The 111478-nt window shown below is 72.5% G+C and carries 104 protein-coding genes, 1 pseudogene and 1 CRISPR repeat array (2 of these 106 only partly in view); of the genes and pseudogenes, 36 read left to right on the forward strand and 69 right to left on the reverse strand.

Annotation, left to right across the window (positions count from 1 at the left end; all coding sequences use genetic code 11):
* Positions 1 to 784, reverse strand: the 5' portion of a protein-coding gene (locus tag AC0VX6_RS25125) for an MFS transporter (RefSeq protein ID WP_274974956.1). It extends 809 nt beyond the left edge of the window; 784 of the gene's 1593 nt are visible here — the first part of the coding sequence; its start codon is at positions 782 to 784; the stop codon falls past the left edge of the window.
* Positions 785 to 949: 165 nt separating this feature from the next.
* Between AC0VX6_RS25125 and AC0VX6_RS25130 the strand changes: the two genes are divergently transcribed.
* Positions 950 to 1597 carry a TetR/AcrR family transcriptional regulator gene (locus AC0VX6_RS25130; RefSeq protein ID WP_274974957.1) on the forward strand — a complete coding sequence of 216 codons (648 nt, stop codon included), beginning with the start codon at positions 950 to 952 and terminating at the stop codon, positions 1595 to 1597.
* 49 nt (positions 1598 to 1646) lie between these two features.
* Here AC0VX6_RS25130 and AC0VX6_RS25135 read toward each other — a convergent pair whose 3' ends face one another.
* Together AC0VX6_RS25135 and AC0VX6_RS25140 are read right to left on the reverse strand one after the other, a co-directional pair.
* On the reverse strand, positions 1647 to 1814 hold the full coding sequence (locus tag AC0VX6_RS25135; RefSeq protein WP_475466326.1) for a hypothetical protein: 168 nt from the start codon (positions 1812 to 1814) through the stop codon (positions 1647 to 1649).
* 535 nt (positions 1815 to 2349) lie between these two features.
* On the reverse strand, positions 2350 to 2787 hold the full coding sequence (locus AC0VX6_RS25140) for an ATP-binding protein (RefSeq protein WP_475466327.1): 438 nt from the start codon (positions 2785 to 2787) through the stop codon (positions 2350 to 2352).
* 349 nt (positions 2788 to 3136) lie between these two features.
* On the opposite strand from AC0VX6_RS25140, the gene AC0VX6_RS25145 reads away from it, so the two are divergent.
* From AC0VX6_RS25145 to AC0VX6_RS25160, 4 genes are all read left to right on the forward strand, one after another.
* Positions 3137 to 3955, forward strand: a complete 819-nt coding sequence (locus tag AC0VX6_RS25145; protein ID WP_475466329.1) for a helix-turn-helix domain-containing protein — start codon at positions 3137 to 3139, stop codon at positions 3953 to 3955.
* Between the two features lie 29 nt (positions 3956 to 3984).
* The gene (locus AC0VX6_RS25150) at positions 3985 to 4173 is read left to right on the forward strand and encodes a DUF397 domain-containing protein (RefSeq protein WP_475466331.1); all 189 of its coding nucleotides are present in this window, start codon (positions 3985 to 3987) and stop codon (positions 4171 to 4173) included.
* Positions 4174 to 4230: 57 nt separating this feature from the next.
* Entirely contained in the window at positions 4231 to 4521 is a 291-nt protein-coding gene (locus tag AC0VX6_RS25155) for a DUF397 domain-containing protein (protein ID WP_475466333.1), read from the forward strand.
* Between the two features lie 115 nt (positions 4522 to 4636).
* Positions 4637 to 5197 (forward strand): GNAT family N-acetyltransferase, encoded by a 561-nt coding sequence (locus tag AC0VX6_RS25160; RefSeq protein WP_475466335.1) that lies wholly within the window; start codon positions 4637 to 4639, stop codon positions 5195 to 5197.
* Between the two features lie 98 nt (positions 5198 to 5295).
* On the opposite strand, the gene AC0VX6_RS25165 is transcribed toward AC0VX6_RS25160, so the two are convergent.
* From AC0VX6_RS25165 to AC0VX6_RS25185, 5 genes are all read right to left on the reverse strand, one after another.
* Positions 5296 to 6045 carry an ABC transporter permease gene (locus tag AC0VX6_RS25165; protein ID WP_475466337.1) on the reverse strand — a complete coding sequence of 250 codons (750 nt, stop codon included), beginning with the start codon at positions 6043 to 6045 and terminating at the stop codon, positions 5296 to 5298.
* A gap of 3 nt (positions 6046 to 6048) precedes the next feature.
* The gene (locus AC0VX6_RS25170) at positions 6049 to 6810 is read right to left on the reverse strand and encodes an ABC transporter permease (protein WP_475466338.1); all 762 of its coding nucleotides are present in this window, start codon (positions 6808 to 6810) and stop codon (positions 6049 to 6051) included.
* Positions 6807 to 7709, reverse strand: coding sequence for an ABC transporter ATP-binding protein (locus tag AC0VX6_RS25175; RefSeq protein ID WP_475466340.1), 903 nt, complete (start codon positions 7707 to 7709; stop codon positions 6807 to 6809). Before AC0VX6_RS25175 ends, AC0VX6_RS25170 begins: the two co-directional genes overlap by 4 nt.
* A gap of 204 nt (positions 7710 to 7913) precedes the next feature.
* Positions 7914 to 8528, reverse strand: a complete 615-nt coding sequence (locus tag AC0VX6_RS25180; protein ID WP_475469440.1) for a response regulator — start codon at positions 8526 to 8528, stop codon at positions 7914 to 7916.
* A gap of 151 nt (positions 8529 to 8679) precedes the next feature.
* Positions 8680 to 9870: a sensor histidine kinase gene (locus AC0VX6_RS25185; protein ID WP_475466342.1), complete on the reverse strand. Its 1191-nt coding sequence runs from the start codon at positions 9868 to 9870 to the stop codon at positions 8680 to 8682.
* Positions 9871 to 10025: 155 nt separating this feature from the next.
* Between AC0VX6_RS25185 and AC0VX6_RS25190 the strand changes: the two genes are divergently transcribed.
* Both AC0VX6_RS25190 and AC0VX6_RS25195 read left to right on the forward strand, forming a co-directional pair.
* Positions 10026 to 10331: an EF-hand domain-containing protein gene (locus AC0VX6_RS25190; protein WP_475466343.1), complete on the forward strand. Its 306-nt coding sequence runs from the start codon at positions 10026 to 10028 to the stop codon at positions 10329 to 10331.
* A 252-nt stretch (positions 10332 to 10583) separates the two neighbouring features.
* Complete coding sequence (locus AC0VX6_RS25195; RefSeq protein ID WP_475466345.1) at positions 10584 to 12044, forward strand: alpha/beta fold hydrolase; 1461 nt, start codon at positions 10584 to 10586, stop codon at positions 12042 to 12044.
* Between the two features lie 81 nt (positions 12045 to 12125).
* On the opposite strand, the gene ptsP is transcribed toward AC0VX6_RS25195, so the two are convergent.
* The 6 genes from ptsP to AC0VX6_RS25225 all read right to left on the reverse strand — a co-directional run bounded on the left by ptsP (position 12126) and on the right by AC0VX6_RS25225 (position 18087).
* Positions 12126 to 13829, reverse strand: a complete 1704-nt coding sequence (ptsP, locus tag AC0VX6_RS25200) for a phosphoenolpyruvate--protein phosphotransferase (RefSeq protein WP_475466347.1) — start codon at positions 13827 to 13829, stop codon at positions 12126 to 12128.
* Between the two features lie 390 nt (positions 13830 to 14219).
* Positions 14220 to 15260 carry a zinc-dependent dehydrogenase gene (locus AC0VX6_RS25205; RefSeq protein ID WP_274974967.1) on the reverse strand — a complete coding sequence of 347 codons (1041 nt, stop codon included), beginning with the start codon at positions 15258 to 15260 and terminating at the stop codon, positions 14220 to 14222.
* A 65-nt stretch (positions 15261 to 15325) separates the two neighbouring features.
* Positions 15326 to 15769 (reverse strand): PTS mannitol transporter subunit IIA, encoded by a 444-nt coding sequence (locus AC0VX6_RS25210; protein WP_274974968.1) that lies wholly within the window; start codon positions 15767 to 15769, stop codon positions 15326 to 15328.
* Entirely contained in the window at positions 15759 to 16067 is a 309-nt protein-coding gene (locus AC0VX6_RS25215; protein ID WP_013155222.1) for a PTS sugar transporter subunit IIBC family protein, read from the reverse strand. The genes AC0VX6_RS25210 and AC0VX6_RS25215 overlap by 11 nt, the downstream gene beginning before the upstream one ends.
* The gene (locus AC0VX6_RS25220; protein ID WP_274974969.1) at positions 16067 to 17173 is read right to left on the reverse strand and encodes a PTS mannitol transporter subunit IICB; all 1107 of its coding nucleotides are present in this window, start codon (positions 17171 to 17173) and stop codon (positions 16067 to 16069) included. Before AC0VX6_RS25220 ends, AC0VX6_RS25215 begins: the two co-directional genes overlap by 1 nt.
* 152 nt (positions 17174 to 17325) lie before the next feature.
* Positions 17326 to 18087, reverse strand: coding sequence for a DeoR/GlpR family DNA-binding transcription regulator (locus AC0VX6_RS25225; RefSeq protein WP_475466349.1), 762 nt, complete (start codon positions 18085 to 18087; stop codon positions 17326 to 17328).
* 330 nt (positions 18088 to 18417) lie between these two features.
* Between AC0VX6_RS25225 and pfkB the strand changes: the two genes are divergently transcribed.
* The 3 genes from pfkB (at position 18418) to AC0VX6_RS25240 (ending at position 20082) form a co-directional block, all read left to right on the forward strand.
* On the forward strand, positions 18418 to 19359 hold the full coding sequence (pfkB, locus tag AC0VX6_RS25230; protein WP_475466351.1) for a 1-phosphofructokinase: 942 nt from the start codon (positions 18418 to 18420) through the stop codon (positions 19357 to 19359).
* A gap of 54 nt (positions 19360 to 19413) precedes the next feature.
* Positions 19414 to 19683 carry an HPr family phosphocarrier protein gene (locus AC0VX6_RS25235; RefSeq protein WP_013155226.1) on the forward strand — a complete coding sequence of 90 codons (270 nt, stop codon included), beginning with the start codon at positions 19414 to 19416 and terminating at the stop codon, positions 19681 to 19683.
* 219 nt (positions 19684 to 19902) lie between these two features.
* Entirely contained in the window at positions 19903 to 20082 is a 180-nt protein-coding gene (locus AC0VX6_RS25240) for a hypothetical protein (RefSeq protein ID WP_444961423.1), read from the forward strand.
* Between the two features lie 87 nt (positions 20083 to 20169).
* Here the strand turns inward: AC0VX6_RS25240 and AC0VX6_RS25245 are convergent, their stop codons facing one another.
* A complete protein-coding gene (locus AC0VX6_RS25245) occupies positions 20170 to 20934 on the reverse strand; it encodes an SDR family NAD(P)-dependent oxidoreductase (protein WP_475466353.1) in 765 nt (254 codons plus the stop codon).
* 455 nt (positions 20935 to 21389) lie between these two features.
* On the opposite strand from AC0VX6_RS25245, the gene AC0VX6_RS25250 reads away from it, so the two are divergent.
* Entirely contained in the window at positions 21390 to 22277 is an 888-nt protein-coding gene (locus AC0VX6_RS25250; RefSeq protein ID WP_475466354.1) for a LysR family transcriptional regulator, read from the forward strand.
* 63 nt (positions 22278 to 22340) lie between these two features.
* Here AC0VX6_RS25250 and AC0VX6_RS25255 read toward each other — a convergent pair whose 3' ends face one another.
* The 4 genes from AC0VX6_RS25255 to AC0VX6_RS25270 form a co-directional block, all read right to left on the reverse strand.
* Positions 22341 to 23333, reverse strand: coding sequence for a YihY/virulence factor BrkB family protein (locus AC0VX6_RS25255; protein ID WP_274974974.1), 993 nt, complete (start codon positions 23331 to 23333; stop codon positions 22341 to 22343).
* A gap of 169 nt (positions 23334 to 23502) precedes the next feature.
* Complete coding sequence (locus tag AC0VX6_RS25260) at positions 23503 to 24075, reverse strand: DUF3618 domain-containing protein (RefSeq protein WP_274974975.1); 573 nt, start codon at positions 24073 to 24075, stop codon at positions 23503 to 23505.
* Positions 24051 to 24467, reverse strand: coding sequence for a phage holin family protein (locus tag AC0VX6_RS25265; protein ID WP_274974976.1), 417 nt, complete (start codon positions 24465 to 24467; stop codon positions 24051 to 24053). The genes AC0VX6_RS25260 and AC0VX6_RS25265 overlap by 25 nt, the downstream gene beginning before the upstream one ends.
* Before the next feature lie 10 nt (positions 24468 to 24477).
* On the reverse strand, positions 24478 to 25137 hold the full coding sequence (locus AC0VX6_RS25270; RefSeq protein ID WP_274974977.1) for a hypothetical protein: 660 nt from the start codon (positions 25135 to 25137) through the stop codon (positions 24478 to 24480).
* A 451-nt stretch (positions 25138 to 25588) separates the two neighbouring features.
* On the opposite strand from AC0VX6_RS25270, the gene AC0VX6_RS25275 reads away from it, so the two are divergent.
* Positions 25589 to 26848 carry an MFS transporter gene (locus tag AC0VX6_RS25275; RefSeq protein WP_274974978.1) on the forward strand — a complete coding sequence of 420 codons (1260 nt, stop codon included), beginning with the start codon at positions 25589 to 25591 and terminating at the stop codon, positions 26846 to 26848.
* A 371-nt stretch (positions 26849 to 27219) separates the two neighbouring features.
* Positions 27220 to 28254, forward strand: a complete 1035-nt coding sequence (locus AC0VX6_RS25280; RefSeq protein ID WP_475466357.1) for a nitronate monooxygenase — start codon at positions 27220 to 27222, stop codon at positions 28252 to 28254.
* 108 nt (positions 28255 to 28362) lie between these two features.
* Here AC0VX6_RS25280 and AC0VX6_RS25285 read toward each other — a convergent pair whose 3' ends face one another.
* Positions 28363 to 28641 (reverse strand): DUF1540 domain-containing protein, encoded by a 279-nt coding sequence (locus AC0VX6_RS25285; protein ID WP_475483703.1) that lies wholly within the window; start codon positions 28639 to 28641, stop codon positions 28363 to 28365.
* 249 nt (positions 28642 to 28890) lie between these two features.
* Here AC0VX6_RS25285 and AC0VX6_RS25290 point away from each other — a divergent pair, with 249 nt between their 5' ends.
* The 3 genes from AC0VX6_RS25290 (at position 28891) to AC0VX6_RS25300 (ending at position 33355) form a co-directional block, all read left to right on the forward strand.
* The gene (locus tag AC0VX6_RS25290; RefSeq protein WP_475466361.1) at positions 28891 to 29346 is read left to right on the forward strand and encodes a hypothetical protein; all 456 of its coding nucleotides are present in this window, start codon (positions 28891 to 28893) and stop codon (positions 29344 to 29346) included.
* Positions 29347 to 29496: 150 nt separating this feature from the next.
* Positions 29497 to 30492 (forward strand): SRA domain-containing endonuclease, encoded by a 996-nt coding sequence (locus AC0VX6_RS25295; RefSeq protein ID WP_475483704.1) that lies wholly within the window; start codon positions 29497 to 29499, stop codon positions 30490 to 30492.
* A 310-nt stretch (positions 30493 to 30802) separates the two neighbouring features.
* On the forward strand, positions 30803 to 33355 hold the full coding sequence (locus tag AC0VX6_RS25300; RefSeq protein ID WP_475466364.1) for a penicillin acylase family protein: 2553 nt from the start codon (positions 30803 to 30805) through the stop codon (positions 33353 to 33355).
* Positions 33356 to 33772: 417 nt separating this feature from the next.
* Here AC0VX6_RS25300 and AC0VX6_RS25305 read toward each other — a convergent pair whose 3' ends face one another.
* A complete protein-coding gene (locus tag AC0VX6_RS25305; protein ID WP_475466366.1) occupies positions 33773 to 34666 on the reverse strand; it encodes an oxidoreductase in 894 nt (297 codons plus the stop codon).
* A 255-nt stretch (positions 34667 to 34921) separates the two neighbouring features.
* Here AC0VX6_RS25305 and AC0VX6_RS25310 point away from each other — a divergent pair, with 255 nt between their 5' ends.
* Positions 34922 to 35515: a TetR/AcrR family transcriptional regulator gene (locus AC0VX6_RS25310; RefSeq protein ID WP_212642583.1), complete on the forward strand. Its 594-nt coding sequence runs from the start codon at positions 34922 to 34924 to the stop codon at positions 35513 to 35515.
* 256 nt (positions 35516 to 35771) lie between these two features.
* Here AC0VX6_RS25310 and AC0VX6_RS25315 read toward each other — a convergent pair whose 3' ends face one another.
* The 5 genes from AC0VX6_RS25315 to AC0VX6_RS25335 all read right to left on the reverse strand — a co-directional run bounded on the left by AC0VX6_RS25315 (position 35772) and on the right by AC0VX6_RS25335 (position 48948).
* Positions 35772 to 36560: an ABC transporter permease gene (locus AC0VX6_RS25315; RefSeq protein ID WP_212642582.1), complete on the reverse strand. Its 789-nt coding sequence runs from the start codon at positions 36558 to 36560 to the stop codon at positions 35772 to 35774.
* The gene (locus tag AC0VX6_RS25320; protein WP_475466368.1) at positions 36557 to 37588 is read right to left on the reverse strand and encodes an ATP-binding cassette domain-containing protein; all 1032 of its coding nucleotides are present in this window, start codon (positions 37586 to 37588) and stop codon (positions 36557 to 36559) included. Before AC0VX6_RS25320 ends, AC0VX6_RS25315 begins: the two co-directional genes overlap by 4 nt.
* A gap of 65 nt (positions 37589 to 37653) precedes the next feature.
* Positions 37654 to 37863, reverse strand: a complete 210-nt coding sequence (locus AC0VX6_RS25325) for an MbtH family protein (RefSeq protein ID WP_017563644.1) — start codon at positions 37861 to 37863, stop codon at positions 37654 to 37656.
* A gap of 11 nt (positions 37864 to 37874) precedes the next feature.
* Positions 37875 to 48173, reverse strand: coding sequence for an amino acid adenylation domain-containing protein (locus AC0VX6_RS25330; RefSeq protein WP_475466371.1), 10299 nt, complete (start codon positions 48171 to 48173; stop codon positions 37875 to 37877).
* A 592-nt stretch (positions 48174 to 48765) separates the two neighbouring features.
* Positions 48766 to 48948, reverse strand: coding sequence for a hypothetical protein (locus AC0VX6_RS25335; RefSeq protein WP_212642580.1), 183 nt, complete (start codon positions 48946 to 48948; stop codon positions 48766 to 48768).
* A gap of 259 nt (positions 48949 to 49207) precedes the next feature.
* Between AC0VX6_RS25335 and AC0VX6_RS25340 the strand changes: the two genes are divergently transcribed.
* The 4 genes from AC0VX6_RS25340 to AC0VX6_RS25355 all read left to right on the forward strand — a co-directional run bounded on the left by AC0VX6_RS25340 (position 49208) and on the right by AC0VX6_RS25355 (position 55064).
* Positions 49208 to 50821 (forward strand): nucleotidyl transferase AbiEii/AbiGii toxin family protein, encoded by a 1614-nt coding sequence (locus AC0VX6_RS25340; RefSeq protein WP_475466373.1) that lies wholly within the window; start codon positions 49208 to 49210, stop codon positions 50819 to 50821.
* A 108-nt stretch (positions 50822 to 50929) separates the two neighbouring features.
* Positions 50930 to 52621, forward strand: a complete 1692-nt coding sequence (locus AC0VX6_RS25345; RefSeq protein ID WP_475466375.1) for a sensor histidine kinase — start codon at positions 50930 to 50932, stop codon at positions 52619 to 52621.
* A 73-nt stretch (positions 52622 to 52694) separates the two neighbouring features.
* Positions 52695 to 53372, forward strand: a complete 678-nt coding sequence (locus tag AC0VX6_RS25350) for a response regulator (RefSeq protein WP_475466377.1) — start codon at positions 52695 to 52697, stop codon at positions 53370 to 53372.
* Between the two features lie 360 nt (positions 53373 to 53732).
* Positions 53733 to 55064, forward strand: a complete 1332-nt coding sequence (locus tag AC0VX6_RS25355) for an alpha/beta hydrolase family protein (protein ID WP_475466378.1) — start codon at positions 53733 to 53735, stop codon at positions 55062 to 55064.
* A gap of 127 nt (positions 55065 to 55191) precedes the next feature.
* Here AC0VX6_RS25355 and AC0VX6_RS25360 read toward each other — a convergent pair whose 3' ends face one another.
* On the reverse strand, positions 55192 to 56139 hold the full coding sequence (locus AC0VX6_RS25360) for an ABC transporter permease (protein ID WP_475466380.1): 948 nt from the start codon (positions 56137 to 56139) through the stop codon (positions 55192 to 55194).
* A 74-nt stretch (positions 56140 to 56213) separates the two neighbouring features.
* The gene (locus AC0VX6_RS25365; protein WP_475466382.1) at positions 56214 to 57485 is read right to left on the reverse strand and encodes an ATP-binding cassette domain-containing protein; all 1272 of its coding nucleotides are present in this window, start codon (positions 57483 to 57485) and stop codon (positions 56214 to 56216) included.
* Positions 57486 to 57675: 190 nt separating this feature from the next.
* On the opposite strand from AC0VX6_RS25365, the gene AC0VX6_RS25370 reads away from it, so the two are divergent.
* Entirely contained in the window at positions 57676 to 57870 is a 195-nt protein-coding gene (locus AC0VX6_RS25370; protein WP_013155254.1) for a DUF1918 domain-containing protein, read from the forward strand.
* Between the two features lie 304 nt (positions 57871 to 58174).
* Here the strand turns inward: AC0VX6_RS25370 and AC0VX6_RS25375 are convergent, their stop codons facing one another.
* The 4 genes from AC0VX6_RS25375 to AC0VX6_RS25390 form a co-directional block, all read right to left on the reverse strand.
* A complete protein-coding gene (locus AC0VX6_RS25375) occupies positions 58175 to 58666 on the reverse strand; it encodes an FBP domain-containing protein (protein WP_274974994.1) in 492 nt (163 codons plus the stop codon).
* Between the two features lie 203 nt (positions 58667 to 58869).
* Positions 58870 to 59442 carry a GNAT family N-acetyltransferase gene (locus AC0VX6_RS25380; protein ID WP_475466384.1) on the reverse strand — a complete coding sequence of 191 codons (573 nt, stop codon included), beginning with the start codon at positions 59440 to 59442 and terminating at the stop codon, positions 58870 to 58872.
* Positions 59439 to 59621, reverse strand: coding sequence for a hypothetical protein (locus tag AC0VX6_RS25385; protein ID WP_274974996.1), 183 nt, complete (start codon positions 59619 to 59621; stop codon positions 59439 to 59441). The genes AC0VX6_RS25380 and AC0VX6_RS25385 overlap by 4 nt, the downstream gene beginning before the upstream one ends.
* Positions 59622 to 59736: 115 nt before the next feature.
* A complete protein-coding gene (locus tag AC0VX6_RS25390) occupies positions 59737 to 59940 on the reverse strand; it encodes a hypothetical protein (RefSeq protein ID WP_248772258.1) in 204 nt (67 codons plus the stop codon).
* Positions 59941 to 60257: 317 nt separating this feature from the next.
* Between AC0VX6_RS25390 and AC0VX6_RS25395 the strand changes: the two genes are divergently transcribed.
* Complete coding sequence (locus tag AC0VX6_RS25395) at positions 60258 to 61124, forward strand: LLM class F420-dependent oxidoreductase (protein ID WP_475466387.1); 867 nt, start codon at positions 60258 to 60260, stop codon at positions 61122 to 61124.
* 130 nt (positions 61125 to 61254) lie between these two features.
* On the opposite strand, the gene AC0VX6_RS25400 is transcribed toward AC0VX6_RS25395, so the two are convergent.
* The 8 genes from AC0VX6_RS25400 to AC0VX6_RS25435 form a co-directional block, all read right to left on the reverse strand.
* Positions 61255 to 61659 carry a four-helix bundle copper-binding protein gene (locus tag AC0VX6_RS25400; protein ID WP_274974999.1) on the reverse strand — a complete coding sequence of 135 codons (405 nt, stop codon included), beginning with the start codon at positions 61657 to 61659 and terminating at the stop codon, positions 61255 to 61257.
* A gap of 150 nt (positions 61660 to 61809) precedes the next feature.
* Positions 61810 to 62478, reverse strand: a complete 669-nt coding sequence (locus AC0VX6_RS25405) for a DUF305 domain-containing protein (RefSeq protein WP_274975000.1) — start codon at positions 62476 to 62478, stop codon at positions 61810 to 61812.
* A gap of 117 nt (positions 62479 to 62595) precedes the next feature.
* Entirely contained in the window at positions 62596 to 63195 is a 600-nt protein-coding gene (locus AC0VX6_RS25410; RefSeq protein ID WP_475466389.1) for a DUF6153 family protein, read from the reverse strand.
* A 220-nt stretch (positions 63196 to 63415) separates the two neighbouring features.
* A complete protein-coding gene (locus AC0VX6_RS25415; RefSeq protein WP_274975002.1) occupies positions 63416 to 63889 on the reverse strand; it encodes an SRPBCC family protein in 474 nt (157 codons plus the stop codon).
* Between the two features lie 4 nt (positions 63890 to 63893).
* On the reverse strand, positions 63894 to 64154 hold the full coding sequence (locus AC0VX6_RS25420) for an acyl carrier protein (RefSeq protein ID WP_274975003.1): 261 nt from the start codon (positions 64152 to 64154) through the stop codon (positions 63894 to 63896).
* A 136-nt stretch (positions 64155 to 64290) separates the two neighbouring features.
* Complete coding sequence (locus AC0VX6_RS25425; RefSeq protein ID WP_274975004.1) at positions 64291 to 65502, reverse strand: beta-ketoacyl synthase N-terminal-like domain-containing protein; 1212 nt, start codon at positions 65500 to 65502, stop codon at positions 64291 to 64293.
* Positions 65499 to 66767, reverse strand: a complete 1269-nt coding sequence (locus AC0VX6_RS25430; RefSeq protein ID WP_475466392.1) for a beta-ketoacyl-[acyl-carrier-protein] synthase family protein — start codon at positions 66765 to 66767, stop codon at positions 65499 to 65501. Before AC0VX6_RS25430 ends, AC0VX6_RS25425 begins: the two co-directional genes overlap by 4 nt.
* Positions 66768 to 67124: 357 nt before the next feature.
* Entirely contained in the window at positions 67125 to 67784 is a 660-nt protein-coding gene (locus AC0VX6_RS25435; protein WP_274975006.1) for an HNH endonuclease family protein, read from the reverse strand.
* 538 nt (positions 67785 to 68322) lie between these two features.
* Between AC0VX6_RS25435 and AC0VX6_RS25440 the strand changes: the two genes are divergently transcribed.
* From AC0VX6_RS25440 to AC0VX6_RS25450, 3 genes are read left to right on the forward strand one after another with little or no spacing between them, the layout of a single operon-like run.
* On the forward strand, positions 68323 to 69483 hold the full coding sequence (locus tag AC0VX6_RS25440; protein ID WP_475466395.1) for a FecCD family ABC transporter permease: 1161 nt from the start codon (positions 68323 to 68325) through the stop codon (positions 69481 to 69483).
* Positions 69483 to 70271: an ABC transporter ATP-binding protein gene (locus AC0VX6_RS25445; RefSeq protein WP_475466396.1), complete on the forward strand. Its 789-nt coding sequence runs from the start codon at positions 69483 to 69485 to the stop codon at positions 70269 to 70271. The genes AC0VX6_RS25440 and AC0VX6_RS25445 overlap by 1 nt, the downstream gene beginning before the upstream one ends.
* Positions 70268 to 71287, forward strand: a complete 1020-nt coding sequence (locus AC0VX6_RS25450; protein WP_475466398.1) for an ABC transporter substrate-binding protein — start codon at positions 70268 to 70270, stop codon at positions 71285 to 71287. Before AC0VX6_RS25445 ends, AC0VX6_RS25450 begins: the two co-directional genes overlap by 4 nt.
* A gap of 181 nt (positions 71288 to 71468) precedes the next feature.
* On the opposite strand, the gene AC0VX6_RS25455 is transcribed toward AC0VX6_RS25450, so the two are convergent.
* Together AC0VX6_RS25455 and betT are read right to left on the reverse strand one after the other, a co-directional pair.
* Positions 71469 to 73679: a discoidin domain-containing protein gene (locus AC0VX6_RS25455; protein WP_475466400.1), complete on the reverse strand. Its 2211-nt coding sequence runs from the start codon at positions 73677 to 73679 to the stop codon at positions 71469 to 71471.
* Positions 73680 to 74006: 327 nt separating this feature from the next.
* Positions 74007 to 76187, reverse strand: a complete 2181-nt coding sequence (gene betT / locus AC0VX6_RS25460; protein WP_475466402.1) for a choline BCCT transporter BetT — start codon at positions 76185 to 76187, stop codon at positions 74007 to 74009.
* A 769-nt stretch (positions 76188 to 76956) separates the two neighbouring features.
* On the opposite strand from betT, the gene AC0VX6_RS25465 reads away from it, so the two are divergent.
* Positions 76957 to 77508, forward strand: coding sequence for a lytic polysaccharide monooxygenase auxiliary activity family 9 protein (locus AC0VX6_RS25465; RefSeq protein WP_274975011.1), 552 nt, complete (start codon positions 76957 to 76959; stop codon positions 77506 to 77508).
* Positions 77509 to 77688: 180 nt separating this feature from the next.
* Here AC0VX6_RS25465 and AC0VX6_RS25470 read toward each other — a convergent pair whose 3' ends face one another.
* Both AC0VX6_RS25470 and AC0VX6_RS25475 read right to left on the reverse strand, forming a co-directional pair.
* Entirely contained in the window at positions 77689 to 78603 is a 915-nt protein-coding gene (locus AC0VX6_RS25470; protein WP_475469442.1) for a MerR family transcriptional regulator, read from the reverse strand.
* Positions 78604 to 78773: 170 nt separating this feature from the next.
* A complete protein-coding gene (locus AC0VX6_RS25475; RefSeq protein ID WP_475466405.1) occupies positions 78774 to 79457 on the reverse strand; it encodes a TetR/AcrR family transcriptional regulator C-terminal domain-containing protein in 684 nt (227 codons plus the stop codon).
* A 39-nt stretch (positions 79458 to 79496) separates the two neighbouring features.
* Here AC0VX6_RS25475 and AC0VX6_RS25480 point away from each other — a divergent pair, with 39 nt between their 5' ends.
* Entirely contained in the window at positions 79497 to 80390 is an 894-nt protein-coding gene (locus AC0VX6_RS25480; protein ID WP_475466406.1) for a CPBP family intramembrane glutamic endopeptidase, read from the forward strand.
* 131 nt (positions 80391 to 80521) lie between these two features.
* Here AC0VX6_RS25480 and AC0VX6_RS25485 read toward each other — a convergent pair whose 3' ends face one another.
* Positions 80522 to 81154, reverse strand: coding sequence for an FMN-dependent NADH-azoreductase (locus AC0VX6_RS25485; protein WP_475466408.1), 633 nt, complete (start codon positions 81152 to 81154; stop codon positions 80522 to 80524).
* A gap of 141 nt (positions 81155 to 81295) precedes the next feature.
* On the opposite strand from AC0VX6_RS25485, the gene AC0VX6_RS25490 reads away from it, so the two are divergent.
* Positions 81296 to 81910 (forward strand): TetR/AcrR family transcriptional regulator, encoded by a 615-nt coding sequence (locus AC0VX6_RS25490; RefSeq protein WP_274975015.1) that lies wholly within the window; start codon positions 81296 to 81298, stop codon positions 81908 to 81910.
* 107 nt (positions 81911 to 82017) lie between these two features.
* Complete coding sequence (locus AC0VX6_RS25495; RefSeq protein WP_475466410.1) at positions 82018 to 82272, forward strand: hypothetical protein; 255 nt, start codon at positions 82018 to 82020, stop codon at positions 82270 to 82272.
* Between the two features lie 63 nt (positions 82273 to 82335).
* Here the strand turns inward: AC0VX6_RS25495 and AC0VX6_RS25500 are convergent, their stop codons facing one another.
* The 3 genes from AC0VX6_RS25500 to AC0VX6_RS25510 all read right to left on the reverse strand — a co-directional run bounded on the left by AC0VX6_RS25500 (position 82336) and on the right by AC0VX6_RS25510 (position 85581).
* The gene (locus AC0VX6_RS25500; RefSeq protein WP_475466411.1) at positions 82336 to 82560 is read right to left on the reverse strand and encodes a hypothetical protein; all 225 of its coding nucleotides are present in this window, start codon (positions 82558 to 82560) and stop codon (positions 82336 to 82338) included.
* A gap of 108 nt (positions 82561 to 82668) precedes the next feature.
* On the reverse strand, positions 82669 to 84522 hold the full coding sequence (locus AC0VX6_RS25505) for a hypothetical protein (protein WP_475466413.1): 1854 nt from the start codon (positions 84520 to 84522) through the stop codon (positions 82669 to 82671).
* Between the two features lie 171 nt (positions 84523 to 84693).
* The gene (locus AC0VX6_RS25510; protein ID WP_475466415.1) at positions 84694 to 85581 is read right to left on the reverse strand and encodes a LysR family transcriptional regulator; all 888 of its coding nucleotides are present in this window, start codon (positions 85579 to 85581) and stop codon (positions 84694 to 84696) included.
* Between the two features lie 99 nt (positions 85582 to 85680).
* On the opposite strand from AC0VX6_RS25510, the gene AC0VX6_RS25515 reads away from it, so the two are divergent.
* Positions 85681 to 86145, forward strand: coding sequence for a PACE efflux transporter (locus tag AC0VX6_RS25515; RefSeq protein ID WP_475483705.1), 465 nt, complete (start codon positions 85681 to 85683; stop codon positions 86143 to 86145).
* A 217-nt stretch (positions 86146 to 86362) separates the two neighbouring features.
* Here AC0VX6_RS25515 and AC0VX6_RS25520 read toward each other — a convergent pair whose 3' ends face one another.
* Complete coding sequence (locus AC0VX6_RS25520; protein ID WP_475466420.1) at positions 86363 to 86971, reverse strand: TetR/AcrR family transcriptional regulator; 609 nt, start codon at positions 86969 to 86971, stop codon at positions 86363 to 86365.
* Between the two features lie 245 nt (positions 86972 to 87216).
* Here AC0VX6_RS25520 and AC0VX6_RS25525 point away from each other — a divergent pair, with 245 nt between their 5' ends.
* Positions 87217 to 87801, forward strand: a complete 585-nt coding sequence (locus AC0VX6_RS25525; protein ID WP_475466422.1) for a hypothetical protein — start codon at positions 87217 to 87219, stop codon at positions 87799 to 87801.
* 93 nt (positions 87802 to 87894) lie between these two features.
* Here AC0VX6_RS25525 and AC0VX6_RS25530 read toward each other — a convergent pair whose 3' ends face one another.
* Positions 87895 to 89067 carry a DUF418 domain-containing protein gene (locus AC0VX6_RS25530; RefSeq protein WP_475466424.1) on the reverse strand — a complete coding sequence of 391 codons (1173 nt, stop codon included), beginning with the start codon at positions 89065 to 89067 and terminating at the stop codon, positions 87895 to 87897.
* Between the two features lie 288 nt (positions 89068 to 89355).
* Between AC0VX6_RS25530 and AC0VX6_RS25535 the strand changes: the two genes are divergently transcribed.
* Positions 89356 to 90384 (forward strand): GntR family transcriptional regulator, encoded by a 1029-nt coding sequence (locus AC0VX6_RS25535; protein WP_475466426.1) that lies wholly within the window; start codon positions 89356 to 89358, stop codon positions 90382 to 90384.
* 329 nt (positions 90385 to 90713) lie between these two features.
* On the forward strand, positions 90714 to 91418 hold the full coding sequence (locus AC0VX6_RS25540; protein ID WP_475466428.1) for an AAA family ATPase: 705 nt from the start codon (positions 90714 to 90716) through the stop codon (positions 91416 to 91418).
* 105 nt (positions 91419 to 91523) lie between these two features.
* Here the strand turns inward: AC0VX6_RS25540 and AC0VX6_RS25545 are convergent, their stop codons facing one another.
* Positions 91524 to 93806 carry a S9 family peptidase gene (locus AC0VX6_RS25545; RefSeq protein ID WP_475466430.1) on the reverse strand — a complete coding sequence of 761 codons (2283 nt, stop codon included), beginning with the start codon at positions 93804 to 93806 and terminating at the stop codon, positions 91524 to 91526.
* A gap of 521 nt (positions 93807 to 94327) precedes the next feature.
* Here AC0VX6_RS25545 and AC0VX6_RS25550 point away from each other — a divergent pair.
* Complete coding sequence (locus tag AC0VX6_RS25550) at positions 94328 to 95137, forward strand: VanZ family protein (RefSeq protein WP_475466432.1); 810 nt, start codon at positions 94328 to 94330, stop codon at positions 95135 to 95137.
* A 27-nt stretch (positions 95138 to 95164) separates the two neighbouring features.
* Here AC0VX6_RS25550 and AC0VX6_RS25555 read toward each other — a convergent pair whose 3' ends face one another.
* The 8 genes and pseudogenes from AC0VX6_RS25555 to AC0VX6_RS25590 all read right to left on the reverse strand — a co-directional run bounded on the left by AC0VX6_RS25555 (position 95165) and on the right by AC0VX6_RS25590 (position 100994).
* On the reverse strand, positions 95165 to 95587 hold the full coding sequence (locus AC0VX6_RS25555; protein WP_475466434.1) for a VOC family protein: 423 nt from the start codon (positions 95585 to 95587) through the stop codon (positions 95165 to 95167).
* A 57-nt stretch (positions 95588 to 95644) separates the two neighbouring features.
* Positions 95645 to 96335 (reverse strand): annotated as a pseudogene (locus AC0VX6_RS25560) (IS5 family transposase).
* A gap of 313 nt (positions 96336 to 96648) precedes the next feature.
* Positions 96649 to 97209 (reverse strand): hypothetical protein, encoded by a 561-nt coding sequence (locus tag AC0VX6_RS25565; protein WP_475466436.1) that lies wholly within the window; start codon positions 97207 to 97209, stop codon positions 96649 to 96651.
* Between the two features lie 557 nt (positions 97210 to 97766).
* Positions 97767 to 98411, reverse strand: coding sequence for an SRPBCC domain-containing protein (locus AC0VX6_RS25570; RefSeq protein ID WP_475466438.1), 645 nt, complete (start codon positions 98409 to 98411; stop codon positions 97767 to 97769).
* A gap of 1 nt (position 98412) precedes the next feature.
* Positions 98413 to 98820 (reverse strand): ArsR/SmtB family transcription factor, encoded by a 408-nt coding sequence (locus tag AC0VX6_RS25575; protein WP_475466440.1) that lies wholly within the window; start codon positions 98818 to 98820, stop codon positions 98413 to 98415.
* A gap of 806 nt (positions 98821 to 99626) precedes the next feature.
* Entirely contained in the window at positions 99627 to 99884 is a 258-nt protein-coding gene (locus AC0VX6_RS25580; protein WP_475466442.1) for a hypothetical protein, read from the reverse strand.
* Positions 99881 to 100258, reverse strand: a complete 378-nt coding sequence (locus tag AC0VX6_RS25585; protein ID WP_475466444.1) for a zeta toxin family protein — start codon at positions 100256 to 100258, stop codon at positions 99881 to 99883. Before AC0VX6_RS25585 ends, AC0VX6_RS25580 begins: the two co-directional genes overlap by 4 nt.
* Before the next feature lies 1 nt (position 100259).
* The gene (locus AC0VX6_RS25590; protein ID WP_475466446.1) at positions 100260 to 100994 is read right to left on the reverse strand and encodes a hypothetical protein; all 735 of its coding nucleotides are present in this window, start codon (positions 100992 to 100994) and stop codon (positions 100260 to 100262) included.
* 684 nt (positions 100995 to 101678) lie between these two features.
* On the opposite strand from AC0VX6_RS25590, the gene AC0VX6_RS25595 reads away from it, so the two are divergent.
* Positions 101679 to 101993: a hypothetical protein gene (locus AC0VX6_RS25595; RefSeq protein WP_475466448.1), complete on the forward strand. Its 315-nt coding sequence runs from the start codon at positions 101679 to 101681 to the stop codon at positions 101991 to 101993.
* A gap of 162 nt (positions 101994 to 102155) precedes the next feature.
* Positions 102156 to 103099: a CRISPR direct-repeat array (repeat unit 29 nt; unit sequence CGGTCCATCCCCGCGTGCGCGGGGCTCAC).
* Positions 103100 to 103167: 68 nt separating this feature from the next.
* Here the strand turns inward: AC0VX6_RS25595 and AC0VX6_RS25600 are convergent.
* The 10 genes from AC0VX6_RS25600 to AC0VX6_RS25645 all read right to left on the reverse strand — a co-directional run.
* Complete coding sequence (locus AC0VX6_RS25600) at positions 103168 to 104196, reverse strand: IS3 family transposase (RefSeq protein ID WP_475469444.1); 1029 nt, start codon at positions 104194 to 104196, stop codon at positions 103168 to 103170.
* Positions 104193 to 104570, reverse strand: coding sequence for a hypothetical protein (locus tag AC0VX6_RS25605; protein WP_274973830.1), 378 nt, complete (start codon positions 104568 to 104570; stop codon positions 104193 to 104195). The genes AC0VX6_RS25600 and AC0VX6_RS25605 overlap by 4 nt, the downstream gene beginning before the upstream one ends.
* 402 nt (positions 104571 to 104972) lie before the next feature.
* Entirely contained in the window at positions 104973 to 107537 is a 2565-nt protein-coding gene (locus AC0VX6_RS25610; RefSeq protein WP_475466450.1) for an OmpA family protein, read from the reverse strand.
* Positions 107538 to 107571: 34 nt separating this feature from the next.
* Positions 107572 to 107997 (reverse strand): pilus assembly protein TadG-related protein, encoded by a 426-nt coding sequence (locus tag AC0VX6_RS25615; RefSeq protein WP_475466452.1) that lies wholly within the window; start codon positions 107995 to 107997, stop codon positions 107572 to 107574.
* Positions 107997 to 108557, reverse strand: coding sequence for a TadE/TadG family type IV pilus assembly protein (locus AC0VX6_RS25620; protein ID WP_475466454.1), 561 nt, complete (start codon positions 108555 to 108557; stop codon positions 107997 to 107999). Before AC0VX6_RS25620 ends, AC0VX6_RS25615 begins: the two co-directional genes overlap by 1 nt.
* Positions 108554 to 108895, reverse strand: a complete 342-nt coding sequence (locus AC0VX6_RS25625) for a TadE family protein (RefSeq protein WP_475469446.1) — start codon at positions 108893 to 108895, stop codon at positions 108554 to 108556. Before AC0VX6_RS25625 ends, AC0VX6_RS25620 begins: the two co-directional genes overlap by 4 nt.
* A gap of 149 nt (positions 108896 to 109044) precedes the next feature.
* Positions 109045 to 109248, reverse strand: coding sequence for a hypothetical protein (locus AC0VX6_RS25630; RefSeq protein WP_174546856.1), 204 nt, complete (start codon positions 109246 to 109248; stop codon positions 109045 to 109047).
* 184 nt (positions 109249 to 109432) lie between these two features.
* Positions 109433 to 110374 (reverse strand): type II secretion system F family protein, encoded by a 942-nt coding sequence (locus AC0VX6_RS25635; protein ID WP_475466456.1) that lies wholly within the window; start codon positions 110372 to 110374, stop codon positions 109433 to 109435.
* The gene (locus AC0VX6_RS25640; RefSeq protein ID WP_475466458.1) at positions 110371 to 111216 is read right to left on the reverse strand and encodes a type II secretion system F family protein; all 846 of its coding nucleotides are present in this window, start codon (positions 111214 to 111216) and stop codon (positions 110371 to 110373) included. Before AC0VX6_RS25640 ends, AC0VX6_RS25635 begins: the two co-directional genes overlap by 4 nt.
* Positions 111213 to 111478 carry the end of a CpaF family protein gene (locus tag AC0VX6_RS25645; protein WP_475466460.1) on the reverse strand. Its footprint extends 1060 nt past the window's final position, so the window shows 266 of its 1326 coding nt (coding positions 1061-1326); its start codon lies beyond the right edge, outside the window; the stop codon is at positions 111213 to 111215. Before AC0VX6_RS25645 ends, AC0VX6_RS25640 begins: the two co-directional genes overlap by 4 nt.

Here is a 111478-nt window from a genome sequence, read left to right on the forward strand (position 1 = left end):
GGAAGGCCGCGGTGAAGACCGCCGTGACGGCGAGCGAGCCCAGGGTGACGGGGTGGCCCCAGCCCACACTGGGCGCCTCCACCAGCGCCCACACCAGGGCGAAGATAGCGATGCTCAGCAACACGATGCCGGGCACGTCCATCCGGCTTCCGGCGTCGGTCGGCTTGTTGGCGGCCAGCAGCCACAGGCCGAGTCCGAGGGCGACCGCGCCCACCGGGACGTTGATGTAGAAGACGGCCTCCCAGCCGAGGGAGCCGACCAGGACGCCGCCCAGGATGGGACCGCCCGCCGTGGCGGCGCCGATGAGGCTGCCGAAGACGCCGAAGGCCCGGCCGAGCTTGCTGGGCGGGAAGCTGGCGCGCAGCAGGCCCATCGCCGAGGGCAGGAGCAGCGCCCCGAAAATCCCTTGCAGCACCCGGAAGGCGACGAGCATGATGACACCGGCCGACAGCGCGATCGCCACCGAGCTGAGCACGAAGCCGACCGCGCCCACGAGGTAGGTGTTGCGGTAGCCGAAGCGGTCGCCGATCTTGCCCGCCGTGATCAGGAAGACCGCCAGGCCGAGCAGATAGCCGTGGGTCACCCACTGGAGTTCGGCCAGCGAGGCGCCCAGGCTCGTGCCGATCGCGGGGTTGGCGACGGCCACGATGGTGCCGTCCAGCGCCACCATCATCACGCCGAAGGCGATGGCGACCAGGGTCGCCCAGGGGCTCTGCGTCCAGCGCGGCTTGCGCTCCGTCTGCTCCGTCTCCGGAGCGGCCTTCGGGACGGTCTGTGCGGTCATGGTTCCCCCTGCGTGCCGGTGCCGTCGTCCGCACGATTATGTCTGTCGCTGACTCTTTGCAGCAAGTGTGTTTTGTCAGTCGCTGACGTAATCTGTTTCACACGGTATCCTCGGTCGACAGAGCCGGAATCAGCGGCCAGAGCCGACACGCGGGAGGGCACGTCCATGAGCACGACGAGCGCCGAACCGGGAGAGCAGCTCGGGCTGCGCGAGCGCAAGAAGGCCCGGATGCGCGAGTCCCTCATGGAGTCGGCGCTGCGCCTGTTCCACGAGAACGGTTACCAGGGGACGACGACAGAGGAGATCGCCTCCTGTGTCGGGGTCTCCCAGCGCACGTTCTTCCGCTACTTCGGCTCCAAGGAGGACGTGGTCCTGGAGGCGGTCGAGGACCTCGACGAGCAGCTGTTCGCCGCCCTGCTGGCCCGTCCCGCCGAGGAGTCGCCGTTCGCCGCGCTGCGCAACGCGATGCTCGACCACTGGGCCTACCTCGAACGCGAGATGCTCCACCTCCGGGGCAGCGCCATGGGACTGGTGTCCGAGAGCCCCGAGCTGATCGAGGTCAACATGCGCTACTGCCACCGCAGGCAGGAGCGGTTGGCCCGGGCGCTGGGCGAGCGCACCGGCGTCGATCCGGTCACCGACCCGCGCCCGGGGGTTCTGGCCTCGGTTTTCCTGTCCGTGCTCAACAGCGGCCACCAGGCGTGGTGCGTGTCCGGCTCCAGCGATGTGGAGGAGTTGGTCCAGGCGTTCCTCGACCGGTTCGACCTGGTGCCCGAGGTGGTCGGCGGCCATTGGGAGAGCCCCCGGGGCTGAGCGGATACGCAGCCTCGCGGGCTCTCCCCCTCGGTTCACCTGAGGAACCTCAGTCGGACAGGGCGCACCAGACGCGCACCAGGTCCCGGAGTTCGTCGAACTCACCCGGAGGGGAACTGGCCGTGCGGCAGGCCGCTGCCGTGGCGGGAGCTGTGGGCGTGACGGAAGACGGTGCGGCCAGCAGGTCACCGACCGGAACCCGTGGCAGCGGAGGCATGTAGGGACGGACCAGTGAGCCCGCCGTGCGGTCGGAGTTCAGGGTGGGGCGCCGCTTTTCGGGTGCGGGCCGCGACTCGGGAACAGGTCGCTGGCGTGGTGCGAACGCGGTCCTCGGTGCGGAAGCAGGTCGCGGCACGGACGCGGACCTCGGCGCGAAGGCAGGCCGCGATGAGGATGTGGGCCGCGATTCAGGGGCGGGTCGCTGGCGTGGCGCGAGGGCGGGCGGAAGCTCGGGGCGCGGCGGTGCGCTCTCGATGGCCCCGGCCGGACGTCGCGTGCCGAGCAGGTGTCCCAGCGTCCACGCGAGCGCGGCGGCGCACAGCGTCCACATCTGTTCGGCCCATGAACGGTGATGCCTGCGGTGCCTGCCGATAGGGTCTTTCACGGTCTCCTCCTGGTGATGACAGGTGGTGATCACGCCCCGGCCCGGTGCTCGTAACACCGGTTCGGGGCACCTTGTTTTCTGCTGCGTTCGCGCGGGTGTCATCGGCCCCGGCAGGGGCTGCGCTTCCCGCTCCGGCGGCAGTGTTCTCTCAGGCCGCGACGGCGTCGTCGGGTTCTGGGACGGGTGCGTAGGGGTCGACGTGCGCCCACACCGTCAGGGGCATGCCGGGCTCTCCGCTCCAGCCCCACTCCACGGACAGGCGGTCCACGAGGTGCAGGCCGCGTCCGCCGACGCGAAGGTCGTCGCTGCGCGGTGACAGACAGGGAAGGCACGCGGGCTGGCCCGGGCGCGGCCCGTCGTCGGTGACCGCCAGGTGGATGACGTGCTTCGGCAGGTGCCGCATCTGGATCTTCACCCGCCCGCCGGGGGCACCGGAGGAGGTGTGCATCCAGGCGTTGGTAACCAGTTCGCTGACCACGAGAACCAGGGAGAAGGTCCGGTGGACCTGAACCCGCGCGCCCCGCTGGCACCAGCTACGGATCTGCGCCGCCTGGTTCACCTCCGACCCGAAGAACGCCGTGCGCACCCCGGTACCGCCCCTCCCCCGACGCGGCAGCCCGCTCCTGCCGCCCTCTGCTGCCCGCCTCGGTCGCGGTACACCAAAGCTGTTCATCCTGCTCCTCCAAGCGCCAGAAGTGAACCGAGTTACGCGCAGGCGGCTTCGACACGCGCCAGCTCAGCACCGAAGCCGCGACCTGATCGGCTGAACCTTCACCAGGATGGACCGCTAAAACTAAAACTGCAATAGTTCAGAAAGAAGTAGTCCAGTATGCAGAAAATGATCAATGAATCATGCAATGTGTTACGGTTCACGTAGAACCAGGAGGTGCAGCATGGCCGCACGCCCGAGCCCCACAGCGCGTCATCGACGCCTGATGGCGGAGCTGTCTCGGCTCAGGAACGACTCGGGACTCTCCCGCGCTGAGGTTGCCGACCGCGTAGGCATCACCGACAGCACCTTGTGGAGATACGAGACAGGCATGACCAGGCCAAAGCCTGGAGACGTGGCCATTCTGCTCGATGTGTACGGCGTGCATGGGGCAGAACGCGAAGAACTCATCGAGATGGCCAAGCACGCCCGTAAGCGCGGCTGGTGGCATCGCCATCGGCAGGCTCTCAAGCCAGGCTTCGACAGCTACATCGGGCTGGAAGCTGCGGCCTCCGTGGTCCGCACGTTCCAGACCATCGTGGTGCCGGGCATCCTCCAGACCGAGGCCTATGCCCGCGCGGTGACCGAGCAGACCGCCATCACATCGGCCCCTGACCTGGCTGACGAGAAAGTCCTGGTGCGCATGTCCCGTCAGGAGCTGATCATCCGCACGGACGACCCTCTGCATGTGGTCGCTGTGCTGGACGAAGCTGTGCTAAGGCGCCAGGTCGGAGGCCCCACAACCATGCAGGGGCAACTCCAGCACCTTGTGGAGCTTTCCGAGCGACCGAATGTGACCATCCGGGTCGTCCCGTTCTCGCACGGAGCCCATGCTGGGATGGATGGCCAATTCAACCTCCTGGAGTTCCCCGAGCAGGCAGATCCGGACGTGGTCTACCTGGAGCAGGCCGGTAGCGGGCTGGTTCCTGAGGACCCCGAAGAAGTCCGCCGGTATACCCTGATGTTCGGGAGCCTGCTGGGCAAGGCACTCAAACCCGATGAGTCGATCCTCTTCATACGTGGGCTCCTGAACGACGGACAGTAGGCCCACCTCGGAGAAGAGGAGGCACGGGAATGACCGCGCCGCACCACCACCCCTGGCACAAGAGCAGCTACAGCACCAACGGCGGCGACTGTGTAGAGGTCGCGGAAGGGCAGAGCGTGCTGGTCCGCGACACCCAGAACCGCGAACACGGCCACCTCGCCTTCACCACCCCCGAATGGGCAAGCCTCCTCAACACCCTCAAGACGCTTCGGCCGTAGCCGCCCCGGGTACCTCGAAACTGCCGGGGTACCCGGGACAACGCGAAGGGGCAGCGCATGAGGTGGCGTAAATCCAGTTACTCCGGTGGCAGCGGCGGCAACTGTGTGGAGATCTCCAACTGGCGCAAGTCCAGCTACTCCGGTGGGGGTGGTGGCGAGTGCGTCGAGGTCTCTGACTGGCACAAGAGCAGTCACAGCAGCGGAGTGAACAACGACTGCGTGGAAATAGCCGAAAGCTCGACCGAGACCCGGGTCCGCGACACCCAGAACCGCGAACTCGGCCACCTCACCTTCACCACCCCCGAGTGGACCAGCCTCCTCAACACCCTCAAAGCCCCCAACCGGTAAGCGCCCAAGCCCAGTCCAGTCCAACCCCACGACCGCGACCCGCGGCGGAGTCCGAAGACACCGCCATGGGATGATCCCGTCCACCATGCGCACGGATCAGTCACGGAGGTTGGCGATGTTCGAGTTACCCCTGGACGTGGACGGCGCGGAACTGCGCCCGCTCGAACCACGGCACGCCGAGGAGTTCCTGGCCAACATCGACCGGGGGCGCGAGTTCATCGGACGCTACATCGCGCTCCCGGACGTCATCGTGGACCTGGAGTCGAGTCGGACCTACCTGCGCTCTTACGCGGAGAAGGCCGCCACCGACACCGGAGGCATCTACGGCATCTGGTCGGGTGATCAACTGCTCGGCGGGGTCCTCTTCCGCACGATGGACCTCAAGCACGGCACCGCCGAGGCGGGCTGCTGGCTGGAACCGTCGGCCGCCGGACGCGGGCTGGTGACCAGGGCCGCCCAACAGATCATCGACTGGGCCGTCGAGAAGCGGGGCGTCCACCGCGTGGAGTGGCACGCCTCCTCCGCGAACGAGGCCAGCATCGCCGTGGCCCGGCGGCTCGGCATGACGCGGGACGGCGTACTGCGGGAGAGCTACGTCTACCGGGGCGAGCGCCACGACATGGAGGTCTGGTCGGTGCTCGCCCCGGAGTGGCGCGCACGGCGCCAGACCTCCTGACGCCCGCGCCCCGGACGGCTCCGCCTCGGCACGTCATCCGCCCGCTACTGGCGCGCGGAGCAGCAAGGCGCGGGAGCCGGGTTCACGGACGCGCGCCGTCAGCGGATATCGCGACGGTCCAGAACGGTGGCGGCCCCGACGATCAGCACCGCCGTGAGACCGAGCGCGACCGCCACGACGACGGACACGAGGCCGGTGGTGACGTTCCCGGTGTCCGCGAACATCCCGGTGCCCAGTTGGGTCGCCCGGCTGAGCAGCCCGTACGGGAGCGTCACCGCCACGGGTTCGAGCCGGGTCACCAGCAGCAGCACCCCCGATGTCGCCCCCAGCAGCGCCACGGCCACGGGAGCGGCGAAGGACCTCATGAGCATCGACAACCCGGACTGGAGCGCCGCCACGGGCACACACGCCAGCACGATGACGGCGCTGACCAGGAGGTACCGGGACGGCAGCGTTCCGGGCAGCGCGAACGCCAGCTTGCCGACGACGATGACACCCGCCACCAGCACCGCCTGCATCACCGCCGCGAGCACGGCGAGCACGGCCGTCTTGCCGAGGACCACGTGGAGGCTGGACACCTTCCGGCCCATCAGTGCGTTCCAGTTGCCGCCCTGGTGCTCGACCCGCCACACCAGCGAGGCCAGCACGGCCACGCCGACGGCCAGGGGGAACAGGCCGTAGAAGACCACCACCCGCAACCACAGGGTGTGCCAGTCCTCTTCGACCGGCTGACCGGAGACGACCGTGTTGACCGCCCCGGTGAGCACGGCCAGCAGCGGCAGGAGCACCACCACGACCCAGCTCAGGGAACGCTTCAGCTTGAGGAACTCGGCTCGGACCGAACCCATGGCTCAGGCCTCCTGACGGTCGAACAGGCGGGTGACGAGCAGGAACAGGACGCCGCCCGCGACCCCGAGGGCGACCACGCTCAGGTGCGAGGGGTCCAGCGAGACCATGCCGGACCCGCGGGCGTCGACGGGCGTGACCAGCGCGTAGTACCCCCACGGAGGGAGGAGGTGAGTCAGCCACGCGGGCGTCCCCGTGCTGGTCAGGGCCACGAACACGCCCAGGACCCCGACGCCCATGCCCACGAGCTGGTTGCCCACGCGCGCCGACAGCAGGAGGTGGAACGCGAGGAGCACCAGGTTCAGGACCACGGCCGCCGCGGTGTAGCCGAGCCACTGCCCGGCCGGGAAGGCCACCGTGATGCCCAGCGCCAGGCCGACCGCCGCCACCAGGCCGCTCTGGGCCAGGGTGGCCGCCACCACGACCGCGCCGGTGGCCGCGAACTTGGCCCGGCACAGGTGTCCGGGGGTCAGTCCCGAGGTCTGGGAGAGCAGCCAGCCGTTCCCCTGGTGTTCGATGTCCACCTGTCGGCTGGCCAGCACCGCCAGCAGGATGGGCGAGGTCAGCGGCACGGCCAGCGCCATGCCCGCGAGCAGCAACCGCCAGGGGTGCTCGGAGGGGTCGTCCACCGACTCCAGGAACCCCGGGTCGCCCAACGCGGCGAAGCAGGACAGCGCGACCACTCCGACCACCATGGCACCCGCGACGGGCGCCACACGCAGGCGGCGCATCTTGGCGAACTCGTTGGCCACGGCGAGAGCGATCACAGGCCCTGCCCCCCGGTGAGGTCCATGAACACGTCCTCCAGGGACTGGGCGTCGCGGCGCACGCCGTGGACGGGCACGTGTTCGCCGACGAGGTGGGCCACCACGCGGGCCGTGGCCTCCTGGTCGAGTCCGGGCAGGCGCACGGCGCCGCCGTCGCGGACCGCGCCCCACCGGGCGGTGAGGGTGCTCGTTCGTTCGGGTTCGGTCGTCTCGATGAGCACGTCGGGGGTGGAGCGCGCGAGCAGCTGGTCCCGGGTGCCCTGGAAGAGCATGCGGCCGTTGCTGAGGATGCCGAGCACGGAGGCGGTCCGGTCGATCTCGCCCAGCAGGTGGCTGGAGACCATCACGGTGGTTCCCTGTTCGGCCAGCCGGGTGAGCAGGCGTCGGATCTCGTCGATACCGGCGGGGTCGAGGCCGTTGGTGGGCTCGTCGAGGATCAGCAGCCGGGGTTCGCGGGCCAGCGCCATCGCGATGCCCAGCCGCTGCTTCATGCCCAGCGAGTAGTCGCGGACGAGCTTGTCGAGGTGGTCCTGGAGGCGTACGGTGCGCACCGCCCGGGCCACCTGGCCCTTGTCCAGGTCCAGCAGCCGCCGGACCAGGCGCATGTTCTCCCCGCCGGTGAGGTGCGCGTACGCGGGCGGGGACTCGATGAGGGAACCGATGCCGCCCAGGAGTTCTCGGCGGGTGGAACGCCGCATGGGGCGGCCCATGACGTGGATCTCGCCGCTGGTGGGGCGTACCAGCGACAGGAGCATCTTCATCGTGGTCGACTTCCCTGAGCCGTTGGGGCCGAGGAAGCCGTACACGCACCCTTCCGGTACGTGCAGGTCCAGGTCCTCGACGACCGCGCGGTCGCCGTACTTCTTGCTCAGGCCGTGGGTGGTGATCATTGGAGGCACGGATCCATCGTGTCCGCCGGGGCGCCGCGGGTCGTCTGGCCGGAGGATGACCTTGCGCGTCCCCCTGCGGGATGACCCGGGCACCGGTGTGCGACCCATGGGGTAGGCGCGGCCCGCCGAACGGCGGTGCGGTCGGCCCCGCGTCCCGGTCTCCCGCCGGGTTCGCGGTCAGCGGTTCCCGGTCGCGCGAGGACCCGGAGCGTCTCAGGACCCGCGGACGCCGACCAGGCCGGTCTCGTAGGCGAGCACCACCGCCTGTACCCGGTCGCGCAGGTCGAGCTTGGTCAGTATCCGCCCCACGTGGGTCTTGACCGTGGCCTCGGACACGTGCAGCAGCTCGGCGATCTCGGTGTTGGACATCCCGCGGGCCACCACCGCGAGCACCTCGCGCTCGCGCGGGGTCAGCACGTCGAGGGACTCGGGGGCGGGCGGGGCCTCGTCGGCGGCGCGCAGGTGGCCGACGAAGCGGTCGAGCAGCCGCCGCGTCGTGCTGGGAGCAACCACGGCCTCGCCGGAGTGGACGGAGCGGATCGCCGACAGCAGTTCCGGGGGCCGGGCGTCCTTGAGCAGGAAGCCGCTCGCCCCGGCCTTCAACGCCGCGTAGGCGTACTCGTCGAGGTCGAAGGTGGTCAGGATCAGCACCCGCGGGCCGCTGTCCACGGCGCAGAGGCGGCGCGTCGCCTCCACGCCGTCCATGCGCGGCATCCGGACGTCCATGAGGACGACGTCGGCGGCCAGGGTCCGCAGCAGTTCCAGCGCGGTGTCGCCGTCACCAGCCTCGCCCACCACCTCGATGTCGGGCTGCGCGTCGAGGACCATGCGAAAGCCCGTGCGGACCAGTTCCTGGTCGTCGACGAGCACGACGCGTACGGCGTCCGTCCTCCCGACGCCTCCCGTGCCGGTTCCCGTGTCGATGCCCGTCCCACCGGTGTCCGGTGTGCCCACAGGTGCGTTCCCTCTCTCGAATCGCTCACGTGGTGGCCGGCCGCAACGGCAGCGACGCCACCACCTCGTAGCCTCCGCCGGAGCACGGTCCCGCCCGTACGGAGCCGCCGTACACCGCCACCCTCTCGCGCATGCCGATCAGGCCGTGCCCCTGCCCGGGGCGCGCGTCCTCCGGCGCGGACGCGCCGCGCCCGTCGTCGAGGACCCGCACCTCCAGGGTGTCGTCCCCGTAGCGCAGCCGCACCCGGACGCGGCTGGCCGCGGGCCCGGCGTGCTTGAGCGTGTTGGTCAGCGCCTCCTGCACCACCCGGTAGACGGCGAGGTCCACCCCCGTCGTCAGTGGGCGTATCGGGCCCTCCACGGTGCACTCCACCGGCAGTCCGGCGCCGCGCACCCGCGCGAACAGCTGTTCCAGCCGCTCGACGCCGGGCCGCGGCGCGTACTCCTCTTCGGTCTCGTCCTCGCGGAGCACCCCGAGCATGCCGCGCATCTCGGTCAGGGCCGTCCGGCCGGTCTCCGAGATGGTCTCCAGCGCACCCTTGGCCCGCGCCGGGTCGGAGTCGATGGCGAACGCGGCGCCGTCGGCCTGCACCACCATCACACTCACGTTGTGGGCCACCACGTCGTGCAGTTCGCGGGCGATGCGCGCCCGCTCCTCGGCGATCGCGGCCCGGGCGCGGGCGTCGCGCTCGCGTTCGAGCCACTCGGCGCGCTCCTCCAAACCGACGAGGTAGCCGCGGCGGACGCTCGTGTAGAGGCCGCTGACCCACAGGAGCATGATGAGGAACGTGTAGACGACGAACACGTTCCAGTCGCCCCAGTCGGCGTGGGGCAGGCTCGCGAGCATCAGCACCAGGCCGACCTCGGCGGCGGCCAGCGCGGCCAGCGCCCACCCGAACCGGCAGTGCGCGGCCACGGTGTACATGGCGACGAGGACGGCGAAGTCGGCCAGGATCAGACCGAAGCCGAGGGCCAGTTGCAGGAGCCCCACCAGGGCGAGGAGCGCGAACACGGCCAGCGGGTACCCGCGACGCAGCGCCAGCGGCAGTACGAGCGCGAGCGTGACGGCGAGGTAGGGCAGGGGGACGCCGCCGTAGGAGTCCGGGTCGGCGTGGTTGAGGCTCGCCATGAGGCACAGCAGCAGGAGCGGGGCCGCCTGGATCGCGTCGACGAGGGTCTCGTGCCGCCGCGTCCAACGCCGGACTCTGCCGAACATGTGCTTGAGTCTACGTTCCCGCCTCCCGGCCGCCGCTGGCCCGGAGCGCGTTCTCCGGTCCGGCTGTCCGCTCCTGCACGGGGACGCCGCAGCCGCGCCACCGCGGAGACCGCACCCGAGGACTCCGGCGGCGCAGCGGCCCTTCCGGTGGGACGATGGGCACACGTACCGCCGACGGTTCCGCCTCGGCCGACCCCGCGAACGAGGAAGAGCGCACCACCATGCCCGAGAAGTTTCTGCCCAGCGCCACGACCGAGCAGGAAGCACGCGACCTGTTCACCCGGCTCGACACGGACAAGGACGGCTCCATCAACATCCACGAGTGGCTGGCCTACGCCGAGCGGGATCTGGGACTCGACCGCATGAGCGCGCTGCACGCCTTCGCCCTCGACGTCGACACCGACCACGACCTGCTCATCAGCCAGGACGAGTTCGTCCGGATCGGCACGCAGGGGGCCTGAGGGCCCCGAGGTCCCTCGCCGTCCCCGCGTACCGGGTGCGCATCGGTACCGGACCGGGCGGCCTCCGACGAAGGCCGGTGCGTGGGGCAGGCAGAACCTGTCGGACCCGATCCGCTCCCACTTTGGCAGGCCCGGCGGGTCGTCCTTTCGGGGGAGGCGCGCGCGGAGCGGTCGTCAGTAGCGTGCGGAGGGCTTCCACCGTCCGACCACGGACGGTGGACCCGTACAGAGCCTTCCGATGGGAGAATCCCCGTGCCCCTCGCCCGAAGCGCCGCGCTGGCCGCGGCCTCCGGACTGCTGCTGACCGCCGCGGCCGCCCCCGCATCGGCCGCCCCGGGCCCGGAACCGGAGTGGCGACCGTGCTCCGACCTCGCCCGGGGGTGGGACGAGAGCGACGACCGCACCCTGTGCGCCACCGTTCCGGTGCCCCTGGACTACGAGGACCCCGACGGGCGCACGATCGACATAGCGGTGACCCGTGTGCCCGCCACCGGGGAGAACACCTATCCCATCCTGTTCAACCCCGGCGGCCCGGGCCATCCGGGCGTGACCACGCCCGGGAGCATCCTCGACAGCGAGGCCGCGGACCTGGGACTGAACCACGACCTCGTGGGCTTCGATCCGCGCGGGGTGGGCTACAGCGACGCCGTGGAGTGCGGTCTGGAGGGGACCGCCCCCGACCCCGGCCTGAGCGACGAGGAGAGCGCACGGCACGTCGCCGAGGAGCAGAGCCGGATCAACCGCGAATGCCACGCCCGGGACCCCGAGTTCGTGGACTCGCTGACCGCGGAGAACGTGGCCCGCGACATGGATCTGATCCGCGAGGCGCTGGGAGCGGACACGATCGGCTTCTACGGGGTGTCCTGGGGGACCCTGCTCGGCGCCGCCTACAGGTCCATGTACGACGACCGGGTCGAGGCGATGCTCCTGGACTCGGTGATGTCGCCCGAGGCCAGTGTCACCGTGTTGGACGAGGGGCAGGCCATGGGCGCCCAGGCCGCGTTCCACCGCTTCGCCGACTGGATGGCCGGGCACGACGACCACTACGGGCTCGGCACGGACGCCGACCGCATCCGGGAGGAGGTGTACGGGCTGCGGGAGGAGCTGGCCGAGGAGCCCCGCACCGGCCCCGACGGGACGGTCGTCGACGGCGACGCCGTAACCGCGCTGCTGGCCACCCCCGAACGCGAATGGCCCGCCAACGCCCGCTCCCTCGTCACGCTCCTCGACGGAGGAGTGCCTGGGGCGGAGGTCGCCCGCGGACCCGTCTCCGGCGCCGGTTGGGACTCCGAACCCGTCTTCGACTCCTTCGCGCAGGTGTCGCTGCTCTGCAACGACTCCGACAGCCCGCGCGACTTCGACCAGGTGTGGCAGAACCGGTTGGAGCGGGCCGAACGGTACCCCGTCATGGGCACCCTGGGCTTCTACGAGCACTCCTGTGTCGGGTGGCCCGAGGGGGGTGCGGCTCCCGACCTGAAGCGAGGGGACAGCCCCCTGCAACTGGTGGGCCACGTCAACGAGATGATCACCCCGCACGACTGGGCGCTGGACATGAGGCGAGTCGTCGGCGGAGAGGTCATGAGTGTGGAGGACGACGGGCACGGAACCCTCTCCGGCCTGGACTGCGCCGCGGCGGCCGTCGACTTCTTCGACACCGGGCGGACCACCACGCGGACGTGTCCGGGACCGCCCGCGCCGACTCCCGAGGGCTGAGGACGGGTTCGCCTCCGGCGGTGCGCCCTCCCCTGTCCCGGATGCGGGGAGGGGAGGGCGCACGTCCTGCCCGGATGGGCGTCAGCGGTCGGCGGCCTCCGGGTGGGCGGCGGCCCTGACCGCCTCGCGCGCCTGTTCGGCGCTGGAGGCGGCGACCGCGAGGTCGGCCAGTCTGCGGCAGTCGCTGTGGGTGTGCAGGGCCAGCGCGTGGCGCACGGCGGGCAGCGCGGGCGCGGACATCGACAGGCTGGTCGCGCCCAGTCCCACCAGCACCAGGGCCAGCAGCGGGTCGGCGGCGGCCTCGCCGCACACGCCCACCGGGCGTCCCGAGCGCTCCCCCGCGCCGCCGACGGTGCCCACCAGCTGGAGCAGCGCGGGCTGCCAGGGGTCGAGCAGGTCGGGCAGCGCGCCGAGGGTGCGGTCGGTGGCCATGGTGTACTGCGCCAGGTCGTTGGTGCCGATCGAGACGAAGTCCACGCGGGACAGCAGCCGGTCGGCGAGCAGCGCCGCGCCGGGCACCTCGATCATCACGCCGACCTGGTCGAGCCCGGCCTCGCGGGCGAGGGAGACGAACTCCTCCGCCTCGTCGGGCGTGGACACCATCGGCGCCATGACCCGGACCTTCGCGGAGGTCTCCCGGGTGGCGGCGGCGATGGCCGTGAGCTGGTCGGTGATCAGGTGGGGGTGCACCCGCGAGGTGCGGAAACCCCGTACGCCCAGCGCGGGGTTGTCCTCGTGGCCGGTGGACGCGAAGGCCAGGGGCTTGTCCGACCCGGCGTCCAGGGTCCGCACCGTGACCGTGCGCCCGGCGAACGCCTCGAACAGGGCCGTGTAGGAGGCGGTCTGCTCCTCGACGGTGGGCGGGTCGGAGCGCTCCAGGAAGAGGAACTCGGTGCGCAGCAGTCCCACGCCCTCGCTGTCGTGGGCACCGGCCTTCTGCGGGTCGCCCTCCCCGACGTTGAGCAGCAGCGAGACCGGGACGTCGTCGGCGGTCCGGCCCGGACCGGTGGCCCGGGCCAGCAGCGCGCGCCGCCGCTCGGTGCGCTCGCGCATCCGCTCGGCGAGCTCCTCGTCGGGCTCGACCTCGACCGTTCCGGCGTCGCCGTCCACCGCCACCGGCGTCGCGTCGCGCAGTTCGGCGGCCCCCACGCAGCCGACCACGGCCGGGATGCCGAGCGACCGGGCCAGGATGACCGTGTGGCTGGTGGGTCCGCCGTAACGCGTGACGATGGCGAGCACGCGCTCGACGTCGAGCTGGACGGTGTCGGCGGGCGCGAGGTCGTCGGCGACCAGCACGTGCGGAACGCCGGGGTCGGGCAGCCCGGGCATCGGCAGCCCCAGCAGCACGGCGGTGGCGCGGTCCCGGATATCGGCGAGGTCGGCGGCGCGTTCGGCGAGGTAGCCGCCCGCCGCCAGGAGCAGCTCCTGGTAGGCGCCGCAGGCAGCGTGGACGGCCCAGGCCGCGGGGTCACCGGCCTCGGTGCGCTCGGCGGCGCGGCGCGCGAGCTCGGGGTCGCGGGCCATGAGCGCCTGGGCGCTCAGCACGGCCGCCGCGTCGCCCTGGAGGTCGGCGGCCCGGCCTTCGAGCAGGACGGCCACCTGTTCCAGGGCCTGACGCGCCCGTGCGGCCTCCTCCCCCGCGTCCACGACGGTGGGCCGCTGGTCGGGCAGGGAAGGCGGTGGGGCCATCCGCGCCACCGGGCCGACTGCGGCCCCCGGGCTGGCGGGGATACCCGTCAGCCGGGTGTCACCGGCTGCGGCGGGGAGGGGTTCGGTCTTCGCCATGGTCGCTCCGTACGTCGGGAAGGGCCGGGGGTGGTGTGGACGGCGCCCGTCAGGGTCGGCGCCCCGCCGGAGCGCCCCGGTCCCCGGGCGCGGGGAGCGCGGGCGCCGCCGTGCCGACGGTGCGCGGGCCGCGGGTCGCGGGTCGCGGCGGGATGTCGGCTGTGCGGGGCGGTGGAGGTGACGGGCGGTTCGCGTGTCCGGCAGAAGTCTTGTGTGTCCAGGAAACCGTAGGGGGGCGGGCGGCGGTAGCCCCTGTGGACAACCCGGGAGGACGGGGGCGCGTCCGCGCCCGCACGTCGCGGGAAGCCGCCGGCCCCGGGCGGGCGGGTACCGCCGCCGCACCGGGGCGGCGACGGTACCGCCTTCGCGCACGTGCGCTACGGCCGGGCGCTACGGCTGGATGGTCACCTTGATCGCGGTGCCCGAGGCCACCGTCTCGATGGCCTTGTGCACGTCGGACAGGGACATCCGCTCGGTGATCAGGTCGGCCACCGGCACGGCGCCGGAGGAGATCAGCTCCAGGGCGCGGCGGTTGTGCTCGGGGCTGGAGCCGTTGGCGCCGAAGATCGAGATCTCCCGGTAGTGCACGGCGTTGGAGTCCAGCTGGATGATCGGCGCGTCCTTGGGCAGGCCGCCGAAGAAGCTGACCCGGCCGCTGCGCGAGACCATGCGCAGCGCGTCCTCCTGGGCGCGTCCGGAGGCGGCGGCGGTGATGACGACGTCGGCGCCCCGGCCGTCGGTCAGGCGGAGCACCTCCTCCACGGCGTCGGTCTCGGCGCCGCAGACCGAGGCGTCGGGCTGGACGATGTCGGCGGACATGTCCAGGCGACCCCGGTTGATGTCCACCAGGTAGACCTTCGCGGCGCCGCGCGCGCGGGCCAGCCGGACGTGCAGGCAGCCGATCGGGCCGGCGCCCATGACCACGACCGTGTCGCCCTCGCCGACCCCGGCGATCTCCTGGCCGTTGAGCACGCACGCCAGCGGCTCGGCGACGGAGGCCTCGGCCAGGTCGATGTTGTCGGGGACGCGGTTGACCCCGTCCACGGCCAGGACGGACTCGGGGATGATCATGTACTCGGCGAAGCCGCCGTCGTAGTGGTAACCCATGGACTCCTGGCGCGAGCACACGGTGAACCGGCCGTCGGAGCACTCCACGCAGGTGCCGCAGGGGATGGCGGCGATGACCTGGACGCGGTCGCCCTCGGCCCAGCCGGTGACGCCCTCGCCCACCTCGACGATCCGCCCGGCGATCTCGTGGCCGATCACGCGGGGCGGACGGATGTGGTGGTGGCCGTGCCGGGAGATCTTCACGTCCGTGCCGCACGTGGAGCAGTTGACGACGGCGATCTTGAGCTGTCCGGGTCCGGCGGTCGGCTCGGGAGCCTGCTCCAGTCGGATGTCACCGGGGGCGTAGAAGCGGGCGACGAGCATGTTCGGGCCTTTCTGCTGGGCCCGCCGGCCCTGGGTCAGGGGACCGGCGGGTGGTTCGGTTGGGCTCAGCCGTCCTGTAGGGGGCCGAGCAGTTCGAGGACGTCGGACGTGGTGTCGGCGGAGCGCAGGCGCGCCGCCTTCTCCGGGTCGGTGAGGATCCCCGCCAGCGAGGACAGCACGCCCAGGTGCTCGTCCCCGGAGGCGGCGATGCCGATGGCCACGTGGACGGTGGGACCGCCCCAGTCGACCCCGCCGGGGAACTGGACCACGGCCAGCGCGGTGCGCTTGACCAGGGCCCGAGAGGCGTCCGTGCCGTGCGGGATGGCCACGCCCTCGCCGACGAAGGTGGGGATGGAGGCCTCCCGCTCGTGCATGGCGGGCACGTAGCCGGGTTCGACGGCGCCCAGTTCGACGAGCAGAGCGCCGCACTGGTCGATGGCGTCGGCCCGGTCGGCGGCCTCGCGGCCCAGCCGGACGGCGTCCTCGGTCAGCGCCAGATCACTCGGCAAGGGTGCTCCCGTTCTTCACAGCCTGCTCCAGGCGGGTGAACGCCGGGTCTCCCAGGAACATCTGGAAGCTGATCACGACGGTGCCGGGCACCCGGGTCCGGGCGCGGTCGACGAGCCCGGTGTGGCACAGGACCACGTCGGCGCCCTCGGGGATCCGGTCCACCGGGGAGTGCTCCACGGACACGCCGTACGGGGACAGGGTCTTGCTCAGCTGCGAGGTGAGCAGGACGCTGCTGCCCATGCCCGCGTCGCAGGCGACGACGACCTTCTTGATGTCGGAGCCCTCGATAGTGCTCATCAGCTGTTCTCCTGGTTCTGAGCGGCTTCCTGCTGGGCCTTCTCCTCGCGCTCGGCCTTGCGCTCGGACCGGCCGAAGCCGAGCAGGAGCGAGGCGATGACGAAGGAGACGATGGTGGCGGCGACGACCCCGGCGAGGACCGGCAGGTGGCCTCCCTGCGGGGTGACCGCCATGATCGCGATGATGCTGCCGGGGGAGGCGGCGGAGACGAGGCCGGCGTCCATGATCATGAAGGTCGCGACACCGGACATGCCGCCGCCGATCGCGGCGAGGATCAGCTTCGGCTGGGCGAGGATGTACGGGAAGTAGATCTCGTGGATCCCGCCGAAGAAGTGGATGACGGCCGCGCCGGGCGCGGTGGCGCGGCTGACCTTGGAGCCGAAGAACATCAGGGCGAGCAGGATGCCCAGGCCCGGTCCGGGGTTCGACTCGATGAGGAACTCGATGGCCTTGCCGTCGGCGACCGCGCGGGCCGTGCCCAGCGGGGTGAAGACGCCGTGGTTGATGGCGTTGTTGAGGAACAGCACCTTGGCGGGCTCGACGATGACCGAGACCAGCGGCAGCAGGCTCAGGTCGATGAGGAACTGCACGCCCTTGCCGAGGCCGGTGGCGATGCCCTCGACGACCGGGCCGACCGCGTAGACGCCCACGGCCGCCAGGATCGCGGCGAGGATGCCGGCGCTGAAGTTGTTGACCAGCATCTCGAAGCCGGCCTTGATGCGCGGCTGGACGACCCGGTCGAACTGCTTCATGAGGTAGGCCGCGAACGGACCCATGAACATGGCGCCCAGGAACATCGGGATGTCCGCGGAGACGATCACGCCCATGGTCGCGGCCGCGCCGACGACGCCGCCTCGCCTGTCGTGCACCAGCGCGCCGCCGGTGTAGGCGATCAGCAGCGGCAGCAGGTACTTGATCATCGGGTCGACGAGCCCGGCCATCTGCTCGTTGGGCCACCACCCGTCGGGAATGAACAGGGCGGTGACCAGGCCCCAGGCGATGAACGCGCCGATGTTGGGCATCACCATGCTCGACAGGAACCCTCCGAAGCGCTGTACTCCGGAGCGCACCGCGGTGAGTCTGTCCGTGCTCTGCTGTGTGGTCATGGGGGACCTCCTGGGAGGTTCGACGGGCGGGGAGCCCGCCGATGAGGTGGGGAGGGAAAGTGGGTGTCGGTGTCGGTGTGGGTGGGCGCGGGGCGATCCGGGGCGGGGCGGTTCCGGACGGTGGAACCGCCCCGCTCGGTGTCCCGCCGTGGTCAGACCACCTGGACTCGGGGTCCGGCGGCCTCCAGTTCGTCGGCGAGACCGCTGGCGAGACCGGTGTCGGTGATGACCAGGTCGAGGTCCTCGACCGCGGCGAAGCGGGCGAAGTGGTCGTTGCCGACCTTGGTGTGGTCGGCGAGCAGGACGCAGCGGCGGGCCGAGGCGATCATGGTCCGCTTGACCTCGGCCTCCGCGGGATCGGGTGTGGTGAGCCCGCGTTCGGTGGAGATCCCGTTCGCCGCCACGAAGGCGACGTCGACGTAGGACTCGGCGAGGGAGCGCAGCGCCCAGGCGTCGACGGTGGCCTGGGTGCGGGTGCGCAGGCGCCCGCCGAGCAGCATGAGGTTGATGTGTGTACGCGGGGCGAGCGTGAGGGCGATGGACAGGGAGTTGGTGACGACGGTGAGTTCGCGGTCGGCGGGCAGCTGCTCGGCTAGGCGTCCGGTGGTGGACCCGGCGTCGAGCAGGATCGCGCCCTCCTCGGGGAGCTCGGCGAGAGCCGCCTTGGCGATGCGCTCCTTCTCCTGTGTCATGACGGAGTCGCGCACGTTGAGGGCGGGTTCGAAGCCCAGCCGCTCGACGGGGATCGCGCCACCGTGGACCCTGCGCAGGACCCCGTGGCGTTCGAGTGCCGTGAGGTCGCGTCGGATGGTCTCGTACGTGACGTCGAACTCCGCGGCGAGCCCTGTCACGTCGACCCGGCCGTCCCGCCGGGCGCGTTCGAGGATCGCCTTCTGGCGCTCTTCCGCGTACATGTTGGATCACCTGTGTTTCGGTGTGGTTTTCTGTGAGTTTAATGGTGTTGCCTGGGACACACAAGAGGTACCTTGAACCAATATCCCAGCAACACCGCTCGTCGCGAAGCCCCTACGATCCGCCGAAGTCACCAGGAGCGTTTCGCCTCCACCCGACTGCGCCCGCACACCGGGACACCGGTGACGCGACCCCCACGGCCCCGTGACCGACAGTGGCCAAAACCGGAAACCAGGGCACAACAGCATTGACACACACAGGCAAACACACATAATCAAAGGTAGTCCCACATCCGGACCGGGCCGGGCGCAGCCACCTCGAAAAGAGCACCCATGATCCTGACCCTCACCCCCAACCCGAGCGTGGACCACACCCTGGAGGTCAGTCACCTGACCCGCGGTGAGGTCCTGCGCGTGGGCTCCACCCGCGCGCAGGCGGGCGGCAAGGGCGTCAACGTCTCCCGCGCGCTGCGCCGTGCGGGCGTGCCCACACGGGCGGTACTGCCCGTGGGCGGCGGCGGAGGCGCCGAACTGACCGCCCTGCTCGGGGACCTGCCCTGCGTCGCCGTCCCCATCGAGGGCGAGACGCGGGGCAACATCGCCGTCACCGAGGACGACGGCACCACCACCAAGCTCAACGCACCCGGGCCCGTGCTCTCCCCCGAGGAGACCGACGCCCTGCTGGCCGCCCTGGAGGCCGAGCTGGACCGGGGCCCCGCGTGGGTGGTGGCCAGCGGCAGCCTCCCCTCCGGCTCCCCCGACGACCTGTACGTGCGCGTCGCCGAACTGGCCGCCTCCTACGGGGTCCCGCTGGCCCTGGACACCTCCGGCAAGCCCCTGGAGGCCGCGGCCCGCGCGGGGTCGGTGTCCCTGCTCAAGCCCAACCACGAGGAACTGGCCGAGCTGATCGGCCGGGAGCTTCCCACCGTGGGCGCGGTCACCGAGGCCGCCCGCGAGGTCCTGGGGTGGGGCAACGGCTCCGCCCTGGTGACACTGGGGGGCCACGGTGCGATACTCGTGGATCCCGAGCACACCTGGTGGGCGCACGGGCCCGCGGTCCGCGCGCGCAGCACGGTGGGCGCGGGCGACTGCGCCCTGGCCGGGTTCCTGGGCGCGGACGGCTCCCCCGAGGACCGGCTGCGGCACGCCGTGGCGTGGGGGACGGCCGCGGTCTCCCTGCCCGGAACCACCGTCCCCTCCCCCGACGACGTGGCCACCGACGCGATCACCGCGGTGGCCGACCCCGACCCGCAGTGGCCGGTCGACACGCTCTGACCCGGGCCTCCCCGCCCACCCGACGATCTCCCGACGACTTCTCCGAGGACTTCCATGCCCCAGCGCACCGTGGCCATCGCCTCCCAGCTCGGCCTGCACGCCCGCCCCGCCAGCCTGTTCGTCCAGGCCGTCAACGGCACCGGCCTGCCCGTCAAGATCGCCCGCGAGGGCCAGGACCCCGTGGACGCCCGCAGCGTGCTCGCCGTGATGGCGCTGGGCGTCAAGCACGGCGAGACGGTCACCCTGTCCTGCGAGGAGCAGGAGAACGCGGACAAGGTCCTGGACGAGCTGGTCGAGATGCTGTCCCGGGAACTGGACGCCTGACCGACGCCTGACCCGCGGGTTCCGCGCGGCCCCGCCCGGACACGGGCCGTCCCCCTCGGGGGCGGCCCCTCCGGGGCGCGGGGCCGCCCGGCCCCGGTCCTCCAGGTCAGTCCGGGCACGGCACGGGACCATCCGGCCCCGGCCCTCAGTGTCGGCCCGGACACGGCACGGGACCACCCGCCCCCGGTCCTCGGGGTCGGCCGGGGCTACCTTGCTGCCATGGACACCTCACGTGACGACACCGTCATCGGCCCCTCGGGGATCTGCAGGCGGGGGCAGCACGACTGGAAGCACGATCCCCCCGGGGCGAAGCGGCAGGTCTGCACCCGGTGCCGCTCCATGTCCACGACGAACTACTGCGACTGCGCCGAGTGCGCGCCCGGCGGCGCGCAGGTCTGAGCGCCGCGGAACCGGGCGGCGCCCGGTCCCCGCCGGGACAGGGCCCGGACCCCTCGTGTCACACCGGCGACGGTTCCGGTCGGCCCGTCAGGACTCCCCCCGCTGGACACGGTGGACCTTGTGCTGGGCGGCCTGCGCGCGCGGGCGCACCACCAGCAGGTCGATGTTCACGTGCGGGGGCCGCGTGACCGCCCACACGATGGTGTCGGCGACGTCCTCGGCGCTCAGCGGGTCGGGCACACCGGCGTAGACGGCGTCGGCGGCCCCGGAGTCCCCGCGCATGCGGTTGAGGGCGAACTCCTCGGTCCTGACCATGCCCGGCGCGATCTCCAGCACGCGCACAGGTTCGCCGCACAGCTCCAGGCGCAGCGTGGCGGCCAGGCTGTGCGCTCCGTGCTTGGCGGCCACGTACCCGCCGCCGCCTTCGTAGGCGGTGTGGCCCGCCGTGGAGGAGACGACCAGCACGGTGCCGTCCCCGCTGGCGATCAGCTTGGGCAGCAGGGCCTGGGTCATGTTGAGCACGCCGATGACGTTGACCTCGTACATGGCGCGCCAGTCGGCGGGGTCGCCCTCGGCCACGGTCTCGGTGCCGATCGCGCCGCCCGCGTTGTTGACCAGGACCTCGCACGAGGTCAGGGAGTCGGCGAAGGCGTCGACGGCGGCCCTGTCGGTGACGTCGAGGACGTGGGCGCGGGCGCTGCGGCCCTCCCCGGCCAGTTCCTTCGCCAGCGCCTCGATCCGATCGGCGCGGCGGGCGACCAGGACCACGTCGTAGCCCTGCTCGGCGAGGCCGCGCGCGGTGGCGGCCCCGATCCCGCTGCTGGCCCCGGTGACGACGGCGGTCGCTGACATGGTGGTTCCCTAAGGTTGTGGCTGTTCAGGATGATTCGTTCTGGATGCCCAGGACGGTGGGGTGTGGCTGATGGTGTGTCTGCCCTTAGCGGCTCGGGAGGAGTGGCCGCCCCGTTGTCCGGAACTCCCCGGCCTCTGATTGAGATCTGCGAAGAAGTCGCTGTCACGCCGAGCGTAGCCGGTGGCCGTGCCCGGCCCGTCGGGAGGAGGCGGCGGTCCGGCCGCCCTGGTCCGGGCGTCGGTCGCCGAGCCCCGCCCCGAGGGGTGTCGCCGTCCGCGCGGGGACCCGCGCGGAGCGGACCCGGCGGGGCCGACCCTTCGCCGCGTCTTCGGCCGCGCCGGAGCCGGTCGACCGGGCGTTACGCGTTCCGTGCTTCCATGAGGGGTGCTCGCCGACCCGACGCGTGTCGTGGGCGGCACGCGCCATGCGGGCGAGGACGAGGGGGACGGACCGGTTGCGGGGTATCGATATCCGGGAGCTGGAGTGCTTCCTCGTCCTTGCCGAGGAACCGCACCCCGGGCACGCCGCGGTGCGGCTGGGCGTCCCCGTGGAGACCGTGGACCGGCTGCTGCGCGCCCTGGAGGAGCGGATCGGCGCCCCTCTCCTGGACCGCGCGGGCCCGCGCCCGTGCCTCACCCCGTTCGGCGAGGAGTTCCTCCACGCCCTGCGGCCCGCCTACCAGAACCTGGCTGCGGTGGTGGACGGCGCGCGCGACCGCGCCCACGGCGGTCCGTCCACGGTCCGCCTCGGGTTCCGGGGCAAGGTGCACGGCCCGGTGGCCGAGGCGGTGCGCGCCTTCGAGGAGCGCGAGCCCGGCACGCGGGTGCGGATCGTGGAGACGGCGCACTCGGACCCGTTCGGTCCGCTGCGCGAGGGCGAGGTGGACGCCGCCGTCGTCCTGCTGCCGGTGCGCGAACTCGACCTGGTCGTGGGCGCGGTCTTCTCCCGGCAGCCGCAGCGGCTCGCGCTGCCCGCCGACCACCCCCTCGCCGCGCGTGCGGGCGTCGGGATCGAGGACATGGCCCGGGTCTCGCTCATCCCGGTCAGGCGGACCCCCGACCACTGGCTGCGCGTCCACGCACCCACCGTCACACCCCTGGGCAGGACCATCCGCCACGAGACCGGTGTGGACACCCTGCGGGAGGGGTTCTCGCAGGTCGCGGCCGGGAGGGGGGCCATGCTGCTGAGCGGGGACGTCGCCGACCACGCCGACCGGGACGGGCTCGTCCTCGTCCCGGTCAACGGCCTGCCGGAGTCGTCCCTCGGCCTGGTGTGGCCGCGCGGGGACCGGCATCCGAGCGTGCCGGTCCTGGCCGCAGCCCTCGCCGACGCCCTGGGCTGAGGAGCGGGCCGCATTCGTCGCGGGTGCGACCGCACGGGGCGCCCGTGGTCGCGGCCCTGCCCCTCACTCCTGCTGGTGGTGGGCGCGGTGCTTCTTCTTGGGCACGTCGCGCATGTCCACGTAGGGCTCCTCGTCCACCGGCCGGCCGCCGGAGACGGCGCGTCCGCGTTCGATCTCGGCGTTGAACTCCTCGCCGAGCAGGATCGCGATGTTGGTGATCCACAGCCACACCAGGAAGACGACCACCGTCGCCATGGTCCCGTAGGTCCTGCCGTAGGACGCGAAGTTGGCCACGTAGAAGGCGAAGGCGGCCGAGGCGAGCAGCCAGATCACGACCGCCAGCACGCTGCCCGGGCTGACCCAGCGGAACCCGCGCCTGGCGTTGGGCGAGGCCCAGTACAGGAGCGCGATCATGAACACCACGATGAGCAGCAGCACCGGCCACTTCGCGATGTTCCACACCGTCACCACGGTCGAGCCCAGGCCCAACAGCTGCCCGACCCAGGACGCGGCGCTGCCGGTGAGGGCGACGCCGACCACCGTCAGGGACAGCAGGACGACCATGAGCAGGGTGACGCCGACGCGGATCGGCAGCGTCTTCCAGATGGGGCGCCCCTCGGGCACGTCGTAGACGACGTTGGAGGCGCGCATGAAGGCCGCGATGTAGCCGGAGGCCGACCACAGGGCGATCGCGAGGCTGACCAGGCCGAACACGCCCGCGGCCGTCTGGTTGCCCTGGAGGTTCTCGATGGCCGTCGTCACCAGCCGCGCGGCGTCGGCGGGCAGGGTGGCGGAGATGTTGTCGGTCAGGGTCTGCGTCGCGGACGGCCCGGCGAGGCCGAGCAGCGACACCAGCACGAGCAGCGCCGGGAAGAGCGACAGGATCGCGTAGTAGGTGAGCCCGGCGGCGAGGTCGGCCAGCGCGTCCTCCTTGAACTCGCCGACGGTCCGGCGCAGCGACGCCCACCACGACGACGCCGACATGTCGGTCGGTTTCTCGGCCTCCTCCGGGGAGGAACGTCCGTCGTAGGCGTCCGAGGAGTTGCGTCCCACCATCTTCCCGCTCCTTCCCTCACCGGTCCCGGGCCGGGGCCCGGACGAGGCGGGGCGAAGGGCCTCTTCGGACCCTCGCCCGACGCGCATCGGCGCCTTTCCGGTCGCCCGCCCACGGGTGCCCGCCCACGGGTGCCCGGCCCGGAGGCGTTCCCCCGGGCCGGGGCGGGACTCAGGAACCGCGCATCTCGTCCCTGGCGGCCTTCGCCTCGTCGCGGGCGTGCTCGCCGGTGGTCTGCGCGGCCTCCGAGGCGCTGCCCTTGAGGTGCTCCCCCGCGGTCCGCGCGGACTCCACCGCCTGCTCCTTCACGTGGGCGGCCGACTCCGCGACCGCCTGGCGCGCCGGTTCGACCGCGTCGGCGTGCTCGCCCACCCGCCGGGCCGCACGCTGCTCCGCACGGCTCTCGGAGAGGACGGACGCGGCCAGGAGGCCGGCCCCGAAGGCGATCAGCCCCGCGGCGATGGGGTTGCCCCGGGTCTGGTGCACGGCCCGCTCCGGCAGCGACCTGGCCATGCCGACCGCCTGGTCGGTGGTGTGCCGGATCCCCTCGGCCGCCTCACCGGTCGAAGGGGTCGAACCCATGATCCGGTCCTTCAGGTCCCGCGTCCCGTGCCGGACCCTGCGGGTGCGCCGGTGCACGACGTTGCGCGGGTTGGCGTGGTCCACCAGCCGGTCGGTGTCGTGGGTCAGCTCGGAGCGGGTCCGCTCGATGTCCTGTCTTATCTGGTCGGGTGTTTCGCCCATTGCGCGTCCTCCTTGAGGGTCTCGATGGTGCGTTCCGGTTTCGGAGAGACCTCGCGCATGCGGTTGCGGCCCACGACGGCCAGGACGCCGCCGACGACCGCCCACACCACCGCGACGACCAGCGCGGCCCAGCCCAGGCCGATGAGCTCCGCCAGTCCGAACATGACCGCGAGGCTGAGCAGCAGCAGGGCCAGGTACCCGGCCACCGCGGCGCCGCTCAGCAGGCCCGCGGCCTTGCCGGTCTTGACCGCCTCCTCGCGCATCTCGGCCTTGGCCAGCGCGAGTTCCTGACGGAACAGCTTCTGCAGGTCGCCGGTCACCGCGCCGAGGAGTTCGGAGAAGGACTGCTCCTCCTCGCCCGTCTCCCGCCGCGCTCCGGGAATGGTCGCCATGTCAGCCCCCTCAGAACGTGCTTCCCCGCGACCCCGGATCCGGCGGCGGAGTGATGTCCTCCGGCCGGGGGGTGACGGGCGGGCGGGAGGACGCGGTCCCCCCGTCGTGGTCGGTCTCGCTCAGACGCGGTGCGGGCGGACGGACCCGCTCACCGGCGGGGAGCGCCTCGGGACGGCTGTCAGCGGCCCCTTCCCTGCCCGCGGAGATATCGGACGAGGCCTTGAGGACGCGTCCGAGCGCGAACCCGGCGATGGCGGCGCCGGCCAGGAAGGCGACGGGCCTGCGCCGCGCGAAGCTCCTGGCCTCCTCCACCAGGCCCTCCATGCCGCGTTCGTCCAGGAAGTCGGCGGCTCCGCGGCCGCTGTGGGCGATCTGGCGCACGGCGCCGCTCACCGGGGAGCCCTGCTCCCCGCTGTCGGCCATGGACGACAGTTCGTCGGACCACTGGCGCAGGTTCTGCGACGTGCGCCGGGTCTGCTCCTGGGCTTCCTCGCGCAGGCGGTTCTGGACGTCGTCGGCGACGTGCCGGGCCTCGGTACGGGCCTCACCGGCCAGGGAGCGCGCCTGGTCCCCCGCGGTGGAGGCGACCTCTCCCGCCGCCCCTCGGGCGGTGTCGGTCAGGCGGCCACCCGTGCCCCCGGGCCCGTCTCTTCCCTCGTGTGAGTGCATCGCCAAGCCTCCTCGGAGTCGGCCTGTTGCTCGTTTGGCACCGCGACTACCCCGCCTCCACCCCGTCATGCACACCGGAACGCCGCAGTTCAGACGGGCTTTCGCCCCCGGTCCCGGAGGGTGCGGACGGTCTTCGCGGAAGGCTCGGCGCCTCGCATGGAGGACCGGTCGCCGCGCCCGTCGCCGGGCTCGGGGGGGGCGGGTGGTCGCCGCTTTATCGCGGGGCTCAGGGGGCCGGTCGGCCGCGTCTCCGTCACGTCGTCGCCCGGTGAGCGCCGTCGCGGGATACGGGTGAACCGCGCGGCGACCGCGCCGCGCAGGGTCCGGGAAAAGCCGTGGCCGCTCCGGAAGGCGCGTGCTAGCTTGGGCGGAATTTCCCTCCGGAACCGCGAATGCCACCGTCATCACGGGGCTCACGGAGCCGCGACCTTCCCCGATCAGGAAAACGCCCATGCCCGTGGAGAGAACCGCCGAATCGTCATTGTTCCTGCGCTACGCCTCGTTCGCACTCCTCGGCTCTTCGGCCGATTTCCTTTTCGGCGCGGTTTTCGTCACGATCCTTCTGGGGCGCGGGGCGGACCCGTGGCTGCTGGGGCTGATGCTCGGTTCCACGAACCTGGTGGCCCTGCTGGTGGAGGCACCCAGCGGCGCGCTCGGCGACCGCTACGGCCACCGCAGGCTGCTGGCGGTGGGGCTCGCCGTGTGGGGCGCGGGTTTCGTGCTGATGGGGTACGCGGACGGGCTCGCGCTGACGCTCGCGTCCATGTACCTGTGGGCGGTCGGCTTCCACCTCCAGTCGGGGACGCTGGTCGCGCTGGTGGTGAACCGGATCGGCGACCGCGACCGCCCCGCCCGGATCGCGCGGACGGTGCGCTTCGTCCAAGTGGCGGGCAACAGCGGCGCGGTGCTGGGCGCGGCCTCGGTGATGGTGGCGGGGACCTGGCTGCCCGCGGACTCCCTGGTGCTGGTGAGTGGCGCGGTGCTGGTGTCACTGGCGTTGCTGGCCCCTGTGTGCTTCCCCCGTTCCCCCGGCCAGTCGGGGCGCTCGCTCACCGCGATCGTCCGGGAGTCGGCCGTACTGGTGGCGAGCAGGCGTTTCGTTCCGTTGGTGGCCCTGACGGCGGCGTCGGTGTCGGGACTGGCCGCCCTCGTGCTCGCCTGGCAGCCGATGCTCGCGGCCGAGCACGGCGCGGACGTGCGGCTCAACGGCCTGGTGCTGCTGCTGATGATGGCGGCCATGGCGGCGGGGTCGGCGTGTTCGCGGTTCGTGGGGCGCGACCGGCCCCACGTGTGGGGACCCGTCTTCGCGGCTTCCGCCGGCCTGCCCCTGGTGCTGGCGGTACACGGGGTCGTGCCGCTGGTGGCGGGGCTGATGGCGGCGGAGTTCCTGTTGGGGCTGGCCGTGGTGCTGTCGCACGTGTGGCAGCAGACGATGTTCTCCGACGCCAACCGCAACACCATGGCCGCGATGTTGGGGATGGTGGGCAACGCGGTGAGGATGCTGACCGTGCTGGCGTTCGGGTGGCTGTGGGAGCTGTTCGGGCTGGAGTGGACGGTGACGGCGGTGGTCGGGTTCGGGGTGGCCGCGGCTCTGGCGACCGTTCTGCTGTCGCAGAGGTTCCCGGAGTCGACGCGGTCCGTCGGGGGCGCGGACGAGGGTGAGGGCGAGGGCTCCCCGGACGCACCGGAACTGGACGGGACGGGCGGATAGCGGCCTGGAGGGACGGGCCGCGGGCGGAAAGCACGGATATCGGAGGCACCGTTCGCGGGCCTTTTCCGGCGGAACGGAAACGGGAGGACCCAACCCCCATTTCCCCCGCCCCGGATAACCATCGTGTCCCATGTCACATAAAACTCCGGGCGAACCGCCATATCGCGTTTCGGGGCGGGTGCGGTCGAACTCCGGAAAACGCGCGACGGTAGCATTTCCCGGACACGGGAGGCGCGGCCCGGGCAGCGGTGCGCTCGCGGGTGCCGCGGGGTGTCCGGACCCCGCCCGGAGCCGCCGGGGCCGGGGACGCCACCGGGGCCGGGGACGCCGCCGCGCCTTCGCCGGACCGGCCGAGGACGAGGAGAGGGACCATGAGCCTGGCAGAGCTTCTGCGGGAGCGCCCGATCGTACAGGCGCCCATGGCGGGCGGGGCCGCCACGCCCGCGCTGGTGGCGGCCGTGGCGGGAGCGGGCGGAACGGGTTTCCTCGCCGCCGGGTACCTGGCCCCCGAGGTCCTCGCCGACCAGCTCGGGGCGGTGCGCGACGCCGGGGTCGGCGCGTTCGGGGTGAACGTGTTCGTGCCGGGCCCGCCCTCCGACCCGGACGTGGCGGCGTCCTACCGGTCGGACCTGGAGTCCGAGGCCGAGCGGTACGGGACGCCGGTCGGCGCCCCGGTGCACGACGACGACGCGTGGGCGGCCAAGATCGACCTGCTGGCGGAGGCGGCCGTGCCGGTGGTGAGCTTCACCTTCGGCTGCCCGGAGGCCGCCGTGCTGGAGCGGCTGCGCGCGGCGGGCAGTGCCACCGTGGTCACCGTGACCACGGCCGGGGAGGCGCGCGAGGCCGTGGCGCGCGGGGCCGACGGGGTGTGCGCGCAGGGCACGGAGGCCGGGGGCCACCGCGGCTCGTTCGTCCCGGACGGGGACGGCGGCCTGCCGCTGCGGGAGCTGCTGGCGGACGTGGTCGGCGCGGTGGAGGTGCCGGTTATCGCCGCCGGGGGGATCATGACCGGGGCCGACGTGGCCGGGGCCCTGGACGCGGGTGCCGCGGGCGTGCAGCTGGGCACGGCGTTCCTGCGCTGTCCCGAGAGCGGCGCCAACCCGGTCCACAAGGCCGCGCTGGCCGATCCCGCGTACACCGGGACGGCCGTGACGTGGGCCTTCACCGGGCGTCCGGCGCGGGGCCTGGCCAACAGGTTCATCGCCGAGCACCCGCGGCAGCCCTCCGCCTACCCCGAGATCCACCACATGACGAAACCGCTGCGCGCGGCCGCCGCCCGGGCCGGGGACCCCGGCGGGATGGCGCTGTGGGCGGGTGAGGGGTTCCGGGCGGCCAGCGACGATCCGGCGGCGCTGGTCGTGGAGCGGCTGCGCCGCGAGGCCGCGGAGGCGGGCCGGCAGGTCTGAGGGCCGCGGGGACGGTCCCGAGCGGTAGGCCCGAATGATGGGCCCGAACGCGGAAGAGCCCCGGGCGTGGTGCCCGGGGCCGCGGAGTGAGCCGGTGCGCGGCGCCGCTCAGGCGGGCGCGTAGGTGAGGCAGTCGGCCTGCTGGTGCACGTACCCGACGGAGATGGCCGGGGCCTGGCACTCCAGCTGGACGTTGTGTTCGCAGTTCGACATCTTGCAGGCGCCGACCTGGCCCGTGGCGACGGGGTCGCCGCCCCGGTCATTGGCCCCGAAGAAGGTGTCGCACTGGGCGTGGGAGGAGTTCCCCACGGTGATGGCCAGTGCGTGGCAGGAGTGGTCGGTGTTGTAGGCGCAGGCGTCCACCTGGCACGAGTTCACCACGGGCATGTCCATCGCGTTTCCCCCCAGAGCATCGACGGCGCGTTCGAGGCTGCCAGACGGGGCGCCCGGCTTCCAGGACACCGCCTCGTGTCACCGCGAGCAGGACGGAGTGTTGACGAAGGCTTGGCGCGGAGGCGACCGGGAGTGCAGTTCCGCCGTACCGGACCGACTTCCTCCGGCCCCACCGCGTTGAGCCCGCTGACCAACAACGACGGTTCCTTCGCCCAGTAGGCCGACGTCGCCGACGAGCGCGGCGTGCAGCCGCTGGCCGATTCGGAGGTGGACACCGAGGAGGTCGCCTCTGGGCGGCTGTCGGCCGAGCACGACGTGGTGATCCTGACCAGGACGCCCAACGGGTTCAACGTATTCACCGAGGAGTCCGCCCAGGGAAGGCTGGCCACCGACCTGGGCCTGACCCTGCACGAGCTTCCCGACGACCTGGCCGCCCCCTCGGCCCAGGGCGGCAGCGGGCGCGGCGACATCGTGCAGGTGGCCACCGAGCGGGCATCGGACTTCGGCGACAGCACGCTGCTGTTCGTCAACACCCAGGGCCAGGAGCCCGAGGACCACCTGGAAACGGCCCCGATCCTGGAGAACCTTCCGGCGTGGGAGGACGGCCGCGTGCTCACGCTGGGCGCGACCTCGTTCCGGATGGACTACTACAGCGTGCCGCTCGCGGCCGAGCGCCTGGCCGAGGTCCTGGGTTCCTGAACGCGCGGGGGCGGACGCCGCCGCCCGCCCCCACATGCCCACTGAACTGCGCTAATAACGCTGGCGCCTCCACAGAATCGCCAGACTCAGGTTCCCCTTTGTCTCGCCCAGGGGCAGAGCTCAAACATGCCAAAGCTGTACATTAAGCCCATGGCTGGCAAAGACATCAAACCTGGCGAACTGACCACACGAGCGGAGATGAAGGCAGCCTTTGGTGGCGGACAAGGGCAGGGAATCCACCCCTGCAAAGACACGCCAAACGTGCTGATTTACACTGATCCGTCATCAGGGGAGGAGTTCGGTTACTACGACGGCTGGACTTCCACCGAAGACGAGACCGGCCCCCTCTTCGAATACACAGGCGACGGGAAAAATGACCAGGTGTTCAAAGGCTCCTACGGCTGGCGAAACCGCGCCATTTTGCTACACATAGACGAGGGACGAGAACTGCGCGTCTTCAAAGCCGACGGAAACACCCCTGGAAAGAAAGAGAAAATTCAACGATATATTGGAAAGTTCGAACTAGACAAAGAACTCCCCTACGTCTTCCGTGAAGCGCCCAACGATCAGGGAATTTTCCGGCGAGTCATCGTCTTCCGCTTGCGCCCGGCTGAGGCCATATCGGCACGCCCCGAAGACATCATCCCGCCCCTGAAAAGCACCGTGACCCGGCAAGTAGCTGCTGATATATCTACCACCACTACGAGCATCATAGTGGAGCCAGAGAGACATAACGGCAAACTTATCTCCAGGTCAGCCATCCCCCAGACCAAAGTCGACCGCAAAGAGGCCGAGCTATGTGAATCCTTCAAGACCATGCTCGAAGAGCACAAGCACGAGGTCAAAAGATACCAAATCAGAGTCTCAGGACTCTCGTCCAGCCTTCTCACTGACCTCTATGACAACAGTTCCAATGTCCTATATGAGGCTAAAGGAACTAGCTCACGCGAAGCTGTGCGCATGGCCATCGGGCAACTCATGGACTACCAGAGGCACATCACACCAACCCCCACGCTCGCCATCTTGCTACCCGACAAACCCCACTTGGACCTGCAAAAACTTCTTGCCTCAGTGAATATCCACCTTGTCTACCGGGACAAGGACGCTTTTTCTGGATGGCCGGTCGGATCTGTTTCTTCAACATGAACCCATTGCAGGCATAGCCTTCTCGGTCAGCATGAGTGCTTTTAATCATCTGAGTCACCCAACACAGAGGGCCGGCACGCCTTGAGAGTGCTGAGGTGGCAAGCTACTCGGAGTGACGCAGGCATGGCAGACCCGGCCGGTTGCGGACAGCACGGATCCAACCGGGTGGCTGTCCGCTTCTGACCAGGCGCTTCGCGCCAGCCGCCGTTCGACTCCCCGACACCTACCAGTTGGTAACAATTGGGTCCGCGTGTCCCTCCGGCTCTGGAGACTGTGACCACGGGCACCCTAGGGTTCCGCCATGGGTGTAATGCGTAAGCGTGTCCTTGTTCGCGTACTTCTGGGCTTCCTCGCCGCGGTCGTGGTGCTGGCCCTGGTCGGCGCGCTCCTGGGGATATGGACTGTCCGGAGGTCGTTCCCGGAAACCTCCGGAGAGCTCCCGCTCCCGGGGCTGGAGTCCTCCGTCACCGTGCTGCGCGACGAGCACGGCGTCCCCCACGTCTACGCGGACAACACCCACGACCTGTTCATGGCGCAGGGCTTCACGCACGCCCAGGACCGCTTCTGGGAGATGGACTTCCGCCGCCACGTCACGGCCGGGCGCACCGCAGAGCTGTTCGGCCCCGAACAGGTGGACACCGACGTCTACCTGCGCACCATGGGCTGGCGGCACGTGGCCGAGCAGGAGTACGAGCTGCTCGCCCCGGAGACGCGGGCCCACCTCGACTCCTACGCGGCCGGGGTCAACGCCTGGCTGGCCGGGAACGACGGCACCGGGGCCAGCCTTGAGTACGGGCTGCTCTCCGTGCTCAACGGCGGCCACGAGATCGAGGAGTGGACGCCGGTCGACAGCCTCGCCTGGCTCAAGGCCATGGCCTGGGACCTGGGCGGCAACATGGTGCAGGAGACCGGGCGCGCCCAACTGCTCGACGCCGGGCTGACCCGCGAGCAGATCGAGGAGCTGTACCCGGCCTACCCCCACGAGGAGCACCTGCCCATCACCGACACCGACGAGCACCTGGGGGAGGGGCCCGACGAGGACGAAGCGGGCGACCTGCGTGAGGGCGACGCCGGTGACGAGCGGCGCGCGCCCGAACTGCCCGGGGAGGCCGTCTCCGCGCTGACCGGGGTGGCCGAGGCCTCCGCCTCGCTCCCGCAGATGCTCGCCCCGCGCGACGCCTCCGGAGTCGGCTCCAACTCCTGGGTGGTCGGCGGGGAGCACACCGAGAGCGGCCTGCCCCTCCTGGCCAACGACCCCCACCTGGGCGCGTCGATGCCCTCCACCTGGTACCAGATCGGACTGCACTGCACCGAGCTGACCGAGGCGTGCCCCTACGACGTCAGCGGTTTCAGCTTCTCCGGTCTGCCCGGTGTGATCATCGGGCAGAACGAGTCGATCGCGTGGGGGTTCACCAACCTCGACCCCGACGTCATGGACCTGTACGTGGAGCGGATCGAGGGCGGGGACTACGTGGTCGACGGCGAGCCCCGGCCGCTGGAGACGCGTGAGGAGACCGTCCGGGTCGCGGGCGGCGAGGACGTGGACATCGTCGTGCGCTCCACCCACCACGGGCCGCTGCTGTCCGACGCCGCCGCGGGCGCGCACCTGGCCGAGCTGGCCGAGGACCCGGAGCTGGAGGGCGCGGACAGCGGCGAGTACGCCGTCGCCCTGCGCTGGACAGCCCTGCAGCCGGGCACGACCGCGGACGCCATCTTCAGCATGAACCGGGCCCGCGGCTGGGACGACTTCCGCGAGGCCGCCAGCCAGTTCGACGTCCCCTCGCAGAACCTCGTCTACGCCGACAACGAGGGCAACATCGGCTACCAGGCCCCCGGGCTGGTGCCGGTGCGCGGCGAGGGCGACGGCCGCTACCCGGCGCCCGGCTGGGACTCCGACTACGACTGGCAGGAGTACGTCCCCTTCGAGGAGCTGCCGAGCGTGTACAACCCCGAGTCGGGCTTCATCGTCACCGCGAACCAGTCGGTCGTGGACGAGGACTACGACCACCACCTGACCGGGGACTGGAACTACGGCTACCGCAGCCAGCGGATCAACGACCTGCTGGAGGAGGCGATCGGGCAGGGGCCGGTCACGGCCGGGGACATGTCGCGGATCCAGAACGACTCGATGGACCTCAGCGCCGTGCGGATCGTCCCCCACCTGCTGGAGGCCGACGTGGACGGGACGGCCGCCCGGGCGCAGGAGCTGCTGCGCGACTGGGACCACCGCAACGAGACCGACTCCGCGGCGGCCGCGTTCTACAACGCGACCTGGCGCCACCTGCTGCCCCTGCTCTTCGACGAACTGGGCGAGCAGGACATGAACGGCGACTCGCGCGGGATGTACGTGGTGGGGCGGCTGCTGGAGGACCCGGAGTCGCCGTGGTGGCAGGGCACCGAGGCCAGCGGGCGCGAGGAGGTGCTGGCCGCGGCGATGGACGCCGCCGCGCGGGAGCTGACCGAGCTGCTGGGCGAGGACCCCGCCGACTGGCGCTGGGGCGACCTGCACACCCTGACCGCGACCCACGAGTCGTTCGGAACGTCGGGCATCGGTCCGGTCGAGTGGCTTTTCAACCGCGGCCCGGTGGAGAGCGCGGGCGGCTCCAGCATCGTCAACGCCACCGGCTGGAACCCGGCCGAGGGGTACGGGATCAGGACCGTGCCGTCCATGCGGATGGTGGTGGACCTGGCCGACCGCGACGCGTCGACGTGGATCCACCTGACCGGCAACTCCGGCCACGCCTTCCACCCCAACTACGACGACCAGCTGGAGCCGTGGAGCCGGGGTGAGACCCTGCCGTTCGCGGTCACCGAGGAGGCCGTGCGCGCGGCCGCCACGGACGAGCTGGTCCTGAACCCCTAGGGACGATCGACCGGAACCGGCGCGGGTGTGGACCACGGGATTCCACCCGCGCCGGTCCCGTACTCACAGTGCTCGTCGGCGGGTACCGGGTCCGGGCTGAACGCACGCCCTGCCGGTGTGGCGCGGGTGGGCGGGAGGGGCGGCACGGACGGTGCCAGCGGGACGAACGGTGCCAACGGTACCGTCGCGCACCGCGGCACGGACGGTGCCAACGGTACCGTCGCGCACCGCGGGACGGGTGTGCCGTTCCGGTCCGAGGCCGGATAGTGCCGTCGCGCACCGCGGGACGGGTGTGCCGTTCCGGTCCGAGGCCGGATAGTGCCGTCGCGCACCGCGGGACGGGTGTGCCGTTCCGGTCCGAGGCCGGCGAGTCCCGTTCCGTCGCGACCCGGTCCGACCCCCGGTGCGCGCCGCCGGTCAGACCGGGTCGGAGGAGCGCAGCGGGAAGGTCACCCCGGTCATCTCCTCCGACAGCGCCCACAGGCGCTTGGCGGCGCGGCCGTCCCAGGCGGCCTCGCTCCGGCTGGACAGGGCGGGGGCGCCGCGCGTGCCTCCCATGGCCTTGGGCCCGGCGAAGGCCGCGCCGGGCACGTCCTGGGTGGCGGCGAAGATCGTGGGGAGGGCGCCGTTGGCGGCGCTCTGGGCGAGGACCCTGTTGCCGAGCATGAGGGCCGCCCTGGAGACCGGGTTGACCCCGTGGCTCTGGAGGTTGGTGGCCGCGTAGCCGGGGTGGGCGGCGGTGGAGAGCACCGGGGAGCCCACCGCCTCCAGGCGGCGCTGGAGCTCCAGCGTGAACAGCAGGTTGGCGAGCTTGGACTGGTTGTAGGCCCGGTAGGGCGTGTAGCCGTGGTCCAGGTTGACGTCGTCGAAGTCGATGCCCCGGGCCATGCGGTGCATTCCGGAGGAGAGGGTGACCACCCGTCCCGTGACGTGTTCCAGGAGCAGGTTGGTCAGGGCGAAGTGGCCGAGGTGGTTGACGCCGAACTGCGTCTCGAACCCGTCCTCGGTCACGCCCTTGGCGACCGCCATGACGCCCGCGTTGTTGATGAGCAGGTGGAGGTCTCCGCTCCAGACCTCGGCGAAGGCGCGCACGGACGCCAGGTCCGCCAGGTCCAGATGGCGCACCTCGGTGTCTCCCCGCACTCCGGCGGCCTCGGCGCGCCCCTTGGCCACGTCGCGCACTGCCATCACGACGCGCGCGCCCGCCCGGGCCAGGATGCGCGTGGTCTCGATGCCCAGGCCGCTGTTGGCTCCGGTGACGACCGCCGTACGGCCGCTCAGGTCGGGGATGCTGACCGCTGTGGTGTCCATTGCGCCACGGTAGGCGAGCGCACCCGGGCTGTCCATGGCGGTCACGGAGACCGCGCCCCCGGGATGTCCGCGGTGATCACAGCGGTCACGGAGACCACGGCGATCACCCCAGCCCCGGACCGTCCCCGGTGCCCCGACACCCCCGGACCGTCCCCGGTGCCCCGACACCCCCGGACCGTCCCCGGTGCCCCGACACCCCCAAGCTGTCCACGGCAGCCGCGAGAGCCTCCGGGGCGTCCGTCTATCCTGGTTTCCATGGTTGACCGCCCCTACCACCACGGAGACCTGCGCGCCGTCCTGCTCGCCAACGCCGAGCTTGCCCTGGCCGAACGTGGGCAGGCCGCGCTGTCCCTGCGCGAGATCGCCCGCGCGGCGGGGGTCAGCCACGCAGCGCCGGGCCGCCATTTCCGGGACAAGCAGGCGCTGCTGGACGCGCTCGCGCTCAGCGGTTTCGAGCGTCTGACCGAGCGCCTGGAGGCGGCGGCTCCCGAGGAGGGCGACGCGCGGACCCGTGTCCTCGCCCTGGCCAGGGCCTACGTGGGGTTCGCGGTGGAGCACGCCGCGCTGCTCGACCTGATGTACGCGCGCAAGCACGACCCCGACGTCTCCGAGCAGCTGTACGCCGCCGTGGGGCGGCTGCTCGAACGGGTGATGCGCCCCATCCTCGACGCCCAGGCCGCCGGGGAGATCGCGGGCGGCACCCCGGAGGCCGTCACGATGACCGTGTCCGCCGCGATGCACGGCCTGGTCGCGCTCACGGCCACGTCCTCCCCCGAGGAGGTCGACGCCAAGCTCGCGGAGATGGTCGGGGTGCTCTTCGAGGGCCTGGGGCCGCGCACCACAGGCTGAGCCCGCCCCTCACCACCGGTCGAGCCCGGGCCTTTCCACCGGCTGAGCCCAGACCCCGCCCCGCCGAGGGCGCGCGGAACACCGCTTCACGGGCTGGACCCGACCCTCGCCAGCCCGAGCCCGCCGCTCCCCGCGTGGGACACCGCCTCACCGCCCCCCACCGGGGGAGGCGCGGGAGACCGCCCCCCCGACCCCCTTCGCCCTCTCCGGCTCGGCCGGCGAAGGCGCACCCCCTTTCCCGGCCCCGGACCGGCACTCAGCGGCGGTTGATGCGCCGGTACTGCGCCAGCGCGACCGGCGCGAAGACCGCGATGATCGCCACCGAGCTGAGCACGGCGTACAGGGCGGCGTTGTCCGCGGGCCAGCCCGCGGGCGGGGCCAGGCCCTCCGGTGCGGGGTTGTCGAACAGCCCGCGCACGGCGGTGGCCACGGCGGTCACCGGGTTCCACTCGGCCACGGTCCTCAGGGGCGCGGGCATGGCGGCGATCGAGACGAACGCGCCCGAGACGAAGGTGACCGGGAAGAGCCAGATCAGCCCCAGGCTCTGGGCCACCTCGACGCTGCGCGCGGTCAGGCCGATCACCGCGCCGATCCACGACACCGCGAAGGCGAACAGGAACAGCAGCAGGAACCCCGCCACCGCGTCCGCCAGCCCCCCGTTGATCCGCCACCCGATCGCCAGGCCGCACGCGACGATGACCGCGACCGACAGCGCGCTGACGGCCAGGTCGGAGGTGGTGCGGCCGAGGATGACGGCCATGCGCGACATGGGCAGCGACCGGTAGCGGTCGATCAGGCCCTTCTGGAGGTCGTTGGCCAGGCCGATCGCGGTGAGCGAGGCGCTGAAGGTCAGGGTCTGCACGAAGATCCCCGCGACGAGGAACTCGCGGTAGGAGTCGCCGCCCAGGCTCCCGCCGAACACGTAGGCGAGCAGCAGCACGAAGATGACCGGTTGCACGATCGCGGTCACCAGGGACCCCGGCGTGCGCCGGACGTTGAGCAGGTTGCGCCAGGCGACGACGCCTCCGTCGCGGACGGTGCTCACGAGAGGACCTCCTCGGGTCGGGGGGCACCGGCTCCGCGGTCCCCGCCGCCGTCCCCGTCCGGGGCTCCCCCGGCGCGGCGTCCGGTCAGTTCGAGGAAGACGTCGTCCAGGGTGGGGCGGCGCAGGGACACGTCGAGCACGCCGACGCCGCGGGCGTCGAGTTCGGCCAGCACGTCGCCGAGGGTCTTGTGGCCGTTGGCCACGGCCACCGAGGCCCGCCGCGCCTGCGGGTCGACGGTGGGTTCGCCCGAGCCCGCGGCGGCCAGCACCCCGCGCGCCTCGGGCAGGTCGGCGCCGTGTTCCAGGACCAGGTCCAGGCGCTCGCCCCCGACCTGGGTCTTGAGCTCGTCCGCGGTGCCCCGGGCGATGACGCCGCCCTGGTCGATGACCACGATGCTGTCGGCGAGCTGGTCGGCCTCCTCCAGGTACTGGGTGGTGAGCAGGACGCTGGTGCCCCGCCCGACCAGTTCCGAGACCACCGCCCAGGTGTCCATGCGCCCGCGCGGGTCGAGCCCGGTCGTGGGCTCGTCGAGCACGACCACCGGCGGGTCGGCCACCAGGGCCCCGGCGAGGTCGAGCCTGCGGCGCATCCCGCCGGAGTACTGGCCCGCGCGGCGGTCGGCCACGTCGTCCAGGCGGAAGCGGCGCAGCAGGGCGTCGGCCCGGCGGTGCGACTCCGCGCGGCCCATGCCGTAGAGCATGGCCACCATGAACAGGTTCTCGTGGCCGGTGAGCTTCTCGTCCACGGCGGCGTACTGGCCGGACAGGCCGATGGAGGCGCGCACCCGGCCCGGATCGCGCACGGCGTCGTGCCCGGCCACCCGGATGGTTCCGGAGTCGGGCCGGGTCAGGGTGGTGATGGCCCTGACCGTCGTGGTCTTCCCGGCTCCGTTGGGCCCGAGCAGGCCCAGCACGTGGCCGCGCGGCACCTCCAGGTCGATGCCGCGGAGCGCCTGGTGCGCCCCGAAGGCCTTCGTCAGTCCCCGGACCTCGATCATGGGGCCCTGCGGCGGCCGATGGCTGCCCATGTCACTCCCTCGTGGTGGGCGGGCCCGTCCCGCGGTTCGGGGACGGGTGCCCGCGTCGATCGGTGTCAGCCCCGGTCCAGGTCGCGTACGCGGCGGGGTCTCATGTCGGTCCAGTTCTCCTCGATGAACTCCAGGCAGGCCTGGCGCTCGTCGGGTCCGTGCAGGACCGCCCAGCCCGCGGGTACCGCGAGGAACTCCGGCCACAGCGAGTGCTGGCCCTCGTCGTTGACGAGCACGAGGAAGCGGCCGTCCTGGGCGTCGAAGGGGTTGGTCATCGGTGCCTCTCTCAGATGGTGGAAGGTGTGGGCCGGTCGGCGCCGGGCAGCCGGAGCGCCCGGTCCAGGCGCTCCCTGAGCGCGGGGCCGATCTCGGCGAGGGCCTCGTCGCGGTTCATGAGGGAGTGCGCGGCGTCGACGGGCCGGTCGTCGATCCCCCCGGTGACGTACGGCGCCCACGACCGCGCCTCGGGCGAGTCGGGGCCGCGCCCCCGGGTGGCGGTGAAGAACAGCACGTCGCCGTCGTGGAGTCCGGGCTCCGCCGCGCGCAGCAGGGCCGCGTGGTGCAGGAAGTCCCCGGCCAGGCGCTTGACGGTGTCCTCGTCCAGGGCGCCCATCGGGTTGTGCTCGCGGCGCAGGACCTCCAGGACGCCCGCCGCGTCCAGCCCGTCGGCCTCACCGGGCTCGGGCGCGTAGCCCAGGGCGTGGAGGTAGGCGGTGAACATCGCCGCGTCGTCGGCGAAGTCGGCGTTGCGCTCCTGTCCGACGGGGAAGGCGTCCATGATCGCCAGGACGGCGACCCGCTCCCCCTGCTCCCGGAGCCGGGAGGAGATCGCGTGGGCGATGTTGCCGCCGAAGGACCACCCGAGCAGGTGGTAGGGGCCGTGCGGCTGGACGGCGCGGATGTGCGCGATGTAGTCGTCGGCCAGCTCGCTGACGGTGGCCGCCCCGGCGGGGTGGTCGGTCTCGACGGCGGGCGACTGGAGCCCGTAGACCGGCTGGTCGGGGTCCAGTCGGCGCAGCAGGCCCGCGTACCCCCAGGCCAGTCCGCCCGCGGGGTGGACGCAGAACAGCGGCGGGCGCGAGCCGCCGGGCCGCAGGGCCAGCAGGCGGGCGAGGCTGTCGCGGGGCGAGCCGTCCTCGGTGGCGGCCAGCAGCAGGGACACCGTGGGGAACCGGAACAGCATCGGCACGGTGACCTCGACGCCCAGCGCGGTGCTGAGGCGGTCCACGAGCCCGGGCGCGAGCATGGAGTGCCCGCCCAGCTCGAAGAAGTTGTCGTGGACGCCGACGGTCGGGCGGCCCAGCGCCTCGGCGAACAGGGCGCACGCCTCGGCCTCGTGGGGTCCGCGCGGCACGCCCCGCACCTCGTCGACGCCGAAGTCGGGTTCGGGCAGCGCGGCGCGGTCGAGCTTGCCGTTGGGCGTCAGGGGCAGCGCGGTCATCGGCACGAAGGCGGTGGGGACCATGTAGTCGGGCAGGGACGCGGCGGCGTGCCCGCGCAGCAGTTCCACGGGCGGCGCCGTGCCGTCGCGGCCCACGACGTAGGCGACCAGTTGGCGCCCGGTCGCGGGGTCCTCGCGTACGACGACCGCGCACTCGGCGACGTCGGGGTGCTCTCCCATGACCTGGGCGACCTCCCCGGGTTCGATCCGGAAGCCGCGGATCTTGACCTGGTCGTCGACGCGGCCGAGGAACTCCAGCGCTCCTGCGGCGCCCCAGCGGGCGAGGTCGCCGGTGCGGTACATGCGGTCGCCTCCCCCGGAGAAGGGGTCGGCGATGAAGCGCGCCCCGGTCAGGGCGGGCTGGCTGCGGTAGCCGCGGGCCACGCCGGTGCCGGAGATGTACAGTTCGCCGACGGCCCCGGCCGGGACGGGCTGGAGCCCGCCGTCGAGGACGTAGACCCGGCTGTTGGCCACCGGGCGGCCGATCACCGGGCCGGGCTGCTCGCCGACGGCGGCGATGACGCTGTCCACGGTGCACTCGGTGGGACCGTAGAAGTTGTAGGAGCGCACCGAGGGCCGCGATCCCAGTTCGCGCCACAGGTCGGCGTCGACGGCCTCGCCGCCCAGCGCCACCACCCCGGGGCCGCCGTCGCCGTCGAACAGTCCCTCGGCCATGAGCTGGCGGACGTAGGTGGGGGTGGTCTCGATGGAGTCGATGCCCTCCCCGCGCAGGTGGGCGACCATCGTCCTGGGGTCCTTGCGCAGTTCGTCGTCGACGATGTGGAGTTCGTGCCCGTCGACGAGCCACAGGACGGGGTCCCAGGAGGCGTCGAAGGCCACCCCGGCCGTGTGCGCCACCCTCAGCCTGCCGCCGCGCTGGCGCGCCGCGGGGGCGAAGAGGTCCTCCCGGTGCTGGGCGTAGAGGTTGACCAGCGAGCGGTGTTCGACCTCCACGCCCTTAGGGCGTCCGGTGGAGCCGGAGGTGTAGATGACGTAGGCGACGTCGGAGCCGTCGACCGGGCGGACCGGCCGGGTGCGGCGCTCGCCGACCAGCGGGACCCGGGGCAGCGGCCCGTCGAGCACCAGGGCCGGGTGGCCCTCGGGCACGCGGTCGAGCAGGTCGGAGACGGTGACCACCAGGGTGGGCCGCGCGTCGTCGAGCATGTGCGCGACGCGGGCGTCGGGGTAGCCGGTGTCGATCGGCAGGTAGGCCGCGCCGCTCTTGAGGACGCCGAGCAGGACGGTGACGGTGCGCGCGGACCGGGGCAGCAGTACGGCGACGGTGTCCCCGGCGCCGATGCCCTGTCCGCGCAGGGCCAGGGCCAGCAGGTCGGCCCACTGGCGCAGCGCTCCGAAGCTCACCCGTTCGCCGCCGTGGACGAGCGCGGTGTCGCCGGGTGAGGCGGCGGCCCGGTCGTCGAAGAGGTCGACCAGGGTGGTGGCGGGGAGGGCGCGTCGGCGGCCGCTGCCGCCGCCGAGCAGGCTCTCGCGCTCGGCGGGGGTGAGCACCTCCAGCCTGCCGAGCACGGTCGAGGGGTCCTGGGTGGCCTTCTCCAGGAGCAGGACCAGGCGTTCGACCAGGCTCCGCGCGGTGGCGGGGTCGAACATGGCGGCGCTGTACTCCAGGGTGCCCTCGATGCCGTCGGGCGCGCCGAGGTGGTCGGTGCGCTCGCCCAGCGTGAACAGCAGGTCGAACTTGGCCTCGCCGCCGCCCACGCCCGGCTGCGGCTCGACGCGCAGGCCGGGCAGCTCGACGGTGGCGTCCTGGGTGTTCTGCAGGGCCAGCATGGTCTGGAAGAGGGGGTGGCGGCCCAGGGCGCGCTCGGGGCGCAGGCGTTCCACGACCCTCTCGAAGGGCACCTCCTGGTGGGCGTAGGCGGCCAGGCCGTCGTCGCGCACCCGGCGGAGCAGTTCGTCGAAGGTCGGGTTGCCCGAGGTGTCGGTGCGCAGCACCAGGGTGTTGACGAAGAACCCGACCAGGTCGTCCAGCGCGTCGTCGGTGCGCCCGGCCACCGGGCTGCCGATGACGACGTCCTCGCCCGCGCCCAGCCGGGTGTAGAGCGCCGCCAGTCCGGCGTGCAGCACCATGAACAGGCTGGCCGAGGAGGAGCGGGCCAGCGCGAGCAGCCTGCGGTGCAGGGTCCGGTCGATGCGGACGGGCACCGAGCCCGAGGGCTGGCGCGAGGACAGCGGCCGGGGCCGGTCCGAGGGCAGCCGCAGCTCGCCCGGGGCGTCGGCCAGGCGGTCGGTCCAGTAGTCGAGCTGGCGGCTGACCAGGCTGTCGGGGTCCTCCTCCGAGCCCAGCAGCGCCTCCTGCCACAGGGTGAAGTCGGCGTACTGGACGGGCAGCGGGTTCCAGCGCGGCGGGACGCCCTCGGTGCGGGCCGCGTAGGCGGTGGACAGGTCGCGTGCCAGGGGGACGGTCGACCACGCGTCGCCCGCGATGTGGTGCACGACCACCAGGAGCAGGTGGTCGTTGGCGCCCCGGGACAGCAGGTGCGCGCGCAGCGGGCGGTCCCGCCGCAGGTCGAATCCCTGGGAGGCCAGGGTGTCGAGGCGCTCGCGCAGGTCCTCCTCCCCGTCCACGGGGACCACGTCCAGCCGCGTCGGGGCCCCCTCGGGGTCCAGGACCAGCTGGTGGGGGACGCCGTCGTCGTCGGGGAAGACGGTGCGCAGGCTCTCGTGGCGCCGGGTGAGGTCGGCGAGCGCGCCGCGCAGCGCGGCGGTGTCGACGTCGCCGGTGAGCCGCAGCGCCATGGTGATGTTGTAGTCGGCGGCGTCGGGGTCCATGCGGTTGAGGAACCACAGCCTGCGCTGGGCGTGCGAGAGCGGGACGCGGACCGGGCGCACGGCGGGGCGCAGCGGCGCCTGCGCGCGGCGGCCCGAGTCCAGGAAGGTGGCCAGCCTGGCCACGGTGGGCGCCTGGAACAGGGCCCGGATCTGGAGTTCCACGCCCAGGACGGAGCGGATGCGCGCCACCAGGCGGGTGGCGAGCAGGGAGTGGCCGCCCAGGGCGAAGAAGTCGTCGTCGATGTCCACCTCGGGCACCCCGAGGGTCTCGGCGAACAGCGAGCACAGGGTGCTCTCGTCGCCGGTGCGCGGGCGGCGGCCCCGGACCGTAGCGGGGCCGGGGTCGGGCAGCGCGCGCCGGTCGAGCTTGCCGTGCGGGGTGAGCGGCAGCGCGGGCAGCTCCGTCACGGTGGCGGGCACCATGTGCTCGGGCAGGCGCGCCGACAGGTGGGCGCGCAGCTCACCGGGGTCGAGGCGGCGGCCCTCGCGGGGCACGGCGTAGGCGAGCAGGCGGGCGTGCTCGGTCCCGGCCCCGGCGGCGACCACGGCGGCCTGTGCGACGTCGGGGTGGGCGGCCAGGACGCCCTCGGTCTCGCCCGGTTCGATCCGGAAGCCGCGGATCTTGACCTGGTCGTCGGCGCGGCCGACGTAGCGCAGCGCCCCGTCGGCGCGGCGGGTGACCAGGTCGCCGGTGCGGTACATGCGCGCTCCGGCGGCGCCCTCGGGGTCGGCCGTGAAGCGCTCGGCCGTGAGCGCGGCCCTGCCCCGGTACCCCTGCGCCAGTCCGGCACCGTACAGGTACAGCTCGCCGACGACGCCGGGCGGCACGGGCCGCAGGCGCGCGTCGAGCACGCGCGCGCCGGTGTTGGCCACCGGGCGGCCGATGACGGGGTCGGCCTCGGTGGCGGAGCTGGCCATGACGCTGTCGACGGTGCACTCGGTGGGGCCGTAGAGGTTGAGGGCGGTCACGCCCTCGGTGGCGCGCAGCTCCCGCCACAGCGCCGGGGGCACCGCCTCGCCGCCCAGGGCGACGATCCGGGGGCCGCCGCCGTCGGCGAGCAGGCCCGCGTCCATGAGCTGGCGGGCGTGGCTGGGCGTGACCTCGACCGCCTCGATCCCGTCGGCGCGCAGGCGCCGGGCCAGGAGCGCGGAGTCGCGGCGCACGTCCTCGCCGACCACGTGCAGTTCGTGTCCGGCGACCATCCACAGGATCGGGTCCCAGGAGGCGTCGAAGGCCACCCCGGCCGTGTGGGCCACCCGGAGCGGGCGCCCGTCGGCGCGCTCGGCCGGTGCGAACACGCGCTCGGCGTGGGAGTGGAACAGGTTGGCCAGCGCCCGGTGTCCCACGGCGACGCCCTTGGGCAGGCCGGTGGAGCCGGAGGTGTAGATGAGGTAGGCGGTGTCGTCGGGGCGCGGGGGGCGCGGGCGGACCCCGCTGGGCGCGCACAGGGACGGGTCGTCCACGGCCACCCGGGGCAGGTCCCCGGGCAGCGCGACCGGCTCCTGCCGGGTGGTGACCACGCAGGAGGGGCGGGCGTCGGCCAGCAGGGCGGCCACGCGCTCGGGCGGATAGGAGGTGTCCACGGGCAGGTAGACGGCGCCGCTGGAGAGGACGCCGAGCAGGGCGGCGACCGTGTGCGCGGACCGGGGCAGCGCGACGGCGACGACGTCGCCGGGGCCGGTCCCCCGTCCGGCGAGGACCCCGGCGATGCGCCGGGCCCGGGCGTCGAGTTCGGCGAAGCGGACCCGTTCGTCCCCGGAGACGACCGCGGTCGCCTCCGGTGCGGTGCGGACCCGCTCCTGGAACAGGTCGACGAGGGTGTGGCCGGGGACGGTCCCGCGGGCGCGCTCGTCCTCGGCCCGTTCCACGGCCCGCTCGTCGGCGGTGCGCAGGTCGGGGGCGCTGACGGGGGCGCCGGGGTCGGCGACCAGGGCGGCCAGGAGCCGCACGTAGCGGTCCGCGACCAGTTCCGCCGTGGCGGGGTCGAACAGGTCGGCGCTGTACTCCAGGGTGCCGCCGATCCCGGCGTCGGCCGTCTCGCCCAGGCTGAGCGAGAGGTCGAACTTGGCGCCGCCCGGTGCGGCGCCCGGCTCGGTCCGCACGGTGCAGCCGGGCAGGTCGAGGACGGCCTCGGGGGTGTTCTGGAGGGTGAACATGGTCTGGAACAGCGGGTGGCGGCCCGTGGCGCGCGCGGGGTTGACCTCCTCGACCACGCGCTCGAAGGGCACGTCCTGGTGGGCGAAGGCGGCCAGGTCGGCGGCGCGCACGCGGTCCACCAGGTCGGTGAAGGTCGGGTCGCCGGAGGTGTCGGCGCGCAGGGCCAGGGTGTTGACGAAGAACCCGACGAGTTCGTCCAGCGCCCCGTCGCCGCGTCCGGCCACGGGGGTGCCCACGACCACGTCCTCCCCCGCGCCGAGCCGGGTGAGCAGCGCGGCGAGTCCGGCGTGCAGGACCATGAAGGGGCTGGCGCCGCGGGCGCGGGCGAGGTCGGCCAGGGCGCGGTGCAGCTCCGGTCCGATCTCCAGCGGGACGGAACCGGCGCCGCGCTCGGGCTCGGCGGGCCGCGGCCGGTCGAAGGGCAGGCGGGCCTCCTCGGGGGCGTCCGCCAGGGCGTCGCGCCAGTAGGCGAGCTGCCGGGCGCCGGTGGAGCCGGGGTCGGACTCCTCGCCGAGCAGTTCGTGCTGCCAGAGCGTGTAGTCGGCGTAGTGCACCGGCAGGGGCGTGAACCGGGGCGTCCGCCCCGCGTGCCGGGCGGCGTAGGCCTCGGCCAGGTCGCGGCCCAGCGGCGCGAGCGACCAGCCGTCGCCCGCGATGTGGTGCACGACCATCAGGAGCACCGCGTCGCCGGAGTCGAGCGTGAACAGGCGGACCCGCAGCGGCGTGTCCAGGGTGAGGTCGAAGCCGCGGACGGACTCGTTGGCCAGCAGCCGCGGCAGGGACTCCTCGGTGCAGCGGACCGTGGTGAGGTCGGTGCGCGCCTCGTCCGGGGCCAGCACCTGCTGGAGGGGTCCGTCCCCGTCGTCGGGGAAGAGCGTGCGCAGGGTCTCGTGGCGGGCCACGACGTCGCGCACCGCGGGCAGGAGCGCGTCCGGGTCGAGGTCGCCGCCCACGCGCAGGGCGACGGGGATGTTGTAGGAGCCCGCGGCCGGGTCCATCCGGTTGACGAACCACAGCCGCCGCTGGGCGGGCGACAGCGGCAGCCGCTCGGGTCGGGGGCGCGGCCGCAGGGCCGGGGCCGCCCCGTCGCCCTCGCGCAGGACGGCGGCCAGGCCGGCGGGGGTCGGGTGCTCGAACAGGTCGCGGATCGACAGCGCGCCGGCCTCCAGCTCGGTGCGCACGCGCGCGGCCAGCCGGGAGGCGGTCAGCGAGTGGCCGCCCAGGGCGAAGAAGTCGTCGTCGGCGCCGACCTCGTCCACGCCCAGGACCTCGGCGAACAGCGCGCACAGGACGCGTTCGCGCTCGGTGGCGGGCGGGCGGGCGGCGGTGGCCGCCTGCTCGGGGGCGGGCAGCGCCGCGCGGTCCAGCTTGCCGCTGGGGGTCAGCGGGAGGGTGTCCACGCGCACGAGCGCGGACGGGACCTGGTGGGCGGGCAGCCGCTCGGCGGCGTACTCGCGCACCGGGCCGGTGTCCAGACCGGGTTCGCCCACGACGTAGCCCACCAGCCGCGCCCGGTCGCCCTCGGACACGGCCACGACGGCCGCCCGCGCGACCGCGTGGTGGCTCTCCAGGACCGCGGCCACCTCGCCGGGTTCGATCCGGAAGCCGCGGATCTTGACCTGGTCGTCGCCGCGGCCGACGAACTCCAGCGCGCCGTCGGGCGCGCGCCGCACGAGGTCGCCGGTGCGGTACATGCGGCCGCCGTCGGCCGCGAACGGGTCGGCGACGAACCGCTCCGCGGTGAGTTCGGGGCGGTTGAGGTAGCCGCGCGCCAGGTTGGCGCCCGCGAGGTAGAGCTCGCCCACGGCGCCGTCCGGGGCGGGCGCGAGCCCGCCGTCGAGGACGTAGCCGCGGCCGTTGGCCACCAGCGCGCCCAGGTCGGGGCCGTGGGCGGCGGTGACGGTCGCGGTCATGCTGTCGACCGTGGTCTCGGTGGGCCCGTAGAGGTTGAGGGCCAGGACGGGGGCGTCGGCCAGTGTCCGCCACAGTCCGGTGTCGACGGCCTCGCCGCCCAGGGCCAGGACCGAGGGGCCTCCGTCGAGCAGCCCCTCGGCCAGCAGCGCCCGGGCGAAGGAGGGCGTGGTCTCCACGGCGTCGATCCGCTCCCGGCGCAGGTGCGCGACCAGCGCCTCGGGGTCGCGGCGGACCTCGTCGGGCACCAGGTGCACCCGGTGGCCGTCGAGCATCCACAGGACGGGGTCCCAGGAGGCGTCGAAGGACAGTCCCGCGGTGTGGGCGGCGCGGGCCGGGCGGCCCAGGCGGCGGTGCGTGGGCCCGAACAGGTGCTCGCGGTGGTGCAGGAGCAGGTTGAGCAGGGACCGGTGCTCGACGGCCACGCCCTTGGGGCGGCCGGTGGAGCCGGAGGTGTAGATGACGTAGGCGAGGTCGTCGGGGCCGGGCGGCGCGACGCCGTCCGCGGCGGGCGGACCGGCGGGCTGCCCGTCGATCTCGGCGCGGGTGGCGGGGTCGTCCAGCAGCACGGTGCCCTTGCCCGAGGCGGTCTCGGGGGCGGTGGAGCCGACGGCGACGGTCAGGGCGGGGTCGGCGTCGGCGGCCATGGCAGTCAGGCGTGCGGCCGGGTAGGAGGGGTCCAGGGGCAGGTAGGCCGCGCCCGACTTGAGCACGGCGAGCAGCGCGACCGGTAGGTCGGTCGTGCGCGGCAGCCGCACGGCCACCAGGGTGCCGCGTCCGGCGCCCCGGTCGGCCAGGTGGCGGGCGAGGCGGTCGCTGCGCGCGTCGAGGTCGGCGAAGGTCAGGCGGCCGTCCGGGGCGGTCACGGCGGTGTCGCCGGGCGCCTTGCGCACGCGGTCGCCGAACTCGGTGAGGACCGTGTGCGGGGGCAGGTCGCGGACCGCCCCGGTCCCGGCGGCGAGCAGGGCGGCACGCTCGCCGTCCTCCAGCAGGTCGACACGGCCCACGGCCGTGGCGGGGTCCTCGCCGAGGGCGTTGAGCATCCGCAGGAAGCGCCGCTGGTGCTCCTCCAGCCGGGCCGGGGTGTAGAGGTCGGCGCTGCCGTCGAAGTCCACGCGGATGTCGCGTTCGGCCGTGATGCCGTGGACGACGATGGACAGGTCCTCGACCGGGCCGATGGCCAGGTTGTGCGCCGTCGCGGGCAGTCCGGCGAAGGTGAGTTCGCGCCCGACCGGCATGATGTTGACCGAGGGGCCGGTCAGCCGCCCCTCGCCGGGGGCGATGCGGCGCATCTCCTCGTAGCGGGTGCGCTGGTGGCGCAGCACCTGGCGGGCCTCCCGGGCCACGTCGCGGGTCAGGGACTCCAGGGACTGCTCCGGGCGCACCCGCACGCGTAGGGGCACGATGTTGGACAGCATCGAGGGGACCGAACGGGCCAGCGCGTTGCGGCGCGCGGTCACCGGCAGGCCCAGCACGACCTCGTCGGTGCCGGTGGCGCGGTGCACGTAGGCGGCCGTGGCGGCGAGCACGGCGGAGTGCAGGCCGGTGCGCGCGGACCGGGCGGCGGCCACCGCCCCGGCGGCGTCGGCGCGGCGGATGTGGACGGTGGAGCGGTGCAGGGCGCGGGGCATGCGCTCGGGCGCGGCGGCCAGTCCCGCGGGCTCGACGTCCTCGGCCAGCCGCCCGGCCCAGAACTCCCGGTCGGCGCGGGCGGTCTCGGAGTCCCCGTACTCCGCCTCGGCGTCGAGCAGGTCGTGGAGCGAGCCGAACGGGGAGGGGCCCGGGTCGCGGCCCTCGGTCATGGCGTCGTAGTGCTCGGTGATGCGGCCGAGGACCAGCATCGCGCCGTAGCCGTCCAGCAGCAGGTGGTGGACGCGCTGGTAGCAGTAGTTGCGGTCGTCGGCGAGCCGGAACAGCACCTCGGCGAAGAGCTCGCCCCGCGCCATGTGGGGCCTGTCCAGGTCCTCGCGCATCCACGCGAGCGCGACGGCGTCGGGGTCGTCCTCGCCGCGCAGGTCCACCACTCGCAGGCGCCAGTCCTCGGGGTACTCGACCCGCTGCCAGGGGCCGTCCTCGTCCTCGCCGAAGGCCAGGTGCAGGGCCTCGGCCTCCAGGACAGCGCCGCGCACGGCGTCCGCGAAGCGGTCGGTGTCCAGCTCCCCGCGCAGTTCGACGTACTCGGCGATGTTGTACAGCGGGTTGTCCGGGTCGAGCTGCTGCGCGTACCACAGCCCCTTCTGGGCGGCGGTCAGGGGGAGTCTGGCGGACGGCTGATGATGCGGCATCGACTACCTTCCGTTCGCGCCGCGAGGGCGGCTTCTGTGCGTGGCACTCACGGGTGCGGGCGTCCGGTCCGCTCTCGGCCCGGTTGCGGCTGTGAACCGGCGGAAGCGGGTCCGGACGCGACCGTGTGCGGGGTGTTGCGTGACGCGGCCGGGTGTGGGGTCCGGCGCGCGAAGCAGCGGGACGGCTACGGAGTGGCACCGGTTTCGGGCGCTGTGCCGCCCGGGATTCCGGCCCGTTGACGTCCTGTGTGCCGGTCACACGTTCTGGGTGTCATTCGTGGCTCATGCGAGGTTTGGACGGGATGACCTGAATCACACCGAGTGGGCTCACACTCCGGGGGTGTGTCCAGGGGCGCCGACCGCGGTGCCGCCCGTGCCGCGGGCACGGTGCGGTCGGCGCGCTGTGGGCGCGGGTGCGGTCGGTGCCCGTGTGCGCGGATGCGTGTCCGCACGGGTGGGCGGCCGCGTCCCGGAGGGGCGCCGCGAGTGCGGAGCCGCGCTGGTGCGTTTTCGCTGGTGGGAGACCACACGTACGCGCCCCGAGCGGCCACGGGGACCGCGGGCACCGTCCGTCCCGCGGCCCGGCCGCGGGTTAGTTGTTGATCTGGTAGTTGCCGATGAACAGGGTGATCAGGCTGGTGTCTCCGAGCAGCGAACCGAGGAGGCCCCCGGAGCCGTCGGCAGCGGCGGCGGGGGCGGCCGAGCCCAGGAAGAGGGCGGCTCCGGCGAGGGAGGCGACGGCCAGGGCTGCGGTCCGGCGGGCGAGGGAGAACATGACGGGTTCCTTCCGTTCGGTCGGTGCGTCTACCGATGGCGGGTGCCTCTGGTGATCCGTAGCGGGGGGCGTGTCCGGATTGGTGCAAAAGTTGTCAAAAACTAAGAACCCTCCTCACCTTCGCTTACGCCGCGAAAACATGCGTGCTCCTCCTGGGACCCGAGAGGCGCAGCGGTACCGAACCGGACCGCTGTCCCGCACGTCCCACGGGCGAGGTACCCCCGGGGCGCAAGGCCCCCGAGACAGAAGAAGGCCCCCGATGGAGTTCTCCGGTGACTTCGAGACCCACCTGACCCTGGACGCGACCGCCCCCGGGCGCGTCGCGGAGGCGTCGGAGTGGGCGCGCGAGCACGGGCTCAAGTTCACCCACATCGAGCTGGACCGGGGCGAGTCCCCGTCACAGCCGATGGTCACCTACCACTCCGACGGGAGCGCCCTGGCGCGGGAGCTGGCCGTGGCGGAGCGGTGGGCGGCCCTGCTGTCAGGGGCCGGGTTCGCGGTCACCCGCACCAAGATGGAGGTGTCCCGCCGGGCCGCCGGGGTCCCCTGGGACCGGGAGGAGGCCGAGCTGATGCCGGAGTCGTGCTATTTCGAGACGCACGTCAAACTCCTGCTCCCGGCGTCGGCCGACCCGGCGGCGCTGTCCGCGATCGTGGAACCCCACCGCGCCCGGCTGTCGCGCAACGCGCGCAGGGTCCGCGACGACGGCTTCCAGGAGCGGTTCGTCACCCAGCGGTGCTCGCGTGTGGGCCACAGGGAGGCCGCCCGGTTCGAACACGCGCTGTTGAAGGCCCTGGAGAGGGCCGGGGTGACCTTCGAGGACAAGGAGGGTTGGCAGCCCAGGGCCCTGTCGGTGGAGCGGGAGTTCGTCGTCCACGACACCGCCCTGTCCGTGGACGCGGGGTGGATGGACGCCGCCCCGGTCCGCGACGCCGACAACGTGCCGCCGGGCGAGTACGCGCCGGACAGCTACCGGCAGCGCCCGCCCGGCACCTACGTGCCCAACACCGACGGCCCGGAGGCGAGCCAGGGGAAGGTGTTCGACCCCGCGCTCAAGCACCTGGACGACGCCTACCGGGCGGGTGAGCCGGTGTTCACCGACCCCGGCCTCGGCTCCCGCTGGTGGGAGGCCAACCGGCGGGCGATGGAGCTGGCCCTGCGCGCGATCGCGGGCACGCCGTGGCGGGACAGCCTCATGCTGCGCGGCAGCATGCTCATGCCGGTGTGGGCGGGCGACGCCGCCCGGCGCCCCCGGGACCTGGACTTCGTGGTGGTCCCGGCCGAGACCGCCCCGTTCGGCGACCCGGCCGACCGCATGTTCGCGGACGTGGTCGGGGCCGTCACCGGGGCGTCCGCGCAGCGGATCTCCTTCGACGCCGAGGGCGTGCGGCTGGAGAGCATCTGGACCTACGAGCGGGCGCCGGGCCGCCGCGTGGTCGTCCCGTGGCGGGCCGGGGGCCTGCCCCCGGGCACCGTGCAGATCGACGTGGTGTTCAACGAGGCGCTGCCCGAGCCGCCGGTGGCGGTGTCGGTGGCGGGGGCGGACGTGCTGGCGGCCGGGGCGGAGCTGTCCCTGGCCTGGAAGGTGCTGTGGCTGTACACGGACACCTACCCGCAGGGCAAGGACCTCTACGACGCGGTCCTGCTGGCCGAGAGCGCGCGGCCCTCGCGCGAACTGCTGGTGAGTGTGCTGCGCCCCGAGCTGGGAGAGCGGGCCGAGACCGTGGACGAGCGCTTCCTGCGTGAGGAGGGCAGCCTCGACTCAGACGAGTGGGACGACTTCGTCAGCGACTGCCCGTGGGTGGAGGGCGACGCGGGAGAGTGGGTGGACCGTTTCGAGGCGGCGATGGCCCCCGCGTTCCGGGGGGAGTGAGCGGACCCTTCCCTCCGCGCGGCGGGAAGGTTCGGCGCGGCTCCGGAGACACCGCTCGACGGGCGTGCTGGCAGGGGTGCTGACGGAAGGGCTGACTAGCCTGTGGCCATGCGGGAGATCCGGAGAGAACCGCGCGGGTGGGCCCGTCCGGCCGTCGAGGCCGTGCTGTGGGCCCTTCTGGGCGCGCTGATCGTGATCGAGCTCTCCGGGGTCCGCGACCGGGCGCCGGTCCTCGAAACGTGCCTCCTGCTGGCCGCCCTGGCCGTCGCGGCGGCCCTGTCCCGTCCCCTGCCGTTCGCCTCCCTGGGCGTCATGCTCAGCGGGGCGGTCCTGCAGACGTCCGCCTCAGGGTTCCTGGTGGTGGAGACCACCGTGATCGCGCCCTGGCTGGCCGTGGCTGTGCTGGCGCTGCTCACCGGCCTGCGCTCGGAACGGGTGCGCCCGGTGGTGGTGATGGTGGTCGCGGCGTGCTCGTTCACCCTCGTCCTGCACCTGTCGGCGGGGCTGGTGTTCGGCGCGGGCGTCCGCGCGTTCCTGTCCGACTCCGTGGACTGGCTGGGCGCCGTCCTCGTCATCGCGCTGAGCACGCTCGCCCCGTGGCTGTTCGGCCGCTACCAGCGCCTGCGCCGCCGGGTGTGGCGGGGCGGCTGGGAGATCGCCGAGCGCATGGAGCGGACCCGCGCGGCCGAGGCCGACCGGGCCCGCCTGCGGGAGCGCGCCCGGATCGCGACCCGGATGCACGACTCCCTCGGCCACGACCTCGCGCTGATCGCGGTGCGCGCGGCGGCCCTGGAGATGACCGCGCCGGAGGGCTCCGAGCAGGGACGGGCAGCCGGTGAGCTGCGCACGGCGGCGCACGAGGCCAACCTGCGGCTGCGGGAGGTCATCGGGGTGCTGCGCGAGGACGACGGCGGTGGCGACGGTGGCGACGGCCGCGGCGAAGCCGCTGCCGGACCGGGCGCGGTCGGGTCGGACACGGGCGCACCGAACGCGGGCGAGTCGGCGGCGGTCCTGGTGCAGCGCGCCGCGGACGCCGGTATGCGGGTCCGACTGCTGCGGGAGGGCCCCGATCCGGACCCGTCCGCACCGGGCGGCGGCGCCGTGCACCGAGTGGTCCAGGAGGCGCTGACCAACGCGGCCAAGTACGCGCCGGGGGCGGAGGTGACCGTGCGGGTGGTCCGCGAGGACGACCGGACCCGGGTGTCGGTCAGTGACACAGGACCGCCGGAGGCCGTGCGGACGGTGCTGCCCGCGCGGAGCGGGGACGGGTCCGGCCTGGCCGGGCTGCGCTCCCTGGTGGAGGGGCTCGGCGGGAGCTTCGCCGCGGGCCGGGAGGAGGGCGCGGGGTTCGCCGTACGGGCGACCGTGCCCGACCCCGGTGCCGAGGGCGGGGCGGAGGAGCCCGGGGAATCGGAGACGCGTCGCGCCCACGGCGAGGCCCGCGCCCGCGCGCGGCGCCGGCTGGTGGCCGCCGTGGCCGTTCCGGCCGCGCTGGGCCTGGGGCTGGTGGCGGTCGGTCTCGGCCTGCTGTCCTGGGTGGGCACCAACACCGTCCTGCCAGCGGAGCGGTACGAGCGGTTGTCCGTGGGGGACGACCGGGAGCGGGTGGAGGGGGTGCTCCCCCGGTTCTCCTATCCCGAGGGTTCGGTGTCGGCCCGGGCCTCCGAGCCGCCCGCGCCGCCCGGTGCCCGGTGCCTCTTCTACCTGTCCCGGTACGAGAACGGGCTGCCGCCGGTGTACCGGCTGTGCTTCGAGGACGGCGTCCTGGTCGCCAAGGACAAGATCCAGCGGACCGACTGACCGGGCGGCGCACTGACGGGGCGGCACACTGGCCGAGCGGCGCGCTGACCGGACGGCGCAGTAGGGTGTCGGCGTGAACGCGACAGACGGCGCCGGGACGCTTCGCGTCGTCCTCGCGGACGACGAGGCCATGATGCGCGCCGGACTGCGCGCGATCCTGTCGGCGGCGCCGGGGATCGAGGTGGTGGGCGAGGCCGGGGACGGCGACGCCGCCGTGGCCCTGGTCGCCGAGCACCGTCCCGACATCGCGCTGCTGGACGTGCAGATGCCCGGCACGGACGGCCTGGCCGCGACGGAGGTCATCGCCCGGGAGCACCCGGGTACGGCGGTCGTCATCCTCACCACGTTCTCCGAGGACGCCTACATCGCACGGGCGCTGTCCGGGGGCGCCAGCGGGTTCGTGCTCAAGAGCGGGAACCCCCGGCAGCTGGTGGAGGGGCTGCGCGCGGTCGCGGAGGGCGGGGCGTACCTGTCGCCGGAGGTGGCGCGCCGGGTGATCGACGAACTGGACTCCTCCGGGGGGCGGCTGTCCCGCGCGTCGGCGGCGCGGGAACGGGTCGGGCGGCTCACCGGACGCGAACGCGGGGTGCTGGCGCTGGTCGGCCAGGGGTGCTCCAACGACGAGATCGCCCGCCGCCTGGACATCGCCCCGGGCACGGTGAAGGTGCACGTGGGGTCGATCCTCACCCGGCTCGACGTGCGCAACCGGGTGCAGGCCGCCGTGGTGGCCTACGAGGCCGGACTGGTCTGAGCCGGACCGATCTGAGGCCGTGGTCCAGTCCCGGTCCGGTCCCGGCGCGGTCCCGGCGCACTGGGCGAGGGGCCCACCGGTGGAAGCCGTCCGCGGGCGCAGGCCGACCCGGGGCGCGCATCCATGGGCGCGCGGGTTCGCGGGTTGTCCACAGGCGGGAACCGGGGCTGGCGTTGAGGGTGGCCACTGCGGTTCGATGGAATCGGGGGGTCCCCAGGGCTCTCTCCGTCGGCATGCCCTCACCCCGTTCCCCACGCCCCCACGCGCCGCTCCCACCGCCCGCCCTACCCCTTTGTGCCTACCCGGCCGCTGCCGTCCAGGCGATGTGCGCCGGGCGCCCCGGCCCCGAGCATGGCTGGCATGAACACCACCCACTCCGTCCGCGCCAGGCGCGCGACCGCCTACGGGTCGGCCGCCCTCGTCCTCGCCGCGGCGTTCTCGATCCCCACCGCCCTCAACGCGGCCACCGGCTCCGGGAGCGTGGTCCTCACCCCGCCCGAACCCACCGGCCCGCACGCCGTCGGCCGGACCGAGCTGCACCTGGTCGACCCCGACCGCGGCCACCCCTGGGTGGAGGAGGCCACCGAACGGGACGTCATGGTCAGCGTCTGGTACCCGGCCGGAGAAGGCACCGGTGCAGGCGGGGAGGGCGGCACCTCTGCCGGGGACGGCACGGGCACCGGCGAGCCCGCGCCCTACGTCACGCCCTCCGTCTCCGGGGTGCTCAGGAGCGAACTGGAGCAGGGAGGGCTCCACCGCGACAGCGTCGACTTCGACGCCTTCCGGGTCAACGCCCTCCAGGGCGTCCCGGCCGCCGACACCGGCCCGTTCCCCGTGGTCCTCTACTCCCCGGGGATGGAGCAGTCCCGGTTCCTCAACGCCCTGCACCTGGAGGAACTCGCCTCCCACGGGTACGTGGTGGCCGCCATGGACCACCCCTACGAGACGCTCGCCGTGGACATGCCCGACGGCCGGGTACTGCGCACGAGCGCCCCCTCCTTCAGCACCGAGGCCCTCAATGAGGCCGTCGCGGTCCGGCGCGCGGACACCCGCCTGGTCCTGGACGGGCTGACCGCGCTCGCGGAGGGCGACAACCCCGACGCGGGCGGCCAGGAGCCCCCCGAGGGCCTGGGCGGGGCGCTGGACCTGGACTCGGTGGGCATGTTCGGCCACTCCGCCGGAGGACTCACCGCCGCCGAGGTGATGCTGGAGGACGACCGCGTCGACGCGGGGCTGGACCTGGACGGCACCATCGGCTACCACGTCGGCGACGAGGTGTGGTCGGAAACCAACCTGCGGGGCGCCGACCGCCCCTTCGCGCTCCTGACCGCGGGAAGGGCCGGGATCGGGCTCGAACCGCACCACAGCGGGTACAGCGCCGGGTTCCGGACCTTCGTGGACGCCTCCTCGGTGGACGTCCTGGAGCTGTACATGGCCGAGGGTGAGCACTTCAGCTACACCGACCACCAGTGGGTCCTGCCCGGCGTCGACGAGGCCCTCCAGCCGGGCAGCCGCGCCTGGCCCGACCTGGTGGAGGGGGCGATCGGCACCGTCGACCCCGAGGAGTCCGTCCGGGCGCAGCGCGCCTACGTCACGGCCTTCTTCGACTCCCACCTGCGCGGTGGGCGGGACCCGATCCTGGACGGCCCGTCGCCGGACCTGCCCGCGATGGAGTTCGTCGGCGAGGACTAGTCCCCGGGCGGGCACCGGGAGGGCTCGGGTCAGGCGCCCGCACCCGGCACCGCGGAGGCCCGGAACGCGCCTTGCGCGTCCCGGGCCTCCGGCCACCGGTAGGGCCCCGTCAGGCTCCTCCGGTCCTTTACACGTCGCGCACGCGCAGCTCGGTGTGGGCCACGATCTGCGCGGCCAGGGCCCAGCCCACGACCGCGGCGATGTTCACCGGCCCGTCGTGCGGGGCCGTGTAGAAGCCCACGTCACCGCCCGCGTAGAACTCGATCCCGGCCGTTCCCGGCATCAGCGCCGCGAAGTCGCTGATCATCTGCACCTGGGAGAGCTGCATGACCATCGGCAGCCCCATGAGCAGCAGGAACCCCATGATGAACGTGCCAAGCATGCTCCGCGTCGCCGTGCCGATCCCGACGAACAGCACCGCGAACAGCGCCATGCACACGCCCGCGTTCAGCGACGTCGCCAGGGTCCCGGCGACGTCGGCGGAGGCGTACCGGCCGACGAACACGCTCAGCACCGCGACCGCCGTCACCGTGGCGAGCACGCCCGCCGCGAAGGCGAGTGCGGCGGACACCAGCGTGCGCGCGACCAGCACGGTCCCCCGGGCGGGTCGCCACAGCAGCGTGCTGGTGACGCTGCGGTTGCCGAACTCCCCGGTCGCGGTCAGCGCGGCCATCACCAGCACGGCGATCTGCACCAGGTAGAAGTGCCCCTGCGAGGTGAGCCGCATGAACGCGGCGCCGTCCGCCTCGTCCGGGTTCTCCATGATCCGGGTCCACTCGGTGTAGCCCATGATCGCGGCGAACACGGCCATGCCCGCCAGCGCGGCGCCGAACGCCCACCACGTGGAGCGCAGGGACGACTGCCTGATCCACTCGGCGGCGACCTCCCGGAACAGGTCCGTCCGGGGGCGGCCCCCGGAGCGGTCGGCCCCCGCCCCGGCCGCCTTCCCCGCCGCACGCCGCGTTCCCTCGGCGCTCGCGGGGGTTCCGGAGCCCTCCTTCACACCCGCCGCACTCGCCGCACCCGTCGCACCCGTCGCACCCGTGGCACCGAACACCCTCGACACACCCGTCATGTTCTCCCCACCCCTGTCGTCCCGCCCGCTTCGGTTTCCGCCCCGGGCCCGCTCCCCTTCCTCCCACCACCGGTTCACCGGGACCTCCCGCGTCCCAGGCGACGCAGTGGCCCGGCCGGTCCAGTGGTGCTCCCGGAAGACGCCGGGTCCCCGGCGGCGGGTCCCGTGTCCCCCGGCGCGTTCCCCGAAGCGTTCCGGCCGGAGGCGGCGGGCCTGGAGCGGACGCCGTACTCGACGGAGTCCCCGGTCAGTTCCAGGTAGGCCTCCTCCAGAGAGGCCTCCTCCAGCCGGAGCCCGTGGACCCGCGCGCCCATGGCGTGCGCGTGGTCGCCGACCTCCGCCACACCGAGCCCGAACACCCTCAGGCCGGTGCTCCGATCCCGGCCGTCACCCCGGTCCCGGCCGTCGCCCCGGTTCCAGCTGCCGTCTCGGCCCCGTCCGCCACCGGCACCCCGTGCTGATCCCTCGGCACCGGAGTGACCGCTGTCCCGGACATCTCCTCCGTGTCCGGGTTCCCCGCCGTCCCGGACACCACCGCCATCACGGACATCACGGGCCTCCCCGACTCCCCGAACACCCCTGTCGTCCCGGGTGTCCTCCACCGCCTCGATCCGCACCGACGGCCCCAGCCGCTCCAGCCCCTCCCGCAGCCTCGCGGCGTCCGGGCTGCGCACCAGCACGTGCGTGCGCGACCAGGCCGCGATCACGTCGGAGATCGGCGCGTCCGCGATCAGCCGCCCCCGGCCCACCACGACCAGGTGGTCGGCGACCATCTCCATCTCGCTCATCAGGTGGCTGGAGACGAACACGGTGCGCCCCTCGTCGGCGAGCCGCCGCGTCAGGTCGCGCATCCACCGCACGCCGTCCAGGTCGAGCCCGTTCACCGGCTCGTCGAACAGGAGCACCCCCGGGTCCCCCAGCAGCGCGTCCGCGACGCCCAACCGCTGGCGCATGCCCAGGGAGTACCCGTGCACCCGCTGGCGGGCGACGCCGGTCAGGCCGACCTCCTCCAGCACCTCGTCCACCCGGCTCCTCGGAATCCCGCCGCCCGCCGCCTTCGCGGCCAGGTGGGCGCGGGCGCTGCGCCCGGGGTGGGCGGCGTCCGGCGACAGCAGGGCGCCGACCTGCCGCGTCGGCCGGTCCAGCCGCGCGTACTCCCGGCCGTTGACCAGGGCCTCCCCCGACGTGGGCCGGGCCAGGCCCAGCATCATCCGCATGGTCGTGGACTTCCCCGCGCCGTTGGGCCCCAGGAATCCCGTCACACGCCCGGGTTCGACGGTGAAGGTGAGTCCGTCCACCGCCGTCCTGCCCCCGTAGCGTTTGGTCAGTTCGCGCACCGTGAGCACGGTTTCCCCTCTCTTCCGCTCTCGTGGTGCACCACGCTAGGAAGACGGGCCCCGGGCCCACATCTGTGGTTCGTCGGGGACCGGATACGCACTTGTGCCTACCCGGCGCCTGGCGGGGCCGTTTCGCCGGACCGGCGTTTCGGGTAGGTCCCGTGGGTGACGGCCAACCGGTCGAACGGGGGGAGAGGTCATGCGGGCGTCCATCGGCGACTACGTGCGTACGCACGGGGTCGTGAGCACCGAGGGTCAGCACGTCGGGGAGATCGTGGAGGTACGCGGCGCCGACGACGGGCCGCCGTACGTGGTGCGGTTCCCGGACGGGGAGGAGCGGCTCGTCTATCCCGGGCCGGAGACGGTGGTGGAGCCCCGGCACCCGGTGGACTGAGCGGCGCCGGAAGGGGCGGTCGGGGCACCCGGAACGGACGGGCCGCGGGGAGGCCCGCCGGGCTGCGGGGAGCCGGAGGAGTCGACCGGACCACCGGAACGCCCTGGGCGTCCGGCCGGGCGGGACGGCCCGCCTGTCCAAGCCCGGAAGCGGCCGGAACGTACGGGGCGGTCGGGGCCGCCGGGACAGCGGAGACGCTCAGGCCCCCGGCAGCGCACCCGGCGGCGGCCCGCGCCACGTCGGACACACGGGACGGCGGCGGGCGTGACGCCCGCCGCCGTGGTGTCCGGGGCCCGCCCGCGGATCAGGCCGACAGCCGGTCCAGGAAGCCGCCCAGGTTGGCCGAGGCGCGGGCGATCTGCTCGTCCACGGTAAGGGACTCCTCGAAGCGCCCTCCCTGCTCCGGCTCCTTCTTCCCGCGGATGTACAGCGAGCAGGCGAAGTCGGTGCACATGTACAGGCCCACCGTGCTGCCGTCCTTACCGGCGCTCCTCGCCTTGGGCGCGGCCAGCAGGGCCACGCCCCGCCCGGGGTGGGTGGTCAGGCACACCGAGCACATGCTCCGGCGCAGCCCGGCACGGACGTTGGACAGGCGGAAGGCCACGCCCACGAGCCGGTCGCCGCGCTCGGTGACCAGGTAGGCGCGTTCGTGCGCGGTGTGGTCGCGCCAGCCGAGGAAGTCCAGGTCCTCCCACGGGCGCCGGTCCAGGTCGCGCGGCAGTGAGAGCCGCTGTGCCTCCCCCTTCGAGCAGTTCACGAACGACGTCCGGATGTCCCGCTCAGTCAAAGCTCTCATGGGAGGGACGCTAACGCCGCAGGTCGGGCCCGGGCAACGTTTTTACGGCGCGGCGTACCGTCTCCGCGCGGGCCGAAATCCCCGCACCACCGGGCGTCCGGCACGCTCCGCCCCGACCGCGCCGTGCCCCGTGTGACCCGTTCCACCCTGACCGACCGCTCCCGGCGCGGATCGGCCGCCCCGCGCCCGGCGTCCGCGCGGTCTCAGGGGCGTCTGATCAGGTAGAGCGCGAAGGGCTCTCCCCCGTGGCGGATCTCGCGCGCGTAGCCGAACCCGAGCCGTTCCATGACCGCGCGGGAACGGAGGTTGTGCACCTCGGTGAAGGAGACCACCTCGTCCGCGCCGAGGTCGTGGAAGGCGAACTCCAGCCCCGCGCGGCCGATCTCGCTGGCGTAGCCGAGCCCCCAGAAGCACTCGCGGATCGCCCAGCCGACCTCCAGGCACCACAGGGAGTCCACCACGGCGCGGGACAGGCCGCCGCGCCCCACCAGCTCGCCGGTCCACCGGTCGTGCGCGATCCACTTGTGGACGCCGTCGGTCTCCCAGGCGCGTTCCATGTGCAGGGCGCTCTCCCAGGCCTCTCCCCGCGTCCACCTGCCGCCGTACCAGCGGGCGACGCCGGGGTCCCGGTGCAGCCGCCACAGCTCGCGGGCGTGCTCGGGGCCGATGGGGTCAAGGCGCAGCCTCCGGGTGAGGCGGACACCGGGCGGGCCCTGCCACCCGGCCGGGGTCCCCGGTGCGTCGCCGCGGCGGTGTCCGCGGTCGGGGCCGGTCACGGGTGCTCCCGCCGGTTGCGGGCGTCGGACGGGGCGGCGGGGTTTCGGTCTCCGGGCGTGTGGAGGAGGGCCCCGTTCGCACCGCGCGCGTTCCCGGCCGCGCCGCGTGCGTCCCGGTGCACGTCGCGGGTGCCGTCCGCCGCACCGCGCACTCCCCCGTGCGCCCTCTCCGCTGCCACGTGGGAAAGTCTAGGTTCCGACCCTCCCGTACGGCCGCCACCGCCGTGTACTGGGACTTTCCCGTTATCCGCGGGCACTCGGCGCGTGATGTCCCCTCCCGGAACCGATCGGGCGTCAGTCCCGCTGGAAGAGGCGCGCCGTGTACAGGACCGCGCCGGAGGCCAGCCCGGCCAAGGCCAGCGAGGCCGCGAACGAGGCGGCTTCGAGCACGAAGCCGGAGAGCTCGACCGTCTCGGCCAGGAAGCGGCGCGAGGCCTGGCGCGAGAGGACGAACACGGCCACGAAGGCGACGAAGGAGACGACCGAGGAGACCTTCACCGGAGTGTTCCGGGGTTCTGAAGAGGAGGCATGCGGGCCATCCTAGGGCGCGCCGTACCCGGTCACTCCCCGGGCCCGGGGGTCGGTCCCGCGGCGGCCCGCTCCCCCTCCTCCCGCCCGCCCATCTGGAGGAACGCCGTGCCGACGGCCACCAGCAGCAGACCGCCCGCCCGCATCAGGCACTGCGCTCGGCGCCGACCGGGCGCCGTTCCCGGGAGAGCCCGGTCTCGGGCCGTGTCGCGCCCTGGCACGCACGGTGCACAGGCAGCAGACTGGGCCCCGTCCGGGACCCTCCGGGCACGCGTCGAGGAGGACACATGGAACTCGGTCTGCACGTCGCCGACTTCACCTGGGACGGCGGAACGCCCGCCATCGGCCCCGCGCTCGCCGACACCGCCCGCGCCGCCGAGGCCGCGGGCATCTCACGGCTCACGGTGATGGACCACTTCTGGCAGATGGGCGGGGACATCGGCCCGCAGGAGAACGCCATGCTGGAGGCGTACACCGCTCTGGGCTTCCTGGCCGCGCACACCGAGCGGGTCCTCCTGCACACCCTGGTCACGGGGGCCGTGTACCGCGAACCGGGTGTGCTGGCCAAGCAGATCAGCACCCTGGACACGCTGTCCGGCGGGCGCGCCGGGCTGGGCATCGGGGCCGCCTGGTACGCCGACGAGGCGCACGGCCTGGGTATCCCGTTCCCGTCCACGGCGGAGCGGTTCGAGCGCCTGGAGGAGACGGTCCAGATCTGCCTCCAGATGTGGGGCGGGGACGAGGGACCCTACCGGGGCAGGCACCACACGCTGGAGCGCACCCTCAACTCTCCGCAGAACATCTCCGCACCGCACCCGTACCTGATGATCGGCGGCGGCGGGGAGCGCAAGACGCTGCGCCTGGTCGCCCAGTACGCGGACGCGTGCAACATCTTCGGCGGTCCCGACGCGGCGCACAAGCTGGACGTGCTCCGGCGGCACTGCGAGGACCTGGGCCGCGACTACGACCGGATCGAGAGGACCACGACCTTCTCCGTCACCCCCGACACCACGCGGGACGCGCTGGTCCGTCAGCTGCTGGAGCTGGCCGCGACCGGGTTCTCGGTCGCCTACGTGTACGGCCAGGGATTCTCCGACCCCCGCCGCGTGGTCGAGCTGTTCGGCTCCGTCCTGCCGGAGGTCGCGGGCGCCTGAACCGGGCGGTTCCGGCGCCCGTGCCGCGAATCCGCGTGCCACGCGCCGGGCCCCGTAGGCCGCGACGCGCGCCCCCACGAGTGGCCCGGCCCGCCGCCCGGACGGGCCGGAACCGCCTTTCAGGCACGGTTCAGAGCGTGTCGATCAGCTCGCGGCACGCCCGCTCGCACCGGCGGCACGCCTCGGCGCACACGCGGCAGTGGTCGTGCATGGAGGCGTGCCCCTCGCACTCGTCGGCGCACGTCTTGCAGGCCTGCGCGCAGGCCTCCAGGACCGCGCGGGTCAGGTTGGCGTCGTAACCGGTGTGACGCGAGAGCACCCGGCCGGTGGTCTCGCACTGGTCGGCGCAGTCCAGGTCGGTGCGGACGCACTTGACGAGGTCGGCGACCCCGTCCTCGCTCAGACAGGCGTCCGCGCAGGCGGTGCAGGCTTGGGCGCACTCGAAGCACGCCTCGATGCAGGCCCGCAGCCTCTCGCGGTCCACCCCGCCCAGGTCCTTGGGATAGGTCTCCAGCATCCGGCTCGCCACGCTCATGGCGTTCCCCCTCGGCGTCGTGCGGCGCCGGGGGCGGGCGCCCCCGGCCCTGGTCCGCACTCCTCCTAACCGGCGGGTGGCGGGGCAAACCCCGGGAAGGGCCGGTGCGGGCGCCGGGTGGTCCCGGCGCCCGCCGCAGGTCGGGCCGGGTCAGTGACCGCCGTGGTCCCCCTCGGTGCCCTGTCCGGAACCGTCCTGTCCGGCGCCGTCCTCCCCGGAGCCGCCGCCTCGGCCGAGCATCGACTCCATCTCCTCGATCTCGGCCTCCTGGGCGTCGACGACCTCCCGGGCCAGTTCACCGGCCTCGGGGTCGACGCCGTTCTCCAGCTGGTCCTCGGCCATCTGGACCGCGCCCCGGTGGTGGGCGATCATCAGCTCCAGGAACAGCGTGTCGAAGGCCTCCCCCTCGGCCCGCTCCAGCTCCGCCATCTGCTCCTCGGTCATCATCCCGGACATGCCGTGGTGCTCCCCGTCGCCCTCGGGCTCGACCCCCCAGGCGTCCAGCATCCCCCGGAGCTGTTCGATCTCGGGCCCCTGGGCGGCCTCGATCTCGGCCGCGAGGGCCGCGACCTCCTCACCCGCCCGGTCCTCGGCGAGCCGGGACATCTCCACGGCCTGCTCGTGGTGGGGGATCATCATCCGGGCGAACATGACGTCGGCGTCGTTGAACTCGGCCGCCGACTGCTCGGCCGTCGGCTGCTCGGCGGACCCGGGCGCGGGATCGGAGGCCTCCCCGCCGTCGCAGGAGGCGAGGAACAGGGCGGCGGCCAGTGCCGCCGGAGCCGCCAGGAACGCGCGGGTACGGAACTGCGTGGTCATCTTCGGTCCTTCTTCATGGCTTCTTCGCGCATGGCGCGGCGCGCCACGGCGAGGTGAACAGGGCTCGGGACCGGGTGTCGGGGCGCGTGGGGCCGCCGCACCACCCGGGAGGGGCATCTACACCCTCAGCACCTGCAACTTCGCCAGACACGGGGGTCCGGGCGGCGCGACGCGCAACGCCCGCCGGAGCGGCGAGGACGGCGGCCTCGGCAGCGGCCCCGGCCAGGGGAGGAAGACCACGGCGGCCAGCCCGACGAGGGCGGCCACCAGGGCGGCCACCGCCAGGCACATCGTCGTCGGGTCGGTGACGGGGGAGGCGGCGTGCGCGTCCGGGTCGGAGTACCCGCCCGCGGCGTCATGCGTGTTCGGGACGGGGTACCCGCCCGCGGCGGCCTGCGCCTCCGGAACAAAAACGGCGTGCGCACCGGCCGCGGACGCGGCGTGGGCCGCAGGGGCGGCCTGCGCCTCCGGAACGGGGTCGGCGTGCGCGACGACCGAGGCGGTGGAGACGGGAGAGGTGTGCTCCGTGTGCGTGGACGCGTGCCCCAGGGTGTGCATTCCCGCCACACCGAGCAGCACGGACACCAGGAGCAGCATCCGCACCCAGGCCAGGCCGGGGTGCGCGGAGCGCCCGCGCGCGGCCCTGCCCACGGCTCCCACCGTGGGTGCCGCGCCACGCGGAAGGAGCGGCGGAACACGGGCGTGCGTGCTCGTCACCAGCGCCTCCTCCCCTCGTCCTCCACCGCGCACGGCGGGTTCCGTCCGGTGCCCGGAATCCCGTCCGGACCGTCTCCACCAGGGTAGGACCGCCCTTCAAAGGCCCCCGACCGCCCCCGGCTTACCTCCTACCCCTATCGGGTAAAGGCGACCGCGGCCGCCCCCGCGCGGAGCACGGGGACGGCCGCGGTCCCGGCGGGCGCCGGTCAGCGGGCGCCGCTCAGGTGGTAACCTCCTCCATCTGCGCCCGCGCCGCCGCCTCGACGTTCTTCTTGATGTGCTCCATCTCGGTTGGGACGTTCTGGTTGTACTTGACGGTCATCTGCTCGTCGTCGAAGGGCGCGTCGGGCCTCATGGCGAACTGGTAGCTCCAGGTCAGCCGCACGCCCTCCGGCACCTGCTCGTAGTTCCAGTGGATCCGCACGTACTCGAAGCCCTCGGTCTGGACGCGGTGGGACCACGCCTCCCCCGCCTCGCGGTCCACGGTGCGCTCGGACACCCAGCTCCACACGCGCCCCTGCTTGTCGGGGTTCTTGGTGACGCGGAAGCGCGTGGTGTCGCCGTCCTGCTCCAGGACCTCCACCGAGGAGTGCCAGGTGAAGATCTGGGGCCAGGAGGCGACGTCGTTGGTCAGGTCCCAGACGAAGTCGTAGGGCGCGTCGATGACGACGCTGTGCTCGATGCTGCCGGGCACGGGATCACATTCCTTTCGCGGGGGCGGCGACGCCCCCGTTGACGAGGGTGGCCAGGGAGTCCGGGGAGGGCGCCGCCTCGGCGTCCGCCCCGAGCTTGCGGCCGACACGGCGCTCGATCTCGGCGACGATGCCCATGACGCCCAGGGAGTCGATCCCCAGTTCGTCGAAGGTGCTGGTGGAGGCGGTGGCGGCGTCGGTCCGGACACCGGCGCAGGCGGACATGAGTTCCACCAGCTCCTCCATCTCGATGTGTCTGTCGGACATGGGTCTCCTCGGAAATCTCGTGTGTCGGTTCGGGTCCCGGCGCGCGTGCCGCGTCGTGTGTCGGTCCGCGTGCCGGGTGCGGGTCTGTTCGTCGGTCCGGCCAGGGTCGGGCCGGTTCGGGTCAGGCCGGATCGGGTCAGGCCGGATCGGGGCGGGTCAGGACGACTGCGGAGTTGCCGCCGCCCAGGCCGCGCGACAGGACCAGCGCGGTGCGCAGGCGCGCGGCGCGCGGCACCCGCACGACCAGGTCCAGGCCGCTGGGCGCGTCGGGGACATTGGGTGTGGGCGGCACGACCTGGTGTTCCAGGCTCAGGACGGCGGCGGCCACGTCCAGTGCGCCCGCCCCGGCGTAGGCGCGTCCGAAGCCGGTCTTGGGCGCGGTGACGGCCACCCCGCCGGGGAACAGCTCGCGCAGCACGGCGGCCTCGTCGGCGTCGGCCTTGGGCGTGCCCACCGCGTCGGCGAAGACCACGTCCACGTCCTCGGGGGCGACGGCGGCCCGGCGCATCGCCTCCCGAGCCGCGTGCAGGAGTCCGGCTCCGCCCGGGTCGAACGATCCGACCCCGCCGAAGGTGCTCGCGTGCCCCGCGACCTCGGCCCGGATCCTGGCGCCGCGCGCCCGCGCGGCGGCCCCGTCCTCCACCACGGCGACGGCCGCGCCCTCGGCCGGGACGTGTCCGGCCGCCCCCTCGGTGAAGGGCAGGTAGGCCGTGCGGGGGTCGTCGCCTCGGCTGAGCACCTGGGCGCCCGCGTGGCAGGCCAGCGCGAACGGAGAGCCGATCGGGGCCTCGCTGCCGCCGACCAGCATCGCGGAGGTCCCGCGCCGCAGGGCCCGTTCGCTCTGGCCCAGGGCGTCGAGCATGCCCGGCTCGTCGGTGACCAGCACCCCGCACATGCCCTTGAGGCCGTTGCTGATGGAGATCTGTCCGGTGCTCGCCGCGTAGAACCAGGCGATGGACTGGTAGGGGCCGACGTGGTCGGGCCCCTTGCTCCACAGGGCCTCGATCTCGCGCTGGCCGAACTCGACGCCGCCCGTGCAGCTGCAGATCAGCACGCCGACCGCATAGGGGTCGGCTGCGGGGTCAAGCCCCGAGTCGCGCAGGGCCTCGCCGGCCGCGACCATCGCGAACCAGCTGAAGGCGTCGGTCTGGACGACGTAGCGGCCGTCGAGGTGGTCGTGCGGGTCGAAGCCGGGGATCTTCCCGCCCACGCGCACGTGGAAGCCGTCGGTGTCGAAGTCGGGGATCGGCGCGAGGAGCGAGCGCCCCTCCCGGACCGCCTCCCAGTACTCCGGGACGCCCACCCCGGCGGGCGAGACCGTGCCGAGTCCGGTGATGACCGTGCTCATACGCGCACCTCACTGCCCCGGTCCAGGACGACCGCGGACTGGAAGCCGCCGAAGCCGCTGCCCACGGAGAGCACGACGTCGGTGCGCCGCTCTCGGGCGGTCACCGGCACGTAGTCCAGGTCGCACTCGGGGTCGGGCGTGCTCAGGTTGGCCGTCGGCGGCACGACGCCGGTGTCCATGGCCAGCACGCAGGCGGCCAGTTCGATGGAGCCGATCGCGCCCAGCGAGTGCCCCACCATCGACTTGATGGAGGACATGGTCACCCGCCGCGCGTGCTCGCCCAGGGAGCGCTTGACGGCGTCGGTCTCGTGGCGGTCGTTCTGCACGGTGCCCGATCCGTGGGCGTTGACGTAGTCCACGTCGGTGGCCGGGCGCCGAGCCTGGTCCAGGGCGGTGGTGATGGCCCGCGCCATCTCCTGCCCCTCGCGGCGCAGGCCGGTCATGTGGAAGGCGTTGCCGTGGTTGGCGAAGCCCGCCACCCGGCAGCGGATCCGCGCGCCCCGGCGGCGGGCGATGGAGGCCTCCTCCAGGATGAGGACGGCCGCGCCCTCGCCCATGACGAAGCCGTTGCGCTCGCGGTCGAAGGGCCGGGAGGCGCGGGCGGGGTCGTCGTTGCTGTCGGAGGTCGCCCTGATGGCGTCGAAGCAGGCCATGGCGATGGGCGAGATCGGCGACTCGGCCGCTCCCGCGACGACCACGTCGGCGAGGTCGTCCTCGATGGCCTGGGCCGCGTAGCCGACGGCGTCCAGGCCGGACGTGCAGCCGGTGGAGACCGTGCGCACCGGTCCGCGCGCGCCGACCAGTTCGGCGATCTCCCCGGACAGGGCGCTGGGCGTCACCGCCCGGTACAGGTGGGGCGAGGCGGCCTCGGGGTCGACGACCCAGTCGGCGCCACCCCGGCTCATCTCGACGTAGTCCCTCTCCAGGCGGGTGGTGCCGCCGACCGCCGTCCCCATGCTCACGCCCACGCGCCAGGGCGAGACCTCGGACAGGGACGGGGCGCTGTCGGCCAGCGCCTCGGCGGTGGCGACGGCGGCGAACTGCACGTACCTGTCCATGCGCTCGGCCTGGCGCTCGTCCAGTCCGTGCGCTGCGGGGTCGAAGTCGACCTCGGCGGCGATCCGGGAGCGGAAGTCGGACGCGTCGAACAGGGTGACGTGGCGGGTGGCCGTGCGTCCCGCGGTGAGCATCTCCCAGAACGCGGCCGCGCCGATCGCTCCGGGTGCCACCACGCCGATGCCGGTGACGACTGCCTCGCGCCTCACTGCGCCTCCCCGGGGAGGTCGCGGGCCCGGCTCGGGTCCGGGGCGGGGGCTGCTCGCGCGCCCACTGCGGGGTTGTGACAGGGCAGGGTCATGCGGTGTTTCCTCCACATGGTCTGAGGGATGTAGAGAACGCGGCTTTCCTTTTCACGTTCGGTAGCGTGTGTATCACGCTGAGCCAAGCCTCCCGGAGATGAACGCGCTCCCACGCGCCACCTGGCCAGCCAGCTTCCGTCTCCCGGGCGCGCCCCGGCCGGGGCGCGCTCCGCCGGGCCCCGTGCGGGCCGCCCCCGCCCCGCACGGACCGCACGCCCCTGGCGGGTCGGGCTGCCCCGGGCAGGTCAGGTCTCCTCGGGCGGGTCAGGCCGCCTCGGTCTCGACCACCGCGTCGGGGCACTCCGCGGCGAGGGCGACGAGCGCCTCGTGCTCGGCCGGGTCCACCGTCAGGGCCCAGCGGACCTTGACCGTGGTCCACTCGGTGACGTAGCGGCAGTGCGCCTCCGCCGAGGCGGGCAGCCACTGCGCGGGGTCCTTGTCGGCCTTGGAGCGGTTCTGCGCCGCGGTGACCGCCACCAGCGCGACCGGTTCGCCCATGTCGTTGGCGTAGTCGCGGCGGCGGTCGGTGGTCCACTCCGAGGCGCCCGAGTCCCAGGCCTCGGCCAGGGGCACCATGTGGTCGATGTCCAGGGCGCGGGCCTCGGTGTGCGCGCGCCCGTCGTAGTAGGAATCCCACTGCCCGCCGCTCAGGCGGCACCGCTCACCGACCTCGGGCATGACGACGGCCTCCTCGATCAGGACCTCGGCGCGGGTGTTGCAACCGTCGCGGTCGGTGTCGGCCCAGTGCGGGAACAGGGAGCGGTCGTATCCCTGCCGGTTCTCGTCGGTGACGGGCAGACCGGCGACGGCGACGGCGAGCGGGACCGCCTCGGCGGCGTGCGCGGCGGCGGGCGCCAGTGCGGTGACGGGCGCCAGCACGGCGGCGGACAGGACGGCGGCGGTGATGCCCACGGTGGCGCGCACGCGAGCCCCCTTCGAATTTGACTACGGAGCGTCATTGATCGTTTCCGAAGAGTGCACGCGAATAACCCCCGGGCGCCCCGTCCCGCCGCGGACCGTGGAGCACACCGGGGCATTACGGGAGAGTCCGGCACATCGGCGCACCGGAATCGGTTCTGCCGTCCACAGCCTTCTGGTCAGGCGCTATCGGCTGAACCCGGATCGGGGGTCATCACCGCCCGCTCCGACCGGGACCCGGCGGCGGAACGGCCCAGCCCACTGAAAAGAATCGCCACCCCACAGGAGGCGACCACCGCGCACACCCCTGCCAACACACCGGCGGCGGGACGGCCCCCATCCGCTCCGGGACCCCACGGCCCCGCAAAACCGTCCGCCGCGCGCACCCGTCCCGGCGGTCGGCCCCGCGCGCACACCCAGACCGGTTCCGGCCAAAGCGGCCGCGTTGTCCACACATCCGCTCCCGGCCGTTCCGACGGAACCGACTTTGCCCTAATATGAAAACCATTATCGTTTTTGCTGACCCAGCGGGAGGAGAAACCAGGTGCGGCACGTGTCCCTCCCGCCCGGCGGTACGCGCCCGGCGCCCGACGGCGCGGTATCCGACGGCACGGCGTCCGAGAGCGTTGCGTCGGGGCGGACCGGCCCGGCCGGGGTCAGATGGCTGGCCACACGGGCGGGCACGGCCACCGCCGCGGTCGCCCTCGGCGTCTTCCTCGCGGTCTCCGCGGTGCTGGCCATCGGCCTGGGCTCGGCGGTGGTCCCACCGGCCGAGACGGTGCGCTACCTGTGGGCGGCCCTGAGCGGGGGCGTGATCCAGGCCGACGAGGTGGTCCGCTACCAGATCATCTGGCAGATCCGCACCCCCCGGGTCCTGCTCGCCGCCGTCGTCGGGGCCGGTCTGGGGGTCGTGGGCGTGGCCGTCCAGGCCATGGTCCGCAACGCCCTCGCCGACCCCTACATCCTGGGCGTCTCCTCCGGCGCCTCCGTCGGCGCGGTGCTGGTCAGCGTGCTGGGCGCGCTGTCCGCGCTCGGCATCCACGCGGTCTCCGCCGGAGCCTTCCTGGGCGCGCTGGGCGCGACGCTGCTCGTCCACCTCGTCGCCCGCTCCCCCACGGGGGTCACCCCCCTGCGCCTGGTGCTCACCGGGGTGGCGCTCTCCTTCGGCTTCCAGGCCGTGATGAGCGTGATCGTCTACCTGGCGCCGAGCAGCGAGGCCACCGCCACCGTGCTCTTCTGGACCATGGGGAGCTTCGGCGCGGCCACCTGGAGCTCCCTGCCCGTGGTGGCCGTCGTGGTGGTCCTGGGCATCCTCGTGCTGCGCGGCCTCGCGCGCCCGCTCGACGTGCTGGCCCTGGGCGACGAGACCTCGGCGAGCCTGGGCGTGGACGCGGCGCGGCAGCGCAAGGTCCTGTTCGCGGTGACTGCGGTCATGACCGGGGCCATGGTCGCCGTCAGCGGCGCGATCGGCTTCGTCGGCCTGGTCATCCCGCACATCGTGCGGATCGCGGTGGGCGCCGACCACCGGCGCGTGCTCACCGTCGCCCCGCTGCTGGGCGCGGTCCTCATGGTCTGGGTGGACCTCTTCTCCCGCGTGGTGGTGGCCCCGCGCGAACTCCCCCTGGGCGTCATCACCGCCCTGATCGGCGTACCGGTCTTCCTCGGCCTGATGCGCCGCCGCGGCTACCTGTTCGGAGGACGATGATGGACCTGCGCCTGGACGGGCTGTCCGTCGAACTCGGCGGCGCAAAAATCGTGCAGGACCTCTCCCTGGACGTGCCCGAGGGGCAGGTCGTGGGGCTCGTGGGCCCCAACGGCTCGGGCAAGTCCACGGCCCTGCGCTGCGTCTACCGGGCGCTGCGCCCCAGCGGCGGGACGGTGTGGGTCGGGGACGAGGACCTGTCCTCCCTGAGCCTGCGCCAGAACGCGCAGCGGGTGGCCGCCCTGACCCAGGAGAGCGGCACCGACCTCGACTTCACGGTGGAGGAGGTCGTCGCCCTGGGGCGCGCCCCGCACCTGCGCGGCAACCAGCCGCTCGACGCGCGCGAGCGGGAGCTGTGCCGCCGGGCCATGGAGCGCCTGGAGGTGGCCCACCTGGCCCACAGGGGCGTCATGGAGCTGTCCGGGGGCGAGCGCCAGCGGGTGCTGGTGGCCCGCGCCCTGGTCCAGGAGCCCAGCGTGCTGGTCCTGGACGAGCCCACCAACCACCTGGACATCCGCCACCAGATCGCGCTGCTGTCCCTGCTGCGGGACTCGGGGCTGACCGTCCTGGTGGTCCTGCACGACCTCAACCTGGCTGCGGCGGCCTGCGACCGGATCGGCGTGCTCCAGGAGGGCCGATTGGTGGCCGCGGGCACTCCCGACCGGGTCCTGACCCCCGCCCTGCTCCTGGAGGTCTTCGGTATCGAGGCCTCCGTCGTCCCCCATCCCCTGACCGGGGACCCCCAGCTGCTGTACCGGCTGCTCCCCGCCGTCGAGAAAGGCCTCCAGTGACACACCGGACACCCCTCGGGACCCGCGCGTCCCACCGCTCACTGCTCCCCCTGACCGCCGTGGCCGTCCTGGTCGCCGGGTGCGGAGCCCAGGTCGAGGAAGGGCAGGAGGCCTCGGCCGCGGGCACGGTCACCGTGCAGCGCTGCGGCGAGGAGGTGGAGTACACCACCCCGCAGCGGGCCGTCGCCTACGAGGCCGGGAGCGCCGACAAGCTGTTCGCCCTCGGACTCACCGACCACGTGCACGGGTACGTGATGCCCCCCGCCAACCCGCCGGTGGAGGAGTCGCCCTGGGCTGAGGAGTACGCCAAGGTGGAGTTCCTCAGCGACGACCTGCTCAACCGGGAACTGGTCGTGGACGCCGGGGCCGACCTCGTCGTCGCCGGGTGGAACTCCGGGTTCAGCGAGGAGCGGGGCATCACCCCCGAGATCCTGGACGGGCTCGGCATCCAGAGCTTCATGCACACCGAGTCCTGCTTCAACTACCCGGGGCACCCCGAGGAGGCCGCCCCGTTCGAGGGCCTGTACACCGACCTGGAGCGGCTGGGGAAGATCTTCGGGGTCGAGGACCGCGCCGAGGAGCTCGTCACCGACTACCGGGCGCGGGTGACCGCCGTGGAGGAGCAGGCCCCCGCCGGCGACCCGGTCCCCGTGTTCCTCTACGACTCGGGCACCGACCAGCCCTTCACCGCGGGCAGCCAGGTCCCGCCCAACGACATCATCAGCCACGCGGGCGGGGAGAACATCTTCGCCGACCTCGACGAGCGCTGGACCCAGGTCGGCTGGGAGGCGGTGGTGGAGGCCGAGCCGGAGGTCATCATCATCCTCGACTACGGCGACCAGCCCGCGCAGGAGAAGATCGACTTCCTCAGCTCCTTCCCCGCGATGTCGGAGGTCCCGGCGGTGGTCGAGGAGAACTTCTTCGTCCTGGACTACAACGAGGGCATCTCCGGTCCGCGCAACATCGACGGCCTGGAGAAGTTCGCCGAGTACCTGCGCGAGCTGGAACAGGGCTGATCCGCGCCCGCCCGCGCCGCTCCCCCTGTCCCGGGACGGCGCGGGCGGGCACGCATCGGTCTACGGGAACCAGCCGGAAGACCTCCGCGCCTGCCAACGGCGCGGGCGGGCACGCATCGGTCTACGCGGACCGTCCGGAGGACCCCCGCGCCCGGGAACGGCACGGGCGGGCACGCATCGGTCAGCGCGCGTCGCGGCGGGCCGGGGCCCGGCCGGAGTCCCCGGGCGCGGCGGGCCCGTCTGCGCTCTCGGTCCGGCGCACCGCCTCCCCGGCTGCGGCCGGGAGGCCGCGCGGGGTGAACACCGCCTCACGGGCGCGGGCCGGGGTGACCACCGCGCGGAGCGCGGGGTCGGTGAGCAGGACCACCGGGGCGATCCGGTTCGGCTCCAGCGGGTACCACCCGGGCAGGGCCCCCTCGATGGCGGCCCAGGCCTCGTCGGCGGCGCCTCTGGCGGCCAGCTCGCGGGCCGTGTCGAGGGCGCGCTCGAAGGCGGGCGGCTCCGGCAGCCGGCGGGAGGCCAACCACTCCCGCCGTTCGGCCTCGCCGGAGGGAAGGTCGAGGCCGGGCACGGCCCCGGCCAGGGCGCGTTCGGCGTAGGCCGCGCCTCCGGGGGTGTCCAGACCGGCGCTGTGCAGGTAGAGCGGCACCGCCTCGGCCTCGATGCGCCCGGTGCCGACCTCTGCGACCACGTGGGGGCGGTGCAGCAGGCCGCGCAGCCTGTGGTGCGTCCCCCGCATGTTGAGGAAGGCCGCGAGGACGACTTCGAGGTAGGCGGCGGCGCCCGATCCCTTCTCCTTGGCCCGGCGCAGGGCGTTCAGCGCCTCCTCCACCCGGCCCTCCAACGCGGCACGGCGGCCCCGGGCCAGGAGTTCGAGCGCTCCCTCCGGGTGTACCGGGCGCCCCTCCGCACCGAGCAGCTCCTCGAACGAGGCGCGTTCGGCGGCCACGAGGTCGGCGAAGGAGCGGTGGCGCTCCCCCGGGCCGGGGTACCAGCTCGACCAGGTGTAGGCGGCCCACTCACCGTCGGGGGAGACGTCGCCCGCGTCCAGCACCCAGTCCTGGGCGTCCCCTTCGGCCGAGACCAGCAGCAGCGGTCCGACGGGCCCGTCCTCCCCCGTCGCGGGGGACTCGTCCGCACCGCACTCGTCCTCCAGGTCGGCCGCCCAGCCGACGGTGGCGGTGGAGCGCAGGCCGTACACGAACGTGCTCGCGGGCCCCCAGCCGTCGGAGGCCTCCAGGAAGGCGCGGTATCCGGGCGGCAGCCGCCTGCCGAGCCGCTCCTCCAGCTCCGCGATCCGCTCCTCGGGTGCGCCGTCGCCCCCCAGCCAGGAGGCGGCGCGCTGCCGCGCGGTGGTCCCGGGGAGTTCGTCCTCGGTCAGGACCCGCAGCATGTCCGCGCTGTACCCGGACAGGTAGTCCCGCCACTGCTCGGCGGTGGCCGGGACGCGGGCCGACAGGTCGCGCACGATCCCCCCGTACGGGGAGGGCGCGCCGCCCGCCGTGTAGCGGTGTCCGTCGAACGCCTCGTAGGTGCGCCCCTCGGAGAAGAAGCGCACCCGGTTGAGCTGGATCTCGGAGCCGCCGCAGTTGCCGGTGATCTCCAGCCGCAGGTGCCGGTAGGGGGTGTCCGCCGCCGGGTCGGTGACGTGGAAGTCGCGGGCGTGGTGGCGGCCGGGGAAGAACTCGTCGGAGCGGGTGTCGAGCACGACCCAGGTCCGGCCGTCCGCCGAACCCTTGAGCGTCCAGTTCCGGGGGTCGCGGTCGGCGAAGTCGTTGGCCGAGACCAGGACGTAGTGCCGGACGCTGACGGGCTCGGCCATGGTGAACTCCAGCCAGTCGGCGTCGCGCCAGCTCAGCCACTTGGAGGAGGTGTCGTCGAGGAGGTTGGCGGCGACCTCGCCCGCACGCGCGTGCTCGTTGCCCGCCCGCACCTCGCGCACCCCGCCGGTGGCCTCCTGCCCGCTCCCGGCCTCCGCCAGGTCGATGGTGCGCAGGGCGACCGCACCGCCGCCGCCCTCGCGGTCGGCCCAGGTGATCCGCGCGGCCGGGGAGCCGCCGTCCTCGATGAGCAGCCGCAGCTCCTCCTCCCCGTCCGCGCCCTCGACGGCGAACCTGTGGACGGGGCGGTCGGTGAGCCGCTCCACCAGCCGTCCCCGCCAGGCGTGGGACGCGCCGTCCGCGGTGGTCCGCGTGCCGGTGAACGTGGTCATGCCGGGATCGAACCCGGCCACCGCCTCCGCGCCGTCGAGGTCGCGCCAGCCGAGCTGGGCCAGCGGCACGGCCCCGCCGGGTTCGAAACCGACCACCAGCCGGTGGTCGGACGACCACTCCCCCGTCTCGGCCCGCTGCCGCTCGGTGCGGAAGACGCGGACGGTCGGGTGCTCGTGCATAAAAGCTCCTACGGTGAGGGGGTTCGGGGAGGGCGGCCGGGGGCGCCGCCCGCGGATCCGCGAAGAGGCTACGCGTGCGGCCCGACATTTCGGATGTCCCTCGGACGCCTCCCGGGCACCGCCTTCAGCCGCGCGGCGCGCCCCGTCCGTCGTGGTCCCGCGCCTGTGGCGGGGTCCGACCGCCCGGACTCGCTACAGGCACAGGATCACCGCAGGTCGAAACCCTCGCGTCACACCGGCTGTGTCACACCGGCTGTGTCACACCAGCTGTGTCACACCGGCGACGCTTCCGGCCGGACCGGATCCGGTACCCGCCGGCGAACGCCCTCAGCGCTCCTCGGTGTCCTGGACGTCGGCGGTGCCCGGCCCGTGGTCGGGAAGCGCGGAGCCCGAGGTCGCCTCCCGGTGCAGCCGCAGGAACTCCAGGTGCCGCTCGTACTCGTCGAGGATGTTGCCGATGAGCTGCTCCTTGGTGTAGCCCATCACGTCGTAGCCCTGGCTGCCCTCGGTGAGGTAGACCTCGAAGCGCACGTAGGTGTCGTGCTCGGCCAGCGAGCGCATGGCGAACGCGGGGGTGGGCACCTCCATCGGCCACACCCGGTAGCTGAACTCCTCCTCCTCGCCCATCGGCGCCCGCAGCTCCAGGTAGGCGATGCCGACGGCCTCGTCCACCCCCTCGCTCACCGACGCCTCCGCGCCCTGTTCGCGCAGCTCCTCGGCGACCTCCCGGAACGCCGGACGGCACACGTCCCGGACGAACCGCTCGGCCGCCCGCCTGCCCGGGAAGCTCACCGCCCGCCTGACCCGCTGCCGCCAGTTGCGCTCGGGCCCGCGCCGGTCGCCCGCGGTCCGGTCCGACAGCGACGAGGACAGGGTGGTCCGGAAGGCGTCCTTGCGGAACTTCTCGACCCGCAGCGCCTTGAACAGGCCCCACATGATCACGAACATCACGAACGAGAACGGCAGGCCCATGATGATGGTCGCGCTGGTCAGCGTGTCCACCCCGCCGACCAGGAGCATGGCGAGGGTGAGCAGGCCGGTCGCCGCCGACCAGAAGACGCGCAGCCACGGGGAGGCGTCGGTGAGCGGCGTCGGCAGGTGGGAGCTGAGGTTGCCCATCACCAGCGCGCCGGAGTCGGCGGAGGTGACGTAGAAGAGCAGTCCGACGACCGTGGCGAGCCCGGCGCTGAACAGGACGCCCGGGTACTGCGCGAGCAGCGTGTAGAAGCCCTGTTCGGGCTGGTTCATGGCGGCCTCGCCGAACGCGGCTCCGCCCCCGCGCACGACGCTGAGCGCGCTGTTGCCGAAGAAGGACAGGAAGGTCAGCGTGAACAGGAGCGGGACCACCAGCGTCGCCGCCACGAACTGCCGGATGGTGCGGCCGCGCGAGATCCGGGCCAGGAACATCCCCACGAACGGCGCCCAGGCGATCCACCAGGCCCAGAAGAACAGCGTCCAGGCGTTGAGCCAGTCGGTCGGCGGGTCGTAGGCGAAGGTGTTCAGCGTCATGGAGGGGAAGCGGCTGAGGTAGTCGCCGATGTTGAGGACGAGGGCGTTGAGCAGGTAGAGGGGGTCCTCGAAGACCAGCACGTACAGCATCAGGACGACGGCGAGCACGACGTTGATCTCGGACAGCCGCCGGATGCCCCGGTCCACGCCCGCCACCGCCGACATCGTGGCCACGAGCACGGCGATGATGATCAGGCCGAGCTGGGCCGCGACGCCCTCGGGGATGCCGAAGAGGAAGTTGAGCCCGTAGTTGAGCTGTACGACGCCGATGCCGAGCGACACGGAGATGCCGAAGATGGTGCCGATGACGGCCGCCAGGTCGACCGCGTCGCCGACCGGGCCGTGGATGCGCCTGCCGATCAGCGGGTACAGGGCCGAGCGGATGGCCAGGGGCAGGTGGTAGCGGAAGGAGAAGTAGCCCAGGGCCATGCCCATCAGCGCGTACATCGCCCACCCGGTCACGCCGTAGTGGAAGAGCGTCCACACCACGGCCTGGCGGGCAGCCTCGACGGTCTGCGCGTCGCCCTCGGGCGGCGCCAGGTAGTGGCTGACCGGCCCGGAGACGGAGAAGAACAGCAGGTCGATGCCGATGCCCGCCGCGAACAGCATGGCCGCCCACGCGAACACCCCGTAGTCCGGCTTGGAGTGCTGGGGGCCGAGCTTGACCCTGCCGTAGCGGGAGAGCGCGATGACCACCACGAACCCGAGGTAGAGGGTGGTGGCGAGGAAGTAGTACCAGCCGAACACCTCGGAGATCCACGTCACGACGGCGCCGATGGTGTTCCCGGCGTGCGCGGGCGCGGCGATCGCCCAGACCGAGAGCGCGACGATCAGCACGGACGAGCCGTAGAACACGACCGGTTTGAGGCGGCTCGGGCCGTGCTCCGCCTCCTCGGTGGTCTGCGGTCCGGTTCCCGGCTCCGGTCCGGTCTCCGGGTCCGGTACGACTCCCGGTTCCGGTTCGCGGTCCGGACGGTGCTGCCCTCCGTCGGTGGCCACCGTTTCACCTCTCGTTCGTGCGGTACCGGAAGCGGCTCCCCGGGGACGGCGCCGGGGGGAGGCGGCTCACCGGATCACCGGTTTCGGAAGTCCACCGCGCCATCTTCACGGATCGCCCGCCTGGGGTCGGGAACCCCATGAACGGCGGCGTGGCGCGGCGGTGTGCGCGGTCGCGGCGGCGGGCGGACGGCCGACCGGGGGCGTCGGCGGCGATCGGGGCGCAGGCCGGAGGCGGTGGACAGGACCGGGGCCCGGGCCGAACCCGGTTCCGAAAACCGTGGGAGGACTCGGTTCCGGGAAGGGAAAAGGAAGGAGAGGGAAGGAAACAGTGGCCTCCAGGTGAGGTCTAATGCCGCCTCCCCGCCGCGCCGGGATTGGTCCACCTCCGGCCGGTGCGGACCACACGCGCGGCGGGGCCGGGTCCTTCCAGCTCCCGTCCCTCCGTGTCCGGTGACCCCTCCCGTACCGCACGGCGAACGGCCCCGACCGGTCCTGCGGCCGGTCCGGTCGGCCCCCGCGCCCCGCCCCGGCCCGGGGACCCGTCTCCTCGTCACGGCCCGCTTACCGGCCTCCCCGAGCGGGAAACCCCTGTTCCAGAGGGACACCGGGCGCCGCGTCCTCAGGGACTCGACGCCCGCGGCCCTCCCTCCGCAGTCGCGAGCGCTCACCTTCGCCCCGGGCAGGTACCGGCCCGGGCCTCCCCCGACGGATTCCCGCTACCGTCCCGGCCCTGCGCGCCGGGACGCGATCCATGACGAAGGACCCGCACATGCTGAACCGCAAGTACGACACCCCCCGCCCCCGCAACCGGCACCGGCTCCGCACCGCGGCGGCGCTGGCCGCCGCCACCACCCTCTTCTTCGGCCTCATGCCCGCGGGCACGGCCAGCGCCCACGGCTACATCTCCAACCCGATGAGCCGCCAGGCCCAGTGCGCCGCGGGCATCGTCCAGTGCGGCGGCATCCAGTGGGAGCCGCAGAGCGTCGAGGGCCCCAAGGGGCTCATGCAGTGCAACGGCGGCGTCGGCCGCTTCGCCGAGCTGAACGACGACAGCCGGGGCTGGCGGGTGACCGACGTCGGCCGCGTCCAGACGTTCGAGTGGACCATCACGGCCGCGCACTCCACCTCCACCTGGGAGTACTTCATCGGCAACCACCGGGTGGCCGTGTTCAACGACCACGGCGCCCGTCCGCCGTGGTCGTTCAGCCACACCGTGGACCTGTCGGGGTACAGCGGACGGCACACGCTGCTGGCCAGGTGGAACGTCGCCGACACCGGTAACGCCTTCTACGCCTGCGTGGACATCAACATCCGCGCTTAGCGGCCCGACGGCCGGTGGGCCCGCCCGGCCCGGCGGAGGCGGCGCGAACGCCGTGCGATCCGTCGGGCCCGGGCGGGCCGCGTTCCCCCGGTCCCGGCGGGCGGCCCAGAACCGGTGGTGGCCCCCGTCCCGGGCCCGGTGGCGGGCTCTGCACCCCCGGACCGGCGTCCGGGCCGTGTCTCAGTTGGCGGACCAGTCCCGGACGGACAGCTCCTCGGCCAGTTCCATACAGCGCTGCCGGGCCGGGGAGAAGTCGTAGGGCATCTTGCCGAAGGCTTCGAACGCGCTCATGGAGCCCGGCTCCCGCCTGCAGGAGCCGGAACCGGCCCCGTCATCGGCGGGAGCGGGGTGCAGAGCGTCCCAGGCGTCGAAGAGGGCGTCGTCCTCCTCCTCCAGGCCCGACTCCTCGATGACGGCGTGCAGGGCGCCTTCGAAGGCGTGCCGTTCGGCGGCCACCCGAGCCACCCGTGGATCATCGACGGCGACGCTGTCGTCGAGTGCCTCCTCGGCGTCATTGAGGCGGTCGGACTCCTCCCGCAGAGCGGGATGCGTGGCCAGCGCGATGAAGCGGCCGGCCCGGACGGCCGCGCCGAGCGGGCCGAAGACCCGCTCGGTGACCAGCAGATCATCCAGGTCCGCCTGGTGCAGGGAGCCCTCGGGCAGGCTCTTGAGGCGTTCGGTGACGAAGTCGGAGAGCAGGCCCATCCGGCTGCCTTCGGTGCGCATCCGTTGCACGGCGGTCCGCTGCCGCCGCAGTTCCGCCTCCTGCTCGGCCAGGCTCTCCTCCAACCGCTCCAGGATGCCCGCGATACCGTCTGCGCCCACGGCGTCAGCGTCGGCGTCGGCGGAAGCCGTACCGGTGGTGAAGGAGTCGCGGATGTCGTCCAGGGCGATCCCGGCGTCGGCCATCCTGCGGATCCACAGCAGGCGGATCATGTCCTCGTACCCGTAGCGGCGGCGGCCGTCGGCGCCCCGCTCGGGCTCGGGGAGCAGGCCGATCTCGTGGTAGTGGCGGATCGCCCGTGGCGTGCTGCCGACGAAGGCCGCCGCGTCACCGATCTTGACCTGGCGGGGCGGTGTGAAGGACAGGGGCATGAGCAGGGTGGCTTTCCTCAGGGGAGCGGGACGTGGGTCCACCAGACCACATGCCGCTACGGAAGATGCAACCCCGCGCACCGCCCCGTGCCGCTGCCGGGGAACGCGGCCGGATACCGAGCGGACGGCACGCGGGGGGTGTCCCCGCTCCGGCGACCGTTCGCGGTCACCTAAGCATCGCGCCGCGCCCTGATGCCCGCCAGGATCAGGTCCATCGTCTGGTCGAAGTAGGTGTTCTCCACGGCCAGGGCGTCCGCCTCCGACACCGCGGCGGCGACGGCCTCCTCGTGCTCCTGCTCGCGGTCGGACTTCATCGCGCGCATGGCGACGGCGGAGGTGGCCGCGCCGAGGATCTGGTTCGACACCGCCCGGATGGCGACCGCCTGCGCCTCCCCGTCCCCTCCGTACTCCCCCAGCGCCTCGATGATGCGCCTCGACAGGGCGACGGCGTTCGGGCCGATCAGCGGCCGGGAGCCCGCGAACTCGGCGGCCCAGGTGTGCGCGGTCAGGGCAGCGTAGAACCGCAGGGCGGTCTCCTTGAGCGCCTCGTCCCAGGGGGCGCCCGGGGGCGGCGGCACGGAGGCGGCCCCGGCCAGGACCTCGTCCACGGCCAGGTCCACCAGGTCCTCCCGGCGTTCCACGTACCAGTACAGGCTGGTGGCGTGCACCCCGAGCTCGGCGGCGACCTTGCGCATGGTCAGCGCGGACGCCCCCTCGCGGTCGAGCAGGTCGATCGTCGCGGCGACGATGCGTTCGCGGCTGAGGGCGGGCTGGGACCGGCGACGGCGCTGCGGGCGGTGAAAGACGCTGTCGAACTGCTGGTCGGATCCTGGAGTTGCCATGTCCGACAGCATACTAGGAATCATACGTTGTAGGTTTCTCTCCAACAGTGTATGTTGCTCGGCATGGCTACCGACAGCTCCCTCACGAGCCCCCAGACCTTCGCCCCCTCCGAGTTCCACGCCGAGGCCCCCGACCAGTCCCGTACGACGGTCACCGACCCCCGCGGCCTCACCGCCTTCCTCGTGATCGCCTTCGCCTTCTCCTGGACCGCCTGGTGGCTCGGCACCCGCCTGCTCGGCGGCGCCGACCCGATGCCCGCCGTGATCGTCGGCAGCTTCGGGCCGATGGTGGCCGCGGCCGTCGTCACCGCGGCCACGCAGGGCCGCAAGGGCGTGGGCGCGCTCTTCCGGCGGCACTCGCTCCGGCGCAGGGGCGGCGTCATGCCCTACGTCATCACCGTGCTGATGGTCCTGGCCCTCGCGGGCTCCGCGGCGCTCCAGGTGTACCTGGGCCAGTCGACCCTGGACGAGGCCCAGCTGTTGGCGGCGCTGCCGACCCTGCCCGTCCAATTCCTGGTCATCGCGCTGGTCGGCGGCGGCAACGAGGAACTGGGGTGGAGGGGCTTCGCGCTGCCCCGCCTCCAGGGCGTGCTCTCCCCGCTGGCCGCGAACGTCCTGCTCGGCGCGGTCTGGGCGATGTGGCACGCTCCCCTGTTCGCCATGCCCGGCACGCTCCAGTCGCAGATGTACTTCCCCGCCTACGCCCTGCTCTGCGTCGGGTTCACGGTGATCCTCGGCCACGTCTTCAACTCCGCCCGCGGCGGCGTGCTCGCCGCGATCATCACCCACGCCGCGATCAACGTCGTCTCGGGCGTCAAGGCCGTGGCCGTGGGCGACCCGGCGAGCGCGCCCGAGGTCGCCATGGTCGCCCTGCTCGCGGTGCTCCTCGCGGTCTGCACCCGCGGCCGCCTGGGACTGCGCCGTTCCGACCGCCCCCGGGGTTAGCGCCGACGGGAGTCCCAGCACACCTCAGGAACCCGGACGAACGCCGCCCGGGGCCGCCGAGAACACGGATCACGTGGTCGGCGGCCCCGGGCGGGCTCGGTGTTGGGGCAGTCGGTGACGACCGGGGGCCGTCAGCGCGCGGCGAGCACCCGGCCGACCTCGTCGGCGCTGGCCAGGGCCCGGTCGTGCTCCTGCTGGGCGAGGTCCTTGAGGGGCTCCATGCCCGGCGTGGTCGCGGCCAGGGTGAGTTCGCGCTTGATGACGGTCAGGTCGGCCTGCCAGATGTCGCCGACGACGCGCTCCAGGTAAGGGGTGGAGTGGTCCCAACCCTCGCGGGGGGTGCCGGGGCCGTAGCCGCCGCCCAGGGTGGTGGCCAGCACGGTGGGGGTGTCCTTCAGCAGCGGGTTGGCGGGGCCCGCGCCCGCGATGACCAGGTCGGCCCAAGCCTTGAAGTGCTGGGAGACGCCGAAGTTGTACAGCGGCACGGCCAGGACCACCGCGTCGGCCTCCTGGAGTTCGGCGGCCAGTTCGGCCGCCAGGGCCAGGGCCCGGACCTGTTCGGGGGTGCGGTCGGCCTCGTCCGTGCCGGAGCCGATGGTGGCCAGCGCCCAGGCGTCGGCGGGCAGCGGGTCGGTGCCCAGGTGGCGGCGGTTGACGGCGCCCTGCGGGTGGGCGGCGGTCCATTCGGCCTCGACCCGGTCGGCGATCTCGGCGCTGCAGGAGACGGTCGGCAGGATGCTGGCGTCCAGACGGAACAGGTTCATCGGACTCTTCCCCCAAGGGTGTTCGGGTTCGCGGTATGCGGAGCACGGCCACACGGCCGGACGGTCCAGCTGTCCGGGTGACCCACGCACCACTATAAACGGACTTTACCCCGCTTAGTGTTCCCGGGGTAGATTGTCCGTGTGACTTCGCCCCTGGTGCCCTTCGGGAAGGAGCGCGGCGAACGCGCGGACGCCGCGCGCAACCGCGAACGCCTGCTGGAGACAGCCCGCGCGATGATCGCCGAACACGGAACACGGCAGGTGACCATGGACGGCCTCGCCGAACGCGCGGGACTGGGCAAGGGCACCGTCTTCCGCCGCTTCGGCAGTCGCGCGGGCATCTTCGTGGCCCTGCTCGAAGACGCCGAGCGCCGCTTCCAGGAACAGGTGCTGTCCGGACCGCCGCCGCTGGGACCGGGCGCCGACCCCGCCGAGCGCCTGATCGCCTACGGGTGCGCCCGCATCCCCTTCCTGCTGGAGCACCACGCGACCGCCCGGGCCGCCGTGGACCGCTCCCTGCCGGTACCGGCGGGCGCGGTCGGTATGACCCAGCCCCACATCCGCATGCTCCTGGGCCTGGCCGGCCTGCCCGCGGACCGGCTGTACGGCCTCTCCGTACAGCTGACCGCCGCACTGGAGGGGCCCCTGGTGCTGTACATGTCGACGGACGAGGTCGCCGCCCCTCCGGAGCCGGACGCGCCCAACCCCCTGATCGACGGCTGGCGGTTCCTGGTCGAACGCCTCCTCGGGGACTGACCGGCCGCTCCTCGCCTCACGGTTGGGACCCACCCGGGCCGGGCGTCCGGCTGGACCCGGGCGGACGATTCCATGCGATACCGGATACCGGTCGGACGATGGTCCACATGAACGATGACCAGCGGCGACACACGACCCCGGCCTTCTCCGGCTCCGGCCGCACCGGCGGCTCCCTGGAGGCGATCCGCGCGGCCCTGACCCACTCCGGCCCGGCCGGTGCCGCCCACTGGCTGGGCACGCGGACGAAGCCGTGGCCGCAACAGGCCGACGCCCCGGAGCCGGTCGGCGCGGAGCCCGTTCAGGAAGGGGCGGCCCAGCGGTGGCCCCTGCCGAGGCGACGGCCCGGGAGCACCGGCCGGTAGGCGCGGGGAACGCGGGCCGCCGCCGCTGGGACCGGGCGCCGACCCCGCGCGGCGCCCGGTCGCCTACGGGTGCGCCCGGGCGGGCTCGGGGGTCAGGGCCGGTCCCGTCCGGCGCGTACGCAGGCACACCACGAGCGCGATCACGGCGACGGTGACGGTGGGCACGAGCAGGACGGGCGACCCCGCGCCCGCCGACCGGTCGGCGATGTAAGCGCCGATGTCGGTGTGCAGGGCGATGGCGAAGAGGAAGGTGAGCGTGTTGAGCAGCGCGTGGTCGACGGATGTCATGCGCCGACGGAGCCCGTGACCCGACCAGGCGGCGGGGAAAGGCACCGCCGGTTGGACCCGTCCCCGGCCGTCCAGCCGGGTCCGCCCGCGCACGGAAAGCCTGGGAGGTCAGGGCACCAGACCGTGCAGGGGCGCGGGGTCGAACCCGGGCTCGTTCGGGTCGGCCAGGTAGGACACCACCGCGCCGGGGACGACCAGGACGCGGTGTTCGACCTCGCTCTGCCAGGACTCGGTGGGTTCCGGCACGCGCTCACCGTCGAAGCCGACGCGCGTCCACGCGCCCTCGGGTGTCTCCCCGCCCTCCAGAGGCCGGACGGACAGAGCCCTGACCTGGTGTCCGGCGTCGTCGCCATCGATGTGGGGCACGGCCAGCGCCGCACCCAGCACCTGCGCCCGTCCCATGTCCCACCACAGGTCCGGGTCCCGGTCGACCCGTGTGCGCTCGACGACCTCGCCGTCGGCGTCGGTACGCAGGAGCAGAGCGGGTGCGTCGTCCTCCCGGTCGCGCACCACCACGGCGCCCTCGGTGTCGATCGCCAGCAGGCGGTCGTCGGCTCCTTCCGGGGTTCGGGGGCGGGCTTGGACGGGGGCGCCGTCAGCCAGGGCGAACACTCCGCCGCGGGTCACGGCCACGGGTTCTCCCGCGCTCCCCTCCCGGGGCCCGCTCACGCCGGGCGGACCGGCGATGAGCAGGTCCTGCGGGGCCCAGTCGTGGCGCCACACCTGCTCTCCAGTGGCGCTGTCGAGTGCGATCACGCTCTCCACCGCGTCCTCGGGCACGTCCATGTCCGCGAGGGTGGCGTTGAGGTACTCCTCCACCACGTCCGGCCGGTCCAGGCACAGACGGGCCACCAACACCCGGTCACCGTGTCCGCGGATCCCGCCGTTGTCGGCCCATCGGCACATGCGGCCCTCGGGTTCGTCCCGCAGCGGGAACTCCCAGAGGCGTTCGGTGGAGTCCGTGGCGTGGGCGACCACCGCGGGACCGCCCTGCCCGGGAACGAGGGCGACACGCACGTCCGGAGTGAGATGGAGAATGTTCAGCGAGTCCTCCCCACCCTCCCGTACCAACTCGGGCATGGGCGCGTCGCGGACCACCTCGCCTGTTCCGGCGTCCAGCACGACCATCGTCCGGGTCTCGGGCTCGGGCTGGGCCTCGGCCACATGCAGCAGGTAGGCGTACCGCTCCTGCCCCGCGAACACCCCGGTCCGCACCTGCCGCGCGTAGGGCAGCCGGTAGGTCCACAGCTCCTCGCCGGTGACCCCGTCCAGGGCCGTGAAACCGTCGGCGTAGCGCACGACCGGTCCGCGCGGCCCGCGTTCCACGCCCAGCACGGGATGCTCGGGCTGCCAACTCCACCCCACCCGGCTCACCGTGTCCGGAACCGGTGCGGGTTCACCGGCCGCCCCGGCCACGGTGTGGTCGACCGTGAGGGCTCGGGTCAGAGCGGGGGTCAGCACCCAGACCAGGACCACCGCCAGGGCACCCGCCACGAGGCCGGTGAGCAGGCGCTTCCAGCGGCGCAACGGCAGGACGGGGCCCGAGAACGCCAGGAGCAGCACCAGGCCCAGGACGACGAGGCAGACTCCGATCCACAGCGCGGTCACCGCGTCGGGGAACATCCGGTAGCCGTCGTTGCGGACGGCCGGAACCAGGTGCCGGGTGGGGAAGGCCGCCCACACCAAGGCCAGTCCGGCGAGGACGACCGCGGCACGCGTCAGCACGCCCGTGACACCCGGCTTTTCGGGAGGGTCGGCGGAGGCGTACGCGGAGGAGGCGAGCGAGAGCGCGCCCACCCCGAAAGCGAGGACCAGAGCCGCCCACACCGGGAGCGACAGGCTCTGCCCGTAGGCCACCTCGTGCCCGGAGAAACCCACGATCCTGGGAACGGTGAGGACCAGGGCACCGGCGAGCACCGCGATGCCGCTCCAGCCGAGTACGTCCCTGAGTCGCCCGCCCACCGATTCCCCACCCCGTCCGCGTCCCGCCCACATCCGGCCAGGGCAGTCTAGGAATCCTGTTCCGGCGTGCTCACGGCGGGTGGGACACCGCAGGAGCCGTGCGGTCGGGCGACTGGGCACAGGGGCGGGCGCGGAGGTCAGCCGCCCAATGCCGAGTCCTGCTCCGGCCGGTCAGCGGTGGTCGCGGCTCATCAGCGCGACGACCTCCCCCGCGGCCCGGCGCAGCGGCCTCCTGCGCAGCCACATCAGGTGCACCGGCATCGCCAACCCGTTCTTGAGGTTGACGAACTCCAGCACCCTCACCCTCCCGGCCGCGACCGCCTCCCGCACCTCCCCCAAGGGCAGGTTGGCCCATCCCGCGCCGCGTTCCACGAGCCCCAGCGCGGCCTCCACCGAGTCCACGTGCCACCGGGCGTCGGATACCAGGAGCCGACGATCGGCGACCGCGTCGTCGGGACCGGCGACCACGATCTGGCGGCTGGCGCCGAGGTCCTCCAGGCGCCGCAGGTCGGCGGGCAGGCCGGGGGTGTCCGCGGTGGCCGAGACCACCGCCACGAAGACCTCGTCGGTCACGTTGGTGAAGACCTCCTCCCGGTCCACGTCCGGGGCCGCGGCCAGCAGCGCCAGGTCGGCCCGCTCCCGGTGCAGCATCTCCCGGACCCCGTCCTGGGGCGCCCGGAGCAGGTTCACCCGCAGCAGGGGGTAGCGAGCACCGACCCGGGCCAGGGCGTCCAGCAGGTCCCGGTCCGGCACACCGGCGGCCACGGCGACGGTGAGTGTGCTCTCCAGGTCCCGCGACAGCTCCACGGCGTGGACCTGCAACAGCCGCAGCCTGCTGGCGACGGACCGTGCGTGGGGCACCAGTGCCAGGGCCCGCGGGGTGGGCACCGCCTCGCGGCGCGACCGGTCGAACAGGGGGTAGCCGAGTTCGGCCTCGATGTTGGCGATGCCCATGCTCACGGCGGAGGGCACCCGGCGCAGCGCGCGGGCCGCGCCGGAGAAGGAGCCGTGGTCGACCACGGCCAGGAACAGCTCGATGCCGTCACTGGAGAGAGCCATACAATTGTCAGCTTTTCTGAAGGGACCTGACTTTTCTGTTCAGTAGCCCTGAATATAACGTCTTCCCCCGTTGACCGACGGAACGGGAGTGTGTGTGCTGTGCAAGGTGTGAAGCGCAAGCTGGTCTACGTGGGCGGATACGAGATTCTGGGGCTCGCGGTGGGCACCGCGGTGATGACGCTGTTGACGGGCGAGTCACCGGCCACCACCGGGCCCTTGGCGCTCATGATCACCTGCGTGGCGACGGTGTGGAACCTGGTCTTCAACTACCTGTTCGAGGCGTGGGAGCGGCGCCAGCGCGACCGCACGCGCACCGTGCGCCGGCGCGTCCTGCACGCGGTGGGGTTCCAGCTGACCCTGGTGTGCTTCCTGATCCCGCTCATCGCGTGGTGGCTGGAGATCACGCTGTTGCAGGCGTTCGTGCTGGACCTGGTCTTCATCGTCTACATCCCGTTCTACACCTTCGCTTACAACTGGGCCTTCGACAGGATCTTCGGCGTTCCCAGCTCGGCGGTGAACGAGGTTCAGCAGGAGGAGCCGGTCGGTTCCGGGCGTTCTGACTGAGGCACGCGCCGTCGAACGCGCGCCCGCGGAACCCGTACCGGTGGCCTCCGCCCGGCGGGCCGCCCGGGACGGTGCGGCCCCCGATCGCGCGGCGCCGTCCGGCGTTTGAGCGACCGGACCGGAGCGGGCGGCTCCTCGGCAGGGCGGGCGGCCACGCGCACGCTCGACGGCTCCGCCCGCGGCCGTTCGACGTCACGGCCCGACCGCGAACTGCGGCCTAGACGACCGGCCCCGCGAAACCGGACTCGCCGTCGGACGCGCCGCCGGGTGCGGCGACACCGGTGACCGCACGGCCGCTGCGCAGGAAGGAGGCGGCCACGGCCGCCGGTTCGTCGAGGTATCCGGCGACCATCGCGCCGTCGCGGAGCAGCATCAGGTCGTCGGCGACGTCGCCCGCCTCCCTGTGGCCCAGCGGCGCGGCGAGCCGTTCGAAGGCCCCCCGGCACCAGCGGCGGTGCGCGTCGACCGTCCGCCGCACGGGGCTGTCCGGGTCCGGGTACTCGGCGGCGGCGTTGATGAACGGGCAGCCGCGGAACCCGGGCGCGCAGGCCATGATCCCGACCTGCTCCGCGATGAGCCCCAACGTCGTGTCCACGTCGCCTTCGCCGCGTGCGATGGCCGCGTCGACCCCCTCGCGTTCGAGCGCGGCGCGGCGTTCGAGGTAGGCGACGATGAGGTCGTCCTTGCTCTTGAAGTGGCGGTAGAACGTCACCTTCGTCGTGGCGGCGCCGTCGATGACCTTGTCGACGCTCACCGCGCGCAGGCCGTGTGCGTAGAACAGCTCGGTCGCCGCCTCCAACAGGCGTTCACGCATGGGATTGGCCATGGGCGGAATCATATGAGCTCCTCCGCGGGCTTGTGGACCGGCGTCCCCGCGCCTACACTCGCCACTAAGTAGAGTTACTAGTCATTCTACCTAGGGAGCCGTTCCCGTGTCCGACCGCGCGCCCCGCCCGAGACCGGCCACTCCATGGCCGGACCCCGCGACCGCGCACGGTGGGGACACGAGCGACGCACCCGGACCGGACACCGGCCCCGGACCACCGGGGCCACTCAGCGAAAGAGCACCCCATGACCACCGCGACCAGCGCCAACACCGACAGCACCGACAGCACCGACAGGATCGGCATCGCCCGCGGACTGCGGAACCTGTACTACGTCCGCTTCGGGTTCGCCGTCGTCTGGGCGGCTCTGCTCGCCCTGACCGCCTCCTCGCTCACGCCCGTCAGCATCGCCCTGCTGGTGCTCTACCCGCTGTTCGACCTCGCCGCCGCCGTGGTCGACTTCCGCAGGTCCGCGGCGGCGCGGCCGACCGCGGGGCTGTACGCCAACATGGCGCTGAGCCTGCTCACCGCCGTCGGCCTGGGCCTCGCCGCCGCCTCCGGTTCCTCGGCCGTGCTGGCCGTGTGGGGCGTGTGGGCGATCACCGCCGGGGCCGTGCAGCTCATCGTCGCCCTCATCCGCTACAGGCTCGGCGGCCAGTGGGCGATGATCCTCAGCGGCGGCATCTCCACGTTCGCCGGTGCGGGGTTCCTCATGCAGAGCGGAGCCCCGGACGCCCCGCTGACCAGCCTCGCCGGTTACGCCACCCTGGGCGGGATCTTCTTCCTGGTCTCCGCGATCCGCCTGCACCGCGTCGCCGGGAAGTCGGCCTGACACGACGGCCGCCTCCGGAGTCGTCAGCACCGCTGGGGGGCCGGTCGGAGGAAGGAATCCGCCGACCGGCCCCGTCCGGGAGGGCCGGACGGTTCAGCGCGACGGCCCGTAGGTGAGGCGGCGCAGCGCCACCTCGGCGGGTCCGCGCACGCCCCGGCGGCGCATGAGGTCGGCGAGCAGCACCGTGGCCAGCCACACGGCCACCGCGACGCCCGCGCCGACGGCGGGCGACGTCATGTGCAGGTCGAGCGTGTAGGAGGAGAACAGCACGGCCCAGGCCACGGACTGGGCCAGGTAGAAGGTCATGGAGCGCTGTCCGAGCGCGGCCAGGGCATCGGTCACCGGCCCCTGCCGACCCGTGAGGCGGACCGCGACCAGGGCGATGAGCGCGGCGTAGCCCAGCGCGCCCGCGTAGCCGCTCACCTGGTGCAGTGCCGTGGCGGCGACGAGGTCCCCGGTCGTGGCTCCGGTCCACACCTCCGCCTTGTCCAGGGCCAGGGGGAGGCCGCCCAGCGCCGCCAGGGGGATACCCGCGAACGCGGTCGCGCGCAGCAGTCGCAGGTGCTCGTGGGGCCGCTCCAGGATCCGGTGCCGGGCCGCCAGGACACCGATCAGGAACGGGACGAGCGTGCTGGCGAACATCACCACGGCCAGGACCGAGAACAGGGTCACCCGGAAGAGGAGTTCGTCCGCGAACCCGTCGGGCATCAGCGGCATGCCCTGTCCCGTCACGGTGTCCTCGGCGGCGATCAGGGCGTGCACGGCCGCGGCCACGGGCAGCCAGGCCGCCGCCAGGACCACCAGGGTCCGGTCGCGCAACCGCAGGACGCCCACCAGGGCCAGCGTCACCAGGCCGTAGACGGCCAGGATGTCCGCGGGGAAGAGCAGCACCGTGTGCGCCAGCCCGAAGGCGACCATCCACAGGCCGCGTCGGCACAGCAGGCCGCGTGTCCGGGGCCAGTCCTGCCCCTGTTCGCCGCGGCGGCGGTGGATCTGGGCCAGGCCGTACCCGAACAGGGCCGCGAACATGGGGTAGCTGCGCAGGTCGACGAACATGACCGTGGCGGCGGTGGTGAGCTGGTCGGCGGGATTGGGAGCGCCCTGCGGGCCGCCGATGAACACGGTGAACAGGTGCGTGTGGGCGAGCGCGATGAACAGCAGCATGACGCCGCGGGCCAGGTCCGGGGCCAGGGAGCGGCGGTCGAGCGGGAGCGGGTGGTCGGGGGCCGGAGCCGTGCGGGGCTCTGGGGTGGACGTGTGGGACATGGTGGCCTCCGAAAGGGCCGTGGGCTCCGATGGACGGCGTACGCGCCGAGGCGCCCACCGGGGCGCACGTCGGAGCGACGCACTGCGCGTACAACGTATACACAGCACACCCCTTGCCGCAAACCCTTCAAAGTGCAGCTTTAAGACCAACAGCACTAGTGCACATGCCTAGTGCACCAGGGATCGAAAGGGGCTCCCCCGGGCCACCCCAGCACCTTCGACGAGGCAGCCTGGACCCCGTCGTGCACTAGTACGCTCGGAGTAGCGCGACAGGAGCGGAAGGGGTCCGTGGTGTCCACGACCGGAAAAAAGGAACTGCCGCCCTACGCGCGGGTCGTCACCGACATCCGCGCGCGCATCGGCTCCGGGGAGTTGCGACCGGGCGAACGGGTGCCCTCCACCCGGGAGATCATGCGCGAGTGGGGGGTGGCCATGGCCACCGCCACCAAGGCGCTGGCCGCCCTGCGCCAGGAGGGTCTGGTCGAGGCGGTGCGCGGAGTGGGGACCCTCGTGCGCGGCGCGCCGGTCTCCGCACCGGAGCCGCAGAAGCCGCAGCAGCGGGAACGCCCGCGTCCGGCGCGGACGGAAGACCCGGGAAGCCACCGTCCGGCCGCCGAGACCGGCGGCCTCGCCCGGGAGGCCATCGTCCGGGCCGCGATCACCATCGCCGACGCCGAGGGGATCGACGGCCTGTCCATGCGCAGGGTCGCCACCCAGCTGGGGGTGAGCACCATGGCCCTGTACCGCCACGTCGCGAACAAGGACGCGCTGGTGACGGCGATGATCGACCAGGTCTACACCGAGCACGCCCTGCCCGATCCGCCGCCCGCAGACTGGCGCGAGGCGCTCGAACTGGCGCTGCTGACGGAGTGGGGCATCTACCGGGAGCACCCCTGGGCCGTCCAGCTGACCCCGCTCGCCGGAGCGGTCCAGTCGCCCGGGCTGGTGCAGAACGCCGAGTGGATGATGCGGGTGATCACCGGCCAGGGGCGCTCACCGGACGAGGCCATGGCGATCCTCACCTTCGTGTCCGCCTACACCTCCGGCATGGCCCTCCAGGGCACGCGCGCGGTGGTGGAGGGGTACGAGGCCGGGATGGACGCCGAACACTGGTGGAGGTCCAGGGGCGAGGAGTTCCTGCGGATCGCCGAGCAGGGCAGGTTCCCCCTGACGTTCAGCGTCTCGGGGCCGACCGACGTGCACGCGATCTTCGGCCTCGGCATGAAACACCTGCTGGACGGGCTCGCGCCGCTGATCGAATCGGGAGGCCGACCCGCGGACGGGGGCCCTGCGGCTCCGACGGGCACAACCCGGTGAGCCCGCGAAGGGGTCCCGACGGGCGTCCCGCGCGCGCCACGGGGTACACCTGAGCACGGGGGATTCCTACCTGTGCGACACCGTGGACGACCACTTCCGCCCGGCCCGCGGCGGCGACCCGGCCGACGAGGGGAACCGGAGGCGTTCCGAGGTGGCGGCATCACTACAATCACCACCGGTTCCACAACGCGATCGGCGGCCCTCCCGCCTTCCGCGGCACCAACCTCTCAGATCAGCAGACGCACAGCAGCGCCATGACGTCGGTGACGCGGCCGCTGTGGAGCCGCACCCCACCGGCGCCCAGGTCGGCTTTTGAGGAGCTACCGAAGATGTCCCAGGGTCTGGTGCGGTACGCGCCCTCGGTGAACGACGCGAGGGTGCGCGGGGCGGTCTACCCCCGGCGGTCCCTGGTGGTGGTCACCGGAGTGCCCGGCGCCGGCAAGAGCACGCTGCTGCGGCGGCTGTTCGGTCTGCGCGGGGACGAGGACCGGACCGTGGTCGCCGCGGACGGTGTGCGGGTGATCGACTCGCTGCAGTCGCGCTACCGGCTCGGGGCGCTGCTCGGTCGCGTCCCCTACCCGCTGTGGCGCTGGGTGGTGCACGTACTGCACCTGGCCCGGGTGGCCGTGGCGCTGAGCGGCGGCCCCGTGGTGGTGCACGAGTGCGGAACCCGGCGCTCGGTCCGCGTGCTGCTCGCCCTGCTCTGCCGACTGCGCCGGTACGAGGTCCACGTGCTGATGATCGACGCCACCCCGCAGGAGGCCCGGAGCGGGCAGGCCGCCCGGGGTCGGCGGGTGACCGCGCGCAGCCACCGGACGCACTCGCGGCGCTGGCGGCGGCTGCGCGCGGCCACCCGGCGCGGGCCGAAGGCGTTCGCGCCGGGCGCGCGCAGCCTGCTCGCGATCGACCGGCACCGGGCGCGGGATCTGGCCTGGATCCGCTTCGGTTCCGGCCCGGACGCCCTCGGTGCCCTGCGCACCGCGGAGGAACCACCACCCGCCCGGATCGAACGCGTGATGTCCGCTACCCCGTGACCCCGGCCGGTCTGCGCCGCTGACCGGCCCGCCTCCGGGCAGCGGTCCGCTGCCCGGGAGCGGTCCCGAACCCGCTGCGACTCGGGGGACCCTACCGCCGTGTCCTCAGGACGGGACGACGGCCCACTCCGGCATCGGCGGGAGCGGAGCGATGCGGTAGCGCGGGGGCTCGGTGCCGTGCAGGTGGCGCACCAGGTAGTCCCAGGTCCGCCGCGTGATGTAGTGGTAGCGGCCGATGAGGCTGTGGTCGACGCCGGGCACGAGGAGCATGTCGACATCGGCGTCGGCGTCGATGAGCGCGTCGACGAGGCGCAGGCTCTGGTAGTGCAGCACGTTGTCGTCGAGCTCGCCGTCGATCAGTAGGAGCTTGCCGCGCAGGTTGTCGGCCAGGTGCGTGTTGACCATGGCCCGGCGGTTCTCCGCGCTGGGCTCGCCGCAGAACTGTTCGGTCCAGAACGGCAGGTAGACCGAGAAGTCGTGGGCTCCGGTCCGCGCGACGCCCACGGTGTAGAACTCCGGATGGGTGAGCAGGGCACGGGCCGTGGCGAAACCGCCCCCCGAATCGCCGGTCATGGCCACTCGTCCGGTGTCCAACCAGGGGTGGCGGCGCCCCAGTTCGCGGATGGCGGCGACGTGGTCGGCCAGCGCCGCCGACATGCCCAGGTCCCCCGTGTAGGAGTGGTCCAGGAACGCCTTGCCGCGCAGCGGGGTGCCCCGGCCGTCGATCGCGACCACGGCGAACCCGAGCGCGGCCAGTGCCTCGGGCTCCCCGGTGAACAGGTTCCCGAACGCCGGCGACGCCCGGTGCGTGTTGGGTCCGGGGTAGCAGTGGTCGACGACGGGGTAGCGCCTGGCCGGGTCGAAGCCGTGCGGGCGCCACAGCACGCCGTGGATCGGGGTGCGCCCGTCGGCGGCGAGGACGCGGAACCGCTCGGGCGGGCTCCAGCCCGCCGCTTGGAGCGGAGCGGTGTCCGGGGCTTCGAGTTCGACCAGGGGCAGTCCGTCGCCGTCGAGCACCCGTGCCCGCGGCGGCGTGGCCACGTCCGAGGCCCGGTCGAGGAGGTAGCCGCCCTGCGCAGGGCTGACCGCGTCGTGGTCGAGGTCGTCGTCGGTGAGCCGCTCGAACCCGCTGCCGTCGAGGCCCACGCGGCAGATCTGTCGCACGTAGGGGTCGTCGGCGTGGAGTCCGCAGGCGACGAACCACACCTGGCGGCGGTCCTCGTCGACCCACAGCACCCGGTGGACCAGCCACGGACCCTCGGTGACCCGCTCGACCCGGCCGCCGTCGGCGGAGTAGAGGTAGAGGTGGCCCCAACCGTCGCGCTGGGACCACCACAGGATCTCCCCGGAGTCCAGCACACGTGTCACCGGAGGGAGGTGGAGGTAGGGCGAGGGGTCGACCCGGGTGCGGTCGGTCTCGGTGACCAGCGTCGTCCGCGCCCCGGTGAGCGGGTCGAGACGGCGTAGTTCCAGGGTGCGTCCGTCCCTCGACTGGTGCAGGACGTGGATCGCGCTGCCCCGCTGTCCCGTCCACCACCGTCGCGTCAGGTTGTGGACCGAGAGGACCTCCGGGTCGCCCTGTTCGCCGACGACCTGCCGGGTACCGACGTCGAGCACGCACCATGACACCGTCGCCTGGGCCTCGTCGTCGGGCATGGGGTAGCGGATGCGGTGTGCCACCGGCCGCCCGCCCCCGGGCGGGGACGACTCCACCAGCACCTGTTCGGGCAGCCCCCGCTGATCGATCCGGTGGGTGAGCAGCCGGGTGGAGTCCGGCGACCACTCGGCCACGAGCGGCGCATCCAGGCCCTGCAGGGGCAGCGACACCTTCGTGGCGGCGTCGGGCAGGCCGCCGTAGTCCCAGTCCGGCTCCGCGTCCTCGGTGAGCGCGAACTCCTGCCTGCCGTCGCGGCTGCGCACCCACACGTCGCCCCCGCAGCGGAACGCCACCCACGCCCCGTCCGGTGAGGCGACCTCGCCCGGCCCCGCGGGGTGGTCGTCGTCGATCCGGGTGCAGGACGAGGCACGGTCCGACCACTCCCACCGGGTGCCGAACGCCGAGAAGCGGATCGCGTCGGCTCCGCCGCCCGGGGGCTCGAAGTCGAGGGACGCCAGCGGCAGGGCGTCGGCCTCGACCGCGTGTCCGGAGCCCTGTGACAGCGCCGCCGCCAGACGTTCGTGGTCGAACGCGTCGCGTCTGGTGCCCGCCGCCGGGTCGACCACGATGTGCCGTGTCCCCGAGCGGTACCAGAACCGGGCGCCGTCGCTCGACCACTGCGGTGCGACGGCGGCCTGCGGTATGAGGCGGGCTCTGTGCGGTGCGAGCATCTGCTCGGCGCGGGCGTAGTCGGCGGCGTCGAGGCGCGTTCGTTCAGCCGGTTCGTTCACGGGGAGGCCTTCCGCTCGTGGTGCTTGGCGCCGCCCACTCAACAGTGTGACGTCGCGTCGGACTCAAGGGACGGGTGACCGACACCTCGTCGAGGCCCGCTTCGCCCGGAGCCGCTGCGAGGGGCTAGGTGATCCGGGAGTAGCTTCGTAGGCGGTCCGAGGTCACTGACGCCGTCACCGACCCCGCGTTGACGCGCACTAGCCCACCGAGGACGAGTACGAACCGGACCACCCCTCCTGGACACCGGTCGTCGTCCCGGGCGGGGGTTCCTAGGGGGCGGACCGAGTACACCGGCAAAGGGCGACGGAGGTCCTCCGGCGCTGTCCGAGGTCGTCCGTCAGGCCCCGGGAGTCGGCCGACACGGCCGGTGACCACCCGGCGGAGGTCGCCGACACGGCGGGGCGAGGCATCGACCGAGTCTGCGCGGAGGACCGGCGCTCATGGTCCTTCCTGGCCCGCACCGGGTTTGAGCTTCACTCGCTGCCCCCACACAACCGACGAAAGACTCGGCAGGAAAGAAATGTGGACCGTTCTCCTCCATGTCAATCCGACCACCGTCGCGGTTTCGGTCTTTCTCATCGCGATCTGCTCGTTCCTCATCTCCCTCTCCCTCGCCCGGGGGAAAGGAGATGCGCGCTCGAAGGTGCGCGCCCTGACCGCAGTGGCGACCTGCTTGTACCTGTTCGTCCTCGCGGCGCCGCTCCTGCACTGGACCCAGATAAACACCGCCGACCGCAACGTCGAATGGGATCCTCTTTCTTCTTTTCATGAGATTCAGCAGCAGTCCATTCCGGAGGAGACGTATGCTTCGATCCTGAGCAACGGGCAAAGCGCCTTCTACAGTCCGCATGAACTCACAGAAGAGGAAAGGCAAGCAGAACTGCGGTTCCAGCCTCACGATTTTTTCCTCCACGAGGAAAGTGACGGAACTATCACCGTGACAGACCAAGCAGGCGGAGAGGTCTCGGGAGCGGATGAAACCGTTGCCCTCCGGGAGATGGCGGACGGCATCGCCACCACTGGCCAGCCCCGGGAGTATTCCGGGCTGATCGTCGAGGAAAAGGTCATGAACCTTCTCCTCTTCATTCCCATCGGGGTTCTGGCCTTCCACACTTTCACGTCCTGGGCAGCTCGGACGTTCTTTGGTTCTGGGCTTTCCGTGACCATCGAGTGCGTCCAGTGGGCCCTGGCCGCGGGAAGAAGCGCCGACGTCGCGGATGTCCTGGTCAACACCACGGGTGCTTTTGTCGGCGTGCTGCTTGCCACTCTCACAATGGCTGCGGCACGGAAGTGGGCAGGGACCGGACCACGCACGCTCACCAGCAGCTAGGGCGTGTTTTGAAAGTTGGGATAGCCGTTAGCCAGGGGTTGGTGGCTGCAATGCGGTGCGTGTGCGATGGGCTCGAACGTCCACAGGGCGTCCATCGGGATCGCGAACTGTCATCGTCCACTGCGTGGGTAGTGTCTCGATCTGTCCGACCGGCCACCCGGCGCCCAGGATTCGTTCGCGGACCTCACACAGCTGCGCGTGTGTTCCCACGCGCAGCCCCCATCCCGCCTTGCTGAGGGGGTCGAGATCAGTGGTGGGGGCAGTAGCGATTTCGACGATCATCAGGTGGTCATCCCCGCCGACGTCGATGACTGCGATCCGAGGATCAGAAGGGGTTGCGGCGCGCTCGAATGCGAGCGCTGCTCCGAGCAACTCCGTGTAGTACGCCACGAGCCGGTCGAGGTCGGTCGTGGACAGCGTCAGATGGTTGATTCCAAAAAGATCGGTCATGGTGGGCCAACTGTAGTGCAGCCGCTGGAGGGCGCCTGGGGCGCGATTGAGATGTGGTCACAGCGCCTGGCGTATCAAGGTGAGTTGGATCGTGGTTTCGTAGCGGACGGCAAGTTTCTCGTAGCGTGTCGCGACTCCTCGTGCCTGCTTGAGGAGGCCGATCCGGCACTCGACTTCGTGTCCGGCCTTGTATTTCTCACGGTCGAAGCCGGGTGGGCGGCCGCCGGCCGAACCTCGGCCTCGGCGGTGGCCGACCTGGTCGCGCTTCTCCGGAATGGTGTGAGGGATCTGCCAGCGGCGCAGGTACTCGCGGATCTTCCGAGAGGAGTAGGCGCGGTCGGCCAGGACGTGATCGTCCGGCTCGGCCGCCAGCCCGCCTGGACTCGCCCGGCCTGGGTTGGCAGCCCCCTTTTACGAGCCCCGGCGGCGTGCTGGTGGGCTCGGCTGATCGTGGAATCGACCGACACCTCCCACTCGACGTGTCCGGCAGCATCGACTTTGACCTGCAACTTCCTCAAGCCCCTAGCCCAGGTGCCGTCGATCTGCCAGCGACGAAAGAGCGTGTAGGCGGTCTCCCACCGGCCGTACCGCTCAGGTATGTCCGCCAGGACGAGCCAGTGCGAGCGCGCCATCAGATCCCATCGAAGATGTGCCGCCGGTCCCGTGGCGGCCGTCCCATCTTCGGAATCGGCGGCAACAGTCGTTCCAGCCGCACCCACTGTTCGTCTGTCAGGTTGCCACGGGCCATCCCAAAATCGTTTCGCGACCTTGATCAACATCTCAAGTCATTACGCCTAGGACGGTGTCGGTACCTTTGCGTCCGGCGCGGGCTGTCCGGGACCAGCCGATGATGTGGTGTCGATCGCGGCGTCCGCCCGGTGTTAGGGACGTCGCGGGCGCGGAGTCCGGAGCGGGCCGGGTGACGGTCAACAGGTGTCCGGCGGGGGGAACCGGCGCACGGCGTCGGTATACGACTCCGCCGCCGGTTCCACGCACCCTGTGGACATCCCCCGGACACGACGAACGGCCCCTTCGCTTCCGGCCCGGACGCCCGCGGTTCCCTACGCACTGCGGAAGAACCACCACCCGCCCAGATCGAACGCGTGATGTCCCGTACCCCGTGACCCCGGCCGGTCGGCTCCGCCTCCGCGTGCCCGGAGCCCGGAGAGGGCCGAATGGCGGTCAACAGGTGTCCGGTGGGGAACCGGCGCACGGCCTCGGCGTACGACTCCGCCACCGGTTTCACGCACCCTGCGGACGATTCCCCGGACACGACGAACGGCCCCGGAACGCGCCAGGGCCGACCTGAGACCGAGCCAGCTCACGCCCCGCCCGGAACCTCCCAACGGGACCACCGCGGCCAGCTCGCCCTTCCTCGCACGCTCGGGGATGGACACCACGCGGTATCCGGCCTGCCCGAACCACTTGCCGCACGCGAAGTGCTCCCCCTCCCACCGCGACCGCGTCCCGAGCGCCTCGGCCAGGCGCACGACCTGGTCCCGCTGGTGGCCGTCGCACCCCTCGGGGAAGTAGGTGATCTCCACGCGGGTCATCTCCCCCACCGGCAGCTGCGGGTGGGCTTCCAGGTAGGCCACCAGCGCCCGCAGGTCGGTCAGCAACATCTGACGCTCCCGCTGGCCCGCCACCGGCACCACGGGCTCCTTCACCCGACGGCACCGGCCCTGGCCGTGACCCGCCTTCGCGGTGCACCAGCGTTCCCCGCCCCGGCACCAGCCGTTGTCCTCGTCCCACGCCCACATGGGTACGCCCCTTCCTCGGATGAAGTCCCCTTCACCCTCCAAAGAAGCCACCCGCACCCACCGGGTTGGACACCCGAGCGGTGAGAACCTCTCGCCCCCGGCCCTCCCCCACCCCGGTGAATGAGTAGCAAGACGCTATAAGTCGGGGCGTCAGAACGAACACCCTGCACCCACTCTGACCTGCCCTGTCAGTGCCATTCACCCTGTTCGCACGCTTAGACGAACACCCTGGCGAACAGGCTCGGCCAAGAAAGCAGGCGAATTCCGTACCGCCATTTGACCTTTGCATGGCGGTACTCACGACACCTGAAGGTCGCTCCGGCGACTGGGCAGCGGTCCATCCCCGCGTGCGCGGGGCTCACAGGGGCACGATGTCGAAGGAGGAGTTCGACTCCGGTCGACCTACCGCAGCGGGGAAGTCAGGACGGGTCGGGTGCGTAGAACCTGGTGGTGGCCTCGACCGCGGCCGCGACGTGCTCCGGTTCGCCACCGGCGGCCAGGTGAGCCTCGCCCCAGGCAGCGGCGCTGCGCCGGACGAACTCGCGCCCTTCGTGCGACTTCTCGACTTCCTCGTGGTCGGCGGGCTCGTCGCCGGCCAACAGCTGGGTCAGGGCGAGCAGACGCAGGTCCCAGCCGACGCCCCCGGCACCGGGGCCGTAAGTCGGGAAGAGGGGTTCCTCGACCACCGCCGCGTGGATGAGCTCGAATTCGGTGTCGCCGTTCGGGCCCGGGGCCAGGCGCAGCTGCACCTCGCTCGTGCCGGGCCATGCGTCGGCATCCGGCCCGTAGAGCCAGGTCACTTTGAGCAGACGCGGTGGCTCGCACTGGAGGATCTCGCCGTGCTCACCTCCGTCCAGCTCGAACCTCCCGCCGAGCCGCAGGTCCCCGGTGACCGGTTTCAACCAGCGTTGCAGCCGCTCGGGGTTGGTAACGGCATCCCAGACGTCGTCGATCTGCGCTCGGTATCGGCGCCGCAACTCGATGGTGTAGGCCTCTCCGGCGGGCAGGCTGCCCTTGCCCATCGCCCGACGGGCAGCGGCCAGTTCATCCAATACGTCTTTCATGTCATGCGCCCTTCGCTGAGGAATCGGTCTTGTCCGTATCGGTGCTGTGCTCGGCGGACGGGCTGAACGTCTCATCGGTCGAGTTCCGAGCTGCACGCCGACCCCGGGCCAGCTCGGTCTCCAGAGCGTCGAGGCGTTGGTCCCACAGCTGGCGGAACCGGTCCAACCACGCGTCGACCTCGCGCAGCGGCGCGGGGTCGACGGAGTAGAACCGGCGAGCGCCCTCAGCCCGCACCGACGCGATCCCGCTGTCACGCAGCACGCGCAGATGCTGTGAAACACCCGGCTGGGAGAGTCCGAACTCGGCCCGGATCACGTCCGTGATCGCGCCAGAGGTCTGCTCGCCGTCTGCGAGCAGTTCCAGGATGCGTCGGCGCACCGGGTCACCGAGGATGTCGAACGTGTGCACGATCAGAGATCATAACAGTCTCCGCTTATATAAGCCAGAACTGGCGTCTTTGCGCGCGTTCGGCTTGGCAGGGGACGGGCAGGGCAGGACAAGAAGGGGAACGGGGACTTCCGGCGAAGCCCAGGGCTGCCTCTGCCCGCATTGACACGATCCCCGTAGCGCCTCAAGGCGTCGCCCTCTCGCCCTCCGAGCGTTGCCACAGCTACAACCCCGGCGCGTAGGCGGTGAAGGACACCATGGGGCGAGTCGGCCCCGAGAAGCGTCGTGCGGCGGCCGATCGGCCGCGCCAACTTGGCGGCCCCTGGCACCTCGCGTACCGGCACATGCGCTTGCCCACCACTGGACACGGGGCACCTCAGTGTCGAACTCAGGTGTAGGTCCGGTACCGGTGCGGCCATCTCTTCGGAGTACCGCAGGAGGTCCTCGGCCCTGCGGAAGGTCGACTCAGTGACCATTCCGAGGCCAGGGGCGTGAGCGTGCTCGCGCACCATGTCTGACCAGGCGTACATCGCCTGGGCAGTCAGCACCATCATTTCCTGGGGGCGCTCGCGCATGGTCTCGGTGTACTTGGGGTGTTATGCGCGGAAGTCGTCCGGGCTGACCAGGGCGACTTGACCCCGGTGACGGTTGATGACGCCCTTGAGAGCGTGGGACTTGCCAGCCGCGAGCTGCCCTCCCAGTGCACCATCACCGGGCGCTGTCCAGGCGGCGCCGGTTGGGTGTCGCCGAAGACCAGGTCCTTGATGTACTCATCGAAGATCTCGCGGAGCTTCTCCGGTCTTGCCTCATAGGGCTCAGGCACTGCCTCAGTTCTCTTCCACGTTGGTGAGCACGTCCCACATGCACACAATGGTCTCGATCATTTGCTGGCGCGGCATGTCCAGATCGTTCTTAATCGCCCAGTACTCCTTCATGCGAGCTTTGGCCTCCTCCTTCTCCTGGGCCGTGGAGGCAGCTTGGGCTGCGCGCATGTAGGCGGCCACCACACGGTTGGCGGTTCCAGCCAGCGCCTCCCGGATGACCTCGTCCGGAGTCTCGGGGTCGAACAGAGTAGTGTCGTTCACTGTGCTCTCCTTTTGTTGGGGGCGTGAATGTGCAAAACCTGCCCGTTCTGTACTGCGTAGTCACCGGGCACCACCGGCACGCCATCGGCCAAAGCGATGCCCTCATCAGTTAGCTCCAGGCCAGCACGGGCAGGCGGCGGATACGGCCGGAACGTATCGGACTTGAGTTCGACCACGTGGACGCCGTAGCGGGACTGGATATCGGCCATGGCCGTGGGCTTGCCCGCAGCGAGCTGGCCGCCGAGCTGCACCATGACCGGCCGCTGGCCGGGCGGGTAGGGGACCGCGTTCTCGAACACCAGGTCGCGGATCGCGGTGGTGAAGATGTCGGCGAGCTCGTCACGATCGACCTCGAAGTCGCTGGGGTCGGCCATGTCAAGCCTCGTCCAGGTCGGTCATCTGCTGGCGCAGCTCCCTGATGTGATCGACCATCTCCGTGCGCTCCATGTGCGAGGCCGTGGTCAGCCGCCACACCTGCCGCATCCGGCCGGTGGCCTCCTCCTTGACCATCGGGTCCTGCGTGTTGCGGGCCCGACGCATCAGCGCTCCCGCCACATGCGCGGCGGTGTCGTCCAGAATGTTGCGGATCACCGTGTCCGGGGTGTTCTCGTCGTCCAGCATGTCCTCGTGCAGACTCATGTCCCACTTCCTCTCTGCGGGGGAGTCGATGTGCACGACCTTGCCGTCGCGCAAAGCGTAGGTACCTGGGGTGACGGGCTCACCGTCGCTGAGCACCACCCCGGCGCCTGTCACGGTCAGCTCCGAAAAGGCCAGCATTGGAACGCCCTTTGTGAGGGCGGTGACTGTGGGTTGGTCCACCAGTACTGCCAGCAGGCTCTTGTGGAGTGTCAGCCCCTGTGGGCCCTCGGCGGCGGCGCGGGCACGAATCGCCCCCCACTGGGCGCGGGCAGCACGGACTCCCTGCTCGCTCACCAGGGCCAGACCGGCTGCGTTCAGTAGTCCGGGCGGCACCAGCGCCCCGTCAGGGGCCCCGTCCGCGGTGACAATGAGGATGCCGCCTGTGTCTCGTACCCACGCCATGCGGCTGCCCAGGGTGTCGCGGACCTGGTCCGACGGAAGGTACTGCACGGCCGTCTCGCGGGCGTTCATCCCACCTCCTCTTGCGTGTCCCTATCCCTACACAAAAAAGTGTAGGCGCGCGTACACTTTTTATCGAGGGGAGATTCAGTCCAACTCCGGTCCTTCGGATCCCCAGCCGCCGCGGACAGGGTCCCGCTCCGACACTGACCCCCGCCGCCGGTGGAACCGCCCCGGGACGCCTGCATCGCCCGACGCGCGGCCGGGTCCAACGCCCACTCGGGCAGCGCTCCGATCTGCTCACGCGAGATCCCCAACTCGGCCGTGGCCTGCAGCACTCGCCGCTCTCGAACGGCGCTGGAACTCCTGGGCGGCGTCGGCGACTTTCTGGGCGATGCCCAAAGGATCGCTGTCAGTGGGAATGGTGAGGGTGAGCGCGAACGAGACGGCGCGCAGCAAGGCGGCAGACGCGGACACAAGGGATCCTTGACTGGGAGCGCCCCCCCGTTTCCCAGCTGCGAGGACAGGACGTTGTGGGAACAACGCGAGAGGTCGGTGACCTTCTGTGGCAAAACGCTGCGGAGTGTCACCGTCGGGTGGTATTCAGGTCACGTCTTCCTCCCCTCAGCGCTCGGAGGCGTCTGTTGCCGCGCAACTTCAAGGGCCAGTACTCGGACTGGCCGTGGACGGCCGCCATCATCATCTGTTTGGTGTTCCTGCTGGCCATGATCAGCGGTTGACCGGGGGAGAGGAACGATGGTTGCACTCGGAGTGTGCCCGTACTGCGAGCGCAGGATCGGCTCGCGCGCGGACGGCCAACGGAAGAAGCACTACATCAACGAGACGAGTGTCTGGTCGTTGTTTTCCTATGCCTTGTTGGAATGCCGGGGCTCTTCGCCTGAGGGGGCTGTGCCGAGCGGCCAGACCATCCGCGAGTCCAAGAACCGGCGCGGCGGCAAGATGCGGTGCCTGGCTTGCACACAGTGGGTGAAGCAGTCAGCGACGTTTCGCCCCCTGAAGCACGACCACAACGGTAAGCCGTGCCGCGGTTGGCGCGACAATCAAGGCTGACGTGACCGCAGACCAGCGGCCTGATTCCCAGGGGCCGGGCCGTCTCGGGTTCTCTGGCAAGGGAGTGTGCGCGGTCGGTCTCGGGAACGGGTGCTGTTCGAGGCGGTGACCCGCGTGCGCGGGGCTCACCGCGCGCCCCAGCTCTCCGACGCGCTGGGCCTCGGGTCCATCCCCGCGTGCGCGGGGCTCACCAGACCTTCGAGATCCACACCGCTGAGCACGCCGGTCCATCCCCGCGTGCGCGGGGCTCACGCGGCGAGCGCGTCGACCTGGCGCAGGGGAACCGGTCCATCCCCGCGTGCGCGGGGCTCACAGGTGCTGCATGATCGCGTCGTCGGTGTGGGGCGGTCCATCCCCGCGTGCGCGGGGCTCACGCGGCCCTGGCGGTGGTCTTGGCCTTGGTCAACGGTCCATCCCCGCGTGCGCGGGGCTCACAGCACGAACACCCCTGGAGGCACTGTGTCCGCAGGTCCATCCCCGCGTGCGCGGGGCTCACGTTCCGGTGTCCTCCTGCGTGATGGGCGTGTCCGGTCCATCCCCGCGTGCGCGGGGCTCACGCGGACGTCGACACCCTCCTCGACTCCCGCAGCGGTCCATCCCCGCGTGCGCGGGGCTCACCGCGTGGGCGCGACGTCGGTCCAGGTGTGCGTCGGTCCATCCCCGCGTGCGCGGGGCTCACAGGGATGAACCGTGCAAGGGATGTAGTAAGCCCGGTCCATCCCCGCGTGCGCGGGGCTCACAGATCGGCGACCGCTCGGGTCATCTCCGAGGACGGTCCATCCCCGCGTGCGCGGGGCTCACACTACGCACTCCACCATGCGCACCACTACGCACGGTCCATCCCCGCGTGCGCGGGGCTCACAAATGACCGATGACCGCGGAGGGCAGACCGGTCGGTCCATCCCCGCGTGCGCGGGGCTCACTACGCGGGTGCGGGTGTCCTCGTCGGGCGGGACGGTCCATCCCCGCGTGCGCGGGGCTCACGCGCACGTCGGTGCGACCGAGGCGGAGTCGAACGGTCCATCCCCGCGTGCGCGGGGCTCACCTGACCCAAGGCCTCAACGATCAGTTGCGGTACGGTCCATCCCCGCGTGCGCGGGGCTCACCCCGCAGCGCCCTCCCAGATCGGCGCTCCGGCCCGGAACTTGTCAAGTCAAATGAGACGGTGACCTGGTCAAACGTTCTGTGGCGTGTGGTCCCGGCGGTGGGCTGGATCGTTGATCCACACGGTCTCGGGAACCTGGGGCGGTCGCGGTGGACGCGAGAACCGCTCCGGACGGGCGGCATAGGCCTGGGCCAGGGTGGCGGCCCGCTGGTCGCGGACCTGAGCGGCCGTACCGAAGTGCACCGAGGCCGGGGTGTGGTAACCGATCCCTGAATGGCGGTGCTCGTGGTTGTAGTAGGCCATGAACCCGTCCAACCACTGGCGGGCGTGTGCCAGGGAAGCGAACCGGTCCGGGTAGTCCGACGTGTACTTGAGGGTTTTGAACTGCGCTTCTGAGTATGGGTTGTCGTTGGACTGCTTGGGGCGAGAGTGCGAGCGCTCGATGCCCAGGTCCAACAACAGTTGGGAGACCTCCTTGGAGGTCATCGCCGCACCCCGGTCAGCGTGCAGCACTGCCGGGGCGATGCTGCTGGCCTTGGCCAGATCCGCGATCAGCTCCGCGGCCCGCTTGCCGGACTCGGCTCGCTCCACGGTGTGCGCGGCCACGTAGCGCGAGTAGATGTCGATGATGACGTAGGCGTGGAAGTACGCGCCCCGCCCAGGTCCTTTGAGGCGGGTGATGTCCCAGGTGAAGACCTGCCCGGGCCCGTCCGCCCGCAACTCGGGGACCGTCTTGGGCGGGTGGGTGGCCGTGCGGCGGCGCTCGCCCGTCTGGCCGTGTTCGCGCAGGATCCGGTACATGGTGGAGACCGAGCAGTGGTAGCGGCCCTCGTCGAGTTCGCGGGCCCAAATCTGGGCGGGTGGTAACTCGGCGTAGGCGGGGCTGTTCATCAGCTCCAGGACCGCGGCGCGCTCGGCACTGGTCAGGGTTGAGGGCGGTGGTGTGCGCGGGGCTGGTTTCTTGGGCTCGGGCGGGTTGAGGCGGCGGTGGTGGGTGGCGCGGGAGCGCCCCAGGAGCTGGCAGGCCCTGACGATGCCGGTGTGGGGGCGCAGGTCTTGGACCGCCTGGTGCAGGACGGGTTCGAGGTGCTCGTTCAGTCCGCGCTCTTGGAGAGTGCCTGCAAGAGCGCGGAGGCTTTTCCCATGACCTCCAGGGCGTGGTCGCGTTCGGCCACGTCCTTCTCCAGTTTGGCGACCCGGGTGCGCAGCCGTTCGGCCTCGGCTTGGGCGGGGTGCTTCTTGGCCCGTGTGGGTGAGGTGCGCCTGTCGGTGAGGTTTTCCAGGGCGCCGGCGTCGCGGGCGTTGCGCCACTCGATGATGTGGGAGTGGTAGAGGCGTTCACGGCGCAGCAGGGCGGCGCGTTCGGCTCCGGTGGCGCACGCGTCGTGCTCGGCGATGATGCGCAGCTTGTACTGGGCGGAGAAGGTCCGGCGTTGGGGTTTGGCTGCGGGGTTGGTGTTCTGGCTGGTCATACGGGTGATGCTCCCCTGTTGGTCTCTGCCTGCCTAAACGGACATGAAGTGATGTTTCATCCCAATCTGACAGAGAGGGGCCGGTCCATCCCCGCGTGCGCGGGGCTCACCGCCCCGAGTGGGACAGGTGCACGACCAGGTGCGGTCCATCCCCGCGTGCGCGGGGCTCACACGACGATGCGGGCGCCGCAACGCGTCGTCGGCGGTCCATCCCCGCGTGCGCGGGGCTCACGCTTAACGACCTGCGAAAACGCGGGCCGTTATCTCTTCGCAATCTATGCGGAGAGCTTGCTTAAAACCTCTCCGACGCCCGTTCCGCGTCCATACTCACACAGCCAGCTCCCAGCTCCCAGCTCCCAGCTCCCAGCTCCCAGCTCCACCAGCATCCCAGCCAACGCAACCTCAGCGACCGAGTAGCTCCTGAAAGAGCCTGCTTGTAGTGACACTGGGACGAGCGCGCATGGCCTTGAGCCGCTCGCTGAGCTCCTGGTAGGCACGCTCGACCGCGTCCAACCGCCCCAAAGCCGCCTGGGTCCGCATGACCTCCTGGTAGACGGCCTCGTTCAGGCCGTCGGACTCCCTCGCCCGCTCCAGCCAGACCAGCCCCTGCTCCGGCCCCTCACTGGCCTTGGCGAGGCTGACGAAGCAGTCGGCAGCGGCTCGACGGTAGGCCTGGCGCTTCTCCTCGATCCAGGGCAACTCCACCTCGGACAGCAGCTCGTGCGTGTACTCCGCCGCCGCGGTCCGCAGATACGCCAGACGCTGTTCCGCGTCCCGGGTCGCGCTCGCGGCCTTGAGCGCGGCGTCGAAGCTCCACACGTCCACTTCAACGGCTTCGCGGAGAATCCGGTACCGGCCCGAGGTGACCTCCAGGATCTCGGCCTCGCCGTCCCCCAACGCCTCGCGGATCACGCGGCGCGCGTCGCTGGACGCGGTGTTGCGAAGGCCTCGGGCCTTGCTCTCAGCGGAGTGGGAGAACAGGGCGTCGGTGAGCGCCTCGGTGCCCATCCCGTTCGGATGAAGCGCCAGGAGGGCGAGCATACGGCGCGTGGCACCACGCATGCGTGCCCCGACATCGGCGTCGTCCAGCACGATCCTGGGTTGAGGTCCGAACAGGCACAGCCGCAGCCGCGGCTTCACCGGCTCCTCCCCTTCCTCCCCCTCCTCGGAAAGTTCGGGTTCCTCCACGGCCGGGGAGCAGGAAGCGTCCTCCTCTTCTTCCTCAGCCTCCTCAGCTACCGGCAGCCCCTCCGTGTCAGTGCCGAGACACACCGAGAAAGCAGCCGCGTCCATGTGCAACAGGCGAAGGCCGTCGTACACGGTGGTCCCTGCCCCGTCCGCGTCGGTGACCTCCACCGTGTCGAGGGCGACGCAGCGGACCGTGGGCGAGGACCGCCCCTCCCCCAGAACCAGGACAACGGTGCCGCTGTCGGTCGAGCCCCTGGTCACCATGTCCAGCCGGTCACTGACCCACCCCTCCTCGGGAGGCTCCACCACGAGCAGCGTCCACGAGGGAGCGTCAGCGGCTTCCTCCTCGTCCTCCAGGCGCACGGCACTGATGTAGGCCAGTTCGGTCTCGGTGATCGCCGACGCGGTGTCCGGGCACACCACCAGACTGGGGACATCCACGCCCTCCGGCGCTCCCGCCCGCGCCAGAACGTCCTGGGTGGTGATGACCGTGGTGTGCTCGTCCGCCAGAGCGCGGCCGATGACGGAGGCGCACACTTCCGCCCCGTGGGTTCCGGCCACGCTGAGCCCGTCGCGTGCGCTGACAGCCAGGTCGTCGGCGACCCTCAGATATCCCCCTGCCGAGACCAGTTCCGTACCGGCGCTCCGGAGGACCTCGACTCCGGAAACCTCTTCGGGCTCAGGCTCAGGTGCGGCTGTCTCCCCACCCGCCAGCGGACCAGCCTCACCCCGACCTATCCCACGGCGTCGAGGTGCGGTGAGCCGTCCGCCGACCGCTCCGGCGACCGCACCCGCGGCGGCCCCGACGAGCATGCTCGTACCGGAGAACCCCGCGTCCTCCCCTTCGCCGGACGTGAGCGCGCTGTCAGCCAGGTCGTCCGCCGCTTCGCTCTCGCGCCCCCTGCTCTCGGAGTCCCCACTCTCGGGGTCCCTGCCCTCGCGGCCCCTCTCCTGTTCCTGTTCCGGGGGCGGGCTCGGCTCCCGTTCGCCCTGCTCCGCCGAGCTGTCAGCAGCCGCGCGGGGCTGAGTGGTCAGCGTGTACGCGATCTCCGCGCGCCGGTCCGCGGCCTGGCCCAGATCGGGATGGTTGCGTGGCTGCCCGGAACCCGCGCCTTCGGTCGTGATGGTCCACCCCTCCCCCAGTTGTCCGGTCAGGAAGGCGGCGACGGACTCGGCCCGGAGTTCGGACAGCGCGCGGTTGTACGCGTCGGGGCCGTTCATGTCGGTGTGCCCGGTGACGGTGACCGGTTCCCCTGGGTCTCCGAAGAGCTGGAGGAGTTCGACGGTGGGCAGCAGTTCCTCCGTCATGGTGGGTGTGAGCTGGGCGGAGTCGGTCCCGAAGCCCGCCAGCATCCGGGTGCGTCCCAGCGTGTGCGCCGGTTCCTCGCCGCGCGCGTCCTGTTCGCCGGTTGTCAGCGCGCTGTCAGCCGGTGCCACCGAGGCGACGGCGGGCGCGGACACGGCGACCGAGGTTCCAGCGACCCCGGTCACCGCCAGGCGCAGCAGTCCGATCCTGGGCACCTGCCCGCGCAGGAGGGCCGCCGTGTCCAGGAGCACCAGCCCGGCGAAGGTGCCCCACAGCGTCCAGAGCAGCACGAGTGTCAGTGCTTGGAGGACCACGGTGGGCGGCGTCGCGCTGATCAGTGTCAGCCACAGGTGGTCCCAGGACATCCCGTCGAGCTGTGCGGGCCACTGCCAGCGCTGGAGCAGGACGGGCGGTGCGATCAGCAGGGCGAGTGTGATCGCGCAGGCCAGAGCCTTGCGAACCGGGTGGTGCATGTCGTCCCCTCTTCCAGCGTTGTCCCTCGGCGTCTCAGGGGGTCGGGGTGTGTGCGGTCGCGGTGGCGCGGGAGGCGATCTCGACCTCTCCGAGCACCGCGAGCACGGTCGGGCGGTAGGTGGTCGTGACGGTGACCGTGACCTCGTCAGCGCTGACAACCACGTCCACGGCCGCGGCCGCGTTCGTGCCCGCCTGCGCGTTCGCCCCCGTACCCGCGCCCGCGAGCCGGGCGTGGTCCCGGGCCGCGCTGCGCGCCTCGTCGCGGTCGAGGGCGAGGGTGCCGGTTCGCAGCAGGTCAGCGTCCAGGTGCTGGGCTCCGGCCCGGGCGGCCTCGTGGGCGAGGGTGGTGGTCCGGGTCTTGGCGCGGAGCATCTGGGCGCCGTCGTGGACCAGGCCGAGGCAGGCCAGGAGGGTCGCGGCGATGGCGACGACGAACGCGCTCGGGCTGCCTCCGCCCATCAGGGCTCCTGCTCTCGGTGGACGTCCAGGACGGAGACGGCCGACCCGGTGACGGTGCGCCGTTCGCTGACCTCCAGGATCCGCAGGTCGTCGCGGTGCACGGTGCATTCGACCTCGGCCCGCATCGCGCGTAGGTTCCCTTCGGTGGTCGGCCGCAACCGCACGGCGGGTTCCTGGCAGGCGCGTCCCCAGCCGCCCACGCTCGCGGCGACGGCCTGCTCAGCGGCGTTTCGGGCCTCGTTCCGGTCGGTGTGCAGGGAGGCGGAGCGGGCGGCGGCGTGGGCGAGGGCGTCAGCTGCCAGCGCCGCGGTGTAGTTGCGGCCAGTCAGGGCGAGCAGGAGGAGAAAGGCCAGTACGACGGGGACGATGAGGACCAGTTCGACCGACGCACTCCCCCGGTCCCGCTCCCGCTTCAGACCCCGATCCCGGGCCCGCTCCCGCCTCCGGTTCTGCTCCCGCTTCAGACCCCATTCCTGCTCCTGCTCCCACCCCGGGTCTCGGACCGGGTTTCGCTGCCGCCTCGAATCCCGGTCCCGGATCCGCTCACGAGGCGCTGTCACCGGGCCGCTCCGTCGACGTGCTCCGTGGGTCCGGACAGGGTCGTGCTGACGGACGGGTTCCAGCCGGGGACCAGGCTGATCGCGGTGCCGTCCACGCTGGTGCTGGTGGTGGTGTCGCCCCGTTCCACCCGGACTTGGACGTCCCGCAGGATGGTGCCGCCCAGGTCCTCGGCCAGGGCGTGTCCTCGCGCTCGTCCCTCTCCGGCGCTGCTGCCGAAGGCCCGTGCCGCGGCGAGCGCCTCGGTGGCCACGGCCTGGGCACGGTGGTGGGCGTGCGTCCAGAGGCCGTACTGCAGGATGCCCAGCAGCATCAGGAACATCAGCGGGATGACGAACAGGGTGTCCGCGCCGCCTCTGTCGTCCCCGCCTGCCCGGACGCCCCTGCGGTTCCTGAGTTCCCAGTGGTCCCGACCGCTCCGAACGCCCCAGTAATTCCAGGCGTCCGAGCAACCCCGACCGCCACTGCCGCCCCGCCTCGGCCGGTTCCTCACGGTGTGACGCCCAGGTCGACGGACTGGGCGCTCTCGATGATCCTCGGGGTGAGGATGCCGCCGACCGCCGTGGCGATGCCGATGGCGACGACGAGCATGAGCACGTACTCGGTGGTGGTCGATCCCCGATCTGCTGCGCTGCCGTGGCGGCGCGTGCCGAGGACGAGTGCGGTGAGGGCGCGGCGCAGGGCCTGGCGCATGTGGTTGCCCCTTTTCTCGGTGGCCGGTGCCTTCGGGCCGGTGTCTGTGTACCGGTGGCGGCCGCTGGCGGGTGGCTGGCGTTCGGTGGTCGGTGACTGGCACCCGCTGAAAGCGGACGGCGGACAGTGGACGGCGGACGGCGGACGGCGAACGGCGGACGCGTCTGGGATATCGGATCTTTGGTCAGAACCCGCTGGTCACGTGCGTGACGGCGGAGTAGCCCATGAGCAGCAGGAAGCCGAGTACCAGCAGCATGACCGGCAGGGCCATCCGCTCGGTGGCTTCGTGTGCCTGCGCTTCCAGGGCGGCGAGACGGTGGGTGCGCAGGGCGGCGGCCTTGGCACGAACCGAGGCGCGCACCCGGGCGCCGTCGGTTCCGGCGATGCGGATGGAGGAGGCGAGTTCGTCCAGTTCGCGCGTGCCGGTCCGCTCCGCGAGGTCGGACAGGGCGTCCCAGGGTGGTCGGGTGCGCAGGTTGGCCTCGTGCAGGCAGCGCCGGATCAGGTCGAAGGCCGGTCCGTTCCCGCGCCGGGTGGCGGAGGCGAGCGCTCCGGTGACCCCCGATCCTCCGGCCAGGGCGACCCCGACGAGGTCGGCGATGACCGAGGTGACCGCGCCCAGCCGGGCGCGGCTCCGGGCCGCCCTGTGGCGGAGCACGAGTCCAGGCGCGACCAGGCACAGCCCCAGGCAGGACGTGCCGAGCCCCAGTGCGGCGGTGAGCGGTATCGGTGACGCGGGCGGCACGGCGGTGGCCAGCAGGGACAGGAACAGGGTGGCTCCGGCGAACGCGGACACGGTCATCTCGGCGCGGTGGCGGTCGGTGTCGATGCCGCACACGGCCAGGTCGCGCCGGGTTCGGGGGCCGGGCCAGCCGAACCGGGCCAGCACTCCCCCTCCGGCCCGCGCCGCGTTCGCGGCGGCGCCCGCGATCCCGGTGGCCCCTGTTCCCCTCCTCTGCTCCGCCCGCCCCCACGCGTGTCCCCGTTCCCGTCTCTGCACCCCTTCCTGTTCCAGGCCCGGCGGCGGGAGGAGGTCGGCCAGGTCGGGTCGGCTCAGCACCCGCGCCGTCCACCACAGTCCGGCTCCCACCGCGGCCCCGCCCAGGGCCGCCGCGAACACGCTCATACACGCTCCTCCTGATCGTGGGCCGACAGCACGCGTTCGGTGCGCGGCGGGGCGGACAGGCGGGTCAGCCACCACAGCGCCGCCGCCCACACGGTTCCGACCAGTGCGAGCACGAGTTGGCCGGTGGTCGAGCCGAGCGGGGCGAAGTAGGGGCCGTTGAGGGCGGCCATGCCGATGACCATGGCGAGGGATGCGGCGGTGATGATGCGGACGGAGGTGCGGGTGCGTGCCCGGGAGGTGGAGGTGCGCACGAGCATGGACGCGCGGTCGCGCGCCGCTTCGGCCAGGCTGCCCAGCAGTGTGCCCAGGTCGGCGGCGTGGCGGTGGGCGGCCATGGACAGCGCGGCGGCCACCAGGTCGGCGGTCTCGTTGTCGACGCGGTGGGCGAAGGCGGTGAGGGCGTCCTCCAGGTCGTTGCCCGCGGTCAGGTCCGCGGCCAGGCCCTGCACGTCGCCGCGCACGGCCTCGGGTGCGATGGCGCAGGAGGTCCAGATGGCCTGGCGGAGTCCGGAGGAGGCGGTGATGAGGTCGCGCAGCTGTTCGGTCCAGCCCGCGACGGCCTCGATGCGGGCGATCTCGGCGGCGGTGGCCCGGTCGGGTCCCAGGACGGCGGGCAGCCACCAGGCGGCAGCGGCGGCCAGGGCGGCGGCGACGGGCCAGCCGGTGACGCCCCAGGCGAGCATGCCGGAGCCGAGTGCGGCGGCCGCCCGGAACACGGTGTCGCGGCGCACGCTGACCCGCGAGCGTAGGAGCCCGGGGGCGGCGGTGAGCGCGGGCCAGAGCAGCACCAGGCCCAGGCCGACCGCGGCGCCGCCCAGGCTTGCGGCCAGGACGGTGGTCACCGCGCGTCCTCGAACAGGCTGGCCGGGTCGAAGCCCACGCGGGCGAGCTTGCGGGTGTACTGCGGGCTCAGCGGGGTGGTGAACCCGCCGTGTTCGCGGGCGTAGACCTCGTTGGTGACCACCCGGGGCCCGTCGACGCCGACGATCTCGCGGATGCTGCTGACGCGGCCGCCGCCGTGCTCGTCGGTGTCGATGTGCACGGCCAGGTGGACGGCGGAGGAGATGAGGACGCCGCTCTCCTCCAGGGTCAGGCGTTCGCTGG

Source organism: Nocardiopsis sp. iso_25 (assembly GCF_056173305.1).

Bases quoted from the DNA above. Each gene is read 5' to 3' on its own strand.
- AC0VX6_RS25130 (WP_274974957.1), top strand. From the start codon at position 950: ATGAGCACGACGAGCGCCGAACCGGGAGAGCAGCTCGGGCTGCGCGAG.
- AC0VX6_RS25135 (WP_475466326.1), bottom strand. From the start codon at position 1,814: ATGCCTCCGCTGCCACGGGTTCCGGTCGGTGACCTGCTGGCCGCACCG.
- AC0VX6_RS25145 (WP_475466329.1), top strand. From the start codon at position 3,137: ATGGCGGAGCTGTCTCGGCTCAGGAACGACTCGGGACTCTCCCGCGCT.
- AC0VX6_RS25150 (WP_475466331.1), top strand. From the start codon at position 3,985: ATGACCGCGCCGCACCACCACCCCTGGCACAAGAGCAGCTACAGCACC.
- AC0VX6_RS25155 (WP_475466333.1), top strand. From the start codon at position 4,231: ATGAGGTGGCGTAAATCCAGTTACTCCGGTGGCAGCGGCGGCAACTGT.
- AC0VX6_RS25160 (WP_475466335.1), top strand. From the start codon at position 4,637: ATGTTCGAGTTACCCCTGGACGTGGACGGCGCGGAACTGCGCCCGCTC.
- AC0VX6_RS25165 (WP_475466337.1), bottom strand. From the start codon at position 6,045: ATGGGTTCGGTCCGAGCCGAGTTCCTCAAGCTGAAGCGTTCCCTGAGC.
- AC0VX6_RS25180 (WP_475469440.1), bottom strand. From the start codon at position 8,528: ATGGTCCTCGACGCGCAGCCCGACATCGAGGTGGTGGGCGAGGCTGGT.
- AC0VX6_RS25185 (WP_475466342.1), bottom strand. From the start codon at position 9,870: ATGTTCGGCAGAGTCCGGCGTTGGACGCGGCGGCACGAGACCCTCGTC.
- AC0VX6_RS25190 (WP_475466343.1), top strand. From the start codon at position 10,026: ATGGGCACACGTACCGCCGACGGTTCCGCCTCGGCCGACCCCGCGAAC.
- ptsP (WP_475466347.1), bottom strand. From the start codon at position 13,829: ATGGCGAAGACCGAACCCCTCCCCGCCGCAGCCGGTGACACCCGGCTG.
- AC0VX6_RS25205 (WP_274974967.1), bottom strand. From the start codon at position 15,260: ATGCTCGTCGCCCGCTTCTACGCCCCCGGTGACATCCGACTGGAGCAG.
- AC0VX6_RS25215 (WP_013155222.1), bottom strand. From the start codon at position 16,067: ATGAGCACTATCGAGGGCTCCGACATCAAGAAGGTCGTCGTCGCCTGC.
- AC0VX6_RS25220 (WP_274974969.1), bottom strand. From the start codon at position 17,173: ATGACCACACAGCAGAGCACGGACAGACTCACCGCGGTGCGCTCCGGA.
- AC0VX6_RS25225 (WP_475466349.1), bottom strand. From the start codon at position 18,087: ATGTACGCGGAAGAGCGCCAGAAGGCGATCCTCGAACGCGCCCGGCGG.
- pfkB (WP_475466351.1), top strand. From the start codon at position 18,418: ATGATCCTGACCCTCACCCCCAACCCGAGCGTGGACCACACCCTGGAG.
- AC0VX6_RS25235 (WP_013155226.1), top strand. From the start codon at position 19,414: ATGCCCCAGCGCACCGTGGCCATCGCCTCCCAGCTCGGCCTGCACGCC.
- AC0VX6_RS25240 (WP_444961423.1), top strand. From the start codon at position 19,903: ATGGACACCTCACGTGACGACACCGTCATCGGCCCCTCGGGGATCTGC.
- AC0VX6_RS25245 (WP_475466353.1), bottom strand. From the start codon at position 20,934: ATGTCAGCGACCGCCGTCGTCACCGGGGCCAGCAGCGGGATCGGGGCC.
- AC0VX6_RS25255 (WP_274974974.1), bottom strand. From the start codon at position 23,333: ATGGTGGGACGCAACTCCTCGGACGCCTACGACGGACGTTCCTCCCCG.
- AC0VX6_RS25260 (WP_274974975.1), bottom strand. From the start codon at position 24,075: ATGGGCGAAACACCCGACCAGATAAGACAGGACATCGAGCGGACCCGC.
- AC0VX6_RS25265 (WP_274974976.1), bottom strand. From the start codon at position 24,467: ATGGCGACCATTCCCGGAGCGCGGCGGGAGACGGGCGAGGAGGAGCAG.
- AC0VX6_RS25270 (WP_274974977.1), bottom strand. From the start codon at position 25,137: ATGCACTCACACGAGGGAAGAGACGGGCCCGGGGGCACGGGTGGCCGC.
- AC0VX6_RS25275 (WP_274974978.1), top strand. From the start codon at position 25,589: ATGCCCGTGGAGAGAACCGCCGAATCGTCATTGTTCCTGCGCTACGCC.
- AC0VX6_RS25280 (WP_475466357.1), top strand. From the start codon at position 27,220: ATGAGCCTGGCAGAGCTTCTGCGGGAGCGCCCGATCGTACAGGCGCCC.
- AC0VX6_RS25285 (WP_475483703.1), bottom strand. From the start codon at position 28,641: ATGCCCGTGGTGAACTCGTGCCAGGTGGACGCCTGCGCCTACAACACC.
- AC0VX6_RS25295 (WP_475483704.1), top strand. From the start codon at position 29,497: ATGGCTGGCAAAGACATCAAACCTGGCGAACTGACCACACGAGCGGAG.
- AC0VX6_RS25300 (WP_475466364.1), top strand. From the start codon at position 30,803: ATGCGTAAGCGTGTCCTTGTTCGCGTACTTCTGGGCTTCCTCGCCGCG.
- AC0VX6_RS25305 (WP_475466366.1), bottom strand. From the start codon at position 34,666: ATGGACACCACAGCGGTCAGCATCCCCGACCTGAGCGGCCGTACGGCG.
- AC0VX6_RS25310 (WP_212642583.1), top strand. From the start codon at position 34,922: ATGGTTGACCGCCCCTACCACCACGGAGACCTGCGCGCCGTCCTGCTC.
- AC0VX6_RS25320 (WP_475466368.1), bottom strand. From the start codon at position 37,588: ATGGGCAGCCATCGGCCGCCGCAGGGCCCCATGATCGAGGTCCGGGGA.
- AC0VX6_RS25325 (WP_017563644.1), bottom strand. From the start codon at position 37,863: ATGACCAACCCCTTCGACGCCCAGGACGGCCGCTTCCTCGTGCTCGTC.
- AC0VX6_RS25330 (WP_475466371.1), bottom strand. From the start codon at position 48,173: ATGCCGCATCATCAGCCGTCCGCCAGACTCCCCCTGACCGCCGCCCAG.
- AC0VX6_RS25335 (WP_212642580.1), bottom strand. From the start codon at position 48,948: ATGTTCTCCCTCGCCCGCCGGACCGCAGCCCTGGCCGTCGCCTCCCTC.
- AC0VX6_RS25340 (WP_475466373.1), top strand. From the start codon at position 49,208: ATGGAGTTCTCCGGTGACTTCGAGACCCACCTGACCCTGGACGCGACC.
- AC0VX6_RS25345 (WP_475466375.1), top strand. From the start codon at position 50,930: ATGCGGGAGATCCGGAGAGAACCGCGCGGGTGGGCCCGTCCGGCCGTC.
- AC0VX6_RS25355 (WP_475466378.1), top strand. From the start codon at position 53,733: ATGAACACCACCCACTCCGTCCGCGCCAGGCGCGCGACCGCCTACGGG.
- AC0VX6_RS25360 (WP_475466380.1), bottom strand. From the start codon at position 56,139: ATGACGGGTGTGTCGAGGGTGTTCGGTGCCACGGGTGCGACGGGTGCG.
- AC0VX6_RS25370 (WP_013155254.1), top strand. From the start codon at position 57,676: ATGCGGGCGTCCATCGGCGACTACGTGCGTACGCACGGGGTCGTGAGC.
- AC0VX6_RS25375 (WP_274974994.1), bottom strand. From the start codon at position 58,666: ATGAGAGCTTTGACTGAGCGGGACATCCGGACGTCGTTCGTGAACTGC.
- AC0VX6_RS25395 (WP_475466387.1), top strand. From the start codon at position 60,258: ATGGAACTCGGTCTGCACGTCGCCGACTTCACCTGGGACGGCGGAACG.
- AC0VX6_RS25400 (WP_274974999.1), bottom strand. From the start codon at position 61,659: ATGAGCGTGGCGAGCCGGATGCTGGAGACCTATCCCAAGGACCTGGGC.
- AC0VX6_RS25405 (WP_274975000.1), bottom strand. From the start codon at position 62,478: ATGACCACGCAGTTCCGTACCCGCGCGTTCCTGGCGGCTCCGGCGGCA.
- AC0VX6_RS25420 (WP_274975003.1), bottom strand. From the start codon at position 64,154: ATGTCCGACAGACACATCGAGATGGAGGAGCTGGTGGAACTCATGTCC.
- AC0VX6_RS25425 (WP_274975004.1), bottom strand. From the start codon at position 65,502: ATGAGCACGGTCATCACCGGACTCGGCACGGTCTCGCCCGCCGGGGTG.
- AC0VX6_RS25445 (WP_475466396.1), top strand. From the start codon at position 69,483: ATGGACCTGCGCCTGGACGGGCTGTCCGTCGAACTCGGCGGCGCAAAA.
- AC0VX6_RS25455 (WP_475466400.1), bottom strand. From the start codon at position 73,679: ATGCACGAGCACCCGACCGTCCGCGTCTTCCGCACCGAGCGGCAGCGG.
- AC0VX6_RS25465 (WP_274975011.1), top strand. From the start codon at position 76,957: ATGCTGAACCGCAAGTACGACACCCCCCGCCCCCGCAACCGGCACCGG.
- AC0VX6_RS25470 (WP_475469442.1), bottom strand. From the start codon at position 78,603: ATGCCCCTGTCCTTCACACCGCCCCGCCAGGTCAAGATCGGTGACGCG.
- AC0VX6_RS25475 (WP_475466405.1), bottom strand. From the start codon at position 79,457: ATGCTGTCGGACATGGCAACTCCAGGATCCGACCAGCAGTTCGACAGC.
- AC0VX6_RS25480 (WP_475466406.1), top strand. From the start codon at position 79,497: ATGTTGCTCGGCATGGCTACCGACAGCTCCCTCACGAGCCCCCAGACC.
- AC0VX6_RS25485 (WP_475466408.1), bottom strand. From the start codon at position 81,154: ATGAACCTGTTCCGTCTGGACGCCAGCATCCTGCCGACCGTCTCCTGC.
- AC0VX6_RS25495 (WP_475466410.1), top strand. From the start codon at position 82,018: ATGAACGATGACCAGCGGCGACACACGACCCCGGCCTTCTCCGGCTCC.
- AC0VX6_RS25500 (WP_475466411.1), bottom strand. From the start codon at position 82,560: ATGACATCCGTCGACCACGCGCTGCTCAACACGCTCACCTTCCTCTTC.
- AC0VX6_RS25510 (WP_475466415.1), bottom strand. From the start codon at position 85,581: ATGGCTCTCTCCAGTGACGGCATCGAGCTGTTCCTGGCCGTGGTCGAC.
- AC0VX6_RS25520 (WP_475466420.1), bottom strand. From the start codon at position 86,971: ATGGCCAATCCCATGCGTGAACGCCTGTTGGAGGCGGCGACCGAGCTG.
- AC0VX6_RS25525 (WP_475466422.1), top strand. From the start codon at position 87,217: ATGACCACCGCGACCAGCGCCAACACCGACAGCACCGACAGCACCGAC.
- AC0VX6_RS25530 (WP_475466424.1), bottom strand. From the start codon at position 89,067: ATGTCCCACACGTCCACCCCAGAGCCCCGCACGGCTCCGGCCCCCGAC.
- AC0VX6_RS25540 (WP_475466428.1), top strand. From the start codon at position 90,714: ATGTCCCAGGGTCTGGTGCGGTACGCGCCCTCGGTGAACGACGCGAGG.
- AC0VX6_RS25550 (WP_475466432.1), top strand. From the start codon at position 94,328: ATGTGGACCGTTCTCCTCCATGTCAATCCGACCACCGTCGCGGTTTCG.
- AC0VX6_RS25555 (WP_475466434.1), bottom strand. From the start codon at position 95,587: ATGACCGATCTTTTTGGAATCAACCATCTGACGCTGTCCACGACCGAC.
- AC0VX6_RS25565 (WP_475466436.1), bottom strand. From the start codon at position 97,209: ATGTTGCTGACCGACCTGCGGGCGCTGGTGGCCTACCTGGAAGCCCAC.
- AC0VX6_RS25570 (WP_475466438.1), bottom strand. From the start codon at position 98,411: ATGAAAGACGTATTGGATGAACTGGCCGCTGCCCGTCGGGCGATGGGC.
- AC0VX6_RS25585 (WP_475466444.1), bottom strand. From the start codon at position 100,258: ATGGCCGACCCCAGCGACTTCGAGGTCGATCGTGACGAGCTCGCCGAC.
- AC0VX6_RS25590 (WP_475466446.1), bottom strand. From the start codon at position 100,994: ATGAACGCCCGCGAGACGGCCGTGCAGTACCTTCCGTCGGACCAGGTC.
- AC0VX6_RS25595 (WP_475466448.1), top strand. From the start codon at position 101,679: ATGGTTGCACTCGGAGTGTGCCCGTACTGCGAGCGCAGGATCGGCTCG.
- AC0VX6_RS25605 (WP_274973830.1), bottom strand. From the start codon at position 104,570: ATGACCAGCCAGAACACCAACCCCGCAGCCAAACCCCAACGCCGGACC.
- AC0VX6_RS25610 (WP_475466450.1), bottom strand. From the start codon at position 107,537: ATGCACCACCCGGTTCGCAAGGCTCTGGCCTGCGCGATCACACTCGCC.
- AC0VX6_RS25615 (WP_475466452.1), bottom strand. From the start codon at position 107,997: ATGGGCGGAGGCAGCCCGAGCGCGTTCGTCGTCGCCATCGCCGCGACC.
- AC0VX6_RS25630 (WP_174546856.1), bottom strand. From the start codon at position 109,248: ATGCGCCAGGCCCTGCGCCGCGCCCTCACCGCACTCGTCCTCGGCACG.
- AC0VX6_RS25635 (WP_475466456.1), bottom strand. From the start codon at position 110,374: ATGAGCGTGTTCGCGGCGGCCCTGGGCGGGGCCGCGGTGGGAGCCGGA.